This is a genomic window from Streptomyces sp. NPDC043680 (assembly GCF_056436685.1).
On record NZ_JBWKCE010000016.1, the window covers coordinates 1 to 104,084 of the forward strand.

Consider the following 104,084-nt stretch of genomic DNA (forward strand, 5'->3'; position numbering starts at 1 on the left):
GGCAACAACACCGCCACCACCGACTCCGCACCCACCCCCCGCGCCCGAAGCGACCACGCCACCCGATCCGCCCGCCCCGCCAACTCCCGGTAGGAGTAGGTCCGTTCGCTGTCAACGACCGCGGGTTCCTCGCCCCACCGGGCGACGCCCTCCTCGAACCAGCCGGCCGGGGATCCGGGGCGGACCTGCGCGTCGGGCCCGGTGGCGATCAGCCCGGCCGCCTCGCCGGGCAGGAGCAGGCCCAACTCGGCGAAGGACGTGTCGGGTTCGCGTACGGCCCGGGTGAGGACGCGGGCGAGCCGGTCGCAGAGGTTCTGGGCGCCGGTGCGGGTGAGCGCTGCGACCGGGTAGGTCAGCTCGACGCGCAGGGAGGATTCGGTCCGCAGGCTGAACCACAGTTCACCGGGCCGTACGGGTGGCCGGCCGACGGCGGCGCCGACCCGCAGCAGGGGCCGTCCGGGGGTGCCGCGCAACGCGTTGACGGCGTCCTCCACCTCCCGGTGGGGGACGCCGTCGTGGGCGTGCGCAGCCTCCTCCTCGGCGCGTACCGCCGCGACCAGCGGCCGCAGGGCCGCCTCGACGCCGCCGCTGATCCGCAGCACCCGTACCTGCGCGGGGTCGTCCTGTGCGGTGGTGCCCACCGGCAGGTCGGTGCCTGCCCGCAGGGCGAGCAGCAGCCCCGCCACCGCGGCGGTGAAGACGGTGCCGGTACCGGCCGCGGCGCCGACGGCGAGCCGGGCCATCGGGCCGGCCAGCCGGGGGTCGAGCCGGCAGCGCACGCCGGCGGTGCGTCCGGTGCCGTCGGCCGCGCCTAGGCCGGGCAGGTCGAGGGTGTCGGGGAGCTCGGCCAGGGCCTGGTTCCGCGAGGCGGAAAGGCGCGGCTGGGTCGGTTGGGTCGGCTGGGTCGCCATGGTGTGGCTTCTCTCGTTCCGGGCCGCGGCACCGCGGCCACAGGGGTGGGCTGCGTGGGGGTGTGCGGGCCGGTGCGCGGGGCCGGCTCAGCTGACGAGCACGGCCTTCATCACGGTCCCGGCGGCGATGTCCGCCAGGGCCTGCGCGTTGTCCTCCAGGGCGTACGGGGTGACCAGCCGGGCCAGGTCGAAGCGGGCGGTCAGCGCGGGCAGCAGGGACACGTACTCGACGAGGTGGGCGCCGGTGAAGGCCCAGGAGCCGACCACGTCGAGCTGCCGGTACACGATCTGGTGCGGGTTGACCGTCGTGTCGCCGCTGTCGGTGTACTGGCCGACGACAAGGTACGAACCGCCGCGCCGGGCGAGCCGCAGTCCCTGGTCGATGGCGCCGGGCGCGCCGGTGGCCTCGATGACCAGGTCGGCGCCGCGGCCGCCGGTGAGGTCGAGCACCTCGGCGAGGGCGGCGCCCGGGTCCTCGGCCTCCACCACGTTGACGTGGTGGTCGCCGATGCCGGCCGCGGCGGCCGCCGACAGCCGGGCCGCCGGACCGCCGGCCAGGACGACCCGGCCGGCCCCGGCGAGCTGGGCCAGCGCGGCGGCGGCCAGTCCGACGGGCCCGCTGCCTTGGACGACGACGGTTTCGCCGAGACGCACGGGGCGTCGTTCGAAGAGGGCGTGGACCATGGTCGGTCCGGCGCAGGCGAAGGCCATGGCGGCGAGCGGGTCGATGCCTTCGGGCATCTTGACGACGGTGGTGCCGGGCCGCAGGGCGATGTACTCCGCCCAGGAGCCGGACAGGCCGGGCTCCTGGTCCACGGGGCGGTTGACCCCGTAGGTGCGCCGCTGCTCGCACAGGGTGGGTTCGCGGTGGATCCGGCAGGGCACGCAGGTGCCGCAGGCGATGGAGGAAGCCCACATCACCTGGTCGCCGACGCGCAGCGGGCTGCCGTGCACGTCGGTGCCGCCGCGGGCCCCGACCTCGTGGACCGTGCCGAGCCCCTCGTGGCCGAGGACCAGCGGGGTGGGCACCTCCAGATGGCCCTGCTGGAGGTGGAGGTCGGTGCCGCAGACCCCGCCGTAGCGGCTCGCGACGACCAGGCCGCCGGCGGGAGCGGGCGGGACCGGCAGCTTGCGCAGTTCCAGGGGCTCGCCGAACTCGGCGAGGACGACGGCTCGTGCGACGGCGCTCACACCATCACCTCCAGCTCCGCGATCAGGTCGTGGTCCACGGTTTCCAGTGGTGCGGTGTCCCGGCCGACGACGTACTCGGGGCGCGGCTCGCCCACCGGGCGGGGCACGTTGGCCACGTCGTTGTACGTGACGATGAGCAGTCGGCGGGGGAAGGGGGCCATGTTCGGTGCGGAGCCGTGCACGATCTCCGGGTCGAACAGGACGACGGTGCCGGCTGCGCCCTTGGCGCTGAACAGGCCGTGGCGGTCGACGAGCCCGGTCATCTCGCCGGGGGTGAGGGCGATGTCCTCGGGGTCGACGTGCTGTTCGGAGGCGGCTTCGCCCTCGGCGCGGCCCTTCTTGACGAGGCCGTCGCGGTGGGAGCCGGGGCAGAAGATGACCGGCCCGTTGAACTCGTCGATGTCGTCGAAGAAGACGCCGACGTTGACCAGGCGGGGTTCGGCCAGGTTGTCGGCCATCTGCCAGGCGGCGAAGTCCTGGTGCCAGGACCAGCCCGACCCGGAGAACGGCGCCTTCGCATTGATCTTGAACTGGTAGATGTAGGCCTCGGAGTCGAGGAGTTGGCGCACCGGGCCGAGGATCCGCGGGGAGCGGACGAGTCCGGCGAACTCGGGCTGGCGCAGGTGGGAGGCGTAGACGGCACGGACCTCGGCGCTGTCGCGTTCGACGACGCGCTGGTCGCCGGGGACGGCGCTGTCGCGGATGAAGGCGGCCCGCAGGGCGTCGACCTCCTCCTCGCCGAACAGCCGGTCGAGGATCAGAAAGCCTTGGCTCCGGTAGGTCCGTATCTGCTCGTGACTGAGCTGCATGTGATCACTCTGCTCATGGACGGGGTCGGTCAGGACCAGATTTCGAGCGGACCGCGGCCGGTCACGCCCAGGAAGAACGAGAGGCTGACCCGCCGGCCCGCACCGCCGATCGCGTTGACCGCGTGCAGGTTGCGCGAGTCGAACAGGACGGCGTCGCCCGCACGGGGGGCCACTTCCGCCACCGGCTCGCCCTCGACCACCTTCTCGTCGTAGCCGTAGCCGTCCCGGTGGATCTCGTCGGCGGGCCGCCAGCGGCGCCGGTAGACCCGGGTCTCCCCGCCCGACTCGGGCATGGAGAGGTACCAGTTCAGGGTGAGGAAGCTGGCGGGGGTCTCGTCGAGGATCCCGGGGAACTCCCGCACGATCTCGTCGAAGTGCAGCTTCGCTCCGCTGGGGATCTCCCTGATCATGCCCGCGAAGAGGTCGCGTCCGCGGGACCGGGCGGGCACCACGGCACCGCCCCAGGCGCGCGCGACCCGGCCGACGGCCAGGTCCAGCGGGTCGCCGCCGTGGTGCAGCCGGCCGCGCAGCCGGACCGCCTCCTCGGCGATCCGCCAGTACTCGTCGGTGAGGGTGTGCGCACCGTAGAAGTCGTACGCGGCCGGCCCGATCTTGGCGATGGGCGGGAAGATGAGGTTCTCGTCGTACGCGCCGAACTCCCGGTGGTCCAGCCCTTCCATGATCGCGGCGCACTCCTCCGGCGTGGAGAAGCCACGGATCCGCACGGCACCCAGGGTGCCGACCGCGAGGCGCAGGATGTGGTCACGGGTCAGCTCGTCGACGGTCTCGGCATCGAAGAGGGTGAAGATCGGGGACGCATTGGTGCTGACGTCGAGCAGGTCAGGCATCGTGCTCCTCCATGAACCGGCGCAGGCTCAGCGGGCGCATGTCCGTCCACAGCTCCTCGATGCGGCCGAGGCAGGCCTCCTTGGGAGCGGGGTCGCCGACGGCCTCCCAGCCGGGCGGCACCTCGCGGCCGGCCCGCCACACCGAGTACTGCTCCTCGTGGTTGCGGACGACGAAGTACAGCTCGGCGGCGGTCAGGGTCTCGTTACTCATGGACGCCTCCAACGGCGATCGGGAAGAGGGTGCTGGGGCCGGCGCTGCCGGCGGCGAGGTCGCGGGGGTCGTCCTCGGTGATCAGGCTGAGCCCGACCGCGTACTCGATGAAGTCGCGCTCGCCGCGCTCGGTCGAGCGGGCCAGGGCCAGGGCCGCGGCCCGGCGGTCGTCCTCGTCGCGGTCCTGGGAGAGCTTGAACCGGCCGACCATCTCGTCGATCTCCAGCTCGAAGCCGACGATGCCGCCGATGAGCCGGCCGATCCGCGGGTCGTCCGCGCGCAGCCGGTTGTCCGTCTGGGAGTGCTCGGCGATCCCGATCAGCCCGCGCACCAGCTCGCCCTGGTCCTCCACCACCCGCACCCGGCCGCGGACGTGCACGGACATGGAGTTCCAGGTGGGCAGCGGGTCACTGGCGAAGACCGCGGGCGGCATGTACGCGTTGGGTCCGTGGAAGACCGCCAGCATGCGCCGGCCGTCCAGCAGGGCCGCGTGCTCGTTGGCCCGGTCGAGGTGCCCGAAGAGCACGCCCTTGGATCCGCGTGACGGGTCGAGGACCAGCGGGAGGTGGGTGGCGAACGGCTCGTCGCCGGAGCGTGCGGAGATCAGGGTGGCGAAGCGGTAGCGCTCCATGAGGGCCTGGAGCTTGTCCTGGTCGTGCTCCAGGTACCAGTGGGGCGGGTAGGCGGCGCTCGCCGTGCGGGCCGTGGCGCCGCCGCCCGCGGTGCCTGCGGCCGCGCGGCCGGCGAGGACCGGGCAGCCACCGGTGACGGGGGTCGGGAGCCGGTCGGCGATCCCGTCCGCGATCTCCTTCGACCGGAACGGCAGCAGCGAGAGCAGGGTGTCGCCCAGTCCGAACTGGGACTCGCCGAAGCCCTGGAGGTACAGACCGGCGCGCAGTTCCGGCCGGGTCCGGGCCCGGTAGTCGCGGGTGAGGGAGACGTCGACGCCGTTCTCCTCCAGGACCAGGTACGGCAGGACCTCCCCGAAGACGGCCGGGTCCAGGGTGCGGTCGTAGCCGGTGGCCAGCACCACGCCGTCGCAGGCGAGCTGCTCGTCGGGGCGTCCGTCGAGCCGGGCCCCGAGTGTGGCGAGCAGCCCGTCGCCGTCCTCGTGGACGGCCGCGAGCCGGGAGAAGGAGTGGATGTGCAGCCGCCTGCGGCCCTTGACCTCGTCCAGGTAGTCCGTCTGGAAGAGCCGCTCCAGCAGGTCCTCGCGGACCACGCCGTAGTTGGCGTCGCGCAGCTGCCCGGCGACGACCGACCGCCGGCCCGGCTCCATCCGGTAGAAGGAGTCCGCGCTGGAGGAGTAGAACTGCTCGTTCACGAAAGGGCTGTTGTCGGTGGGCTGCAGGGTGTAGCCGGAGACGGCCAGGTGCACCTCGGCCCGGTCGTAGTGGGTCAGCAGGTACTCGGCGATCTCCCCCGCGCTCTGGCCGCCGCCGGCGACCAGGAAGCGCAGCGACTGGTCGTGGTCCTTGAACTGGGCGGGGAAGCGGGTGAGGAACTCCCCGGAGTGGACGACGGTGGGCGCCTTCGCGATGTCGGCCGGCTGCCGCACGGGCCGGCCGCCGCCCGCATGGACCACGTTGCGGGCCCACACGCTGGTGCGCAGTCCGGTGGCCACGTCCTCGGTCTCCACCCGGAACAGCGTCAGGTCCTCGCTGCCGCCCGGGGCGCTCTCGGGTGTGACCCGCAGGACCTGGGTGCCGAAGCGCACCTGGTCGGTGAAGTCGCGGGCCACCCACTTGAGGTAGTCGTCGTACTCGATGCGCGTGGGCCGGAACTCGTCGAGGTTGACGAACCGTTCCAGGCGGCCCTTCGCCTTGGTGTACTGGAGGAACGAATAGGGGCTGGCCGGATTGCGCAGGGACACCAGGTCCTTGAGGAAGGAGATCTGCATCCTCGCCCCGTCGATGAGCATGCCGGGGTGCCATTCCACTCCCGGCCGGCGCTCGACGTAGAGGCAGGAGACCGGCAGTTCCTGTTCCCGCACGCACACGGCGAGGGCCAGGTTGGACGGCCCGAATCCGATGCCCACCAGGTCGTACGGTACGTCGGCGGCCGAACCCAGCGGGGATGGCCCGTGGTTTCCGGTCGTCTCGCCATCGCTTCTCACGAAAACTCCTCCAGGGGTTCTTTCCGTCGGTGCCAGTGGTGCACCTCGTGGGGCGGGCTCGGCAGCTGGGTGCGTTCGGCCTTGCGGCCGCGAAGCGCGGGGTTCCCGGGCGATGTCCCGAGGATGCCGCACCGCCGGACGGGGGCGATCGACTGTCCTGCACGGTCGAACGCCCGGCCGACCGCGGTCCGTCAGACGCCGAGCCGCGCCTTGACGTCCGCGAAGTAGGGGATGTGCCGGTAGTCCTTCGCCACGGAGTCGTAGTCCGTGTACGCGTGCGTGAACTCCAGCAGGCGCGCCTTGACCGCCTCGACGGGCTCCCGGTGGATCCTGCTCTCGATGGACTCGATCCGGGAGAGGAAGTCGCGCAGTACGTCGGGGAGGGCGGGGGTGAGCCGGATCCGGCCGTCGTGCAGGCCGATCCCGCCGTGGCCCTCCAGGAAGTTGAAGAGCAGCTGAGAGGCGACGGCGTCGTAGTTGGGGCGGGGTATGCCCTCTACCGCGTATCGCAGCAGCCGCTCGGCCAGGATGAACTCGTACGCTGCCAGAGCCTGTTCGCGCGGGAGGTCCTTGTCGTGCAGGCAGGCGAGCATGCCCGACACGTCCACCCGCAGCTCTTCCAGGCCGGCCAGCGCCTTCATCTTCTTCGCCGGCAGGAATTCCGGGATGGGCATGTCGCCCTGGCGGTGGTGGTACTCGTGCAGGCGCACCCACCAGGACGAGGCCTGCTCGATCTTCGCGTCGGGGGCGCCCTGGATCAGCGGGAAGCTGCCGGGCGCCATCACCTCGTCGATCAGCAGCCGCGTGACCTTGTTGTGGCGGGTCACGAACTTGTCGATGAAGTAGAAGATGAGGTCCTCGGGCTGCTGGATGCCGTCGAGGTGGTTCTCGGGGAAGAGCGCGACGACCACGCGGGAGCCGAAGCCGGCCGTCTTCCCCGTGATGTTGACGGGCATGGTGTTGCTGGCGTAGCGCTCGGCCAGATACGGGTCCGTCGGCAGGGTGTCGTAGGTGAGATAGTCGAGAGTCAGGCGCGGGAAGTACGAGGCGTCGAAGAGCGAGAACACGTGCCGGTCGCGGCGGTTGTTGATGTGGGCCTTGGTGGCGTCGAGGCGGCTGCCGGGCCGGAAGACGTCCAGGTCGTCCAGGAAGGCCTGGACGGCGGGCAGCCGGCGCAGCACGCGGCTGGAGCCGATCCGGCGGGAGAGCTCCTTGAGCTCGGTCTCCTCGCGCAGGAACTGTCGTTCGGGGAGGCTCGTGCGGATCTTTTCGACCTCCGCGAACACCTCGGTCATGTCAGCCATGGAATGCCCTTCCGGGAGGGTTGTGGCGGGTACGGCGGATCGCCCCCCGGGAGGGGGTGCGGCACTGCGTGCGGGCGGCGGCGGGCCGGGGGCGGACGCCGGGCGTCAGCAGGCGGTGCGGTGGCGCTCTTCCAGTGCGGCGGCGAACTCGGACCAGGCGTACGCGTACTCGCGGGCCAGCGTGGCGACCGAGTCGATGTTGTGGGACGGCACGCGCTGCGCGATCTCGGGGCAGGCGGCGACGCCGCGGTGGCACCCGTCCAGCCAGCGCAGCAGCCGGCGGCCGATGTTGTTGTAGCGCAGGGAGGGGTCCTTGGTGAGGGCCGCGATGATGGCCGCGGGGTTGGCCGGGGCCTCCTCCCGCTCCGGCTCGGGGCGCAGCCGCGCGGGGGGCGCGGCGTCGAGGTCGGGCTCCTCCTCCGGCTGGACGGGGCGGCGCCGCGGCACCGGCTCCTCGCCCGCCTGGACCCGCTTGCGGACGTCGTGGACGGTGGACGGGGAGACCCCGACCTGCTGGGCGATCTCGCGGATCGAGGCGCCGGGATCCCGCATGAGCAGCTCGTAGACCTTCATGCGGCCGCTCGATCCGTCCACGGGCCGGACCCGGCCGTCCTTGCCCACCCGCATGCCGGCCGAGGCACCGGCGGGGGCGGCCCGGGAGCTGCGGATCCTGCCTATGGTCCCGGCCGAGAGCCCGGTCAGGGAGGCGATCATCCGGTTCGACCAGTGCGGGTGGCTCGTGACCAGCCGGGCGGCGGCGGCCGTGCACTCGCTGCGGGAGAGGACCAGGCCGCGGCCGCGCACCGTGTTGAGGCGGACCGCGAGGACGAAGGCGTCGGCGGCGCTGCCGTCGACCATGCGGGCGGCGATCTGCTCGCGGCCCGCAAGGGCGGCGGCCCGCACCCGGTGCCGGCCGTCCACGACGCGCATGGTCGGGCGGTGCACGACGATCGGCGGCAGGGTGTCGGCCGCGGAGGCCAGGTTCCGGCAGTGGTCCTCGTTGGTGCCGCCGGTCCGGGGGGAGCCCGACAGGCGCAGGGCACGCAGGGGGACCGCGACCACGGGGAGGTGGTCCAGGTGCAGGGCCTCCGGGCCGAGGACGTCGAGCGGCGTGCCGGCGTCGGCGCCGACCGTGTCGGCGGGCGCGGAGACCGCGGTGTCGGTGAGGGTCTGGGTGAGGAGGTCGGTGGGACCGGGTTCGGTCAGGGAAAGAGAGGTGCTCACGTGTTCCTCCGGGCGATTCCGCCGCGGTGCCGTCTGCGCGAGGAGAGAGGAAAGGGAAATTCCGCGGAATTGCGCGGCACCATCGGCGCTTTCACCGCTCGGATCGCCGCACGGCACAGGATTCGATCGAACAACCCGCGAGGACGGGAGTCGCCATCATCGTGTGCCAGCACAGGGCGAGCGCGGATTGCGCTACCTCGCCCTCGTCCTTTCCCTTCATGAACAGGACTGCGGAGAAGCCGGTGGTCGACGACACGACTCGTACGTGTTCGAGTCCGTCCGCTTCTCGGGTGTGTGCCCAGAACGCGTCGGTCAGCACAGCTGCGTCCATGTGCTGATCAGCCCTTTCAGGGCCCGCGTTGACTACGACAACGGCCGCGTACATGGGGCATCCTTCGGTCGCCGTCGCGGTGACGGTCAGCCCCAGCCGAATCCGTCGCCGTCGGCGTTGGTAGAGGTGACGGTGGTGCCGAGATCGGCTACGGCCACCGTTTCGGACGTCTCCTCGGTGCGGGGGAATGCGCCGGCCGAACCCGCGGCAGGAACGACGACACTGGCGATGACGGAAATACCGATGAGGGTCCGGGCCATGAGGAGAGAGGCGTTCTTCACAGTAATCCTTCCAAGGGGCCGCCCCGCGAAAATTGTCCGCGGTTTGTCCGGCGAGGTGGGGGGCGTTCCTGCGTATGGAAGAAGAATGGCCTGCGGAAAATGCCGTGTCAGTACCGGTCGCGTTGCACCAACAGGCCAGGCACCTTGGAGCCGTGCCCCGGGCGCGGCGGCCGCCCGTTGGCCTCGTCAATCGCCGTCGTGTCCCCATGCGGCCATGCAGCAACCTGCCATGCCCTCCTCAAGCCGTTCTCAAGCGGACCGCGAGGACGCCGGAGCCGCCCCGGGCGGCCGTCGCCGGGGGCGGCTCCTGGGGCGCGGGTCAGCGCAGCCAGACGCCCCGCTCGTGGTCGCGGCCGGACGGGCCGGTACTGTGGGGCAACTCCTGCCCGTAGCAGAGGCGTTCGAGCAGCGGGCCGGTCATGAGCGTGGTCACCAGAGCCATGACCACCATCGCGGTGAAGAGCCGGCTGTCCAACACCCCCAGCCCGAGGCCCACGTTCAAGATGACCAGTTCGGTCAGCCCGCGGGCGTTGAGCAGGACACCGAGGGCGACCGACTCGCGCCCCGGGACCCCCGACAGGCGGGCCGCGGAGGCGGCTCCCGCGAACTTGCCCACACAGGCCACCACGATCACCGCGACGACCATGAGCATGCCGCGTTCGCCCAGGCCCCGGAGGTCCACCGACAGCCCGGTGACGGTGAAGAAGACCGGCAGCAGGAAGAGACTGGTCTGCTCGATGCGCTCGGCGACCTCGGGGGCGTGCCCTTCGACCCGGTCCCGCGGTACCACGGCGCCGAACGCGAAGGCACCGAAGACGGCGTGCAGCCCGATGGCATTGGTTGCCCACCCGGACAGGAGCAGGCCGGTGACCAGGATGGCGTGGACGAGGGAGCTGCCGGCGGTACGGCGCCGTCCGGGAGCCAACAGCCTGCGCAGCCCGGGTCGCACCACGTAGACGAGGAACAGGAGGAAGAGGGCCGACTCCAGCACCATCCGCACCAGCGGCCACGGACCGCTCGCGGTGGCGATCACGACGATCACGGCCAGCACGCACCAGGCGAGGAAGTCCTCGATGGCGGCACAGGCGAGGGCCATGGCCCCCACGCGGCCGCGCTGCATGCCCTGTTCGGCGATGATCCGGGCGAGCACCGGGAAGGCGGTGATGGACATCGCCGCCCCGAGGAAGAGCGCCGGCGCGAGCACTCCCTCGGTGCGCAGCTGCGAGGTGTCGTACCAGGGATAGAGGGACACGGCCAGCCCTGCGCCCAGCACGAAGGGCAGCGCGACGGAGCTGAGGGACACCACCGTGACCTGCCGTCCGCTCCCCCGGAGCCGGGCCACGTCGAACTGGTAGCCCACCCCGAACATGAAGAGTACGAGGCCGAGTTGGGCGAGCGCCTGCAGGAGCGGCCGCGTGTCCGCCGGGAACAGCAGGTCCGCGGGACGGCCGGGGAGGAGGCCCAGCAGGCTGGGTCCCAGGGCGAGGCCGGCGATGATCTCCCCCATCACCGCGGGCTGTCGGAGGCGTTTGGCGAGCCGGGCGAAGACGAAGGCGAGGGCGAGGATCAGGGCCAGACCCGCGAGCATGCTCCCTGTCACTGCATCGGGAGGCCGTGCAGCGATCACATGGGGTTCCAAGACGGTCGACCCTCCCCGTTCGGCGGCTGTCGATGGCGGAACGACGGTCCGGCGCCGAGGCCGTCCCGTCCACGGTGTACCCGCAGACCGGTGGCACCGCGAGGGGCGGTCCGGCCAAAGCCGGAGGAGAATGGGAAGCAGCTCACGGAGGGTCATGCTTCCCCTTGCCCGATCGGTCGGCCGTGCGCTGACAGCGGTGCTCCTGAGCACGGTGGTCGCGTGGGGCACGCCCGTAGCCGCTCTTCCTGCCGGCCCGCCGGTCCCGGTCCTGGCAGCGAGGTACCTCACGCTCGACCCCACCCAGGGACCGCCCGGCAGCAGGGTGACGGTCCACGGCAACGGATTCACCAACTGCCGTGCGCAGCCGAGCGACGACGCCGCCGAGCCGGAGCCCGGCGAGATCAGCGTCGCCTGGCCGGGCAGCGACGACCCCAGCGTCACGAGGCCCAAGGCCAACGGTGAATTCGAGACCACCGTCATGGTTCCGTCCTATGCCACTCCCCGCTCGGACCCCTATCGGGTCACCGCCCTCTGCACGGACAACCGGAAGCTCAGGGCGGCCGCCGACTTCACGGTCACGCCCCCGGTCACGTCCCCGGTCGGGCCGCCGGACCTGGGGCTGGACCCGACCGTGGGTCCCGTGCGGACGCCGGTCACGGTGACCGGCACCGGGTTCGAGGGCTGTACCGCAGACGGCGGCCAGGGCGGCACGGTCACGCTGAAGTGGGACGACAGCCCGCTCCTGCCCGACCCGCCGGCGGACATCACGGCGGACGGCGGCGCGTTCACGGCCGTGGTCACCGTGCCGCCCGATGCGGAGGCCGGTGAGTACACGGTCACGGCGACCTGCGCGGAGGGCGAGCAGGTGTCCGCCGAGGAGCGCTTCGAAGTGACCGGCGCCGGGCCCTCGCCACTTCCGGGAGTGCCGGACGTGCAGGTGGCTCCCGCCTCGGCTCAGGTCGGCGGGGCGTCCCTCACCGTGTCCGGTTCGGGATTCAACTGTCCGCAGGTGGAAGTCCTGTGGGACGGAGAGCGGCGCGACACGGTCGAGCCCGGCGGGGACGGGACCTTCCGGACCACGCTGGACGTGCCCTCGGATGCGGGTGAGGGCGCGTACGCGGTACGCGGCCAGTGCGCGGCGGACCGGGCCGTGGGCGACGAGGCCGCATTCACCGTCACCGGCATCCTTCCCGGCCCCACGACTCCGACTCCGACTCCGACTCCGAGCGTGTCCTCGGCCACTCCCAGCCCGAATCCCACCCCCGACGGCCACGTCCCCCTCGGCCTGATCGTCGGCTCCTGCATGCTCGGCGCGGCCGTGCTGGCCGCCGCGGCGTACGTGTTCGTCACCCACCGCCCCCGCGGGCCGCGCTGGGTCCACCAGCACGTCGACTACCGGCCGGGCGCCGCCCCCGTGGCGACGGACGTGGCCGAGCCCTCCGGCACCGGCGGCGGCCCGCCGACCCGTTCCGTACGGCTGGAACCGCACCCGGATCCGGGTGACCAGACCCTGGAGGAGGGCTCATGACCACGGCTCCCGTCATCGAGCCCCTCACCGTCCGGGCCCTGCTGCTCGGCGCCGAGGGGCAGGCCCCCGAAGCGCTCGCCGACGCCCTGCACGCCCACCGCGCGGTGGCGGGCGCCCTCCCGGGCGTACCCGGCCTGACCTCCGGGGCGGACCGGGCCGTGGAGCGCGAGCTGGCCAACGTCGTCAACGGCTTCCTGGACCTCGACCTCGTCTCCCTGGTGGCGTCCGGCTGGTCCAAGTACCAGGCCCTCAAGGAGGCCGCGCGCCGCACGCGCCGGTATCCCGGCAGCGAGGAGGTCGTCGCGACCGCCACCCACAGCATCACCTCCGCCCACCACCCGTCGGTGGACCTCCTCGTGGACGGCGCCAGGGCTGCCACCGTCGGCGTGGACCTCACCGTGCACTTCCGGATCTCCGGGCTCGTCGCGGCCGTCCGCGACGGCCTGTTGGTCGCCGTCCACAGCGGGCAGTGCGCGGTGGAGGCCGAGCTCGCGGTGCGGGACGCCGTGGTCGCCTCCCGCGAGGGGCGGCTGGACCTCCCCGCCACGCTCCGTCTGCGCGAGCCGATCGACCTGCTGCCGCCCCGGCCGCCCGTCCCGCCCACGGCGCCGGCCGCGCCCCTCCCCCCGCCCCCGCCGCTCCCGCCGGCTCACTGAGGGCGCGGGTAGACCCTGGACTGCTTCACACTGCCGAAGGCGAAGCTCGACTCGATCGACGCGATGCCCGGAATGGCGTGGATCCGGTGCCGCACCAGGGCCTCGTAGGCCTCCAGGCTTTCGATCACGACGCGCAGCAGATAGTCGCTGCTGCCCGCCATCAGGTAGCAGTCCTGGATGTGCTCGATGACCGCGACGTGCTCCTCGAAGATCCGGACCGCCTCCGCGGTGTGGCGTTCCAGCCGTATCCGGACGAACACGGTGATCGGGAGGCCGAAGGCGACCTGGTCGACCATGGCGGTGTAACCGCGGATCAGGCCGGCCTCCTCCAGGCGCCGCACCCGGCGCAGACAGGGTGACGGGGACAGCCTGACCCGGTCGGCCAGTTCCTGGTTGGACAGCCGTCCGTCGGCCTGCAACTCCCGGATGATCTGCAGGTCAACCGCGTCCATACCCACTCCGCACACCTCGTTCTTGGCAGATTCTGCCCCCACGCTATGCCTGGAAGGCAGAACTCGCAATCGTCTGCCCCGCACAAGGATCTACCGTTGCCCCGTGGCCGGATCCGGCCCTTTGAGGCTGGAGGAGCCCCCTTGGTGACCGCGAACACCGTGCCCGCGACGGCACCCCCGCAGGGTGCTCCCGCGGCCCGCCGCGGGCTCTCCCCGCAGGCCCGGGGAACCCTGGCCCTGGTGGTGACCGTGCTGATCTGGGCGGCCTTCGCCCTCAGCGCCCGCGCCCTCGCCTCCTCCTCCCTGCGGCCCGCCGACGCCGCCCTGCTGCGCTTCGGCGTCCCGCTCGTCGCCCTGGCGCCCGCGCTGTGGCGGCGGCGCCGGCAGCTCGCCGCCGTCCGGCCGGCCGCCGCGCTCAAGATCATCTGCGGTGCGGGGGTGCCGTTCTTCCTGGCGGCCATGTACGGCGGCTCGCTGACCTCGGCGGCCTTCGTCGGCTCGATCGTTCCCGGCATGGTCCCGCTGTTCGTCTCGGCACTCGTGATCGCCGGCGGCCGCGGCGCGCCCCGGGGCGCCCAGACCGCCGGGCTCGCCCTGATCGCGACGGGCGTGGTGGCGCTGGTCTGGCGCTACGTCGTCCCGCTCGACACGGGGGTGCTCGCCGGCGCCGGCATCCTGCTCGTGGCCAGCGGGCTGTGGGCCCTCTACACGGTGGGCCTCAAGGAGGTGGACCTCGACCCCGTCGGATCGATCGGCCTGCTGTGCCTGCCCTCCTTCGCCGTGATGGCCGTACTGGCCCTGACCGGGGTGCTCCCCACCGGCCTCGGATCCGCCGCGGGCGGCGACATCGTCCTGTTCCTGGTGGTGCAGGGGCTGGGGGTGGGCCTGTGCGCGGGCCTGCTGTACGCCTTCGCCATCCGCAGGCTCGGCGCGGAGCGCGCCTCCGTCGGCGGGAGCCTCAGCCCCGTCGCCGTGGTGCTGCTCGCCGTCCCCCTGCTCCACGAGTCGCCGACGGCCGCCGTGCTCCTCGGCGTCCCCCTCATCACCGCGGGTGTGGTCCTGGCCAACCGTCGGCCCCGGACCGCGCCCGTCCCCGCTCCCGTCCCCGTTCCCGCCGATCCCGAGTCCGAGGTCTCCGTAGATGCTTGAGCTGCTCCTCCCGCCGCCCGTCGACCCGCTGTGGGACCTGACCGAGGCCTACGGGGCCGACGCCCGACCCGAGCGCCTGAACCTCGTCCTCGGCGTCTACCGCGACCACACGGGCGGCACCCCGGTCATGACGGCCGTGCGCGAGGCCGAGATACGCCTGGCGCAGCGGTCGGCCTCGAAGGAGTACCGGGGGCTCTCCGGCAACACCGCCTTCAACCGCGCGATGGTCTCGATGGTGCTGGGCTCGGCCCCCGACGGCGCGGCCGAGCGGGCCGTGGCGGTCCAGACCGTCGCGGGCAGCGGCGCGCTGCGGCTGCTGGCCGACCTGGTCTGCCGGACCCGCCCGGGCACCACGGTGTGGATCAGCGACCCGGCGTACGTCAACCACCGGCCCATCCTGGAGGCGGCCGGGCTGAACGTGCGCACGTACGGCTGGCTCGACGCGGAGGGCGGCTTCGACACCGACGGCATGCTGGGGGACCTGGCGCAGGCGCGCCGGGACGACGTGGTCCTGCTGCAGGGCTGCTGCCACAACCCCACCGGGGTCGATCCCTCGGCCCAGGTCTGGGAGGCGCTGGCCGAACTGGCCGTGCGCGCGGGCTGGGTCCCGTTCGTCGACCTCGCGTACCACGGGCTCGGCGACGGCCTGGAGGCGGACCTGGCGGCCACGCGGATGCTCGCGGAGCGGGTGCCGGAGATGCTCGTCGCGGTGAGCTGTTCGAAGAACTTCGGCCTCTACAGCGACCGTACGGGCTGCGCCATCGTGGTCGGGGCGTCCCGGGGCTCGCTGCGGCACGTGGAGACGGCGCTGCAGAACGCGGCCCGCACCCTCTACTCCATGCCCCCGGAGCACGGGGCCGCGGTCGTGGCCGCGGTCTTGGAGGACGACGGGCTGCGGGCCGCCTGGCGCGGTGAGCTGGAGGCCATGCGCGGGCGGATCGAGGCCAACCGGTCGGGTCTGGCGGGCGAATTGAGCGCGCTCGGGTGGGACCGGCAGGCGCAGGTGCTCGCGCGGCAGAAGGGGATGTTCTCGATGCTGCCGCTCTCGTCGCGTCAGATGCTGCGGCTGCGCAGTGGTTTCGCCATCTACGGGACCACCTCGGGGCGGATCAACATCGCGGGGATTCCGGCGCACCGGGTTCCCTGCCTCGCCCGGGGCATCGCTGCGGTCCTCGCCGAGGACACCGACCGGGCCTCCGCCGGAGCCGCCGTCCAGGGCGTCTAGCGCTGTGGCCGGGAAGGTTTCCCGGGTCGCGTTGTCCGGTGCGGTGCATCGCAAGGCGGAGGCCCGCGGCTCGTACTGGACGTACTTGCGCGGTCCGACAACGCAGCGAGGTGCCGTGCCGGGCGGCGCGACCCGGTGGACCTTTCCGGTCACAGCACTAGCCGCCCTTCCCGGGGCGCCGCCCTCCGGGCACCGGGAAACGATGGGGTGCGGTACTGCCGGCTCGCGGCCGGTGAGGAGGCTCCGCTGGCGCGGCCGACGCTTCCGGCCGCAGGCCGTCGTACACGCCTTCCAGGACAGGCTCATCGCGCTGGACCGCGGACCGGCTCCGTGTTGCGGCGAGCCGGGGAGCACCTGCGGCCGTGCGCCTTCGCGGCCGGTGCCGTCGTGGCGGTGAGCGTCGCCGCGCCGGACGCGCTGGACGTCGTCCTGCGGGAGGCGTGGACCGCCCGGTCCTGGTGCGAGGCCGGTGCGCAGCCGAGCCCGGCGTGGTGGCGGCCCGGTGCCGCGAGGCGCGCGGGGCCGTGGCGGGGCCCTCAACGGAGGTGCTGCCCAAGCCACCGCTGCCGCCGAAACCGGCACCGGCACCGACTGCCCGCTCCCGCGCGGCCCCGCCGCCTTCACCGCTCGGTGCCGATGCCGTGGAACACGCCCTGGTGGGTGATCTCGCGGTGGAGCTCAGCGTCCATCCCGACTCGGGCGCGGTCGCCCTGCTGCGGTGGACCTCCCCACGTCCGCCCCGGTCCGGGCGCTCGTACGCGAGGACACCGCCGAAGAGCCCGCCCGGGCCAGGAACAACAGCGTCGAACAGGTACGCCTGCTGCGCGCGAGCCGGGCTTCCGCGAACGAGACGCTCGCGGAACTGTCGGACGCGGCCGTGCTCAGAGCACTGCACGGCTCGACCAGGAACGCGGCGACGACGGGAACGAGCCGCCGCACGCCCAGGGCACGGCGCTCAGGGAGCTGCGCTCCGGGGAGCGGGCCCCCTGTGCCCCCGCAGACGGCCGGTGTTCCGACCGACCAGCCCCCCGACCCGTTCGGGTATGCCCGGGCCGTTCCGGATTCCCGAGGCCATTCCCGAACAGGCCCTGTTCAACGCCCCTTCGTACGGACCATGGACCACCACCATCGGAGCGGCCGCTCGCGGGCGCACTGTCGCTGTGCGGCTCCGCCAACAGCACCGCGGTGGCGCTGGTCCGGACGCGCTCCGGCGCCTTCGGCGGATTCCAGACGGGCAACCCCTGGGTGACGCGGGACGGCGGCGCCGGGTGGAAGGACCTGTCCGCCGGGCCGCCGGCCGCCCCGGTCCGGGCACTCGCCGTACACCCAGGCGCACCGAAGTCGGGATCTTCGCCGGCGAGAACGCGGGGGCGAGCTGGCCGCCGACGAACGAGGGCCCCACCAACTGCCCGTTCGACGACCTGTTCTGGACGGACAAGACCTGCGTCAGTGCCACGACGGTCACGTTCTCGCTGCTCGCTCGCGGTGAGTACCGCAGGGCGCGCGGGCCCCGTCCCCGCGGTGGACCCGCACCCTGCCCGCCACACGACCTGATGTTCCATCAGGTCATCCGTCCCGGACCCTTGACTCTGCTCGCGGCAGTCGCGATTCTCGTGCCCATGCCTGCGCGGGACATGACAAACAGCCGGTGCCTCTGACGGTCCGCGTCCTCGACCGCGCCATCCGCTGACGATGACGTGAGTGATGACCTTGAATCGAGACCCGCACCGCAGGCGCCGGCCCCTCGCGGTCCTGGCGCTGCTCCTCACCGTGATGGCCATGGCCCTCGGACCCGCCAACGGCGCCGTCGCCCAGACCGACTGGTGGACCCCGACCGCCCGTCCCGCACCGGACTCCCAGATCAACGTCACGGGCGAGCCGTTCAAGGGGACCGACGCCCAGGGCAATGTCCGGGGCTTCGTCGACGCCCACGACCACATCATGTCCAACGAGGGCTTCGGCGGCCGCCTGATCTGCGGCAAGCCGTTCTCCGAGCAGGGCGTGGCCGACGCGCTCAAGGACTGCCCCGAGCACTACCCCGACGGCTCGCTGGCGATCTTCGACTTCATCACCAAGGGCGGTGACGGCAAGCACGACCCGAACGGCTGGCCGACGTTCAAGGACTGGCCCGCCCACGACTCGCTCACCCACCAGCAGAACTACTACGCCTGGATCGAGCGCGCCTGGCGCGGCGGCCAGCGGGTCCTGGTCAACGACCTGGTCACCAACGGGGTGATCTGCTCGGTCTACTTCTTCAAGGACCGCGGCTGCGACGAGATGTCCGCCATCCGCCTGGAGGCGCAGAAGACGTACGACATGCAGGCCTACATCGACAGGATGTACGGCGGGCCGGGCAAGGGCTGGTTCCGGATCGTCACCGACTCGGCGCAGGCTCGCGAGGTCGTCCAGCAGGGCAAACTCGCCGTGGTCCTCGGGGTCGAGACCTCCGAGCCGTTCGGCTGCAAGCAGATCCTGGACATCGCCCAGTGCAGCAAGGAGGACATCGACCGCGGCCTCGACGAGCTGTACCGGATCGGCGTGCGCAGCATGTTCCTGTGCCACAAGTTCGACAACGCCCTGTGCGGGGTCCGCTTCGACGAAGGCGCCCTCGGCACGGCCATCAACGTGGGCCAGTTCCTGTCGACGGGGACCTTCTGGCGGACCGAGAAGTGCGCCGGGCCCCAGCACGACAACCCCATCGGCCTCGCAGCGGCACCGAACGCCCAGAAGGAGCTGCCGGCCGGGGTGAGCGTCCCCGCGTACGCTGCCGACGCCCAGTGCAACGTCCGCGGGCTGACCGACCTCGGCGCCTACGCGGTGCGCGGCATGATGAAGCGCAAGATGATGCTGGAGATCGACCACATGGGCGTCAAGGCCGCGGGTCAGGCCTTCGACATCATGGAGTCCCAGTCGTACCCGGGGGTGATCTCCTCCCACAGCTGGATGGACCTCGACTGGATCGAGCGGGTCTACAAGCTCGGCGGCTTCGTCGCCCAGTACATGAACGGCTCCGAGGCCTTCAGCGCCGAGGCCAAGCGCACGGACGCGCTGCGCGACAAGTACCAGGTGGGCTACGGCTTCGGCACCGACATGAACGGCGTCGGCGGCTGGCCCGGCCCCCGCGGCGCCACCGCCCCGAACCCCGTGCACTACCCCTTCCGAAGCACCGACGGCGGCTCGGTCATCGACCGGCAGACCACCGGGCAGCGCACGTGGGACCTCAACACCGACGGCGGCGCGCACTACGGCCTGGTCCCGGACTGGATCGAGGACATCCGGCTGGTAGGCGGCCAGGGCGTGGTGGACGACCTCTTCAAGGGCGCCGAGTCCTACCTGCGCACCTGGGGCGCCTCCGAACGGCACCGGGCCGGCGTGAACCTCGCCTCCGGCGCCGCCGCCTCGGCCAGCTCCGCGGAGTGGAACCCGTTCACCAGCTACGCGCCCGACCGCGCCGTGGACGGCAACCAGGGCACCCGCTGGGCCAGCGACTGGAGCGACGACCAGTGGCTGCGGATCGACCTCGGCTCCCCGAGCCTGGTCGGCCGGGTCACCCTCGACTGGGAGCGCGCGTACGGGAGGTCGTACCGCATCGAGGTGTCGGCCGACGGGACGAACTGGCAGAGCGTGTGGTCGACGACCGCGGGTGACGGCGGTCTGGACACGGCGCGGTTCACCGGTGTCCCGGCCCGCTACGTACGGGTCCATGGACAGGGCCGCGGCACGCAGTGGGGCTACTCCCTCCACGAGGTCGGCGTCTACAGCGGCTGACCCCGCGGACCGGCCGGCGGCCGGATCGGGTCGGGGCTGCACGCAGCACCAGGAGCACCACGGGACAGGGGACGCGGATGGCACGGATGCCGTTGGCCGAGCGGCGCCGGCAGCTGACGGAGGCGGCCATCCGCGCCATGACCCGCGACGGGGTCTCCAGGACCACGACCCGGTCCATCGCCGCCGAGGCGGGCACCTCGCTGAGCGTCTTCCACTACTGCTTCGACTCCAAGCAGGCACTGCTCGAATCCGTCATCGAAACGATCACCGAGCACTGCGTCACGGTGGTCAAGGAGGCCATCCGGCCGAAGGCCACCCTGCGGGAGACCGTCCGGGCCGGCTTCCAGGCGTACTGGGACCACGTCTGCGCCCACCCGGGCGAGCACATGCTGACGTACGAGCTGACGCAGTACGCCCTGCGCCAGCCCGGCTTCGGCCACCTGGCCCGGCGGCAGTACGAGCTGTACGGCGGGACTTACGCCGAGCTCATCGAACAGGTCCGCCGCGACGACACGGAGTTCCGGCTCCACGTCCCCGTCCCCGTCCTGGCCCGCTACCTGGCGGCGATGACGGACGGGCTCACCCTGAACTACCTCGTCCTCGGCGACGAGGCGGCCGCGGCGGACATCCTCGGCATGGTCACCGCCCACGTCGCCGCCCTCGTCGCACCGCAGCCGGCGACGGGCTAGTCCTCGGCGCGCTGGGTCACCGGGGCGCTGCTCTCGTCGCCGAGGAACTCGTACCAGCGGCGCTGGAGGCACAGGTAGCGGGTGTCCGCCTCGGCCAGGGCCAGGAACGAGTCCACCGTGGCGGCGAGCCGTTCGCGCAGGCCCGGGTCGCTCAACTCACCGTCCTCACTGAAGGCCGAGTGCGCCATGGCCAGGCTGAACATGTCGGGGTACACCCGCGCCCCGAGGTGTTCGAGCGGGACGCGCAGCGCCCACAGCCCCCGGTTGCCGCCGACCATCGACGGAGAGGCCGAGACGAGCAGGGTCTGCTTGTCCTTGAAGGGCTGCGGCCGGAAACGGGACACCCAGTCGACGGCGTTCTTCAGGACGCCGGGCACCGAGGCGTTGTACTCGGGTGAGGCGATCACCAGGGCCTGCGCGGTGAGCAGCCGCTCGCGCAGGGCGGCCGCCCCGGGCGGCGGGCCCTGCTCCTCCTCCGTGTCGCCGTCGTAGACCGGCATCTCGAACTCCCGGATCCGGGCGAGGTCCACGACGGCCCCCGAGCGCTCCACCTGCCCGGCGACGAGTGCGGCCAGCCGGGCGTTGACGGAGGCCCGGCGGGAGGAGCCGGCCAGGACGAGGACCCGCAGGGGGCCCGGTCCGCCGGTCACGCCCATGTCGCCCGTTTCGGTCACGTCGCTCACATCCCGGACCGTACGCCACCCGGTCCGCGCGGCCCGTCGGCGCCGGGGCCGCCTCGCTGGGCGTCACCCCAACGGCGTCGACGACGTCATTCCGGGGCCGGGTGGGCCTCCGGGTGGGCGTCCCACCACAGGCGGTGGAAGGGGTTGTTGTCGACATTGGCCAGGTAGGCTCCTGCCGCCGCCCGGTAGAGGAGTTCCGCCTGCCGCGCCGAGACCGCCGAGCGGTTCCAGGCGAGGCGGATGCGGCCGGTGATCGGGGCGCCGAGCAGCGGGCGCATCACCGTGCCCGCCGCCGCCGGCGCCGTGGGCTGGGTCAGCGAGACCGCGCGGCCCGCCGCGATCAGGTCGTGGTGCATCTTGCGGTCGGTGATCCGGTAGCGCAGGGAGGGGACGAAACCGGCCTTCGCGCAGGCCGCGACCAGGGCTTCGGGGCCGCCGTCGTCATCCTCCACCAGCGTCATCCACTGCTCGCCGGCCAGGTCGGCCAGATCGAGGACCTCCCGGGCCGCGAGGGGGTGGTGCTCCGACATCCGGATGCAGAACGGCTCCTTGCCGACCAGGGTCCGGGCGACGGTGCCCGCGGGCAGCGGAACCTCGTGGTCGTTCACCTCGCCGTAGACGACGAGGTTGTAGCGGCCCGCGCCGAGCATCCGTACCAGGGCCGTCACCGAGTCCTCCTGGTACAGGGCGATCTCCCGCCCGGCCAGGGCCAGGTCGGTCTGCGCGAGCAGGCCGTCGAGCAGCACGAGCAGGATGCAGCCGAGCCGCAAGGGGGTGTCGGCCGCCATCGCGCGGGTCTCCGCGCCGAGGGCGTCCATCTCGCTGAGGACGCGGCGCGCCTTGGCCAGGACGTACTCGCCCAGCGGGGTGGGTTCGACCCCGTGCCGGCCGCGGACGAAGAGTTCGCCGCCGGTGACCCGTTCGATCCGCCGCAACTGCGCAGAGAGGGCCGGCTGGGAGACCCCCAGCCGTCGCGCCGCGCCGCCCAGGCTGCCGGCTTCCGCGATCTGGCAGACGGCGTGCAGATGTCTCAACTCCAGCTGCATCCCGGCAGCTTACGCAGCGTGACGCAACCGCACCATAACGCGCGTCTTATGCGCGCAGGGATGTCCCAATCTCGCCATGTCCACGCCCATACTCGGCGCGAACAGCCAGCCGGAACCCCCCACACACGATCGGAGTGGACTCTTGCAGCCCACCAGATGGATGGCTTCCGTGGCGGCCATGGCGCTGACCGCGAGCCTCGCCGGCACCCTGGCCGGCACCGCGTCCGCCGCTCCACAGGCCGCTTCCCCGACGGCCCCGCAGCCCACCCCCGCCGAGCGCGCGGTCGCCGCCGCCGACGCGGCGGTCGGCAGCGGACTGGACTCCCTCGTCAACGCGCCCCAGCAGCAGTACGACCGGCGCCTGGTCACCCCCTGGGTGCAGGACCTGTACTCCGTGGCGTACGAGCGCACCTACCGCGGCCTGCCGGTCGTCGGCGGCGACGCGGTCGTCCTCGCCGACGGCCACGGCCGGGTCCGCGCCGTGCAGTCGGCCTCGGCCACGGTCATCGACGTGGCGACCACCCCCTCCGTCACCGCACAGGCGGCCGAGACCGTCTCGCGGGCGGAGCTGACGAAGGTCGACACGGTCCTGGAGCGCCGCCTCGTCGTCCGGCTCAAGGACGACCGGCCGGTCCTGGCCTGGGAGACCGTCCTCTCCGGCAGCACCCGGACCGCGCCCAGCAAGCTCCACGTCTTCGTGGACGCCCGCACCGGCAAGGTCGTCGACCGCCACGACGAGGTGGTGGCGGGCAGCGGCACCAGCAAATGGAACGGCCCGAACCCGCTCACCGTCGACACCACGGCCTCGGGCGGCTCGTACTCCCTGCGCGACCCCAACCGGACCGGTCTGAGCTGTGCGGACTACGGCACCGGCAGCGTCTTCACCAAGTCCTCCGACTCCTGGGGCACGGGCAACCCGACCTCCAAGGAGACCGGCTGCACGGACCTCATGTTCGCCGCGCAGAAGCAGTGGGACATGCTGGGCCAGTGGCTGGGCCGCAACGGCGTCAGCGGCAACGGGCGCAGCTTCCCCGGCAAGGTCGGCCTCGGCGACCTCAACGCCTACTGGGACGGCAGCTCGGTCACCATCGGGCACAACAGCGCGAACGAGTGGATCGCCGGGGTGGACGTGGTGGCCCACGAGTACGGGCACGCCATCGACTCCAACACCCCCGGCGGCACCAGCGGCCAGGAAGCCGGGCTGGGCGAGGCCACCGGTGACATCTTCGGGGCGCTGACCGAGGCGTACGTCAACGAGCCGGCCCCCTACGACACTCCCGACTACACCGTCGGCGAGATGATCAACCTCCAGGGCCGCGGGCCGATCCGCAACATGTACAACCCGCCGGCCGTCAACAACGACCCGGCCTGCTACAGCTCCGCGATACCCGGCACCGAGGTGCACAAGGCCGCGGGTCCGCTGAACCACTGGTTCTACCTGCTCGCCGAGGGCAGCAGCCCGGGCGGCGGCAAGCCGGACAGCCCCACCTGCAACCAGTCCGCGGTCACCGGCGTGGGCGTGCAGAACGCCGGAAAGATCTTCTACGGCGGCATGCTGCTCAAGACCAGCAGCATGTCCTACAAGAAGTACCGCACGGCGACCCTGAGTTCCGCCAAGTCGCTGGACCCGGCCACCTGCAACCTGTTCAACCGCACCAAGGCCGCCTGGGACGCCATCAGCGTGCCCGCCCTGTCCGGCGACCCGACCTGCACCCCGAGCGGCCAGAACGACGACTTCTCGCTGGCGCTGAACCCGTCGTCGGGAACCGTCCAGCAGGGCGGCTCGGTCACCACCACCGTGGCCACGAGCACCACCACCGGCCAGGCCCAGCAGGTGACCCTGACCGCAACCGGTCTCCCGTCCGGGGTGACCGCCTCCTTCAACCCGGCCACCGTGCAGTCCGGCCAGTCCTCGACGCTGACGCTCTCCGCGAGCTCGGCCGCGGCGCCCGGCGCCTCCACCGTCACGGTCAAGGGCCAGGGCCCGAGCCTGGCGCACACAGTGGACTACGCCCTCAACGTCGGCGGCACCCAGCCCGGCACGGACCCGCCGAACATCAACGTGGCCGACGTCCAGGCGCACCTGGCCCAGCTGAACACCATCGCCTCGCAGAACGGCGGCAACCGCCGCGCGGGCAGCGCGGGCCACACCCAGTCCCTGGCGTACATCAAGGGCAAGCTCCAGGCGGCCGGCTACACGGTCACCGAGCAGAACTGCACCTCCTGCACCTATCCTTCGAACAACCTGATCGCGGACTGGCCCGGCGGCCCCGCGGACAAGACCGTCATGTTCGGCGCCCACCTCGACGGCGTCTCGGCGGGCCCCGGCATCAACGACAACGGTTCGGGCTCCGCGACCCTGCTGGAGAACGCGCTCGTCCTCGCGCAGAAGAACCCCACGATGACGCAGCACGTGCGCTTCGCCTGGTGGACCGACGAGGAGCAGGGCCTGAACGGATCCGAGTTCTACGTGGGGCGGCTCAGCAGCGCCGAGAAGTCCGCCATCAAGGGCTACTACAACTTCGACATGGTCGGCTCGCCCAACGGCGGCTACTTCATCAACAACCTGAACTCCGCCACGGCCGCGCCCCTCAAGGCGTACTGGGCCTCACTGAACCTCGCCCCCGAGGAGAACACCGAGGGCCAGGGCCGCAGTGACGACTACTCGTTCCAGCAGGGCGGCATCCCGACCTCCGGCTACGCGGCCGGGGCCGGCGCCCGCAAGACCTCGGCGCAGGCGGCGAAGTGGGGCGGCACCGCGAACGCCGCCTACGACTCCTGCTACCACAGCTCCTGCGACACGGCGAACAACATCAACGCCACGGTCCTGGACCGCAGCGCCGACGGCGTGGCCTACGCGATCTGGAAGCAGGCCGTGGGCGGGGACACCCCGGCGCAGGACTTCTCCCTCAGCGCCTCCCCCGCCGCCGGCACCGCCAACCCGGGCGGCAGCGTCACCTCCACCCTCGGTACCACGACCGTGAGCGGCAGCCCGCAGACGCTCGCCCTCTCGGTCTCCGGCGCCCCCGCCGGGGTGACCGCGACGCTCAGCCCCTCGTCCGTGCAGTCCGGCAGCTCCTCCACGCTCTCGGTGCAGGTCGGCGCGGGCGCCGCGCAGGGCACGTACACCCTGACCCTCACCGGCACCGGCACGGTCAGCCACAGCACCACCTACACCCTGACGGTCGGGGGCGGGGGCGGGACCTGCACCCCGCGCCAGGTCGTCGCCAACGGCGGCTTCGAGAACGGCAGCAGCCCGTGGACGGCGACGTCCGGGGTCATCACCAACCAGTCCGGCGAGGTCGCGCACGGCGGGGCGTACATGGCGTGGCTGAACGGCTGGGGTTCCACACGGACGGACAGCGCGTCGCAGTCGCTCACCCTCCCCTCCGGCTGCGCCTCGGGCCGGCTCACCTTCTACCTGCACATCGACACGGACGAGACCGAGGACGTCGTCTACGACACCTTCACGGTCTCGGTCGGCGGCCAGACACTGGAGAGCTTCTCCAACGTCGACGCGGCCACCGGCTACGTACTGAAGAGCTACGACGTCTCCCGTTTCGCCGGGCAGACCGTCACCCTGCGGTTCCAGGGCGTGGAGGACCCGTCCCTCCAGACCTCGTTCGTCGTGGACGACGTCGCCCTCCAGGTGGGCTGACGGCCGCCTGAACGGACCGGCGAGCGGCATGCGCCCCCGCGCATGCCGCTCGTCTCAGTACGGGCGCGGTGACATGACGTGCGGCTCGGCGTCCGGGGCGGCCAGGACGCAGCGGGGGACGCCGGGGCCGGGTGTCGTGCGGACGGACACCGGGGTCGGCGGATCGGTCGGCAGCTCGACCTGCACGGTGACGGGGCGGTCGGCCTGCGTGGTGCCGTGACCGGTCTCCTTGCCGTCGACGAGGATCTCCACTTCGACCCGGCGGCCGGTCTCGACGGTGGCGCTGACGGAGTGCCCCGCATGATCGATGTGGAAGTGATGGCGTCGTCTCATGGCTCGCCTCCGGCGGGCACACCGTTCCTGCGTCCAGCGTAGTCCCGGGCCCACCTGCCCGCAGCGCGCTGATCAACGCCGGTGGCGGGGGACTGTTTTGGTTTGGCGCCCGATCCTCAATACGATCCGGCGATGATCACAAGAAAATGGGTGGCGGCCGGGGCCTGCGGCCTGTTGGCCACCCTGGCGGTCGGGCTCTTCCCGGCGAACGCCGCCGCCGGCGAACCGGTGGCGAAGGAGTCCCCCAAGGTCGAGCTGGTGCTGGACGTCAGCGGCTCGATGCGGGCGACCGACATCGACGGCAAGTCCCGCATGGCCGCGGCGAAGCAGGCGTTCAACGAGGTACTGGACGCCACCCCGGACGAGGTGCAGCTCGGCATACGCACCCTCGGGGCCACCTATCCCGGTGACGACCGGCAGCTCGGCTGCAAGGACACCAAGCAGCTCTACCCGGTCGGCAAACTCGACCGGACCGAGGCGAAGACCGCGGTGGCCACCCTGGCCCCCACGGGCTGGACCCCCATCGGACCGGCGCTGCTCGGGGCGGCCGAGGACCTCAAGGGCGGCGACGCCACCCGGCGGATCGTCCTCATCACGGACGGCGAGGACACCTGCGCCCCGCTCGACCCGTGCGAGGTGGCCCGCGACATCGCGGCCCAGGGCATCCACCTGGTCATCGACACGCTCGGGCTCGTCCCGGACGCCAAGACCCGCGATCAGCTGGTCTGCATCGCCGAGGCCACCGGCGGCACCTACACCTCGGTCCAGCACACCGCCGAACTCTCCGGCCGGGTCCGCCAGCTGGTGGACCGGGCCGCCACCCCGGTCGTCACCCCGGTGGCAACCGAGGGGGCCAAGCAGTGCCAGGGCGCACCGCAGCTCGGGGCCGGCCTCTACAGCGACCGCGAGGCCTTCGGTGAGCACCGCTGGTACCGGGTGGACGTCAAGCCCGGCCAGGAGCTGCGCGCCTCGGTGAGCATCGCCGCCGACCGCGCGGTCAACCGGGACTACGGGATCCTGCTGCGGGCGACGACCGTGCACGGGCGGGAGATCGTCCGGGGCGCGGAGGCGGGTGACGGCCGCACCGACATGATCTCGACCGGACTGCGCTACCCGAAGGCCGAGGCCGACGACGAGGACGCGAACGGCAGCGGGGACGGCAAGCCGGCCACCGAGACGGTCTGCCTGCAGATCAGCAACTCCTTCTCGGCCCCCGCCTCGGTCAAGACCACCCCGGGCCTGCCCGTCGAACTGACCATCGACCTGGTGGACGGCCCCGACGACACCGCCGACGCAGCGGCCTTCGGGCTCGGCCGCGGCTGGTGGCTGCTCGGCGTGCTGGTGCTCGCGGGCCTGGTCGCGGGCCTGGTGTGGGGCTGGATCTCCCGCTGGCGTATCTCGGTCTGGAGGACGAACTGATGCGTACCGTACGCATACTGGCCGCCGCGGCACTGGCCGCCGGCGCGGTGCTGGGCGCGGGTGGCGCGGCCGCGGCCGACACCCCGGTCCCGAGTGCCAGTCCGAGCGGCAAGGCCTCCGGGCCGACCGAGGCCGGCACGGCCTTCCGTACGGCCACGCCGGTCCGGCCGGGCCAGCGGGCCACGGCCGACGCGTCCACCGGCGACTACCTCTACTGGGTGCTGCCGCTGGACTCGGGACAGCGGGCCACCGTACGGGCCCGGGTGAAGCTGCCTGCGTCGGCCAACCGGCACGGCGCCTCGACCTGGCAGCTCGACGTGTACGACGGGCTGCGCCGCCGTCAGGCCTGTACCTACGGGAAGCAGACCGGGGCGGCGGCCAAGGAGGCCGCTTCGGTGGAGCTGTCCTGCACCCTGCGGCCCGTCCGGCCCGGAGCGGAGCCGTGGGCGAACGATCCCCTGCCCGGGAGCTACTACGTACGCCTGACCGTCCTGGACGTGGCGCAGGAGGACCTCGGCCAGCCGGTGCGGGCCGAGATCGAGACGAGCATCTCGGACACGGGTGGCGCCTTCGCGGTGGACGGGGCGCTCGCCGCTCCGCTCGTGCCCGGGATCACGGCGCAGCAGGCCGACGCGAAGGGTTCGGCGAAGAAGCAGCCGGCCGCCGTCGGCGAGCCTGAGGGCGGCTGGTCCGGCGGACGGTGGTCAGACCGCTGGATCTGGACCGCGGCCGGTGGCGTCCTCGGTGCCCTCGCGGGCGTCTTCGGGTACTCCCTCACGCGCGGCCGGGGCCGCCCCTCACGGGTGCCGCCGGGGAGCTGACCGGACGGCTCGGCATCACCCGGGCATGCGGCATCGCCCGGGCACGACGAGGGCCGTCCGGCCGGACCGCAGCAGCGGTCCGGCCGGACGGCCCTTTCCCGTCGCAGCGCTCAGGACGGCTCGGCGGCCAGGGCGCCGGACCGCTCGCCGGCCGCCGCCGCAGCCGGTTCCGCGGCGGCTGCGGCGTCCCGCAGTCGGCGCTGCGGCTTCTTGACCAGCAGGTAGACCAGTCCGGCGGTGATCACCGCGCCGGTGCCGAGCAGCCCGGCCCAGACCTGGTACCACGGGGCTCCGGGCGGGGCGAGGACCGCGCGCGGCCAGCAGACGTTGGCGACCTCGAAGGCGGTCCAGAGCACCGCGAGGACATTGAGGAAGGTGCCCTTGCGCCCCAGCCGGAGGTGTCCGGAGGGGACCCAGGTGCCGCGCAGCCGGGCGATCAGCGCGGCCAGGCTGACCAGGAAGAACGGCAGGAACGTGGCCGCGGTGCCGAAGGCGATCAGGCTGCCGATGGCGGTGGCGTTCAGGCCGAGCAGCAGGCCGGAGCAGCTCACGGCGGTCGAGGCGATCAGCCCGCCGATCGGGGCCTGGCGGCGGTTGACCCTGCGCACCTGGCGGGAGAAGGGGAACACCCCGTCGCGCGCGAGCGAGTAGACCCCGCGGGCGGCGCCGCCCTGGGAAGCCATCGCGCAGGCCAGGAAGCCGACCAGGACCACGGCGACGAACGGCTTGTCGGACCAGGAGCCGAAGGCGGTCGTGACGGCGGTGGTCACCGGGTCGAGGTCCCCGCCCGCCACGACGGCGGCCGGGGAGGGGTGGGCGAGGGCGACGGCCATGGCGTTGAGCATGACCACCAGGCCGACGCTGAGCAGCGCCCACCACATGGCCCGGGGCACCTGCCGCCCGGCGTCCCTGGTCTCCTCGGCGGTCGACACGCAGGCGTCGAAGCCGATGAAGCCCCAGCCGGCGACGGCGAGGACGGCCAGGAAGGCCATCACGGTCGATCCGCCGGAGAGCTGTTCGGCGCCGAGGGTCTCGGTGAAGAGCGAGAAGCCGTGCTCACGGAAGAAGAGCAGCAGGGTGAAGCCGACGAGGACCGAGGCGATCGCCTCGGCCGCGATGCCCAGCGACACGAACCAGCTCAGGATCCTGATGCCGTAGGCGTTGACCAGCATGCACGCCAGCAGGATCGCGGCGGCCACGGCGACCATGGCGCCCGGCGAAGGAGTGGCCCCGAACAGGGCGAAGACCCAGGGTGCGGCCAGGTACGCCACGGTGGTGTTGCCGAACATCACTGCGAACTGCCACACCCAGCCGCTCATCCAGCCGAAGGACGGCCCGAGCAGCCTGCGGCCCCACTGGTAGGGCCCGCCGGCCAGCGGCCACTGGGAGGCCAGCTCGGAGTAGACGTTCACCACCAGGCACTGGCCGAGCAGGACGATCGGCAGCGCCCACACCCAGGCCGGTCCCGCGATCGTCGTCCCGACCATGGAGACGGCGTACAGCGCGACGACCGGGGAGACCACGGCGAAGCCCATGGCGATGTTTCCGAGCACGCCGAGGCTGCGGCTCAGTTCCTGGCTGTAGCCCAGGTCGTTCAGGCGGGCGGCGTCGCTGTCCTCGGGGGAGGCCGCAACCGGGCCTGCGGAGGAAGGTTCTGGCATGGGCACCTCTACGGGAGGGGAGCGGGCCGGTGGGGACGGCACGCTCCGGAACCTAAATCTAACCTTGTTAGGTTTCGGGGATGCGGGGACCATAGCCCGCTAGGAACCCCTTGGGAAGACCCTCCGTACCGGTAATCTGACGGCGGAAAGAGGGGGACGATCACCGTGGGCCGACCGAACCAACCGCTGCTCAGCCGCGAGATCATCGCGCGCGCGGCGCTTGAGCTCCTGAACGCCGAAGGCCCGGAGGCGCTCAAGATGCGGACCCTCGCGGACCGTCTCGGCGTCCGCGGGGCATCGCTCTACCACCACGTCGCCTCCAAGGACGACGTCCTCGACGCGGTCACGGAACTGATCAACGAAGAGATCGATCTGACCCCCCTCGGCCACCCCGACTGGCGTGAGGGGATCGCCGCGTACGCGCGCGGCTACCGCCGGGTGTACCTGCGCCACCCCAACGTCATCGCCCCGGCGGCCCGGCGCCGCGTCGAGGCGGAGCGGGCGCTGCTCGGATACGACGCCCTGCTCGCCGCGCTCGTACGGGCGGGCTGCACCCCGGCCGGGGCCGCCGAGGCGGCCGCCGCACTCGACTACCTGGTGCTCGGCTCCGCCCTGGAGACCTTCACCGCGGGCTTCACCCGCTCCTCCGAGGCCTACCGGCCCGACTACCCGGCCCTCGCCGACGCGCTCGCCGGCGCGGACGCCGCGGACGGCGGGCTCGCCCAGCTCGACGACCGGGGCTTCGAGCTGGGCCTCGGCCTCCTGCTGGACGGCCTCGCCGCCCGGGCGAAGCAGTCGTAGGACGGGCCGGGCAGCCGCGGAACGACGTGGCGGCGCGGCACCGCCCCCGGTACGCCCTGGTACGCCCTGGTACCTGGTACGCCCTGGTACGCCCCGTGCGGCACCGGCCTGGTGGGTCACCTTCAGGTCGACGCCTCAGTAACCCGCCTCGGCCCGTCCCGAGTCCGCTGCGATGTCGAGCTCCCCCGCAGCCGCCGGATCGTGCATCCCGCGCGCGACCTCGCAGCGCCCCGCGCCCGCTCTGGCGGTGACCCGGAACCGGGTGGCGGCGGGCACGGTGAGCTCCAGCCGGCCCGAGCCCGCGCGGGCGGTGACCCGCTCCGGCGGGGCGACGAAACGAGCGACGGCCGAGCCCGCCCCGGCCCGGATGTCCGCCTGGGCGGAGGTGAGCGCGGAGGCCTCCAGCGAGCCGGCGCCCACGCTCGCCCGGAGCGGTCCGCGCAGCGCGGAGAGCCTCAGCCGCCCGGCGCCGACCTCGGCGTCGACGGCGCCGCCCAGTCCGCTGATGTCCACCGTGCCGGAACCCGCCCGGACCTTCACCGCAATGCCCGTCGGCACGGTCACGCCCAGGTCGACGGAGCAGCCGAACCCGGCCTGCAGGACGGCTCCGACGCCCGGGCAACGCGGCTTCAGCCTCAGGGTGTCGCCGAGCCAGCTCTCCTCGATCACCGGCGCCCCCACCGACCGGCGGGTAGCGGCCCGGTAGGCGACCTGCGCGTCCGAGCGCGGGGTGACGCGTACGTCGGCGCTGCCCGCGTCGATCTCCAAGGCCGACACCGGCCGGGTCCCGCTGCCCCCGGTCAGGATGCTGTTGCGGGTGGCCTGGTGGGCCCAGACCTGTGCGGCGGCCGGAGCGACGACGAACAGGGCGCTCAGGACGGCGACGACGATCCACACCGTACGGTGCGCCGGGCGCCCCGATCCTCCCCCGTCGGCCCCGCTCACGAGGTGCCGTCCAGGAAGCGCAGGACCGCGAGCACCCGGCGGTGGTCCCCGTCGGCCTGTGGCAGGTCGAGCTTGGCGAGGATGTTGTTGATGTGCTTGGCGACCGCGCTCTCGCTGACCACGAGCGCGGCCGCGATACCGGCGTTGGAGCGGCCCTCCGCCATCAGGGCGAGCACCTCCCGCTCGCGCGGGGTGAGCCGCTCCAACGGGTCGATGGCAGCGCTGCGGCGCAGCAGCAGCTGCGCGACGACCTGCGGATCGAGGGCGGTGCCGCCGGCCGCGACCCGCTTGAGGGCGTCGATGAACTCCTCGACGTCGGCCACGCGTTGCTTGAGCAGGTAGCCGATGCCCCCGCCCTGGCCGGCGAGCAGATCGGCCGCGTAGCGCTCCTCCACGTACTGCGAGAGCAGCAGCACCGCCGTACCCGGCCACTGCCGGCGGATCATCAGCGCGGCCCGTACGCCCTCGTCTGTGAAGCCGGGGGGCATGCGGACGTCGACGAGGGCGAGGGCGGGCTCGTGCTGCGCGACCGCGTCGAGCAGGCCCTCGGCGTCCCCCGTCTCGGCGGCCACCTCGAACCCGGCCATTTCGAGGACCTTGACCAGCCCTATTCGCAGCAGCACCGAATCCTCGGCGATCACAGCCCGCACGGCAGCTCCACAGTCACGACGGTCGGGCCCCCGAGGGGGCTGCTGATCATGATGGTTCCGTCGACCGACCCTACGCGTTTGCGCAGGCCCACCAGTCCGGTGCCCCGGGCCGGATCGGCCCCGCCCACCCCGTCGTCCGTCACGGTGATGCGCAGCAGGTCGGCGGTGCGGCGGGCCTCCACGCGGCAGCGGGTGGCCCGGGCGTGTTTGGCGACGTTGGCCAGGGTTTCGGAGACGACGAAGTAGGCGACGGCCTCGACGGTGGGGCCCGGCCGCCGCTCCAACTCCACGGTCAGCTCGACGGGCAGGGGTGCGCGGGCCGCGACGCCGGACAGGGCCGCGTCGAGTCCGCGGTCCTCAAGGACCACCGGATGCAGCCCGCGCACGAGGCTGTTGAGTTCCTCGATGGCCTCCTTGGCCTCGCGGTGCGCCTCGTCGATGACCGCCTTCGCGGCGGGCGGCAGGTCGGTCAGCGTGGCGCGGGCGATGCCGAGGTTCATGGCGAGGGCGACGAGACGCTGCTGCGCTCCGTCGTGCAAGTCCCGCTCGATCCGGCGGCGTTCGAGGTCGGCGGCGTCGAGCACTCCCGCCCTGCTCTCCGCGAGGTCCTCGACGCGGCGCGCCAGTTCCTTGGCCCGGCTCGGTCCGAGGAGGGCCGCCGCGGCGAAGGCGTCGAGCCGGGCGAGGGCCGCGGCGAGCCAGGGGGTGCCGAGGAGCAGGACGCCCCCGACCACGGTCAGCAGGTCGTACGAGGTTTCCCAGCCCAGGCCGTCCTGGTCGGGCAGCAGCCAGGACCAGCCGTAGACGGAGGCCGCGGCGGCCCCGCCGGCCCACGCGAGGACGATCAGCGCCCCGCCCGCGCCGGCGAGCGGGCTGACCAGCAGGTGGTACCCGTACTGCCGCCAGGTCGACTCCGCGCGCAGCCGTTCGAGGAGTCCGCGCGGGTGCAGGGGCGGGTGCCGGTACCCCGCGGGCGGTATCACGAGCTCCATCAGCGACTGGAACCGGCTGCGTTGGAGCACGGTGAGGAGGGGGCACAGCAGCAGCACCATGAGCAGGACCCCCGGTATCCGGCCGGGCGCCGCGATCACCGTCGCGAAGGCGGCCGCGGCGGGCAGGGCCATGGGGACGGCGGCGACGGTGAAGGCGGTGTTGCGCCAAGCCCACGCCGACCACGGCGCACATCCGGCGAGCCGGCTGGAGGTACGCCTGAGCGTGCCGAGAAATCCCATACGCCGTACGGTAATCGCACTGGTCAGGGCCGTTCCATCACCCTGGTACCCGCCCGGGGGTGTAGCCGGTGCCACCCCCGGTTCGGACAGTGCCGCTACTGATTCCGGTCTTCCCCGCGACCAGAGTGGTCACCGTACCCGGAGGACGGACCGCCGGGCCGGAAGGAGCCCCGCCATGACCCTCGTCGCCCCCCGCGTCCCGTCCCGCCGCCCGCCCCGGCTCGCCACCGTGCTGACCGGCGCCGGGATGGCGCTCGTCCCGTGGATGCTGGTGCTGGCGAAGACGCTCCCGCAGACCGCGGAGGTGTCCAACTGGTCCACGGCGTGGATCGGCCTGGACGCCGTGCTCGCCGCCGGCCTGAGCGGTACCGGTCTTCTGATGCGGAGTCACGATCCCCGCGCGGCGCCCCTGGCCGCCGCGACGGCCGCGCTGCTGGCGATGGACGCCTGGTTCGACGTGACGACCTCGGCCCCGGGCGCCGCCCGGGCGGCGGCGCTGACCCTCGCGGTGTGCGCGGAACTCCCCCTGGCGGCCGCCTGCGCAACGGTGGCGGCCCGCCGCACGGGACGTGCCTAGTGCTGTGGCCGGGAAGGTTTGCCGGGTCGCGTTGTCCGGTGCGGTGCATCGCGAGGCGGAGGCCCGCGGCTCGTACTGGACGTACTTGCGCGGTCCGACAACGCAGCGAGGTGCCGTGCCGGGCGGCGCGACCCGGTGGACCTTTCCGGTCACAGCACTAGAGAGGGTCCGGCGGAAGCGGGTGGCCGTCGCTGTCGGTGGCGTCGGCCTGCGTGGAGAACTTGGACACGAAGACGTCGAAGAGGCCGTCCGCGCGCCGGGTCAGCGTGGCGCCGTCCTGCCAGGTGCCGCTGTCGGGCCACCACTGGCTTCCGTACGGATCGCCCTGGTTCTGGTGGATGTTGTGCATGCCGAGCCCCTCGTCGAACGGCTCTCCGAAGATCAGGACCGGCCGCCCGGGGACCAGGATCGGCTCCAGCGCCTGCGAGGCCTCCAGGTGGGAGCCGGAGACCCAGGGCCGGGGCGGGTTCAGCCGGTCCAGGATCCGCTGGATCCAGGCGGGCGGCCGCCGTACGAAGAGACAGCCGGGACGGTCGGCGAGCGCGGGGTGGCGCAGGTAGTCGATGGCGCCCGATCCGGACACCCGGGCGAGGTCGTGGTACCCGGGCGAAGGGGAGGCGACCGGGTCGAGCACCGAAGCGTGCAGGGTGAAGACCTTCCACTGGACGCCGATCGCCGCATGCTTGCCGTCCACGTCGACGGCGCAGCGGTAGCGGCCCGCGGGCGCATCGACTTCGAGGTTGACGTGGAACCACCGGCCCGTGCTGTCCGGCTGGTCGCGAAAGTGGCGGTGCAGCGTTCCGGCCAGCACTCCGTAGGTGTCGAGCGGCATGGCGCAAGTCAACCACCCGGACCGGCCCGCAGCGGGGCGCCGCACGCGTGTTTCCGCATCCCCCGTGCCATGGGGAACACTTGACACAAGATTGACCGCTCGCGGAGCGCGTGCGCCGAGGTCCGGTCGCTACGTTCCCTCCCATGCCACCTCCCCCGCTCCCGGTCCTCCCCTACCGCAAGCCGACCCTCGGACGCGACTACTGGGTCCTGGACGACGTCCTCCCGGACGCGGACGCCGTTCGGGAACGCTGCCTGGCCAAGGACGACTGGACCGAGGGCTATCCACACAAACCCGAGAGCTGGCCGGGGCTGCGCGCCATGCCCGGCCTGGAACCCGGGGAACTGGCCCGGGTGGAGCGGCTGGTACGCAAGTCCACCGGCGCCGCGCGGATCTGGGCCGAACGGCCCGTCGGCGGCGGCACCTTCAACCACAACTGCGTGCAGGTCGTCGGCGAGGGCGAGTGCGAGCCACGCCCCCACACCGACTCGCGGTCGCTGTGCCGCTACGCCGCCGTGCTCTACCTCAACCCGGAGGTGCCCAAGGACTGCGGCACCAGCTTCTACCGCCAGAGCCTGCCCGGCGGGTCCTTGGGCGGCAACCAGGTGATCGCGCCCCACAACAGCCTGGTCGACGCCCTCGGCACCCGCTTCGTCTCCCCCGACTCCTTCGTGGAGGACGTACGCGTCCCGCACCGCGCCAACCGGCTGCTGCTCTACTCCGCCAACCTGATCCACAGCGCCACCGGGTACTGGGGGCGCACCTTGGCGGAGAAGCGGATGACGGCCGTCTTCTTCTGGAAGGCCTGACGCGCCGCCCGGTGGCCCGCACCGCCCCCGGGCGGTGCGGGCCACCGGCGTATGCCGGCCCGGCACCACACCGACCGTCACAGCCCTCTTGAAAATGGAAACCATTTCCATATACTGGCCTCATGGCACGCACCGAAGTACGCCCGGTCATCACGCTGCGCTCCACCGCTGGGACCGGCCACACCTACGTCACCCGCAAGAACCGCCGGAACCACCCCGATCGGCTGGTCCTGCGGAAGTTCGACCCCGTGGTCCGCCGCCACGTCGACTTCCGCGAAGAGCGCTGACCCCGGCCGCGCCCGGATCCACACCCGCACCCGACCCGCAGGGACAGCCCATGAAGCCCGGCATCCATCCCGCCTACGGCCCGGTCGTCTTCCGCGACAAGGCCGCCGACTTCGCCTTCCTCACCCGCTCCACGGCCACCAGCGACAAGACCGTGACCTGGGAGGACGGCAACACCTACCCGGTCATCGACGTGGAGATCTCCTCCGCGAGCCACCCCTTCCACACCGGCACCGCCCGCGTGCTGGACGCCGCCGGCCGCGTCGAGCGCTTCGAGCGCCGCTACGGGGGCAAGCAGTGAGGCTGCCCGTCGTCATCGTCTGCGGCATGCACGCCGACGCCCGCCGGACCGTGGTGCAGCACCTGCTCGACACCGTTCCCGGCAGTGTCGCCCTGCACCACGACCTGTCCGCGGCGGCCGAGGGGACCGTACGGCGCACCATCCGCGACGCCTCCGGCCCGCTGGGCTCCGGTGAGGCCCCGCTCGTCAACGACTGCGCCTGCTGCGCCTTGCGTGAGGACCTGGTCCCGGAGCTGGAGCGGATCGCCCACGGCGGGCTGGGCCGGCTGGCCGTCGTCGAGCTGTGGGACTCCGTCGAGCCCCGGGCGATGGCCGAGGTCATCGCCGTGCACGGGCACGGCGTGCTGGACCTCGGCAATGTGATCACCGCGGTCGATCCGGCCCTGGTGCTGCCCTGCCTCGCCAACGGGGACGACCTTCGAGAGGCCGGCCTCGCCGCGGCCGCCACCGACCGCCGGACCGTCGGCGACACCTGGGCTCGGCAACTGGAGTACGCACCGGTCCTCGCCCTCGTCGACAGCGGGGAGGCGGACGCGGAGGACCGTGCGCTCCTGGAGCAGCTGCACCCCACCGCCCGCCGGGTGGCCGCCGGATCCGTGGACCTGGCCCGGCTCGCCCTCGCGGGCTTCGACCCCGGGGCGGCCGCCGCCGCCCAGCACCCCGCCTGCGCACTCCTGCCCCAGGAGGCCGACGAGGCCGGGGTCGCCACCCTGGTCTGGCACCGCTGCCGCCCGTTCCACCCGGAGCGGCTCTACGCGGCACTGGAGGACCTCGCCCGTGCGGCGGCCCGCAGCCGCGGCCGGTTCTGGCTCGCCGACCGGCCGGACACGCTGCTCTCCTGGGACGCGGCGGGCGGTGCGCTGTGCGTGGAGGACTCGGGGCCCTGGCTGGCCTCGCTGCCGGACGCCGCCTGGGACCTGGTGCCCGCGGCGCGCCGGGCCGCCGCCGCGCTGGACTGGCACCCCGAACACGGCGACTGCTGCCAGCACCTCGTCTTCACCTCGCCCGGCCTCGACCGGGAGGGCCTGGCGCGGCTCCTCGACTCCTGTCTGCTGACCGACGAGGAGTACGCGGCGGGCCGCCCCGGGTGGAAACGCCTCCCGGCCGCCTTCGACGCCCTCCTCACCCGCGCCGCCTGACCGGAAGACCGCCCGCGGGACGGCCCTGCCGCCGTACGCGGGCCGCCGATCCGCCGCCCGCCGCTCCGTCAGCCGCCGTCGCGGATTGCGACGATGCCGTTGAAGACGCCGACGTACGCGGTGCCGTCGGGGCCGAGGGTGATCGGCGCCCAGTTGTTGTCGTACAGCGGCCCCGTGCCGGTGAGCTGCCGCCAGCGGCGCTCACCGGTGCGGAAGTCCACAGCGGTGAGGTACCAGGCGTCGATGCCCCAGGCGTTGGGCTCCTTCTCGTAGAAGTACAGCAGGCCGTTCCCGGTGGAGAGCTTCGGTACGACCGAGGGCGAGCGGACGGCGCTCTGCCACACGGTGTCGCAGCCGCTGCCGTCGGCCCGGACGTCGATGCGGCTGACGCCGCCGACGACGGACCTGCCGAGCAGCAGGCCGGCGGGGTTCTCGTAGCCGTGGTTGTTCTCGACGACGATGCTGTTGCCCCAGGTGATCAGCGAGTTGTCGGTGGTCGAGGCACCGGAGCCGAAGACCGGGACCTTGCAGACCAGCCGCCGGTCGGCGGGCACGTCCACGCCCCGGCGGTAGACCATGACGTTCATCCGGTCGTCCGCATTGTCGGTGATGGCCACGTAGCCCTCGCCGAACAGGTCGGGGGTGGTGCCCGAACCCTGGTTCACCGAGCCGGGCTTGGTCCCGGTACCGCGGTCGTACGTCTGGCGCCACTGCACCTCGGGGGTGCCGTCGGCGGCGGCACGGAAACTGTAGAGGGCGTGGTCGCTCACGATGGACACGCCGTCCTCCGCGACCGAGAAGGAGTTCTGGATCTCCTCGCCCTCCAGCCGGACGGAGCGGATCCGCGAGGTCGCCGGGTCCACCGTGCCGACGCGGCCCTGCCGGGTGACCCACCAGATGCGGCCGGTCCAGTCGGGCATCACGGAGGTGACCGGGTCACAGGTACCGCTGGGCCACAGGTTGGTCCAGCTGACACAGTCGTGCGGCACCTGGCCGGTGAGGTCCCAGTCGTCGTCGACGGCGAACTTCCAGCTGCCGTCCGGGTTCCGGCTGTGCGAGAGGCGCAGGATGTGCCGGCGGGAGTCGGCCAGCACCGCGCGGTCGCGGTCGTCCAGGTAGAAGTAGGCGCCGCCCGAGGTGTCCTTGAAGATCTTCGAGAAGTCGAGGGAGGTGATGGCTTCGACCGTCGAGGAGCGCTGCGGGAGCTGGTACTCCGCGAGCGTCGCGAGCGTACCGGGTTCGAGCAGCTTGACCTTGAACCCGGAGAAGGTGCCGCAGACCGTGACCAGACGTCCGGCCGCGTCGAAGGTGGCGGTGGCGCACTCACCGCCGAGGGCGGCGATCTTCTCGCTCTTCACCTGCGGGTTCCTGCCGAGCGGGCCGGACCAGGGCGAGGTGGCGCTGCCGGCCGCGTCGGAGTGCATGCCGCTGCGGCCGTTGGGAGCGAGGAAGGGGTGTTGCGGCGGAGCCTGGCCCGGCAGCGGGGCGGGGGCCGCGGCGCTGCCGTCGTAATGGCTGACCAGGCGGTGGCCCGGAGCCTTGGGTATCTCCTCGGCCTGGGCGGGGGAGATCCCGTACATCGCCGTGAAGACGACCAGAGCAGGGAACACGGCGCAGTTCAGCGCTCTTCGGAACATCCGGAGTTCCTCTTTCTCATCAGGCTTGTTGACAGTGCGTATGACATCGCGCCGCCGCCAGACGCTAGATCGCACGGCCTGAGGAGAGGAGTCCATGGAAGCGCCGGATGATTCATGAAGGCGCAACAGTCGATCAAGCCCGCCGGATCAGGGCCTGAGGCTGGAGACGGCTTGGGCGGTGGCCGAGAGACCGTCGTGGATGGTCCCCGCCACGCTGCTGCTCGCGAGGTGGAAGCCGAGCAGCACGCAGACGAGGGCGTGCGAGAACTTGAGGGCGCCGCTGCGCAGGAAGATCCATGCGAGGACGAGGAGCAGAACGATCACCGAGAGCGAGATCACCATCGAAACCTCCTGGGAGCGGCGCCCATGGTGGCGCACGAGGGGCCGCTTTCGGGCGAAAGCCGTGTCCGCCGAACGGGTGTTGACCGTCCGTGACGGATGAGCGGTGCTTGACGCGCCGCGACGGCAGGGGTCTTGCCGGGGCGCCGACCGACGTGCCATATATGTCTAGACCTTTACGAGGGAGCGGAAGCGAGGGGGGTTTGCCGTGCGCCCGACCGCCCTCACGCTCGCCCTGCCGCCGGCTGCCGCGGTCCTCCTCCTCGCCGGCTGCACCACGTCCGACACCACGCCCCCGCCGGCCCCCGCCGGGGTCACCGCGCAGGCCGGCAGCGCCACTTCGGTGCACGTGATGTGGCAGGCTCCCGCCGCGGCCGACGGCGTCCGCAACTACCAGGTCTTCCAGGCCGGCCGGCTGGTACGGGAACTCCCCGCCGACAAGACGATGGTGGACGTCACGGGCCTCGCCCCGCAGACCGCGTACGCCTTCACCGTCCGGGCCCGGGACGGCGCCGGGAACACCTCCGCACCGAGCGCCGCGGCGCGGGCCACCACCCCGGCCGCCCGGGCCGAGGACCACCGGCCCCCCACCGCGCCGGCCCGTACCACGGGCCGCCCGGACGGCCCCCGGTCCGCCACCCTCTCGTGGACCGCGGCCACCGACGACACCGCCGTGACGGCCTACGACATCTACCAGGGGGGCGTCCGGATCCACACGGCCGGCCCCGGCGAGACGGCCGCCAACCTGACCGGCCTCCAGCCGGACACCGCCTACACCTTCACCGTCCGGGCCCGGGACGGCGCGGACAACTCCTCCCCCGACGGCCCCGCGGTGGACCTGACGACCCCGCCCTCCGGCGGCCAGGGGCCCGGAACCGCCCCCACCGGCTTCACCGCGGCCGCCTCCCCCGGCGCCGTCACCCTGACCTGGACCGCCCCGGACACCGGCCGTGCGACCACCGCTTACGAACTCCACGTCAACGGACGGCCCGTCACCGTCATCCAGTTCGGCGCCGGCGCCGTTCCCGCGCCCGGCGGCACGGTGGAGCACCGGCTCACGGTGGCCGAGCCGGCCGGAACGGTGTGGGTCCTCAGGCTCCGCGCCCGGCTGCCCGACGGGAACTGGGGCGCCTTCAGCGCCGATCGGCGGGTCGTACTCGCCGGCTGAGGAGCGCGCCGGTCGTCCCGGGGAGGTGACAGCGATCCTGGCGAAGGGCACTGCCGGCTAAGAAGATCACGCACAATACATCCGTGTTCGGTGAGTACTCGTTCAACAAGCAACAGGCGGACGGCCCCGACGGGCCGGACGGCGCGCAGTCGGCGGACTCGGCGGAGGCCGCAGACGCCGCAGACGGCGGGCCCGAACCCGGTTCCGTCTCCGCGGCGGGCCCGGGGAGGACGGCGGGAGAGCTGCCGCCGGAGACGCCGGGCTTCTTCGGGCGTCAAAACGAACTGGCCGAACTGCACTGCCTGTTGCGTACCCGCAGGCTGATCACGCTGACCGGCGTGGGGGGCGTCGGCAAGTCCCGCCTCGCGCTGCGTGCCGTCGCCGACGCCGAACAGGCGCGGCCCGACGGAATCTGGTGGGTGGACCTCTCCCCGCTGCGCGACCCCGCCCTGCTCACCACGACCGTCGCCCACGCCGTCGGACTCGCCGACCACTCCGCGCGCCCGCTCGACGAGGAGCTGTGCGCGTGGATGGCCGACAAGGAACTGCTCCTCGTCCTCGACACCTGCGAGCACCTGGTCGCCGCCTGCCGCCATCTGGCCGGCGAACTCCTGCAGTCGGCACCCGGACTGACGGTACTGGTCACCTCCCGGGAACCGCTCGACAGCCCCTGTGAGAAGGTCCTGCCCGTCTGCCCGCTGCCCTGTGAGGGGCCCGACAGCGACGCCCTCGCCCTGTTCCGGGCCCGCGCCCTGGCGGCGACCCCGCAGGCCGCCGCCTCCTTCGACGAACCCCGGCGGGCCCGGATCGCCGCCGAGGTGTGCCGGCGGCTCGACGGGATTCCGCTCGCCCTCGAACTGGCCGGCGCACGCCTGCGGTTGTGGAGCCTGGAGCAGCTCGCCGAGCGGCTCGGCGCGCGCTTCGACGTCCTCTCCGACTCCGCGGCCGTGCTGCAGCCCCGGCACCGGACGATGCGGACCGCGATCGGCTGGAGCCACGAGCTGTGCGAGCCGGTGGAGCGGCTGCTGTGGGCCCGGTTGTCGGTGTTCACCGGGGACTTCGACGTCGCGGCGGCCAGGGCGGTGTGCGCGGGCGGTCCGCTGCCCGCCTCAAGGGTGGAGCGGGTGCTCGCGGGCCTGGTCGCCAAGTCGGTCGTCCGGCGCTCCGAGGAGCGGGGGGCCGGGACCCGCTACCGGATGCTGGACACGATCCGCGAGTACGGCCACGACTGGCTGACCGAACTCGGGGAGGCCCCCGCGGTGGCCGACCGGCACGCCCACTGGTACGCCGCGCTCTGCGAGGCCGCCGACCGGGGCTGGCTGGGACCGGGCCAGCTGGACTGGTACCGCAGGATGAGCGCCGACCACGCGCAGCTGCGCACGTCGCTGGAGCACCTCCTCGGCACCGACCCCGCGGCCGCCCTGGAGATGGCCGGGGCCCTGTGGTTCTTCTGGTTCTCGTGCGGGCACGTGCACGAGGGCCGCGGCTTCCTGGAACGGGCCCTGCGCTCGGTCCCGCCCACGGGAGCCGCGTACACCCAGGGGCTGTGGGCGCTGGGGCTGACCGCCCTGCTCCAGGGCGAAATGGACACGGCACGGCGGTTGGGCGAGGAGTGCACCCGGGCGGCGGCCCGGCTGGCGGACCCGGAGCCGGAGCTGCGGGCCGCATATCTGCACGCGGTGTCGGTGTTGATGCCGGGCGACCCGGTGCGCGCACTGGAGCTGGCGGGGCCTCGGGTCCGGGCCGGGCACGGCGGCCGCACCGACGGCGTCGGCCGGCTGCTGTGCCGCCTGGCCACCGGCTACGCCCTGTGCGACCTCCAGCGGTACGAGGAAGCCGCCGAGGAGGCCCATGGCCTGCGCGAGGCCTGCACGGAACTCGGCGAACGCTGGCTGCGGGCCTACGCGGACTACATCCTGGCCGTGGCCGCTCTGGGACTGGGACACCACGGGGAGGCGGCCCGGCACGTACGGGCCATGCTGTCCGGCAAACGCCTGCTCGGCGACCGCTTCGGCATCGCGCTCGGGCTCGACCTGCTGGCGGCAGCGGTCGCGGCCCTGGGCGACGGCGAACTGGCGGCGCGCCTCCTGGGCACCGGGCACGCCTGGTGGCGCACCGTCGGTCGGCCGCAGATGGGCTCACCCTCGCTGACGGCCCTGCGGGACCAGGGCGAGCGGCAGGCCCGCGCGGCGATCGGGGACGTGGCGTACGAGGCCGCGTTCCGGGGCGGCACAACGGCGTCCACCGGCTGACCGGCAGCCGGTGGACGGCAGATCCGCGTCGGCTCCCGTCAGTACGGGAGGGTTCTGCCCGACGGGGTGCGCAGGTCCAAATCTCGGGGGGCGGGCTTGGGGACGGGTTTGCGGATCAGCTGCTGGCGCATGCGGCCTCCTCGCTCAGACCAGGGCCGGGCGGCGGGGTTCCACCGCACGGCCGTCGGGGAGCAGCTCACCGGTGTCGTCGAAGATCACCAGGCCGTTGCAGAGCAGGCTCCAGCCCTGCTCGGGGTGGAAGGCCACGGTGCGGGCGGCGTCGTGATCGGCGCTGTCAGCGGACGGGCAGGGGGGCTCGTGAGAGCACATGCGCACCTCCTCGCAAAGTGGGGCGGGAGGGCCGGTGGTCACCCGGTCGACTCCGCGATCCACGATGGCGGTGAGTATTGCTGATCGCCGCCCCCGGACGGAACCCATATTCCAGGTCCAGTTCAGGGTGTGTATGCCCGCTTACCATGCGCTCATGCCCGCTATTCGGATCGTTCACCGCACCGACCTGACGCCGACCGAGGCATGGCTGCGGCTGACGGACTGGGAACGCCACGGCGCGCAGGTCCCGCTCACCCGGACGGTGATCGAAACGGCGCCGCCCACGCACGTCGGAACCCGGTTCACGGCACGCACCGGCGTGGGCAGGATCACCTTCGAGGACCCCATGGAGGTCGTCGTCTGGCAGCCGCCCGCCGCAGGGTCCGCGGGGCGGGTCCGGCTCGTCAAGCACGGGCGGGTGGTCCTGGGCTGGGCGGAGATCGAGGTCCGCCCGCTCCCGTCGGGCGGCAGCGAGGTCCAGTGGCGCGAGGAGGTGCGCGTACGGGGGCTGGGGCGGCCCTTCGACCCGGTGCTCGCGGCGGCCGCCCGGCGGCTCTTCGGGCGGGCCCTCGCCCGCCTGCTGGCCGGCCGAACGTCCGGGCTAGGGTCTCGGTGATCACCGCGGCGGTGATCACCACGAGACCGAGGAGAACCCCGTGGCCACTCCGCCACCGCAGCACGGCGCCGGCCCGTACCCGCCGTACCCTGCGCAGCAAGGCGCCCCGTACCCCGTTCCGCAGCAGCCGCCGGCCCCGTACGGCCCGTACCAGGGTGCCACCGGCCCGTACCCCGCGCCGGCCGGGTACGGCTGCCGCCTGTGCGGGGCGCAGCCGGCCGCTGCCGCGACCGTGCGGGGCCACCAGGGCCTGATCGTGCTGATGCGGTTCCTGAGCCTGCAGGGGCCGTTCTGCCGCGACTGCGGGCTCGCCATCTATCGCCGGATGTCCGGGGACACGCTGTGGCAGGGCTGGTGGGGTCCGCTGTCGTTCTTCATCACCCCGGTCACCCTGCTGGTGAACCTCGGCCCGCGCGCGAGCTTCCGCAGGCTCGCTCCCCCGACGGGCGGCTTCCGCCCGGCGATGGACCCCGGCAAGCCGCTGTGGCGCCGTCCTGCGGCGCTCCTCTTCCTCGTGCCGGTGACGCTGTTCCTCCTGGCCGTGCCCACGCTGATCCTGATCGGCCTCGCGGCCGGCGACGACAAGCCGGTGCCGCTGCGGACGGGGCAGTGCGTACGCAACGAAGGCGACTGGAACGACCAGAAGCTGCTCGTCACCGACTGCGGTTCGCCGAACGCCGAGTACCGGGTCCACTCGTACCCGTGCGACGGAGGGTTCATCGCCGACCTGAAGTACAGCGCGGACGGCAGCCACCACAGCTGCCTGACCCCGCTCCGCTAGCGGGCACGGCGGCGCCCCGGACCCGCACGGTGTCCGGGGCGCCGCCCGTCGTAGCCCCCCGTGGATACGGCCCCGCGCTAGCGGATCGGCATGTCGGAGATCGTCCGCGCGATCACCAGCCGCTGGATCTCGCTCGTGCCCTCGAAGATGGTGTAGATGGCGCTGTCGCGGTGCATGCGCTCGACCGGGTACTCGCGGGTGAAGCCGTTGCCGCCGAGGATCTGGACCGCCTGGGCGGTGACCTTCTTGGCCACCTCGCTGGCGAACAGCTTCGACATCGAGCCCTCCGCCGAGGTGAACGGCTTGCCCGCGACCGCCATCCAGGACGCCCGCCACACCAGCAGCCGGGCCGCGTCGATCTGGGTGCGCATGTCGGCGAGCTGGAAGGCCACGCCCTGGTTGTCGATGATCGGCCGGCCGAACTGGGTCCGGGTCTTCGCGTAGTCGAGGGCGACCTCGTACGCCGCGCGCGCGGTGCCGACCGCCATGGCGCCGACCGCGGGCCGGGAGGCCTCGAAGGTGGCCATGGCCGCGTTCTTCACGCGCTCGCCGCCGCCCGCCTTCGCCCGCTCACGGGCCCGGGCGAGCCGCTCGTCCAGCTTGTCCTTGCCGCCGAGCAGGCAGGAGCCGGGCACGCGGACGTCCTCCAGGACCACCTCGGCGGTGTGCGAGGCGCGGATGCCGTGCTTCTTGAACTTCTGCCCCTGGGACAGGCCCGGGGTGTTCGGGGGCACGATGAAGGAGGCGTGGCCCTTGGTGCCGAGGTCGGGGTCGACGACGGCAACCACGATGTGGACGTTGGCGATGCCGCCGTTGGTCGCCCAGGTCTTGGTGCCGTTCAGCACCCATTCGTCCTTGGCCTGGTCGTAGACCGCGCGGGTGCGCATCGAGCCGACGTCGGAGCCGGCGTCGGGCTCGGAAGAGCAGAAGGCCGCGACCTTGACGTCCGTCGCATCCCCGTACATCTGCGGGATCCAGGTGCCGATCTGTTCCTCGGTGCCGTTGGCGACGACGCCGATCGCGGCGAGCCCGGTGCCGACGATCGACAGGGCGATGCCCGCGTCACCCCAGAACAGCTCCTCCATCGCCATCGGGATGCCGAGGCCGGTCGGGTCGAAGAACTGCTGCGCGTAGAAGTCGAGGGAGTAGATGCCGACCTTGGCGGCCTCCTGGATGACGGGCCACGGAGTCTCCTCACGCTCGTCCCACTCCGCGGCCGCGGGGCGGATCACGTCGGCCGCGAAGCCGTGGATCCAGTCCCGGACCTGCTTCTGGTCGTCATTGAGCTCCATGGTGAACTCCGCCATGTCCCCTCCACCTGTTGCATACAGGGGCACGTTACCAACAGTAACCCCTACGGTGGCCACAGTCTGTTACCGGTGAGTAAGGAGTGTCAAGCCGGGTCGCCCGGGGGCAGCCGATTCGTTCGGGCGGGTGTGCGGGGTGTTACGTTGCGTGGGCGTCACGCACCATCGCAAGGGCGGGGAGAGAAACACGTCATGGAGACCACTCAGCAGGCCGGCGAAGCGGGAGCGGCCGACCGCCGCCGGCGGGAGCTGCTCGAAGCGGCCGACCGGGTCGTGCTCAGGGACGGCCCCAAGGCCTCCATGAACGCCATCGCGGCGGAGGCGGGCATCACGAAGCCCATCCTCTACCGGCACTTCGGCGACAAGGCGGGGCTCTACCAGGCCCTCGCCGTCCGGCACACCGACGCCCTGCTCGACTCGCTGCGGGCTGCACTCGACGCCCCGGCCGAGCGCCGCAGCCGGGTGGAGTCCACCCTCGACACCTACCTCGCCGCCATCGAGGCCCGCCCGCAGGTCTACCGGTTCCTGATGCACCCGGCCGAGGACTCGCACACCGCCGAGCGCGGCTTCGACGTGGGACTGCACTCGGCCCCGCTGCTGCGCAGGCTGGGCGAGGAGCTCGCGAAGGTGATCAGCGAGCGGGTGGACCTGGGCCCCGGCGGGGAACGCCTCGCCCGCGTCTGGGGGCACGGCATCGTCGGCATGATGCACGCGGCCGGCGACTGGTGGCTCGGCGAACGCCCCTGCGAGCGCGCGGAGTTGGTGGCAGGCCTGACGGACCTGTTGTGGGGCCGCCTGGCCACCGCGGGCAACCGCGCGGACGGCCCGGGCTTCTGAGGGCCGCGGGGCGCCCCCCGCCGCCCCGGCCGGCTCAGCCCCGCTGGGCGCCGCCCCAGGGAGCCCGGCGGATCGCCCTGCGCAGACGCCGGGCGCGCAGCCCCGCGACCCGGTCCGCGTAGACCGTGCCGTCGAGGTGGTCGCACTCGTGCTGGAGGCAGCGGGCGAAGAACCCGGTGCCGGTGACGCGTACGGGCGCGCCGTCGGAGGTGACCCCCTCGACGACCGCGCGGTCGAAGCGGACCGTGCCCGCCTCCAGGCCGGGCAGCGACAGACAGCCCTCGGGGCCGCGGAACTCGTCCCCGTCGGCCGACACCAGCCGCGGGTTGACGATGTGCCCGACGTGGCGGACGTCCTCGTCGTCGGGGCAGTCGTAGACGAACACGCGCTGCCCGACGCCGATCTGGTTCGCGGCGAGCCCGACGCCGTCGGCCGCGTACATCGTGGCGAACATGTCCTCGATGAGCCGGTCGAGAGCCGGGCCGAACTCGGTGACCTCCGCGCACACCGAGTGGAGCACCGGATCGCCCAGGAGGCTCATGGTGCGGACGAGGCCGGTGGTACCGGGGATGAGGCGCTGTCGCATGGCCGTAAGCCTACGACGGGCGAATATATGAGGAGATCTGCGGCGGCCTGGGGCGCCGCGGTCAGGGCCCCGTCCGGTACTGGATAGGCTGGGGCCGACCGACGCAAGGAGGACAAGGGACGATGGCAGGCAACACGGAGCCGCTTTCGCCGCGGGCCAAGCTGGCCGTGACGGCGGGCAAGGCCGCGGCGGCGGTGTCGCGGGCCGCGGGACGCGGAAGCGGATCGGTGATCGGCGGCAAGGTCGCACTCAAACTCGACCCCGATCTCCTCGGCGCGCTGGCGCAGCATCTCGACGTCGTCCTCGTCTCCGCGACGAACGGCAAGACCACGACCACCCGCCTGATCGCGGAGGCCCTGCGGGCCAGCGGCCCGGTCGTCTCCAACGCCCTCGGCGCCAACATGCCGGCCGGTATCACCTCCGCACTCGCGGGCGGCTCGGACGCCAAGTACGGCGTCATCGAGGTCGACGAGAAGTACCTCGCCGGGGTGGCCCGGGACGTCACCCCCAAGGTGATCGCCCTGCTGAACCTCTCCCGCGACCAGCTGGACCGCGCCGCCGAGACCCGCATGCTGGCGGAGAAGTGGCGCGAGGGCCTCCAGGGCTCCAAGGCCGTCATCGTCGCGAACTGCGACGACCCGCTGATCGTGTGGTCGGCCTCCTCCTCGCAGAACGTGGTGTGGGTCGCCGCCGGCCAGGAGTGGAAGGACGACGCCTGGTCGTGCCCCTCCTGCGGCGGCGTGATGCAGCGCCCCGGCGAGGACTGGTTCTGCGGCGAGTGCGGCTTCCGGCGCCCGACCCCGAGCTGGGTCCTCTCCGGCGACCACGTGCTGGACCCGCACGGCAGCGCCTGGCCGATCCACCTGCAGCTGCCCGGCCGCGCCAACAAGGCGAACGCCGCGACCTCGGCCGCCGTGGCCGCCGTGTTCGGCGTCCCGCCGCAGGTCGCGCTGGAGCGGATGTACCAGGTGCAGGCCGTCGCCGGCCGCTACGACGTCGTCACCTTCCAGGGCCGTGAGCTGCGCCTGCTGCTCGCGAAGAACCCCGCGGGCTGGCTCGAAACGTTTTCGCTGATCGACCCGCCGCCGACCCCGGTGATCCTCTCGGTGAACGCCCGCGGAGCCGACGGCACCGACACCTCCTGGCTGTGGGACGTGGACTACCCGCGCCTCGCCGGCCACCCGATCTTCGTGATCGGCGACCGCAAGCTGGACCTGGCCGTCCGCCTGGAAGTCGCCGGACTGGACTTCCGGGTGTGCGAGACCCTCGACGAGGCCGTGCAGCTGGCGCCGCCCGGGCAGATCGAGCTGATCGCCAACTACACCGCCTTCCAGGACGTGCGCCGCCGCGTCGGCAACTAGAACCCTCAAGGACAAGAGCATGAGCGACAACAGCCTGCGTCTGGTGTGGGTCTACCCGGACCTGCTGAGCACGTACGGAGACCAGGGCAACGCCCTCGTGGTGGAGCGCCGGGCGCGCCAGCGCGGCCTGGACGTGCAGCGCGTGGACGTGCGCAGCGACCAGCCCATCCCCACCTCGGGCGACATCTACCTGATCGGCGGCGGTGAGGACCGGCCGCAGCGGCTCGCCGCGGAGCGGCTGCTGCGCGACGGCGGTCTGGAGCGGGCCGTCTCGAACGGGGCGATCGTCTTCTCCGTCTGCGCGGGCTACCAGATCCTCGGCAACGAGTTCGTCAACGACATGGGCGAGCGCCAGCAGGGCCTGGGCCTGCTGGACGTCGTCACCGTGCGCGGCGAGGGCGAGCGGTGCGTCGGCGACGTGCTCGCCGACATCGACCCGCAGCTGGGCCTGCCGCAGCTGACGGGCTTCGAGAACCACCAGGGCGTCACGCACCTCGGCCCGACGGCGAAGCCTTTCGCCCGCACCCGTCTGGGCCGTGGCAACGGCACCGGCGACGGTACCGAGGGCGCGTACAACGACACGGTCTTCGGCACCTACATGCACGGACCCGTGATGGCCCGCAACCCGCAGATCGCGGACCTGCTGCTGAAGCTGGCCCTCGACGTGAACGCGCTGCCGCCCATCGACGACCGGTGGTACGAGGCGCTGCGCGCCGAGCGCATCTCGGCGGCGACGCAGCCGGCGTAACCTCCGCGCAGCCCTGCGTTCGGCCCGGATTCCCCAGGGGATCCGGGCCGACGTGCGTTCGCACGAACGGATCCGACCAGCATGTGGAGGATGGTTCAGTCCGGTGCGGATCCGCTTGTAGGGTGGCGGGTAGTTCCAACCGGACGACGTGGTCCGGTCGTCGGCCCACGTTGCAAAGGTCTCTTCCTGCCATGCGCATAGGTGTGCTCACTTCCGGCGGCGACTGCCCCGGCCTCAATGCCGTCATCCGCTCGGTCGTGCACCGCTCCGTCGTCGACCACGGCGACGAGGTCATCGGCTTCCACGATGGCTGGCGGGGCCTGCTGGAGTGCGACTACCGCAAGCTCGACCTGGACGCCGTGAGCGGCATCCTGGCGCGCGGCGGCACCATCCTCGGCTCCTCCCGGGTCCAGCCCGCCCATCTGCGCGACGGTGTGGAGCGCGCCCGCGGCCACGTCGCCGATCTCGGCCTGGACGCCATCATCCCGATCGGCGGCGAGGGCACCCTGAAGGCCGCGAACCTGCTCTCGCAGGCCGGTCTGCCGATCGTCGGGGTGCCGAAGACCATCGACAACGACATCGCATCGACGGACGTCACCTTCGGCTTCGACACGGCCGTCGGGGTGGCCACCGAGGCCCTGGACCGGCTGAAGACCACCGCCGAGTCCCACCAGCGGGTGATGGTCGTCGAGGTCATGGGCCGCCACACCGGCTGGATCGCCCTGCACTCGGGCATGGCGGCCGGCGCGCACGCCATCGTCGTACCGGAGCGCCCCTTCGACATAGAGGAGCTGACGGCGATCGTCGGCGAGCGCTTCTCCGCCGGCAAGCGGTTCGCGATCGTCGTGGTGGCCGAGGGCGCCAAGCCCCGGGCGGGCTCGATGGACTTCCAGGAGGGCGGCACCGACCAGTACGGACACGAGCGCTTCGCCGGGATCGGCAACCTGCTCGCGGTCGAGCTGGAACGCCGCCTCGGCAAGGAGGCCCGCCCGGTGATCCTGGGCCACGTCCAGCGCGGCGGCACCCCGACCGCCTACGACCGGGTGCTCGCCACCCGCTTCGGCTGGCACGCGGTCGAGGCCGCCCACCGCGGCGAGTTCGGGATGCTGACCGCCCTGCGCGGCACCGACATCGAGATGGTGCCGCTGGCCGACGCCGTACAGACGCTGAAGACGGTCCCGGCGGAGCGCTACGACGAGGCGCAGAACGTTCTGTGATGCATCGGATGCATCCTCCCTTCTTCGTCACACGGTGAGTGCCGCCCCCGGACGCGTTCCCGTCCGGGGGCGGCACTACTGTGGTGGGGCACCACAGGTCAAGGGAGTGGACAGATGGATCACAGCGGTCACGGCATGGACATGAACATGGACATGGACCTGCCGCCGTTCACTCTCGGGCGCGGGCTGGAGTTCTCCTTCGACGCCTTCTTCCTGGTCGGTTCGCTGCTGGGCCTCGGGCTGTACCTGTGGGGTGTGGCGCGGCTGCGCCGGCGCGGGGACGCCTGGTCGGCGGGCCGGACCATCGCCTTCACCACCGGTGTGCTGAGCGTGGCCCTGATGATGTGCACCAAGCTGAACGACTACGGCATGGTCATGTTCAGCGTGCACATGGTCCAGCACATGGTGATCAGCATGCTCTCCCCCATCCTCCTGCTGCTCGGCGCACCGGTGACGCTGGCGCTGCGTGCGCTGCCGCCCGCCGCGCGGGGGGTGAAGGGGCCGCGCGAGCTGCTGCTGATGCTGCTGCACAGCCGCTACATGAAGGTGGTCACCCACCCCGTCTTCACGATCCCGCTGTTCATCGCCAGCCTGTACGCCCTGTACTTCACGCCGATCTTCGACTTCCTCATGGAGAGCAAGGTCGGCCACATCGGGATGATGGTGCACTTCCTGGCCGTCGGCCTGGTCTTCTTCTGGCCGATCATGGGCGTGGACCCGGGTCCGCACCGCCCCGGCTACGTGATGCGGATGCTGGAGCTCTTCGCCGGTATGCCCTTCCACGCCTTCTTCGGCATCGCCCTGATGATGGCGAGCCAGCCGATGATCAAGACGTACGCCCACCCGCCCGCCTCGCTCGGGGTCGACCCGCTGCTCGACCAGCAGTGGGGCGGCGGCATCGCCTGGGCGTTCAGCGAGATCCCCTCGGTGCTGGTGCTGATCGCGCTGGTCTACCAGTGGTACCACTCGGAGCAGCGGGCGGCGAAGCGCGCCGACCGGGCCGCGGACCGCGACGGCGACCAGGAGCTGGAGGCGTACAACTCGTATCTGGCCTCGCTCCAGGCGCGTGGCCAGTAGCGCCGGAGCACCTTCGCGCGCCACCATGGGGCATGACCGGATCCGTGAAGGCGATGGCCGTCCTGACCTTCGCCGCCCTGGTGGCCGTCGCCACGTACTCGGTGGCCCTCGGCAGCAACGGCTGGCTGTGGTTCGGCTGGGTGGTGCTGGGGCTCCTCACCGCCGGGATGGCGGCCTCCCGCAACACCTGACCCACCGGCCCCGCCGACCCGCGCCCGTCCGCGACGGGCGACGCGTCCGCTCGTCCTCTCGCCGTGCCCGCGCGGCGCCTCCCGGCCGATCGGCTTCTGGTTCTCCATGCCCATCCGGCACCGGGTGCGCCACACTGACGTGACCGCGAGGTGAAAGGACCGTGCCCAGGTGTTCTACCACTTGCTCAAGCATGTGCTGCTCGGCCCGCTGCTGCGGCTGCTGTTCCGGCCCAGGATCGAGGGGCTGGAGAACATCCCGTCCGAGGGGGCCGCGATCGTCGCGGGGAACCACCTGTCCTTCTCCGACCACTTCCTGATGCCCGCGATCCTCAAACGGCGGATCACCTTCCTCGCGAAGGCCGAGTACTTCACCGGCCCGGGACTGAAGGGGCGGCTGACCGCCTTCTTCTTCCGCAGCGCCGGGCAGATCCCGGTGGACCGCTCCGGGCGGGACGCCGGGCAGGCCGCGCTCCGCGAGGGCCTCGGGGTGCTGGCCAAGGGCGAGCTGCTGGGCATCTACCCGGAGGGCACCCGCTCGCACGACGGGCGGCTCTACAAGGGGAAGGTGGGGGTGGCCGCGATGGCGCTGGGGGCCGGGGTGCCGGTCATCCCGTGCGCGATGGTCGGCACCTTCGAGATCCAGCCGCCCGGGCAAAAGATCCCCAACATCCGGCGGGTGACGATCCGCTTCGGCCGGCCGCTGGACTTCTCGCGGTACGCCGGACTGGAGGGCGAGCGGGCGGTCCTGCGGGCCGTCACCGACGAGATCATGTACGCGGTCCTCGAACTGTCCGGCCAGGAGTACGTCGACCGGTACGCCGCCGAGGTGAAGGCCGAGGAGGAGCAAGCGCGGAAGAAGGCCCGGCGCCGGATGCGCTGAGCCTTCTCCCGTACTGCTCCTTGCGGTTACTGCCTACTGCTTCTGCCGGAGCTCAGCCGAGTACGGCCGGGCCTAGCGCATGGCCGGCAGCTCCTCCTGCGCCGGGAAGGCGGACGCCGGAGCCTCGGCGAGCGCCTTGGCGGCGGCCGGGGCCGGGGCGACCGGAGCGGCGTGCGGGCCGCACGTCACGTCCTTCGCGTCGACCTTGCCGGTCAGCAGGTAGCTGTCCACGCGCGTGTTGATGCAGGGGTTCACCAGGCTGGTGACACCGTGCGAGCCGGCGTTCTGCTCGGTGATCAGACGCGAGCCGGCGAGGCGGCGGTGCAGCTCGACGCCACCCTCGTACGGCGTGGCCGCGTCGCGCTCGGACTGGACGATCAGGACCGGCGGCAGGCCGTGCTTGGCGCCGACCTCGATGGGCTTGCTCTGCTTGGACTTCCAGGTCGCGCAGGGCAGGTTCATCCAGGCGTTGGACCAGGTCAGGAACGGGTACTGCTCGTGCAGCTTGCTGTTGTCCCGGTCCCACTTGGCCCAGCTGGTCGGCCACTTGGCGTCGGCGCACTCGACCGCGGTGTACACCGCATTGCCGTTCTCGGAGGCGATGTTGCCCGCGATGTCGGACATGTCCGGGGCGGTCGCATCGATCAGCGGCTTCTCGTCACCGGCGGCCCAGGCGCTGAACGCCTTGGCGACCGGGACCCACGAGGAGTCGTAGTACGGGGCGCCCTGGAAGAAGCCGATCAGCTCCGCCGGACCGGCGACCCCGCCGAGCGGCTTGGCCTTGGCCTGGGCGCGCAGCTGCTGCCACTTCGCCTCGACCTTGGCGCGGGTGTCGCCGAGGTGGAAGGAGGCGTCGTTCTTGGCGACCCAGTCCTGCCAGTCGTTCCAGCGCTTCTGGAAGGCGACGTCCTGCTCCAGGTTGGCCTGGTACCAGATGTTGTCCTGCTCCGGGTTGACCACGCTGTCCACGATCATGCGGCGCACGTGGGTCGGGAACAGGGTGGCGTAGACGCCGCCCAGGTAGGTGCCGTAGGAGACGCCGAGGTAGTTCAGCTTCTTCTCGCCGAGGGCGGCGCGGATGACGTCCAGGTCACGCGCGATGTTCGGCGTGGTCATGTACGGCAGCATCTCGCCGCTGCGCTCCTTGCAGCCGTCCGCGTACTCCGCGGCGAGCTTGCGCTGGGCGCTCTTGTCGGCCTCGGTGTCCGGGACCGGGTCCGCCTTCGGGGCCTTGACGAACTCCTGCGGGTCGATGCAGGAGATGGGCGCCGAGTGGCCGACACCGCGGGGGTCGAAGCCCACGAAGTCGTACGCCTTGGAGGTGTTGACCCACAGCGGGGACTTGGTGGTGACCCGGCGCGGGAAGCGCATGCCGGAGCCGCCCGGACCGCCCGGGTTGTAGATGAGTGCGCCCTGGCGCTCCTCCTTGGTGCCCGTGCTGACCGCACGGTCGAGCGCGAGTTCGATGGTCTTGCCGAACGGCTTGGCGTAGTCGAGCGGGACCTTGACCCAACCGCACTGGATCGGGGCCTCGAAGCCCCAGTCGGCGGGACAGTCCTTCCACTCGATCCCGGTGCGCGCGGCCCGGGCGGCGGCGAGCTGGACGCCCAGCGCCTCCGGAACCCCGTTGTCGCGGGTGGTCGCCGCCGCGGCCGGAGGGGCCAGCAGCAGACCAGCGGACAGCGCGCCGGTGATCAGAGTGGCAGCGCTCCCCAGCGCTGCTTTGCGTATCACGTGGTTGTTCCCCCTGCATCAGACCCGGCCAGGAGCGGCCGAGTTCAGTCGGGTTCGGTCGATGGTGCAGGTGGATCCTTCCGTCTGACCTACACCTGACAACAGAGCTCGGTCGTGTTCTTTGCCAACCCGATAACCGGAAAGGTGTGTACCGCTGAGCGGTGTCGGATTCGTCCCAGGTTTACTCGGCGATCACCAGCCGTACGTGCGACACGCCGCGTCGAGCAGTTCCCGTAGCCGAAGGGCGTCGGGGGCCAGCGCCGTGACCAGCACCGCAGGACCGGCCAACGGAGTGACGGCGGCGAACTCCCCGAGCACCGCGGCGGCGGGTGGGGCCCCGGTGAACCGCGGGTCCACGAACAGGACCTGACCGAGCGCCCGGTGGCCGGCCAGCCCCGCCGGACCGTCCCAGCCGGCGGGCGCGCCCGGCCCGCAGGAGAGCTCCTGGTCCAGCAGCGGACGCCCGCCCCGGGTGACGGTCAGTCGGCTGCGCAGCAGGCCGGGGCCCTCCCCGGTGCGCCCCAGCACCTGCTCCTCGCGCAGCAGCAGCCGGGAGGTGGGGGCGAGTTCGGCGCGGGTGCGGACCCGCAGGTCGCTGCCGCGGACGGAGACGAGCGGTTCCGGCAGCCATCGCACCGCCGCCTCCTCGGCCAGGCTCAGGTGTACGTCGTACCGCGCGGGCTCACCGCCGCGGCCGGGCAGCGCCAGCGTCGCCGCCGCCGAGGCCAGGGCGAGCCGCGCCCCCGTGCCGGCGGTGGCCTCGACCCGGAGGTGGTCCCCGCCGAGCGGCGCGCTCATCGCGCCGACCAGCATGACACCGGCCTCGTCGGCCGCGCCGCGGGTGCGGCGCAGCGCGAGGGGCCCGTCCCCGGCCAGCAGGGGCAGCGCGGTGCCACCCCGGCCGTCGGCGACGGCCCCGATCCGGGCCGTGGCCCGCAGGCCGCGCGGAGCCGGGGCGGGGTGGGCGGCCGGGAGGTCGGTGGACAGGTCGGCGGGGTCTGCGGCCGGAGCGGCGGCCGGGGGCGCGCTGGTCACCGTACGGCCCAGGCGGCGATCCGCTCACGCACCCATGCGGCGACGGGGGCCACCCCCTCGGCGCCGCGCAGGGACTGGAAGACGACGGGGAGTCCACGGCGCTGCTCGGCGGCGTCGCGGGCCATCCGGTCCAGGTCGGAGCCCACGTGGGGGGCGAGGTCCGTCTTGTTGACGACCAGCAGGTCGGCGGTGGTGACGCCGGGGCCGCCCTTGCGCGGGATGTCGTCTCCGCCGGCCACGTCGATGACGAAGATCTGGGCGTCGACGAGCCCGCGGGAGAAGGTGGCGGTGAGGTTGTCCCCGCCGGACTCGACGAGGACCAGGTCGAGCGGGCTGTGCTCCCGGAGGGCGTCCTCCAGCTCCTCCACTGCTTCCAGGTTGGCGGAGATGTCGTCGCGGATGGCCGTGTGCGGGCAGGCCCCCGTCTCCACGGCGGCGATCCGCTCGGGCGGCAGCACCGCCTCGCGCAGCAGGAACTCGGCGTCCTCGCGGGTGTAGATGTCGTTGGTGACGACGGCCATGGACAGTTCGGCCCGCAGGGCGCGGCAGAGAGCGGCGACGGTGGCCGTCTTGCCGGAGCCGACGGGGCCGCCGAGTCCGATGCGCAGGGCGCGGCGCGAGCCGTCGGCCCGTAGCGGCGCGGCGCTGTGGGTGTGGCGGCGGGGGTAGGTCACACCGTGGTCGAGGTGCATGGTTCTCCTTGGGTGGGGTCAGGAGGCGAAGAGCCGTACGGGCCACTCGGCGTGGACCTGTGCCGAGATGTCCAGCAGCGGCGAGGAGGCGGCGGGCAGGGCGTCCAGACCCTCGTGGCGGGCCAGCAGGGCGGCGCCCGCGGCCTGACCGGACACGGCGTCGAGTTCGGGGGCGAGGCCCGCCAGGACCCCGCTGGCCTCGAAGGGGTCCAGGCCCAACAGCCGGACGGTCGCGGTGGCGGGACCGCTGACGCTCTCGTACGCCGCGACGTGCGCGGCGTCCAGCGGCCCGAGCCCTGCGGCCCGGGCCGTGATGCCGAGGACGACGGGCTGGTGGGCCCCGCGCGGGAAGGCGGCGGCCAGCGCGTCCAGTTCGGCGGCGGGCCAGGTGGCCCGGGCAGCCCGCAGCAGCTGCCGGCCCAGCCGCCGCCCGGCGGAGCGCAGCGCGGGCGAGGGGGTGCGGGCGTCGGCGAATGCGTCGAGCTCCGCCGGGTCGAGGCCGTGGGCGGCGGCCGCGGCGAGGCCGGCGGCGACCAGCCCCGCGGTGTGCAGGCGGCCCCGGCAGAACTCCGCGAGCGTGGCGGCGTCCCGGATCCGGCCCGCCTTGCAGGCGGCCTCCGCCCCGCCGGAGTGGGCGTGGCCGCCGGCGGGGAAGCGTCCGTCGGCGAGGACGAGCAGGGTGGCGAGGCTCATCGGGCCGTCCTCATCAGAAGAGGAAGTATCTCTGTGCCATGGGCAGTTCCACCGCGGGCGCCGGCTCGACGGCCTCCCCGTCGATGGTGACGGTGAAGGTGTCGGCGTCGACCTCGACCCTCGGCATGGCGTCGTTGTTGCGCATGTCCGTCTTGCCCACCTTGCGGGTGTTCTCGATGACCACGAACTCCTTGCCGAGTCCGAGCCGTTCCGGAAGGTGGTCGTCGAGCGCGGCCTGGGCGGTGAAGTTGACCGAGTTCAGCCCGGGGGCCCGGCCGCGGCTGCCGAACATGGGCCGGGGCAGTACCGGCTGCGGGGTGGGGATGGAGGCGTTGGCGTCGCCCATCTGTGCGTAGGCGATCTGGCCGCCCTTGATGACGGCCTCGGGCTTGACCCCGAAGAAGGCCGGAGTCCAGAGCACGAGGTCGGCGAGCTTGCCGGTCTCGACCGAGCCGATCTCCCGGGCGAGTCCCTGGGCCACGGCCGGGTTGATCGTGTACTTGGCGACGTAGCGGCGGGCGCGGTGGTTGTCCGCGGGGCCGTCGCCGGGCAGGAAGCCGCGCCGCTTCTTCATCACGTGGGCGGTCTGCCAGGTGCGCAGCACGACCTCTCCGACGCGGCCCATGGCTTGGGCGTCGGAGGAGATGATGGAGATGGCCCCGAGGTCGTGCAGGACGTCCTCGGCGGCGATGGTGGACGGCCGGATCCGCGACTCGGCGAAGGCGAGGTCCTCGGGGACGGCCGGGTTGAGGTGGTGGCAGACCATCAGCATGTCGAGGTGTTCCTCGATGGTGTTGACGGTGTGCGGGCGGGTCGGGTTGGTGGAGCTGGGCAGGATGTTCGGCTCGGAGACCACGGTGATGATGTCGGGGGCGTGCCCGCCGCCCGCACCCTCGGTGTGGTACGAGTGGATGGTCCGCCCGCCGATCGCGGCGAGGGTGTCGCCGACGAATCCGGCCTCGTTGAGGGTGTCGGTGTGGATGGCGACCTGTGCGCCGGTCTCCTCGCAGACGTCGAGGCAGGCGTCGATGACGGCGGGGGTGGCCCCCCAGTCCTCGTGGATCTTGAAGCCGAGTGCGCCGCCGCGCAGCTGGGAGTGCATGGCCTCGCGGGACATGGTGTTGCCCTTGCCGAGGAGCCCGATGTTGACGGGGTAGGACTCCAGGGCGGCGAACATCCGGGCGAGGTGCCAGGGTCCGGGAGTGACGGTGGTGGCCTTGGTGCCCTCGGCGGGGCCGGTGCCGCCGCCGACGAGGGTGGTGATCCCGGAGGCCAGGGCTTCGTCGATGACGGTCGGGGAGATGAAGTGGACGTGGGCGTCGATGGCGCCCGCCGTGAGGATCTTCCCGTTGCCCGCGATGATCTCGGTCTCGGGGCCGATCACGAGGCGGGGGTCCACCCCGTCCATGGTGTCGGGGTTGCCGGCCTTGCCGATGCCGCAGATCCGGCCGTCCCGGATTCCGATGTCGGCCTTGACGATGCCCCAGTGGTCGAGCACGACGACTCCGGTGATCACCGTGTCGGGGGCGCCCTCGGCGCGGGTGGTGCGGGCCTGGCCCATGGACTCCCGGATCACCTTGCCGCCGCCGAAGACGGCTTCATCGCCGGAGCGTCCGGGTCCGCCGCTGAGGTCCTCCTCGATCTCGACGAAGAGGTCGGTGTCGGCCAGCCTGATCCGGTCGCCCGTGGTGGGCCCGAAGAGGTCGGCGTAGGCCTGCCTGTTCAGCTCAGCCATCGAGCGGCCCCCCGGTCTCCCCGCGCAGTCCGGGTACGGTGCGCAGCCCGGCCAGGGGTACGAGCTCCACGGCGACCGGAATGCCCGGCTCGAAGCGGACGGCGGTCCCGGCGGCGATGTTGAGCCGGAGCCCGTGCGCGGCGGTGCGGTCGAAGTCGAGACCGGGGTTGGCCTCGGCGAAGTGGTAGTGGGAGCCGACCTGGACGGGCCGGTCGGCGGCGTTGAGCACGGTGAGGCGGGTGACGGGGCGGCCCTCGTTGAGGCGCACCGGGCCGTCCCCGTAGGCGATTTCGCCGGGGATCATGGGAGGTGCTCCTCTTCAGACGATCGGGTCGTGGACGGTGACGAGCTTGGTGCCGTCCGGGAAGGTCGCCTCGACCTGGACGTCGTGGATCATCTCGGGAACCCCCTCCATCACCTCGGTCCGGCCGAGGACGGTGCGGCCGGAGGCCATGAGCTCGGCCACCGTCCGTCCGTCGCGGGCCCCTTCGAGGATGTGCGACGTGATCAGGGCCACCGCCTCGGGGTGGTTGAGGAGGACCCCGCGCGCCTTGCGCCGCTCCGCCACGTCGGCGGCGACGTGGATGAGCAGTCTTTCCTGCTCGTGCGGTGTCAGTTGCACTCGTATCACCAAGCTTCCAGGACAAGATCAACTCTGCGCGCCGGGCCGACTCTAGCGGCCTTCAACACTTTGTTGACCTGCACATATCCGAGCCAAGCGTGTCTTGCCCAACGCAGGGAAAGGCTTTCCGTCCCGAGCACCGCCGCTTTGCCGACGGATGGGTGATCATTGACGGAAGGCCGTGGCCGACACGGTAGGGCCCGCGCTTTTCCGTCGCGTTAACCCACGTTTCGTCAGGACACCCGGTTCAACTCCGGGGCCGCCTCCACAGCCGGTTCCGTATACGGGCCGGCCCCTTCAGAGGAGAGGTATGTTTCTCAACCCTGTCCGGCACATCACGTTCGACGCCCTGGAGCCGTACAAGGTCGCCACCTTCTGGTCCGCGGTGACCGGCTTCCCGATCCACCCGGACGACCTGGCGGACGACGACGAGATCCTGTTGGAGCCGGGGCAGCCCGGTGTGCCGGGTCTGCTGTTCATCCGGGTGCCCGACGGCAAGACGGTGAAGAACCGGGTCCACTTGGACATCCAGCCGCCCACCGGAACCCGCGACGAGACCGTCGAGCGGCTGATCGGGCTCGGGGCGAAGCTCGTGGACGACCGGCGCAACGAGGACGGCACCGGCTGGGCGGTACTGGCCGACCCCGAGGGCAACGAACTGTGCATCGAGCGCAGCGCGGTGGAGCGGGGCCTGGTCTGAGCGGTGCTCAACAGCCGGTGGTGCTCGGCGCCGGGGCGTCGGCGCCGACCGGCCAGGGCAGGGCGATCCACACCGTCTTCCCGCCGTCCTCGGTCGGACTGACGGAGAGCCGGCCACCCGCCTCGGCCGTGAGCCAGCGGATGATGACCATGCCCCGGCCGTTGTCCTGCTGCACGGCGGCCGGGAGCCGCCTGGGCCAGCGGGGGTGGCTGTCGGTCACACCGACGCGCAGCCATTCCCCGCGCTCCAGTCGGACGTCCACGGTGAAGGTGGGCGACTGGCCGAAGGTGTGCTGCACGGCGTTGGTGGCGAGCTCGGAGACGATCAGCCGGACGCTGTCGGCGATTTCGGCTTCGTCGGACAGCCCCCACTCGCCCAGCACGTCCGCGACGTAGCGGCGGGCGGCGGCGACCGAGGCGGGATCGCTCGGCAGAGTGACGGATGCTTCCTGGTGATCTGCCATGGAGACGGTCCCTTTCCCACCGGGGCGGATCCGCCCCGGATCTGTGCTGGACGCCAGAGTGCCACCCATCGTCCCGTCCGGGCTGCCGTTACCCCACGATATGCATATATCTGTCGCTCAATGCGGTGAACTCTGCTACGGAAGAACCTATTTGGGCGGCAGACTGGTGCGGTCTGTGCCGGTGGAAGGAGGCGGGTATGCAGCACGGTCCCGCGGTGCGTCGGCGCAAGCTCGGCGAGGAACTGCGCGCCCTGCGCGACCGTACCGGACTCACCAGTGGTGAGGCGGCCCGGATCGTCGGGTGGCACCAGTCGAAAATCAGCCGCATCGAGACGGGGCGCAGTGGCGTCAAACCGGAGGACATCCGGCTGCTCCTCGATGTGTACGCGGAGGTGGTGAGTCCCGAGCAGCGGGCGCTGCTGGAGGCCCTGTCGGCCTCGGCCGCGGGTCCCGGGCCGGGCGGGGAGGCCGGGCGCGGGCGCCAGTGGTGGCACGACTACCGGGGGCTGCTGCCCCAGGAGTACCGGGACTTCATCAGCCTCGAAGCGGGTGCCCGCTCCGCCCGTACCGTGGAACTCTCCGTGGTCCCGGGCCTGTTGCAGACCGCCGAGTACGCGCGGGCGGTGACCCGGGCCGCGCTGGGCGGGCTGCCGGAGCCGAAGGTGGACGCGCTGGTCGACGTACGGATGGCGCGGCAGTCGGTGCTGCGGGCCGATCCCCCGCTGGAGCTGAGCGCCGTCCTGGACGAGGCGGTGCTGCGCCGGCAGATCGGCGGGCCGGGGGTGATGGCGGCGCAGCTGAGGCATCTGGTGCAGGTGGGGCGCCTGCCCCAAGTGAGGCTCCAGGTACTGCCGTTCAGCGTGGGGGGTCATCTCGGCCTGACCGGACCGTTCGTTATTTTCTCATTTCCGAACATCGCCGATCTGGATGTGGTGGTACTCGACCATTTGACGAGTAGCCTCTATCTGGAGCGGAAGGAAGACCTTGAGGCGTACAGCGCCGCGTTCCGCACCATCCAGGCGCACGCCCTCCCGCCCCAGGACTCGTCGGATCTCATCAGCGCACTCGCTGACGACGCGTAAGGAGGCACTCCCGTGTCCGCAACCCCCCTCTCCACGAGCGGACTTCTGATCAGCGCGCGGTGGCGGCGAAGCAGCCGCAGTACCGGAATGAACAACTGCGTGGAAGCGGCCGTCCTCGGCGACGGCCTGCTGGCCGTCCGCGACTCCAAGCGGGCGGACGGCCCGGCCGTGCTCTTCACCGGGCCGGCCTGGGACGGCTTCCTCGCATCCGTACGGGCGGACGTGCCCGCCTGATGTTCTAGAGGTCCACGGCTGCGGCCGGGGCGGTCGCAAGGATCGTCTCGACGGCCCGGTTGATCTCGTCCCCCGTGAGATCGGCCCGAGCGGTCAGCCGCAACCGGGAGATGCCGTCCGGCACCGACGGCGGACGGAAGCATCCCACGGACAGACCTGCCTCGCGGCAGTCGGCGGCCCAGCGCAGTGCCGCCGAAGCCGACGGGGCCCGTACCGACACCACGGCCGCGTCCGGCCTGGCCGCGGTCAGGCCGGACGCGGTGAGCCGCCCGTAGAGCCGGTCGGCCACCTCGCGGGCCCGTCCGGCCCGCTCCGGTTCCCGCGCGAGCAGGCGCAGGCTCGCCAGCGCCGCGCCGGCCGCGGCCGGGGCCAGCCCCGTGTCGAAGATGAAGGTCCGGGCGGTGTTGACCAGGTGGCGGATCACCTTGGCCGGACCGAGTACGGCTCCGCCCTGGCTGCCCAGGGACTTCGAGAGCGTCAGCGTGGCGACCACCCCGGGTGCGCCCGCGAGCCCCGCCGCGTGCAGAGCGCCCCGGCCGCCCTCGCCGAGGACACCGAGCCCGTGGGCGTCGTCGACGACCAGGGCCGCGCCCTCGTCCAGGCAGGCCGCCGCGTAGGCGGAGAGCGGGGCGGCGTCCCCGTCCACGGAGAAGACGGAGTCGCTGACCAGCAGCGCCCGGCCGTCGTGCGTGCCGAGCGTCTTGCGCGCGGCCTCCGGATCGGCGTGCGGGATCACGGCCGTCTCCGCCCGGGACAGTCGGCAGCCGTCGACGATCGAGGCGTGGTTCCCGGCGTCGGAGACGACGAGGGTGCCCCGGTCGCTGAGCGCGGTGACGGCGGCGAGGTTCGCCGCGTACCCGGAGGACAGCACGAGCGCGGCCTCGAAACCGCAGAAGGCGGCGAGCTCGCGCTCAAGCTCCGCATGAAGCTCGGTCGTGCCCGTGACGAGACGCGATCCGGTGGCCCCGGCGCCCCAGCGCTCCGCCGCGTCCCGCGCACCGCGCACGGTCTCGGGATGCCGGGAGAGCCCGAGGTAGTCGTTGCTCGCCAGGTCCAGGAGCGGTGAGGAGGCCGGGCGCGGACGCAGGGTCCGGACGAGTCCGGCCTGCTCACGGGCCCGCTCCGCGTCGTCGATCCAGGCGAAGACGTCGGCGGGTTCGGGGTGGGGCTGGGGCATCGGCGGGTCCTCGCGTTTTGTCGGCTGTCCACAGACCTGCCTGACCCTAGTGGGCGGGACTTGAGTGTCAGATGTGGCGATCCACACACTCCGTTCCGGCCATGTTGTGCGATCTCTCCTTGGCCGGGAGTGGTCGTGTGGTCCAGGATCGGCGTCATGGACCTGCTGAACACCCTGGTGGACAAGGGGCTGCGGCGCGAGCTGCCGACCCGCGAAGAGGCGCTTGCCGTTCTGGCGACCTCCGACGATGAACTGCTCGACGTGGTGGCCGCGGCCGGCAAGGTGCGCCGCCAGTGGTTCGGGCGTCGGGTCAAGCTGAACTACCTGGTCAACCTGAAGTCCGGGCTGTGCCCGGAGGACTGCTCCTACTGTTCCCAGCGGCTGGGCTCGAAGGCCGAGATCCTCAAGTACACGTGGCTCAAGCCGGAGGAGGCCTCCCAGGCCGCCGCGGCCGGAGTCGCCGGCGGCGCGAAGCGCGTGTGCCTGGTGGCGAGCGGGCGCGGCCCGACGGACCGGGACGTGGAGCGGGTCGGCAAGACCATCGAGGCGATCAAGGAGGAGAACGAGGGCATCGAGGTGTGCGCGTGCCTCGGCCTGCTCTCGGACGGCCAGGCGGAGCGCCTGAAGGACGCGGGCGCCGATGCCTACAACCACAACCTCAACACGTCCGAGGCGACGTACGGTCAGATCACGAAGACCCACACCTACGCCGACCGTGTCGACACCGTGCGGAAGGCGCACGCCGCCGGCCTGTCCGCCTGCTCCGGTCTGATCGCGGGCATGGGCGAGAGCGACGAGGACCTGGTGGACGTCGTCTACTCGCTGCGCGAGCTGGACTCGGACTCGGTGCCGGTCAACTTCCTGATCCCCTTCGAGGGCACCCCGCTGGCCAAGGAGTGGAACCTCACCCCCCAGCGCTGCCTGCGGATCCTCGCGATGGTCCGCTTCGTCTGCCCCGACGTGGAGGTCCGGATCGCCGGCGGCCGCGAGGTGCACCTGCGCTCGATGCAGCCGCTCGCGCTCCACGTGGCCAACTCCATCTTCCTCGGCGACTACCTCACCAGTGAGGGCCAGGCCGGCCAGGCCGACCTGGACATGATCGCGGACGCCGGCTTCGAGGTGGAGGGCGCCGGTACGACGACCCTGCCCGCACACCGCTCCGACGCGGCGGTCCCGGCCCACGGGCCGTGCGGCTCCTCGGCGGCGGAGGCCGGCTGCGGCTCGGCCTGCGGCGGCTGCTCGGGCCACGACCACGAGCCCGTGGCCGCCCGGGCGGCGCAGGGGCAGGCCCCGGCGGGCGAGGTCCGCCCCGACCTGGTGGCCGTACGCCGCCGCGGCGCGGGAACGGATCTCGCCCCCAATGCCTGATCCGCACCACCCCTTCACGCCCGGACCGCACCACCCCCCGCTGCCGGCCGCAGAACTGCTCGCGCTGGACCGGCAGCACGTCTGGCACCCGTACGGGCCGATGCCGGGGCGGCAGGAGCCGCTGGTCGTCTCCTCCGCCTCGGGGGTGCGGCTGCGGCTCGCTGAGCCTTCGCAGGGTCAGGACGAGCTGGTCGACGGCATGTCGTCGTGGTGGTCGGCGATCCACGGCTACAACCACCCGGCCCTGAACGAGGCGGCGACCGATCAGCTCGGGCGCATGTCACACGTGATGTTCGGCGGGCTCACCCATGAGCCCGCCGTCCGGCTGGCCGCGAAGCTGGTCGAGATCACCCCGCCCGGCCTGGAGCACGTCTTCCTCGCCGACTCGGGCTCGGTCTCGGTCGAGGTCGCCGTCAAGATGTGCCTCCAGTACTGGCGCTCCATCGGCCGCCCGGCCAAGGCCCGCCTGCTGACCTGGCGCGGCGGGTACCACGGGGACACCTGGCAGCCGATGGCCGTGTGCGACCCCGAGGGCGGCATGCACGAGCTGTGGTCGGGCGTCCTGCCCCGCCAGCTCTTCGCGGACGCGCCGCCGAGCGGCTTCGGCACGCCGGTGGACCCGGCGTACGTCGCCCACCTGCGCTCCCTGTTCGCGGCGCACGCGGACGAGGTGGCCGCGGTCATCGTGGAGCCGGTGGTCCAGGGCGCGGGCGGCATGCGCTGCCACAACCCCGGGTACCTGCGCGTCCTGCGCGAGCTGTGCGACGAGTTCGACGTGCTGCTCGTCCTGGACGAGATCGCGACGGGCTTCGGACGCACCGGCGCACTGTTCGCGGCGGACCATGCGGGAATCACCCCGGACGTGATGTGCCTGGGCAAGTCCCTGACGGGCGGCTACCTCACCCTGGCGGCCACCCTCTGTACGGAGCGGGTGGCGGCCGGCATCTCGCAGGGCGAGGTGCCGGTCCTGGCCCACGGGCCGACCTTCATGGGCAACCCGCTGGCCACGGCCGTGGCGCTGGCCTCGATCGACCTGCTCCTCGGCCAGGACTGGCCGCGCGAGATCAAGCGCATCGAGGCGGGCCTGCTGGAGGGCCTGGCCCCGGCCCGGGAGCTGCCGGGTGTCCGGGACGTCCGGGTGCTGGGCGCGATCGGCGTGGTCCAGCTGACGCACGAGGTCGACATGGCCGCGGCCACCCGGGCGGCGGTCCGGGAGGGCGTCTGGCTGCGCCCCTTCCGGGACCTCGTCTACACGATGCCGCCGTTCGTCACGGGTGACGCCGACGTGGCGCGGATCTGCCGGGCCGTGTGCGCGGCGGCGGAGGAGGGCTGACATGGCCGTACTCATGGTCTCGGGCACCGGCACGGAGATCGGCAAGACGGTGGTCACCTCGGCCGTCGCCGCGGCCGCGGTGGCCGCGGGCCGGTCGGTGGCGGTGCTCAAGCCCGCCCAGACGGGCGTGGGCCCGGCGGAACCGGGCGACGCGGCCGAAGCGGTCCGCCTGGCGGGTCCTTCGGTGACCGCCCTGGAACTCGCCCGCTACCCGGAGCCGTTGGCCCCGGACACGGCGGCCCGCCGCTCCGGACTGCCCACGGTCTCCCCGGCCGCCGTCGCCGAGGCCGCGAACCGGCTCGCCGCCTCGCACGACCTGGTCCTGGTGGAGGGCGCCGGGGGCCTCCTGGTCCGCTTCGACGAGGCGGGCCACACCCTGGCGGACGCAGCCCGGCTGCTGGACGCCCCGGTCCTGGTGGTCGCCCCGGCGTCCCTCGGAACCCTCAACTCCACCACCCTGACCACCGAAGCCCTGCGCGCCCGCGGCCTGGAACCGCTGGGTGTGGTCATCGGCAGCTGGCCGGCGGAGCCGGACCTGGCCTGCCGCTGCAATCTGGAGGACCTCCCGTCCAGCGCGGGGGCCCCGCTCCTGGGTGCGGTCCCGGAGTCCTCGGGCAGCCTCCCGCCGGCGGTCTTCCGCACGGCGGCCCCCGGCTGGCTGGCCCCGTCCCTGTCGGGCACGTGGTCGGCGTCCGCCTTCCAGACCGCCTGGCAGCCCTGACGCAGCCGGCTGCGGAGGGGACCGCTCCCGGTCCCCTCCGCAGCCGACGCGGAGAAAGCCGACCCGAGGAAGCCGGCCCGGAGAAGCCGGCCCGGGGATGCCGACCGGGGAAGCCGATCCGACGGGGCCGGCACCAGCCCCCGGCTCCCGGGGATGCAAGTGCTCCGCGCGGGGAGACTCAACGTAGTCGTCCCCCGGGAGCTCCCATGCCGCCGCGCACCCAACACCCCGTCTTCGCCCGCCTCTACGCCCGAGCGAGCGCCGCCGCCGAACGGCACGCCACCTTCCCCGCCCTCCGCGAGGAGCTCCTGCACGGAGTGAGCGGTCGCGTCATCGAGATCGGTGCGGGCAACGGCCTCAGCTTCGCCCACTACCCGCGCGCCGTCTCCGAGGTGGTCGCGGTCGAACCGGATCCCCTGCTGCGCCGGCTCGCATCCGACGCCGCCCTGCGGTCCGAGGTACCCGTCGACGTCGTGCCCGGCTCCGCCGAAGCCCTTCCCGTCAAGAGCGAGGCCTTCGACACCGCCGTGGCCTCCCTGGTGCTGTGCTCCGTACGGGACCTGCACCGCTCCCTCTCGGAGCTCCACCGAGTGCTCCGCCCCGACGCCGAGCTCCGCTTCTTCGAGCACGGCCGCGCCCCGACCCGCGGGATGGCCGGGGTCCAGCGCGCCCTGGACCGGACCGTGTGGCCCCACCTCTTCGGCGGGTGCCACACCGCGCGCGACCCCCTCGCCGCGATCGAGGCGGCCGGCTTCCGGATCGTCTCCTGCCGCAGCTTCCGGCTGCCCGCCCGCGGACCGGCCTTCCCCACCTCGTACTGCGTCATCGGCTCGGCCCGCCGCCCCTTCAGGCCCTGAACGCCTCCAGCGGCTTGACCCACCGCGTCCAGTGGTCCTCGGGGTGGTACCCGCCCGCGCTCCACGCTCCGTGGGCCTGCTCGTTCCGGTCGAGCACCATCGCGTCCGCACGGCGGCCGCCCAGCGCCGCGAACCGCTCCTCCGCGGCGGCGAGCAGCGCCGTCCCGATGCCCCGGCGCCGGTGCCCCGGGTGCACGGCGAGCCGGTACAGGTGGCATCGCCATCCGTCGAACCCGGCGATCACGGTGCCGACCAGTTCACCGTCGCGCCGGGCGAGCAGCAGGGCCTGCGGGTCGCGGGCGTACAACCGCTCGATCCCGGGAAGGTCGTCGCTGATACTCGTCCCCTCGGCCGCGGTCTTCCAGAAGTCCAGCACGGTGGTGAGGTCGGCGGCCGACGCAGGCCCGATATGAAGATCGCTCATGTCCGGAATCCCACCATCGGCGGGCGCTCCGCCAAAAGAATGATCCTCTCTCTTTGCCCGTCCTTTACCCTAGGGGGAAGCGGCTCCCCGGATCCCATTCCGGGCCGAGCCGAGGCCTCCGACGAAAGGTGTGAGCCTCCGCCCATGGGCGAGTCTCCCGGTACCCCGACCACCGATCCGGCACCCGACACCGCGCGGCAGCCCGCCGCCGGGCTGATCATGGGACGGAGGTGACCGGACGATGACCGAAGTGCTCCTGCTCGCCGTGGCGCTGCTGCTGTGCCTTGCCTGCGGCGCCTTCGTGGCGGCCGAGTTCTCGCTGACCACCGTCGAGCGCAGCGAGCTGGAGAGAGCCGTCGAGCGCGGTGAGCGCGGGGCGGAGAGCGCCCTGGCCGCCGTCCGCAGCCTGACGTTCCAGCTGTCCGGGGCCCAGCTCGGCATCACCGTGACCGGCCTGGTCATCGGAATGATCTCCAAACCTTCGATCGCCGCCCTGCTCCAGGGGCCGTTCGAGGCCATGGGCCTGTCGCCGGGCGCCGCCTCCTCCACCGCCCTGATCCTGGGCACGGTGCTGTCGACCGTGGTCCTGATGGTCGTCGGCGAGCTGGTGCCGAAGAACTGGGCGATCTCCTCCCCGCTCGCCGTCGCCAAACGCGTGGCGACGATGCAGCGCGTCTTCAGCCGGGCCTTCAAGCCGTTCATCAGCCATCTGAACACCACCGCGAACCACATGGTCCGCCGGTTCGGCATGGAGCCGGCCGAGGAGCTGGCCTCCGCCCGCACCCCGCAGGAGCTGGTGGCCCTGGCCCGCCACTCCGCGAAGGCGGGCGCACTGGAGAAGGACACCGCCGAGCTGTTCGTGCGGACCTTGAACCTGGCCGACCTGACCGCGGAGAACGTGATGACCCCGCGCGTCCAGGTCACCGCCCTGGACGTGCAGACCACCGCCGAGGACGTGGCGAACGCGACGCTCGCGACCGGGCTGTCCCGCTTCCCCGTCTACCGCGGCACCCTCGACGAAGTCGTCGGCACCGTCCACATCAAGGACGTCCTCGCCCTGCCCGCCGAGCAGCGGCGCCTCCACCCGGTCTCCCGGCTGCTGCGTCCGCCGCTCCTCGTGCCCGAGTCCCTGACCGTGGACCGGCTGCTGGACCGGTTGTCCGGCAAGCAGACGATGGCCGTGGTCATCGACGAGTACGGCGGCACGGCCGGGGTGGCCACCCTGGAGGACATCGTGGAGGAGGTCGTCGGGGAGGTGCGCGACGAGCACGACCCGCACGAGACCCCCGACCTGGCTCCCGCCGGTAAGGACGCCGCCGGGCGCGTGCTCTACTCCGCCGACGGCGCCGCCCGCACCGATCAGCTGCGGCAGATCGGGCTGCGGGTGCCGGACGGGCCGTACGAAACCCTCGCCGGGCTGATGGCGACCGAGCTGGGCCGGATCCCGGCCGTCGGCGACACCCTGGAGCTGGACGGCTGGCAGCTGGACGTGGTGGACGCCACCGGGCGCCGCGCCGCGCGAGTACTGCTGCACATGCCGGCCGCGCCCCCGCACCCCGTGGACGAGGAGGGGGCCCGATGACGGTCCTGCAACTGCTGATCGGCCTGGCGACCCTGGTCGTCAACGCCTTCTTCGTCGGCGCCGAATTCGCCTTGATCTCGGTCCGGCGCAGCCAGATCGAGCCCTACGCCGAGCACGGCGACCGGCGGGCGCGCTCCGTGCTGTGGGGCCTGGAGCACGTGTCGGCGCTGATGGCGGCCGCGCAGCTGGGCATCACGCTGTGCACCCTGGTGCTCGGCGTCGTGGCCGAACCGGCCATCGCCCACCTGCTCACCCCGCTGTTCGACCTGTTCGGCGTGCCCTCGGGGGTGACGCACGCGATCTCCTTCGTGGTGGCGCTGGCCCTCGCGACGTACCTGCACATGCTCTTCGGCGAGATGCTGCCGAAGAACGTGGCCCTGTCCGAGCCGGTACGCACCGCGCTGCTGCTGGGACCACCGCTGGTGACCCTGGCGCGGGCGCTGAGGCCGGTGATCTTCGCGATCAACGCCTTCGCCAACACCCTGCTGCGTCTGTTGCGCGTGGAGGCCAAGAGCGAGGTATCGGCCACCTTCTCGGACGACGAGCTGGCCCGGATCGTGAAGGACTCCAGCGCAGCGGGGCTGATCGACGACCGGGCGAGCGAGCGGCTGCACGACGCCCTGGAGCTGGGCCGGCGGCCGGTCAAGGACGTGGTGCTGCCCTCGGTGCGGGTCGTGGTGGCGCGGGAGGGCATCACGCCGGCAGGGCTGGAGCGCCTGTCGGCGGAGTCCGGCTATTCCCGCTTCCCCGTGATCGACGGGCAGCACCGGATCCTCGGCTACCTGCACATCAAGGACGCCCTGGATGCGAACGGGCCTGAGCGCGACCAGCCGTTCCCGGTGTCCGCGCTGCGCCAGATCGCCCAGGTGCGGGCGGAAACCCCGCTGGACGACGTACTGACCGCGATGCGGCGCAGCCGGACGCACCTCGCGGCGGTCCTGGGGCCGGCCGGTGTGATGACGGGCCTGGTGACGATGGAGGACGTGCTGCGCGAGCTGTTCGGCAGGCCCGCCTCGGCCTGAGCTTCCGCGCCCGGGGTATTACGGCCCCGGCCTGCCGGGGCCGTAATACCTCGCGGTAACATCGCTCCCCCATGGAAATGAATGCCTCCTACACCAGCTTCGTCGCGGTCGGCGACTCCTTCACCGAGGGCATGTCCGACCTGCTGCCCGACGGCTCCTACCGGGGCTGGGCCGATCTGCTGGCCGCCAGGCTGGCCGCGCGCGAGCCCGGCTTCCGCTACGCGAACCTCGCGGTCCGCGGCAAGCTGATCGGGCAGATCGCCGAGGAGCAGGCGCCGGTGGCGGCAGCGATGCGCGCCGATGTGGTGACGCTGGTGGGCGGGCTGAACGACGCGCTGCGGCCCAAGGTCGACATGGGGCGGGTCCGCGGGCACCTGGAGAAGGCCGTCAGCCTGCTGGCCCCGTCCTGCGGGACGCTGGTGCTGATGCGTTCGCCGGGACGCAACGGGCCGGTGATGGAACGCTTCCGGCCGCGCATGGAAGAGCTCTTCGCCATGGTCGAGGAGCTCGCCGCGCGGCACGGAGCGCGGGTGGTGGACCTGTATGGGGCCGACGTCCTCGGTGACCCCCGCATGTGGGACGTGGACCGGCTGCACCTGACGGCCGAGGGGCATCGACGGGTGGCGGAGGCGGTCTGGCAGACGCTGGGCCTGCCGCCCGAGGAGGACTGGCGGGCCGCGCTCGCACCCGCCGTGGCGCCGGGCTGGGCGGTGCGCCGCTCCCAGGATCTGAGCTTCGCGCGGCAGCACCTGCTGCCCTGGATCGGCCGCCGGCTGACGGGCCGCTCCTCCGGGGACGGCCGCCCGGCCAAGCGCCCGGAGCTGCTGCCGTACGAGGCGAGTGCGAGCGAGTCGCTCTCGTAGCAAGGCACAATCGGAGCTGGGGTCCCTACCTGCGTAAACACACAGCGGCGGCCCAAGTAGAATCCCTACACGTGACAGCCAAGCCCCGCATCCCCAATGTCCTGGCCGGCCGCTACGCCTCCGCGGAGCTCGCCGTCCTGTGGTCCCCCGAGTACAAGGTGACGCTGGAGCGGCGGCTGTGGCTCGCCGTCCTGCGCGCCCAGAAGGACCTCGGCATCGAGGTCCCGGACGACGCCCTCGCCGACTACGAGCGCGTCCTGGAGACGGTCGACCTCCCCTCCATCGCCGAGCGCGAGAAGGTCACCCGGCACGACGTGAAGGCCCGCATCGAGGAGTTCAACGCCCTCGCCGGCCACGAGCACGTCCACAAGGGCATGACCTCGCGCGACCTCACCGAGAACGTCGAGCAGCTCCAGATCCGGCTCTCGCTGGAGCTGGCCCGCGACCGCACCGTCGCCGTCCTCGCCCGCCTGGGCAAGCTGGCCGGCGAGCACGCCGAGCTGGTCATGGCCGGCCGCTCCCACAACGTCGCCGCGCAGGCGACCACCCTGGGCAAGCGCTTCGCCACCGCCGCGGACGAGCTGCTGGTCGCCTACGACCGCCTGGAGGACCTGCTCGGCCGCTACCCGCTGCGCGGGATCAAGGGCCCGGTCGGCACCGCGCAGGACATGCTCGACCTGCTGGGCGGCGACGCCGCGAAGCTCGCCGAGCTGGAGCAGCGCATCGCCGCCCACCTCGGCTTCGCCCAGGCCTTCACCTCGGTCGGCCAGGTCTACCCGCGCTCCCTCGACTACGACGTGGTCACCGCCCTGGTGCAGCTGGCCGCCGCCCCGTCCTCGATCGCGAAGACCATCCGCCTGATGGCCGGCCACGAGCTGGTCACCGAGGGCTTCAAGCCCGGCCAGGTCGGCTCCTCCGCGATGCCGCACAAGATGAACACCCGCTCCTGCGAGCGCGTGAACGGCCTGATGGTCATCCTGCGCGGCTACGCCTCGATGACCGGCGAGCTCGCCGGCGACCAGTGGAACGAGGGCGACGTGTCCTGCTCCGTGGTCCGCCGGGTCGCCCTGCCGGACGCGTTCTTCGCCTTCGACGGCCTGCTGGAGACCTTCCTGACGGTCCTCGACGAGTTCGGCGCCTTCCCGGCGGTCGTGGCCCGCGAACTGGACCGCTACCTCCCCTTCCTCGCCACCACCAAGGTGCTGATGGGTGCGGTGCGAGCGGGTGTCGGCCGCGAGGCCGCCCACGAGGTCATCAAGGAGCACGCGGTCGCCTCGGCCCTCGCCATGCGCGAGCAGGGCGCCGAGCGCAACGAGCTGCTGGACAAGCTGGCCGCCGACGAGCGGATGCCCCTGGACCGTGCCCAGCTCGACGCGCTGATGGCCGACAAGCTGTCCTTCACGGGCGCGGCGGGTGACCAGGTCACCGCCGTGGTCTCCCGTATCGAGGCCATCGCCAAGCAGCACCCGGAGGCCGCCGGGTACACGCCGGGGTCGATCCTCTGACCCCCGACGAGCTTGCCGCCGCCCGTGACCGCGTCATCCCCGACGTGGTCGCGGGCGGTCTGCGCGTGCTGTTCTGCGGGATCAACCCGGGTCTCCTCTCCGCCGCGACGGGCCACCATTTCGCCCGCCCCGGCAACCGCTTCTGGCCCGTCCTGCACCTCTCCGGCTTCACCCCGCGCCGCCTCGCCCCCGCCGAGCAGGAAGAGCTGCTCCACTACCGCCTCGGCATCACCAACGTCGTCGCCCGTGCCACGGCCCGCGCCGACGAGCTGAGCGCCGAGGAGTTCCGCGAGGGCGGGCGCATCCTGACCGACAAGGTGGAACTCCTGCGCCCCCAGTGGCTGGCCGTCGTCGGAGTCACCGCCTACCGCACCGCCTTCGGCGAACGCAGGGCCCAGATCGGCCCCCAGGAGCGCACGATCGGCTCCACCCGCATCTGGGCCCTGCCCAACCCCAGCGGCCTCAACGCCCACTGGACCGCGGAGTCCATGGCCCAGGAGTACGCCCGCCTGCGCGCCGCGGCGGAGTCATCCACCGAGCCGTAGGGCCTACGGCGGGTCGATCACGGTCACCGCGGCCATCAGCTGCGGTGAGTGGTCGGTCCCCCAGCGGGCCTCGTAGACCGCGACCCAGCGGTCGCCGACCCGCCAGAGGCACAGGTGTCCGCCGGTGTCAGCGATCTCCTGCCACGGCTGTGCCGCCTCCTCCTGCATCCTGAGCCGCAGACCGGCGAGGCTGAACCGGTGCGGTTCTCCCCAGCGCTCCTCCAGCCGGTGGGTGAGCGCCTCGTACTCGGCGGCCACCTGTTCCTCGTGGACCACCCGGTCGGCGGCGTCCTCGTCCCCGTACCACCGGCTCCCGCCCAGCTCGGCGAGGTGGTACCCGGGCCCGCTGACACCCACGTCGGACCTGCCCCGGACTTCGGGGAAATCGCGCGTCCGGAGCCGGTCGATCGTGTCGAGATGCTCTGCCGTGGTCATGCCGTCAGTATCCCGGTGGCCACTGACAACTGGCCCTGCGTCACACGTCCCGCCGACGTACCGCCACCCAGCCGCCGGTCAGGGCGGCCGCCGCCCACAGCGCCATCACGCCGAGCCCGCTCCAGGGGCCGAGATCGCCGAACCTCTCCATGCGCATCACCATCTGACCGGCCCGGTCGGGCAGGAACTGGGCCACGCCCGCGGCCTTCGCGCCGATGATGAAGGAGACCATCAGGACGAAGGGTATGAGCAGGCTCAGTACCGCCGTCGCACTGCGCAGCACGGCCGTGAGTCCGGCCGCGAACAGGGACATGAGCGTGAGGTACAGACCGCAGCCGACGATGGAGCGGTAGGTGCCCGGGCTGCCCAGCTCCAGGGTGTACGGACCCATGAAGGCCTGGCCCGCGACGAAGGTGACCAGCCCGGTGATCTGGCCCGTCACGAGGGCGAGTCCGGCGATGACGGCCATCTTCGACAGGTAGAAGCGGGTGCGGTTCGGCACTGCTGCGAGCGAAGTGCGCAGGGCGCCGTTGTGGAACTCGGCGGACAGTGCCGTCGCACCGAACGCGATGGCGGCGATCTGACCGAAGTTGAGGCCGTAGTAGGCCGCCAGAAGCGGGTCGTCACCCATGCTGCCGGCCTCGGCGTCGCCTATGAGCGCGGCCGTCAGGGTCTGGATTCCCGCGGTGGCGACGAGGATCGCCGTCAGCGCCCCGAGGGTGGAGCGCAGGGACCGTATCTTGATCCATTCCGAGTGCAGGACGGGGACGGTGGGCAGAGCGCTGCTCATGGCATGGCCTCCTAGGGCAAAGGTATGGGTCAGGGGGTGGCGGCGAACTGGGCGTGGCCGGCCGTGAGATCGAGGTAGGCCTGCTCCAGCGAGGCGCGTTCATCGGAGAGTTCCAGCACGGGGATGCCCTCACGGGCGGCCATGCTCCCGATCTGCTCCGCCTGTATGCCGTCGACGGTCCATCGCCCGTCATCGGTGTCCGCCATTTCGAAGCCGTCCCGGGCGAGGGCCGCCCGCAGCCGGATCGGGTCCGAGGTCCGCAGGCGCACCCGGGGAGTGCTGCGGGAGTCGATGAACTCCTCCATCGAGGTGTCGGCCAGCAGCTTTCCCTGCCCGAGCACGACGAGGTGATCGGCCAGAGCCGCCGTCTCGGACATCAGGTGGCTGGAGACGAGGACCGTGCGACCCTCGGCCGCCAGGGCGCGCATCAGCTCGCGGATCCAGATGATGCCCTCCGGGTCGAGGCCGTTGGTCGGCTCGTCCAGCAGGAGCACCCCCGGGTCCCCCAGCAACGCGGCGGCTATGCCGAGTCGCTGACGCATGCCGAGCGAGAAGGTCTTGATCCGACGCTTGGCCGCCGAGGCGATCCCGGCCTGCTCCAGTACCTCGTCGACCCGGCTCCTCGGGATCCGGTTGCCGGCGGCGAGGAAGCGCAGGTGCTCCCGGGCGGTGCGCCCGCCGTGGGCGGCCTGGGCGTCCAGGAGCGCGCCGACCCGGTGGAGCGGGTCGGAGAAGTCCGTGAACCGCTGCCCGCCGATGGTCGCGGTACCGGAGGTGATCCGGTCCAGGCCCAACAGCAGGCGCATCGTGGTCGACTTCCCCGCGCCGTTGGGGCCGAGAAAGCCGGTGACCCGCCCGGGCAGGACGTCGAAGGTGAGGTGGTCGACGGCCCTGACACGGCCGTATTCCTTGGTGAGTTCCCTGATCTCGATGCTGTTCATGCCTCAAGACTCGCCGCCGGCCCCACCCTCTCCCTCCCCCATGCGAGGGTGCCGTCTCCCCCACATGGGGGAGACGTCCGTGAGCTGCACACTGCCACCATGGAGGCATGTACAGACTGCTCCGTGCCCCGCTCCAACCAGTGACGTACTCGCGCTGGGTACATCTGTGCGTGCCCATCCTGATGTTGGCCGTCTGGATGTTCATAGAGCCCGAGGCGCCGTGGTTTCCCCTGCTGATCGTCATACCTCTGGGACTGATGCCCTGGATGCGCCTGGCCGAGGGACTGCAGGCACGGTTCCTGCTCACCCCGAACGACCGGGACTCCGCGGACAGCGGTATCAGCGCAGCCAAGTCCGCGCGGTGGAGCGACCGGTGGCGGACCCTTCTCTGGCTGGAGATACGGCTCGTCGTCTCGCTCATGGCGATGCTCGCGACGGTCTGGCTGCCGCTGTTCACCGCAGAGCTGATCGGGACGTCCCTCGGGAAGACGCTCGCCACGGACGTCCGGCTGCCCTTCACCCCGTCGCCCTGGGCAGCCGCACTGTTGGCGCCGGTGCCGTTGGTCCTGCTCATCGTCATCGTCGTTCTGCTCGGCGAACTGATGACCGCGGTGGCGCGCCGGCTGCTGGGGCCTTCGGCGGCCGAGCGGGTCAGCGCGTTGGAGGCGCGCACGGAGCAGCTGTTGGAGAGGACACGTATCGCGCGGGAGCTGCACGACTCGATCGGGCACGCGCTGACCGTCGCGGTCGTTCAGGCGGGGGCGGCGCGGGCCGCGGGCGACCCGGAGTTCACCGATCGGGCGCTGAGCGCGATCGAGGACACGGGCCGGGCCGCGCTGGAGGACCTGGAACGGGTCCTGCTCGTGCTGCGGGAGTCGGCGCAGCCGCCTTCGCAGCGGCCGACGCTCGCGGAGGCCGACCGCCTGCTGGAGTCGGCCCGGGCCTCCGGAGCGACGGTCGACGCCGAGTTGACGGGGCCGCTGGAGCGGTTGCCGGGCCCGGTCACCCGGGAGGGTTACCGGATCCTGCAGGAGGCGCTCACGAACGTGCTGCGGCACTGCGGTCCGGTTCCGGTCCGGGTGCGGGTGGAGATGGCCGTCGGCAGGCTGGATCTGGAGGTGACGAACCCGCTGCCGGAGCAGCCCGTCCTCGTGAGCGGCACCGGGAGCGGGCTGCGGGGGATGCGGGAGCGGGCCGCGCTGCTCGGCGGAGAGGCCGAAACGGGCCCCTTCGAGGGCAGTTGGAGGGTGCGCGCGCGGCTTCCGCTGGAGCGAATACGCTGACCGGATGCCGGTTACCGTACTGCTCGTCGATGACGAACCCCTGGTGCGCGCGGGTCTGCGTGCCGTCCTCGATTCCCAGCCCGACATCGAAGTGGTGGGTGAGGCCGCCGACGGCGCCTCCGTGGTCCCGCTGGTGCGGCAACTGCGGCCGGACGTGGTGGCCATGGACGTGCGGATGCCGCTGCTCGACGGGATCGAGGCGACCCGGGCGGTTCTGCGGACCGTGGACTGCCCGCCGAAGATCCTCGTGGTGACGACCTTCGAGAACGACGAGTACGTCTACCAGGCGCTGCGGGCCGGGGCGGACGGGTTCCTGCTGAAGCGGGCGCGGCCTTCGGAGATCGTCCATGCGGTACGGCTGGTGGCGGAGGGCGAGACCCTGCTGTTCCCGGCGGCGGTGCGGGCCCTCGCCGCCGAGTACGGAAACCGGCAGGCACGGGCGGTGCTGGAGCGCGCCGCGCTGACCGAGCGGGAGGAGGCGGTGCTGCGGCTGATGGCCAAGGGGCTGACGAATGTGGAGATCGCCCGTGAGCTCATCGTCGGTACGGAGACGGTGAAGTCCCACGTGAGCGCGATCCTGGGCAAGCTCGGGGCGCGCGACCGGACGCAGGCGGTCATCACGGCGTACGAGTCGGGGTTCGTCGCGCCGGCCTGAGGGGAGCGACCGGTTCCGGCCGATGGGGGGCTGGTTATCGCCGCCGCACCGGGTGGGCAGTACGATCCGGCACACAGGCTCGCCATCTGGGAGGACACACGTTGGGGCAGCTGACCGGCGGGGATCCCTCTCTGCTCCGGCGGATCAATTCGGCCGTGGTGCTGCGCGCACTACGGGCGGCGGATGCGCCGACCCTCACCGACCTGACCCGGGTGACCGGGCTGTCCCGGCCGACCGTGGAAGGCGTGGTCGAAGGGCTGATCGCGACCGGGCTCGTCGTCGAGGCCGCTGCGGAGGAAGGCGCGCGCCGGCAGGGTCGGCCGGCCAGGCGCTACCGCTTCCGGGCCGAGGCAGGGCACCTGCTGGGGATCGAGATCGGCTCGCACCGGGTGGCGGTCCTGCTGTCCGGCCTGGACGGCCGGGTGATCGGCGCCGGCACCAAGGAGGTGTCCGAGACCGCCTCGGCCGACGAACGGCTGGAGCGGGTGCGGGCGGCGGTGGCCGACCTGTTGCGGCGGGCCGGAATCCCGCGGGATTCGCTGCGCGCGGTCGGGGTCGCGAGCCCCGGAATCGTGGAGGCGGACGGCACCGTGCGCCTCGGCACGGCTCTGCCCGGCTGGACCGGTCTGCCGCTCGGGGAGCGGCTGCGGCGTTCGTTCCGCTGTCCGGTACAGGTGGAGAACGACGCCAATGCGGCGGCGGTCGCCGAGCACTGGAAGGGGGCTGCGCAGGACACCGACGACGTGGTGTTCGTGATGGCAGGGCTCAGCCCCGGCGCCGGCTCGCTCATCGGGGGCCGGCTGCACCGCGGCTTCGGCGGGGCCGCCGGTGAGATCGGTGCGCTGCATCTGCTGGGCCGCGAGGTCACTCCCGAGAGATTGCTGTCGACCACGGGGGAACCGCTGCACCCGCTCGACGAGCAGGCGGTGGCGGAGGTCTTCGCGAAGGCCAGGCGGGGCGATGAGCGCGCAGTGGCCGCGGTGCAGCGGTTCATCCAGCGGCTGGTGCACGACGTGGCGGCGCTGGTCCTGGCGATGGATCCGGAACTGGTCGTGGTGGGCGGCTGGGCCGCCGGCCTCGACGGTGTCCTGGACCCCCTGCGCCGGGAGCTGGAGCGCTACTGCCTGCGTCCGCCGCGGGTGGCGCAGTCCCTGCTCGGCGAGGCGGCGGTGGCCACCGGGGCGCTCCGGTTGGCGATGGACCACGTGGAAGAGGAGCTCTTCGCGGTGGAGAAGACGGTCACGGCCCGCCGCCGCTGACACCGTCCGCAAGGCCGGGGCGGCGACGCCCTGGCCGCACGAGCCTTGCCGCCGAGGCAGCGCCGGCGCGTCGCGCGACCGCGGAAGGCCGCCCGCGTCCGGGACGTACCCGGGCGGCCCCCGGCGCGGGCGGCGCGGTCAGGAGGCGGCGCGGTGGGCGGGGGTGACTTCCACTTCGCCCGTGACGCCGAAGGTCAGCCGGCAGGTGTCCGCGCGGTACGTCGCGACCGACACGGCCGCCGTCCCCGCAGCGGTGAGGTACCGGGTGGTGACGACGAGCACCGGGGCTCCGGGGAGCCGGTCCAGGTCCTTGGCGTCGTCGGCGCGGGCCGAGCCGAGCTCCACCGAGCGGTCCTGCCCCTCCAGGGCGAGCCGCTGCAGTTCGCGCAGGACGGCGCGGGCACGGGCCGGACCGGCCGGGGCGTCGATCGCGGAGAGCCCGGGGATCGAACCGGCCGGCACGTACAGCAGCTCGGCGGCAACGGCCTGGCCGTGGCTGAACCGGGTCCGGCGCACCGCGTGCACCGGCTGGTCGGCGGACGTGCCGAGGAGCCCCAGGACGGCGGCCGGCGGAAGGGTCTCGGCGGCGTCCACGGACTCCCACCCGTCGATGCCCTCCGCGGGCCAGCCGTGCTGCGCTCCGCCGACCGCGACCCCGACCCGCGGCGGGGCGACGGTGGTGCCGACGCCGCGGCGGCGGTGCAGCCGGCCTTCGAGTTCCAGCTGCTCCAGGGCCTGCCGGAGGGTCGCGCGGGCGACTCCGAAGCGGGCGGCGAGCTCACGCTCGTTGGGCAGGACCTCGCCCACGGCGAAGTCCTGGTCGAGCGCCTCGCTGAGGACGGTCTTCAGGTGCCAGTACTTCGGCTCCGGCACCGTTTCGAGCTGCGTGGTCCCCACCCTGACTCCTCCTGCCATCGCTGCAATCGCCGTGTTCCAGCGGCAGTTCCGCGCCTTTGTTTATTAAAGGTTCCTGCACTATCCCTGCGACCATAGGACGGCACCCCCCCTTGGTCAAGACCAATGCTCACCCCCTTACCGGGCAGATCGGGCATACGTATCAAGCCGTTCACGCGATGTTCGCGCCCGCCCCGACACGCCCGCGAGGCTTGTAGTCGGGGGCTACCGGACGGTAATCATGGCGGTAGGCAGTACTGACGGCCTGTCTCATACGCGTCCACCCGACGAGGAGCAGCATGACCGCCACGGTCTCCTTCACGATCGATTCGCCGCTGGGCCCCCGCACCGCATCCGTCGCCTACGAGCGCAAGGGAGACGGCGAACCACTGCTCCTCCTGCACGGCATCGGCCACCACCTCCAGGCCTGGCACCCCGTGACCGACATCCTGGCCGCCGAGTACGACGTCATCGCCGTCGACCTGCCCGGCTTCGGCGTCTCGGAGCCCCTGCCCGAGGGGGTTCCGTACGACCTAGGCACCGTCGTCCCGGCCCTGGGTGCGCTCTGCTCGGCTCTCGGGGTCGAGCGTCCGCACGTCGTCGGCAACTCCCTGGGCGGGCTGCTCGCCCTGGAGATGGGCCGCAGCAGCCTCGTCCGCTCGGTCACCGCGCTGTCGCCGGCCGGCTTCTGGACGGAGGCCGAGCGACGGTACGCCTTCGCCACCCTGCGGGCCATGCGCCTCGGAGCCCTGACGCTGCCCCGCCCCACCCTGGAGCGGCTCGCCCGCAGCGCCACCGGCCGCGCCGCGCTCACCGGCACCATCTACGCCCGGCCCGCGCGCCGTTCGCCGGAGGCCGTGGTCGCCGAGACCCTCGCCCTGCGCGAGGCACCCGGCTTCGAGCAGACCCTGGCCGCGGGCCGTTCCGTACGGTTCACCGCCGACGTACCGGGGCTGCCGGTCACCATCGCCTGGGGCGCCCGCGACCGGCTGCTCCTGCCGCGCCAGGGCGTGCGCGCCAAGCAGACTGTGCCGGACGCCCGGCTGGTCCGGCTCCCCGGCTGCGGACACGTCCCGATGAACGACGACCCGGCCCTGGTGTCGCGGGTGGTGGTGGACACCGTACGGGCCGCGACCCGGCGCCGAGACTGAGCGGCTGACGATCGTTCATCCACGGTTCGCGCGCCCGACGCGGACGGGCCGGTGTGCGGCGGCACACTGGTCCGACCCGTCCCCCGCCGGCCCTGGAGACGCCCCGATGGCACCGATGCCCCGCACCCGACGTTCCCTGCTCGGCGGTTCGCTCGCCCTTCCGGTGGGCCTCGCCCTGTCCAGCGCGACCGCCTCGCCCGCGTTCGGCGCGCCCCTGGGCTCCGCGCCCGGCCCCACCGCGCCGTCCGCAGCCCCGGCCTTCGTCCGCTCCGGCCGCCCCGGTGCGCCCTGGGGCGTCCAGTCCGGGGAGATCACCCCCCACTCGGCCACCGTGTGGACCCGGTCCGACCGGCCGGCGCGGATGTACGTCGAGACCTCGCCCAGCGAGTCGTTCCGCCACGGCGTCCGGCGCCACGGCGGCCCGTTCCTCGGCCCGGCCTCCGACTTCACCGGCACCACCACCCTGCGCGATCTGCCGCCCGGACAGCAGATCCACTACCGCATCGTCCTCGCCGACCCCGACGACCCGCGCCGTACCGGCGAGCCGGTGCGCGGGGCCTTCCGCACCACGCCCGTGTCCCGCCGCCACGACGTGCGCTTCGTCTGGTCGGGTGACCTGGCGGGCCAGGGCTGGGGCATCAACCCGGATCTCGGCGGCTACCGGGTGTTCGAGGAAATGCGGCTGCGCAACCCCGACTTCTTCCTCTTCAGCGGGGACACGATCTACGCGGACGGCCCGATCCAGGCCTCCGTACCCCTGCGCGACGGCAGCATCTGGCGCAACATCACCACGGAGGAGAAGGCGAAGGTCGCCGAGACCCTCGCAGAGTTCCGCGGGAACTTCCGCTACAACCTGCTCGATCGCAACCTGCGCGACTTCAACGCCCAGGTGCCGGTGCTCGCCCAGTGGGACGACCACGAGGTGCGCAACAACTGGTACCCCGGCCAGCTCATCGAGGATCCCCGCTACACCGTCAAGGACGTCGACACCCTCGCGGCCCGCGCCCGCCAGGCCTTCGGCGAGTACTTCCCCGTCACCGACCTGCGCGGCGGCCGCGCCGAGGGCCGGATGTACCGGGTGATGCGGTACGGCCCGCTGCTCGACGTCTTCGTGCTCGACATGCGCACCCACCGCAACGCCAACTCCCCCGGCCGCCAGAGCGACGACACCGTCGGCATTCTCGGCGCGGAACAGCTGGGGTGGCTCAAGCGTGAGCTGTCGCGCTCCCGCGCCACCTGGAAGGTCATCGCCTCCGACATGCCGCTGGGCATCGTAGTCCCCGACGGGACGACCGCCTTCGAGGCCGTCGCCCAGGGGGATCCGGGCGCCCCGCTCGGCCGCGAGCTCCAGATCGCCGAACTCCTGCGTCACATCAAGCACCAGCGCATCACCGGCACCCTCTGGCTCACCGCCGACGTGCACTACACGGCCGCGAACCACTACGCCCCCGAGCGGGCCGCGTTCACCGACTTCGCACCGTTCTGGGAGTTCGTCTCCGGCCCCGTCGGCGCCGGCGGCTTCCCGGCCGGAAAGCTCGACGCGACCTTCGGCCCGATGACCGCGTACGTCCAGTCGGCGCCGCTGGCCAACATGGCGCCGTCCGAGAACCCCCCGTACTACGGCGAGGTCGACATCGACGGCGGGAGCGGGGAGCTCACCGTCCGGTTGCGGCGACAGGGAGGCGGCGTACTCTTTTCCAGGACGCTCCAGCCGGGACGCGTGGGACAGTAGCCGCCCTCCTCCGCTGCGCCAGGAAACCTCGCGAAAAACAGGGCGAAATCGGCCAGATGGATACTTAACCCATCGGTCACAGACCGTTCGTGATCACGCAACACCCCTGCGCCACAGTGGCATGCATGACTGAACGCACTGCTGCCCCTGCCCAGCGTCCCCACCGCCACCACTGGCGCCGCGACCTCGTCGAACTGGCCGCCCTGTTCTGCGCCGTCGCGGTCGCCGACGGCATCGCCAACCTCGTCGCGCACGGTCCGAGCGGCCCGGCCCTGCTGGTCGCCTCGGCCGTCGCGCTCCTGGTCACGGCCGCGTTCCACACCTGGTGGGCGCGCCGCCACAGCCATGCACCGCCGCCGAGGGCCACAGGGCCCTCCGATCCGGCCGCCGCCCCGGCCGCAGGCTCCGCGGTCGGCGCCGCGGCTGGATCGGTGGCCGCGCCCGCCGCGGAGGTGGGCCCCTCGGCGACCGCCCCCACCACCGCCCTGTGGCGGATGCGGACGACCGTACGGGACGAGCCCGGCAGCCTGGCCGCACTCTGCACAGCGCTGGCCCGGGGCGACGTGGACATCCTGACCCTCCAGACCCACCCGCTCCCGGAAGGCGGGACGGTGGACGAGTTCCTGCTGCGCTCTCCCCAGCAGCTGACCTCCGCCGACCTCGGCCGGGCCGTCGCCGGGGCGGGCGGCCGCAGCACCTGGATCGAGCGCGCCGATGCCCACGACCTGGTCGACACCCCCACCCGGGTGCTGGGCCTGGCCACCCGCACCGCCCTGGACGCCGCCGAACTGCCGCTCGCCCTGCGCCAGCTGCTCGGCCGCTGCACCATCCAGTCGATCCCGGCGGCCACCCTCTCCGGCCGCCCGAACGCGGGCGCCGACGCCCCGGTCGAGGGTGTCCTGGAAGCGACGGTGATGCGGCTGCGCGACCCCTCGGGCGGTGCGATCACCGTCGAGCGGCCCTACCTGCCCTTCACGCCCACCGAGTTCGCCCGGGCCCGTGCCCTCGTCGAGCTCGACGCCCGGCTCGGCCCGCGCGTCCCGCGCAGCCAGGACGTCCTGACCCTGCCCGAGGGGAACGAGGTCACCGTGCGCCGCGCCGACGGCTCCGACCTGGCCGCCGCCCGCGCGATGCACGACCGCTGCTCCGAGCGCACCCTCGGCCTGCGCTACCACGGGCCGGTGGCCGACGCCGACCGCTACCTCGGCCACCTGCTGAGCCCGCGCTTCGGCCGGACGCTCGCCGCCACCACCGCGTCCGGCAAGCTGGTCGCCCTCGGCCACCTGCTGTGGGACGGGGACGAGACCGAGGTCGCGCTGCTGATCGAGGACGACTGGCAGCGCCGCGGAATCGGGTCCGAACTGCTGCGCCGCCTGCTCGCGATGGCCGTCGAGGCCGGCTGCGACAGCGTGTACGCCGTCACCCAGGCCGCCAACACCGGCATGGTCGCCGCCATGCGCGGGCTCGGCCTGCCCCTCGACTACCAGATCGAGGAGGGCACCCTGGTGATCACGGCCCGGCTGGATGCCGCCACGGCCGGCCCGCTGCTCGCGCAGCAGCAGGAGCAGCGCGAGCAGCACCACCCGCGCTGATTCCCGTCCCGGGGGCCGGACCGGCCCGCCCGTTCCGGCCCCCCGGGACGGGCGGCGGCACCCCGTGGCCGAGGTGTGAAGTGGCCCACGCCGGGCACCGGTTGCCGGTGCCGCAACAGGTCCGGGGTGTGCGGCCCCCTGGGCGTCAGCAGGCTGACCCGGAACGGTGATGACGCGGGGCGGTCCCCCGTACGAAGATGGCCGCATGTCAGAGACCCTTCGCAGCGACAGTGCGTCCCGGCTGCCCCGTCAGGTCGCCGACGCATACGTCGACGACCTCATCGCCATCGACCCGATCACGGGCACCTACCTCGGTGTCGCCGCGTGCTCCAGCCGGCTCCCGGACTTCTCCCCGGCCGGCCGCGCGGCCGTAGCCGACCTGGCCCGCTCCACCCTCGCCCGCCTCGCCGCCGCGGAGCAGCTGCCCGGAGCGGACAGTGACGCCGAGCGCCGCTGCGCCCGCCTGCTGCGCGAGCGTCTGACCGCCGAACTCGCGGTGCACGAGGCGGACGAGGACCTGCGCGTGGTCAGCAACATCCACTCCCCCGCACACTCCGTCCGCGACGTGTTCGCCATCACCCCGGCCGAGACGGACGAGGACTGGGCGGCCGTCGCCGAGCGGATGCGGGCGGTTCCGGCCGCCCTGGCCGGCTACCGCGAGAGCCTCCGGCTCGGCCTGGACCGCGGTCTGTACGGCGGCCCGCGCGCCACCGCCACGTTCATCGACCAGCTCGGCACCTGGGCCGGCGAGGACACGGGGGAGACCGGGGGCACGGAGACCACGGCCGCGGGGGGCTTCTTCGGCGTGTTCGCGGCCCGCGGCCCCCAGGCGCTGCGCGCCCAGCTGGACGAGGCGGCCGCCGGGGCGACCGCGGCCCTCGTCGAGCTCCGCGACTGGATGCGCTCGGTGTACGCCCCGGCCGTCGCCGGGGCCCCGGACCCGGTGGGACGCGAGCGCTACGCCCGCTGGTCTCGGTACTTCAACGGCACGGACCTGGATCTGGACGAGGCCTACGCGTACGGCTGGTCGGAGTACCACCGGCTGCTGTCCGAGATGAAGGCCGAGGCGGCCAAGGTCCTGCCGGGAGCCGGCCCCTGGGAGGCGCTGAAGCACCTGGACGAGCACGGGACCCACATCGAGGGCGTCGACGAGGTGCGGGCCTGGCTCCAGGGCCTCATGGACGAGGCCATCGAGAACCTCGACGGCACCCACTTCGAGCTCGCCGAGCGGGTGAAGCGGGTGGAATCGATGATCGCCCCGCCCGGCGGCGCGGCGGCCCCGTACTACACCAACCCCTCGGAGGACTTCTCCCGCCCGGGGCGTACCTGGCTGCCGACGATGGGTCAGACCCGGTTCCCGGTGTACGACCTGGTCAGCACCTGGTACCACGAGGGCGTGCCGGGCCACCACCTGCAGCTCGCGCAATGGGCCCACGTCGCCGACCAGCTCTCCCGCTACCAGGCGAGCATCGGCCTGGTGAGCGCCAACGTCGAGGGATGGGCGCTGTACGCGGAGCGCCTGATGGACGAGCTCGGCTACCTCAAGGACGCGGAGCAGCGCCTGGGTTACCTCGACTGCCAGATGATGCGCGCCGCGCGGGTCATCGTGGACCTCGGCATGCACCTGGAGCTGGAGATCCCCGCGGACTCCCCGTTCCACCCCGGCGAGCGCTGGACGGTAGAGCTGGCGCAGGAGTTCTTCGCGCTGCACAGCGGCAGGCCCGCGGACTTCATCGAGAGCGAGGTGACCCGGTACCTGTCGATGCCGGGCCAGGCCATCGGCTACAAGCTGGGCGAGCGGGCCTGGCTGCTGGGCCGGGACAACGCCCGCGCCGCGCACGGCGGGTCCTTCGACCTGAAGGCGTGGCACATGGCGGCCCTGTCGCAGGGTTCGCTGGGCCTGGACGACCTGGTGGACGAGCTGTCGAAGCTCTGACCGCGTCCCCTGGGGGACGGGCCGCCCGCCTCCCCGCGGGAGCGGGCGGCCCGACGGCCGTCGCGGGGCGGCCCGCCGCCTGACGCGCGGCCGCCCGACGGTGTCGCGGCGGCCGGGGGCCCGGTCGCGCGCGGCGCTTCAGCAGCCGCAGTCCTCGGAGTCGGTCGGCGCCGTCAGCGGGTCGGCCTCCGTGCGCTGCTGCCTGCCCTGCCAGGTCTCGACCTCGAAGCCCTCGCGGATCCAGTACTCGATCCCGCCGAGCATCTCCTTGACCTGGAAGCCGAGCTGGGCGAGGGCGAGGGCGGAGCGGGCACCGCCGTTGCAGCCGGGTCCCCAGCAGTACGTGACCACGGGGATGTTCTTGTCGAGGAGCTGCTCGGCCTGCTCGGGGATGAGCGCGGTGGGCAGGTGGACGGCACCGGGGACGTGGGCCTGGTCCCAGGCCGGGGTGGAGCGGGAGTCGACGAGCTGGAACCCGAGCTCGGCACCCTGCTCGCGGTGGGCCTTGAAGGCCGCGGCGACATCGGACACGTCCGCGTGGAAGGCGAGGCTCGCGGCGAAGTACGCGGCGGCCGCGGCCGGGGTGGCCGGGGCCACCCGGAGCACGGGGTTCTCGGCCGGGGCGGACGCGGCGGCTCCGGTGGTCGCGGAGGCCGGGGCCGTGGCGGGGGCGGCGGTGTGCTGTGTCGTCGTCATGGCTCAGAATCTACGAGCGAATGATCACCGGCGGAAGTGGCTTTCCCCGGCCTTCGCCTTGTTCAGCCGGGGATTCCACTGCTACATCTGGTTCATGACCGACTATTCCCCTGACGCCACCGACTGGCGCATCCTGACGGCCCTCCAGGAGGACGGCCGCGCCAGCTTCGCGGAGCTCGCCCGCGCCGTGTCCATGTCCGCGAGCGCGGTCACCGAGCGCGTCCGGCGGCTGGAGGAGACCGGCGTGATCACCGGTTACACGGCCGTGGTGGACCCGGAGAAGCTCGGCAAGTCCATCCTGGCGCTGGTGCGGCTGCGCTATCCGCACGGCAACTACAAGCCGTTCCACGACCTGTTGGAGGCCACCCCCGACATCCTGGAGGCGCATCACGTCACCGGGGACGACTGCTTCGTCCTCAAGGTCACCGCCCGCTCGATGGGTCACCTGGAGGAGGTCGCCGGCCGGATCGCCGGGCTCGGCGCGGTCACCACCAGCATCGTCTACTCCTCGCCGCTGCCGCGCCGCCCGCTCAGTCCCTGAGGCCCGCGGTGCGGTGGCGCACCACCGAACCGCCACGGTGCTTGACGATCTCCAACTGGGCCTGGACGCGGGTGCGCAGGTCGGCGACATGGCTCACGATGCCCACACTGCGGTCCCGTTCGCGCAGCGAGTCCAGGACGTCGAGCACCTCGTCCAGTGTCTGGTCGTCGAGGCTGCCGAAGCCCTCGTCGATGAAGAGGGTGTCGAGCCGCATGCCGCCCGCCTCGTCGGTGACCACGTCGGCGAGCCCGAGCGCGAGGGCGAGCGAGGCGAAGAAGGTCTCGCCGCCCGACAGGGTGGCGGTGTCCCGCTCGCTGCCGGTCCACGCGTCCACCACGTGCAGCCCGAGACCGGACCGTCCGCGTCCGCCGGCCCTGGCGTCGGAGTGCACGAGCGTGTAGCGCCCGCCGGACATCCGCTGGAGCCGCAGCGTCGCCGCCGCCGCGACCTGCTCCAGGCGGGCGGCCAGCACATACGCCTCCAGCCGCATCTTGCGCTCGTTGTCCGCCGAGGTGCCCGCCGTCAGCCCGGCGAGGCGGGCCACCCGCTCGTACGCCTCGCGCAGCGGGCCCAGGGCGCGCAGCTCCTGCTCCGCCTGCCGGGAGAGCCGGTCCAGCTCGGCGCAGCGCACCCGGGCGGCGTCGACGGCCGAGCCGGCCGTCCGCAGCCGGGCGGCGGCCTGCTCGGCATACCGCTCGGCGGTCTCCGGGTCGGCCGGGGGCAGCGCGGCGGCCGCGGCGGTGTCACGTTCGCCGCGCCGGTCGGCCAGCATGGCCTCCTCGGCCTGCCAGGCGTCCAGCCGGTGCTGCAGGGCGGTGCGTTCGTAGTCCGGGAGGACCGCGTCGGCCGCGGCCTCGACGGTGTCGAAGCCCGCCTTGAAGGCGGCGTCGGCGAGCTGGTCGTCGGCCTCCTTCAGCCGGGCGGCGCCGGCCTCGGCCCGGCGCAGGGCGGTGGCGGCGGCGGTCACCATGCGGACCCGGTCCTCCAGGATGCGGGCGCGGGCTGCGACGGTGGGCGCGTCGCCCCGTACCCGGGCGAGCTCCGCCTCCAGCGCGGCCTGTTCCCGGTCGAGGGCCTCGCGCCGGGAGGCCCTGGCGGCGGACCGGCGTTCGGCGTCGAGGCGCTCGGCGCTGCGGGCGGCGTACTCGCGCTCGGCGCGGTCCACCTGCTCGCGGGCGCCGTGCAGTCCGGCGGCCAGGGCGTGGGCGGCGGCGTGCCGGGCACTCAGGTCCGAGGTCAGGGCGAGGAGTTCCGCCGTGGTGGCGTCTCCGGCGGCGGCCGCGGCCTCGGCCCGGGCCTCCCGCAGCGCGGCGAGGCTGCGCTCGACGGCGGCCCGGCGCTCCTCGGTCTGCTCGTAGCGGGCGTGGGCGGCGTCCTCGGCGGCCCGGTCCACATGCCCGGGCGCCGGCCGGGCCGGGGCGGGGTGCTCGGGCGAACCGCACACCGTGCAGGGCTCGCCCGGCGCCAGGGCCTCGGCGAGTTCGGCGGCGATCCCGCGCAGCCGGGCCTCCTTGAGCTCCAGCCAGCGCTCCCGGGCGGCCCCGGACTCCTCCCGTACACGCAGCAGTTCGCCCTCGGTGCGCTGCGCGTCGGCGTCCAGCGCATCCCGCCGCCGGGCGGAGTGCAGGCGCAGCCGGGCGGGTTCCAGCCGGCCCGCGAGCTGCTCGGCCTGGGTTGCGGCCTGTTGGGCGGCGTCCACCCGCCGGGTCAGGGCGGCCCGGGTGGCCTCCCAGCGGTCGAGCCAGTCGGCGGATTCCCGCAGCTGCTCCTCGGCGTCGCGGGCCTCCCGTTCCAGGGTGGCCCGCTCGCGGCCGATCTCCGCGCTGCGCTGCTCGTCGCGCCGGGCCGCGCCCAGCGCCCCGAGGTCCTCGCGCAGCCGCTGCTCGACGGCGGCCAGGTGCTCGGCGCCCGCCTCGGCGAGCGGCGGCGGGAGCTGCGCGCGGGCCTCGGCCTCCGCATGGGCGGCGGCCAGGTGGGCGGCGGAGGCGGCTCCGCGCAGTTCGAGGGCGGGGGCCACCAGGGCGCCCCGGCGGGCCCGGTCGAGCAGCTCGCGCACCCGCTCCCGCTCGGGAGCCGCCTCGGCGAGCAGGTCGGCCCGGCGGACGGTCTCGGCGTGCCGGCGCTGGAGCCGGTCGAGCTCGCGGGCCTCCTCGGCGGCCCGGCGCGCGGCGGCATGGCGGCCCTCGACGGCGGCCAACGCGTACTCGGCGACGGTCAGGCGCTCTCGTGCCGAGCACCGGGCGACGGCGGCCCAGGCGCGGACGGCCCCGGCGAGTCCGGGGTCCCCGGGCTGGTGGGCGGGCAGGGGCCAGGCCCGCAGGTCGGCGCAGTCGCCCGCCGCCTGGGCGAGCCGCTGGGCGGCGGCGAGCACCTTCTCGTCACCGACGCGCACCTTGGCCTCGGCGGCCCGGCGACGCTCGGCGAGCAGCGCCTCGACGGCGGCGAAGCGGCGGGTGTCGAAGAGCCGGCCCAGCAGTCGGCCGCGGGCCGTCTCGTCGGCCCGCAGGAACTTGGCGAACTCGCCCTGCGGCAGGAGGACGACCTGGCAGAACTGCTCGCGGCTCATGCCGAGCAGCTGCTCGACCTCCTCGCCGATCTCCTGGTGGGAGCGGCTGAGCGCGAGCCACTGTTCCCCGTCGTACTCGCGCAGCCGGCTCTGGGCCTTGTCGCGGGTGGTGCCGGTGCCGCGCTTCTTCGGCCGGTCCTGTTCGGGGCGGCGGGTGATCTCCAGGCGCCGTCCGCCCGCGGTGAGTTCGAGGGTGACCTCGGTCGGGGTGGCGGGGGCGGCGTGGTCGCTGCGCAGGCTGGTGCCGGGGCTCTGGCGGGCGCCGGGCACGGACCCGTACAGGGCGTAGCACACGGCGTCCAGGACGGAGGTCTTCCCCGCGCCGGTGGGCCCGTGGAGCAGGAAGATCCCGGCTCCGGAGAGCGCGTCGAAGTCGATCTCCTGGGGTTCGGCGAAGGGTCCGAAGGCGGTGATCCGGAGCCGGTGCAACCTCATCGGTGGATCTCCTGCCGGCTGTCGTTCGCGCGGACGTCCTCGAAGGCGTCCTGGAGGACGGCCCGTTCGGCCTCGTCGGCGACGCCCCCGCCGCGGACGTGGGCGACGAAGTCCTCGGCGATCTCCTGGTCGCTGCGGCCCTTGAGGCGCTGGGCGTACGAGGCCCCGCCGGATTCCTCGCGGCCCTCGGGGTCGAAGGCGAGGCTCAGGGTGTGCGGGAAGCGCGCGGCGAGCCTGGCCATGGGGTCCTCGGGGCGGACCGGGTCGGTGAGGGTGGCCTCGATCCAGGAGTCCTCGTGCGCGGCGTACGCGGGCTCCTCCAGCAGCGCGTCGAGCCGGCCCCGGAGCCGGGCGAGGCGGCGCGGCACGGGGGTGTCGATCCGCTCGGCGCTGATCTCCCCGCCGGGGCCGAGGTCGATCAGCCACACGGACTTGCGGTGGTCGGCCTCGGAGAAGGAGTAGGCGAGCGGGGAACCCGAGTACCGGACGCGTTCGTTGATCGTCTGGCAGCCGTGGAGGTGTCCGAGGGCGGCGTAGTCCACCCCGTCGAAGACCGAGGCGGGGACGGCCTCGACCCCGCCGACCGCGATGTCGCGTTCGCTGTCGCTGGCCTGCCCGCCGGTGACGAAGGCGTGGGCGAGGACGACGGAGCGGGTGCCGGGGGCGCGGGCGGCGAGGTCGGCCCGGACCCGGTCCATGGCCGCGCCGAGCACCGCCTCGTGGCTCGGCTTCCCCGCCCCGAGCGAGTCCTTGACCAGGGCCGGCTCCAGGTACGGCAGCCCGTAGAGCGCCACGTCACCGTGTACGTCGGCCAGCACCACCGGGTCGGAGCAGCCCGCGGGGTCGGTGCGCAGGTGGATCCCGGCCCGGCCGATCAGCCCGGCTCCGACCCCGAGCCGGCGGGCGGAGTCGTGGTTGCCGGAGATCATCACGGTCGGGACACCAAGGTCGGCGAGCCGGTGCAGGGCCCGGTCGTACAGTTCGACGGCGGGCAGTGGGGGCACGGCCCGGTCGTAGACGTCCCCGGCGACGAGGACGGCGTCGACCCGGTGCTCGCGGACGGTCTCGACGAGGTGGTCGATGAAGGCGGCTTGGGCCCGGAGCAGGTTCACGCGGTGGAAGGACCGGCCGAGGTGCCAGTCGGAGGTGTGCAGGAGCCTCACTCGCCGGCCGCCCCGCCGGCCGTCTGCGCGCACATGCCCGTCCGCCCCCTGCCCGTCTCCTGCTCGTGGAACCCCTCTACGCTAACCCGTCACGGAAGGCGGCTGGGCCGCATACGTCTCACCGCCGAGCGTGAGGGTGGCCGTACCGGCGGTGCTGTCGGCGAGCCAGGCCTCGAAGGCGGGCAGGTCCGCTTCGGGGAGGGCGACCTCGATCTCGACGGCGGCCCCGTAGCGCACGTCGACCACCGTGCGGCCGGTGGAGCGCAGGTCGTTCTGTGTCTTGCCGGCCCGCTGGTGGTCGACGGTGACGGTGGCCAGCCGGTAGCGGTGGCGGGTGACGGTGCCGAGCGCGTCGAGGGCCTCGCCGACGACGCCGCCGTAGGCCCTGATCAGACCGCCGGCGCCCAGCTTCACGCCGCCGTAGTACCGGGTGACCACGGCCACCGCGTACCGGATGTCGCGCCGCATCAGCATCTGCAGCATGGGCACGCCGGCGGTGCCGCCGGGTTCGCCGTCGTCGCTGGCCTTCTGGACGGAGGCGTCGGCGCCGATCACGTACGCGAAGCAGTTGTGCGTGGCGGTGGGGTGCTCCTTGCGGATGCGCGCGACGAACTCCTGCGCCTCCTGCTCGGTGGCGGCGGGCGCGAGCGAGCACAGGAACCGCGAGCGGTTGATCTCGGACTCGTGCACGCCCTCGCGGGCCACCGTCACGTACTGGTCTGACTTCACCGCCCCAGCCTAATCAGGGTCCGAGGGGAATCCGCCATGCGTTCTTCCCGTTGACGTCGGAGGCGGGGCGGATGCCGTCCCGCGACCGGAAGGCAACAGGAGGCGTCACTCGTGCACGGCGACCCGGCAACCATTCGCAAGATCCTCACCGAGCTCGGCGACACCTGGGCCGTGGTGGGCCTGTCCAACAACCGGGACCGGGCGGCGTACGCGGTGGCCCGAGTGCTCCAGCAGTTCGGCAAGCGGGTCGTTCCCGTCCATCCGAAGGCGGAGACGGTCCACGGCGAGCAGGGCTACGCCTCGCTGGCGGAGATCCCTTTCAAGGTGGACGTGGTGGACGTCTTCGTGAACAGCGCCCTGGCGGGTGCGGTCGCCGACGAGGCCGTGGCGGCGGGCGCGGAGGCCGTCTGGTTCCAGCTGAACGTGATCGACGAGGCCGCCTTCGCCCGCACCCGTGCCGCGGGCCTGGACATGGTCATGGACCGCTGCCCGGCGATCGAGATCCCGGCGCTGTAGCGGCCCTACGGCGCGCCGACGGGCGGGATGGAGACGGCCAGGGTCATCTCCATGAGGGCGGGGCCCTCGTTGCGGTAGGCGTGCGGGCGGTCCGCCTCGAAGGACACCGCCCCGCCCGCGGGCACCGCGTACCGCTCGCCGGCGACGACGAGGGTCAGCTCCCCGGCCGTGACGTGCAGCATCTCGAAGGTTCCGGCCGGGTGCGGGTCGGAGACCGTGCTCTCCCCGGGCTCCAGGCGGTAGGCCCACATCTCCACCGGCCCGCGCCGGTCGTCGCCGAGCAGCATGCTGGCACCGCTGCCCGCCTCGGTGGACCACATCCGCACGCCCTGCCCCGGCAGCACCACGTGGACCTGCGGGGTGCGGTTGTGGTCGAGCAGGGTGGTGATGCTCACGCCGAGGGCGTCGGCCAGCTTGACGGTCGTGCCGACGCTGGGGTTCGTACGGGCCTGCTCTATCTGGATGATCATGCCGCGGCTCACCCCGGCACGGGCGGACAGTGCGTCCAGGGTGAAGCCCCGCTCACCGCGCCAGTGCTTGAGGTTGCGGGCGAGCGCCTGGGTGAGCTCTTCGAGGTCCGACACCGTCCGGCAGCCTTCCGTCCACTTTGTTGGATGCAGCGGTCCAATGGAATGAACTATCGTGCGCTGTGTTCCACACTGCACTCCACCGTTCACTGCACTGTACTGCGAGGCCCCGCATGACCGCCCTCTTCGCCCTGGCCACCGCCGTACTGTGGGGGCTCGCCGACTTCGGCGGCGGTCTTCTGACGCGCCGGATACCGGCGTTGACCGTGGTCGTGGCCTCCCAGGTCCTCGCGGTCCTCGCGCTCGGCGCCGTCGTGCTCGGGACCGGGGCCTGGCGGGAAGCCGGGCCCCAGCTGTGGTTCGCGGTGGCGGCGGGCCTGGTCGGCCCGGTCGCCATGCTCAGCTTCTACAAGGCGCTGGCCCTCGGCCCGATGGGCGTCGTCTCCCCGCTGGGCTCGCTCGGGGTGGTGGTGCCCGTCGCGGCCGGACTCGCGCTGGGCGAGCGGCCCGGGCCCGGCCAGTTCGCGGGCATCGCGGTGGCCGTCGTGGGCATCGTCCTGGCGGGAGGTCCGGAGCTGCGCGGGGCGCCCGTACAGCGCCAGGCCGTGGTGCTCACCCTGGTCGCGGCCTTCGGGTTCGGCGCGGTGATGGCCCTCATCGCACAGGCCTCCACCACCGTCACCGGGCTCTTCCTCGCCCTGTTCGTCCAGCGCGTCACGAACGTGGCCGCGGGCGGCACCGCCCTGTGGGTCCAGGCCCGGCGCGGCACCCCGGCCCTGCCCGAAGGCGCCGGCCTCCGCGTGCTGTGGGGGCTGCTGCCCGCGCTCGCCTTCACCGGCCTCGCGGACGTCGCGGCGAACGGCACGTACTCCGTCGCGGCCCAGCACGGTCCCGTCACCGTGGCCGCCGTACTCTCCTCGCTCTACCCGGTGATCACCGCCTTCGCAGCCTTCGCCGTGCTCAAGGAACGCCTGCGCGCGGTCCAGGCGGCCGGGGCGGGCCTGGCCCTGGCGGGCACGGTCCTGCTGGCCGCCGGCTAGGACCGGTCGGCTCAAGCCGGCTCCGTCGCCGCCTCGCGCTGTCCGGCTTCGCCTTCCGCCAGCTCGGCCAGGGCGCGCAGCTGCTGCGGGGTCACCCCGTCGGGGATCGGCACGGGAGCCGGAGTGCGCAGCGGCGGCTGCCAGCCCGTGTCCGGCTGCCACCGGCGTACGATCCGCGCCGGCGCGCCCGCCACCACCGCATGGTCGGGCACCTCGCCCCGTACGACGGCCCCCGCGGCCACCACCACGTTGCGGCCGAGCCGCGCTCCCGGCAGGATCACCGCGCCCGTGCCGAGCCAGCAGCCGGGTCCGATCTCGACGGGTGCGCTGCGCGGCCACTGCTTGCCGACCGGCTCGTGCGGATCGTCGTAGCTGTGGTTCGTGGAGGTGATGTAGACCCCGGGCCCGCAGAAGGTGTCGTCGCCGATGGTGATCGGGGCGTCGGCTATGACGTGGGTGTCGCGGCCGAGGACCACGCCGTTGCCGAGTACGAGCATCGGCTCGGTCCCGAGGTCGAGGTCCGGCATCATGCCGGCGGTCAGCGTGACCTGTTCGGCGATGATGCAGTGCTCGCCGAGCCGGATCCACGGCTCGCCGAAGACCGTGCCCTGGGGGAAGGCGAGCCGGGTGCCGTCCCCGATCGCACCGAAGCGCAGCCGGCCCGGGGTCTGCGCGGTCACGGCTCCGGCCCGCTGCATCCAGCGCCAGGCGGCGTGGGCGGCGCGGCTGCCGAGCCTGCGGCGCAGGCCCGTCAGGGATGAGAACGTGTTCTGGTTCTTCGGCACCGGGCAACCGTAGCGCGCCGGGGGCCCGGACCGCGCCGTGATCTTCACCCCATCACGGGCCGATGCGGTGTCCGTGCCCTACCGTGCCGGTAGCGCGACAGGGCGGACCAGGACCGAGCACGGAGCACCGAGCACCGAGCACCGAGGAAGAGAAGCATGACGCATCAGGCCGAGCAGGGCAGCCGGGCACTCGTCGCGGGGGTGGGCGGCAGGACCCCGAAGATCGACCCCACCGCCTTCACCGCGCCGACCTCCGTCGTGGTCGGCGACGTGACCCTGGCCGCGGGCACGAGCATCTGGTACTCGGCGGTGCTGCGCGCCGACTGCGGCCCGATCGTGCTCGGAGCGGACAGCAACGTGCAGGACAACTGCACGCTCCACGTGGACCCCGGGTTCCCGGTTTCCATCGGCGAGCGCGTCTCCATCGGCCACAACGCGGTGGTGCACGGTTGCACCGTGGAGGACGACTGCCTGATCGGCATGGGCGCGACGGTCCTCAACGGCGCGGTGATCGGCGCCGGCTCCCTGGTGGCCGCGCAGGCACTGGTTCCCCAGGGGATGGTGGTCCCGCCGGGGTCGCTGGTCGCGGGCGTCCCGGCCAAGGTGCGGCGCGAGCTGACGGACGAGGAGCGCGAGGGCATCAGGGTGAACGCCCTGATGTACGCGGACCTGGCCGAGCAGCACCGCGCGGCGCTGGCCGGCTGAACGCCGGGCCCGCCCGCTGCTGCCCCGGCCGGCCGGCCGCGGCAGCAGCGGGCGGGGCCGCCGTGCGGGGTCATTCCGCGCCGGCCGGCTCCTTGGCGGCGGTGGCGACCGCGGCCGCCTTCTTCATGCGTGTGCGCAGCACCAGCGTCACGGTGAGGCCGATCAGGAGCGCCACCACCAGCGCCACCCACGAGAAGCCCTTCAGCCACGGCTCGGCGACGATCCCGATGGAGTAGATGACGGCGGTGGTGCCGCCCGCCCACAGGATGCCGCCCAGGATGTTGGCGGTCAGGAACCGCCAGTACGGCATGTGCAGCACCCCCGCCAGCGGCCCCGCGAAGATCCGCAGGAGCGCCACGAAACGCCCGAAGAAGACGGCCCACATCCCCCACTTCTCGAAGGAGCGTTCCGCCTGGGCCACGTGGTCCGGCCCGAAGTGCTTGGGGAAGCGCCGCCCCAGCCGTTCCAGCAGCGGCTTGCCGCCCCTGCGCCCGATCGCATAGCCGATCGAGTCGCCCACGATCGCCCCCGCGGACGCGCAGATCCCCAGCACCACGGGGTCGATCTCCCCGTTCTGCGAGGCCAGCAGCGCCGAGCTGACCAGGATGATCTCTCCCGGCAGCGGGATGCCGAGGCTCTCCAGCCCGATGACCAGACCCACCAGGAGATAGATGCTGACCGCCGGAATCGTCTCCAGCCATTCCTGGATGTGCACCGGTACGTCCTCCCGATTCGTCCCGGCGCGTCCCCTGTGACACGCCGAACGGGCAGCCTATCTGCTCGTCACCACAGCCTTTGCCCTCAGTGGGAGGTCACGGGAGGAACGGCCCACGAACACCTCGCGACGGCCGGATCCCACCACCCATCCGCGCTGCTGCGGATCCCAGGACGACAGCGCACGGGCGTCGACGTCGAGGGTGACCCGCTACTCCTCGCCCGGGCCAGGGTGAGCCGCCGGTAGCCGGCCAGGGCGCGGACCGGCTGGTCCAGCTTCAGCTCCGGTGAGGGGCCGACGTACACCTGCGCCACCTCGGTGCCCTTGCGGCGGCCCGTGTTGCGGACGGTGAACTCCACCCGGAGCCCGCTGCGTTCCGGCCGGACCGCCAGCCGCTCGTACTCCCACGTCGTGTACGAGAGCCCGTGCCCGAAGGGGAACAGCGGGGTCACCCGCTCCGCGTCCTACCAGCGGTGGCCGACGTGGAGGCCCTCGGCGTACTCCTGGCGGCCGCCCACCCCCGGGTAGCGCAGAGGGTCCCCGGCGACCGAGGTGGCCCGCTCGTCGGCGGGGAAGGTCTGGGTGAGCCGGCCTCCCGGGTCCACGTCCCCGAAGAGGATGTCGGCCGTGGCCGCCGCCCCCTCCTCGCCGGGGTAGTACATCTGGAGGACGGCTGCGGTACTGGAGAGCCACGGCATGGTCGTACTGGAGGAGGTGTTCAGCACGGCCGTGGTGCGCGGGTTCGCCACGGTGACCGCCTCGATCAGCCGCTCCTGCCCGCCCGGCAGGCCGAGCGCGGTCCGGTCGCCGCCTTCGGTTGCGTCCTCGTAGGCGAACAGCACCACGCTGTGGGCCTCCTCGGCGGTCTTCACGGCCTCGGCGAGATCGGCGGCCCGCGTCGCCTTCGAGGTGTGCAACAGCCGGAAGCGCTGCCCCTTGTCCCCGCCCTCCGCCGTGACGGCGAGCCGGTGGACGCCCGCCGCGAGTGCCAGGCTGCGGCGGCGGACGGCGAACCCGTCGGGTGCGGAGCCGAGCAGCCCGCCCGCGAAGGACTCGGCCACTCCGTGCCGGACCGGGAACAGCTCCTCCCCGTCGAGGCGGACGCTCGGCCGCTTGCCGGTGTAGTGGACGAGCAGGGTCCACTCGTCGGCCGCGGCCAGGGTGAACGCGCCCTCGTACCGCCAGCTCCGCCCGGCCTCGACCGCCCGGTCGGCCAGACTCACCGCCGGGACCGGCAGCCCCGCGGGCAGCGGACGGCCGTACAGGTCCTCGCCGAGGGCGTGGCGCACGCCGGCACCGCCGTTCCCCGCGCGCCGGCGGATGCCGGCGAGCGGGGCCGCGGCCCCGTCGGGACCACGTGGGCGCTGCCGCCCCCGCTGACGAAGGGGACGTGACCGGTGCGCCCGATCACGGCGATCGAGACACCTTGTTGTACGCGGCCATCACGCAGCCCGCCCCGGCGGAGACGGCCGCCTCGAAGCCGCGCAGTTCCGTCTCGTGGAGGGCCTGCTCGGCCACCACCACGTCGGCGGTGTCCCGGCCCCGCTCCTGGTTGTTCAGCGCGAAGTGCTTGACGGTGGCGATGAGCCCCTCGTCCTGGATGCCGCGGACTACTTCGGCGACGAGGTCCGCCGTCAGGCGCGGGTCCGCCGAGAAGGTCTCGAAGTTCCGGCCCGCGTACGGGGTACGGATGAGGTTGGCCATGGGCGCGAGCAGCACGTCCTGGCCCAGGGCGCGGCCCTCGCGGCCGAGGACCCTGCCGTACTCACGGGCCAGCCCGGGTCGAATGCGAAGGCCGGCAGGACCGGCGCGGGCAGGGCGGTGGCGGGCCGGGCGACCCGTACCCCGGCGGGCCCGTCGGCGAGCCGCAGCGCCGGGATGCCCAGCCGCGGTACGCCGGGCAGATAGCCGGCCTGCCGGAGCGGGGCCGGGTCCTGACCGCCGTGCAGCAGGCCGGTCTTCGTCCTCCAGGGTGAGCTCGGCCAACAGGGCGTCGATCCGGGGAGCGCCGCCCTGGAGGGTGGCGGCGGCAGCGGGGGTCCGTTGTGGGCGGGCGCGTCGGGGGGCGCCCGGTCCGCGCAGCCATCGGCTCCAAGGCCTGCACCCACTGCTCCGAGCAGCCGCATCACGGAACGTCTGGACACGGCCGGCTCATCGGCGCTCCGTGACGGCGGTCGACGGGAGCGGCCCGCGCCGGACCGCTCCCCGCGCCCACTGTGCTCCGCCGCCGCGCCCGGTGCCGCTCAGACGCGCCACACTCGGCGGTGAGGTTCAGCCCTGCGGCGGCTGCTGCACCGGGTCGGGCTCGCGCCGCCGCGGCTCGTCCTGCACCTGTACGCGGGCCTCGGTGCGGTGGCCGCGGGCGATGTAGTCGCGTACGACGGCTTCCACCGCGTCCTGGGGCGAACCGACCCCGGCGAGGACCATCACCTCCACGACGAGCTCGGCGTCGAGGCTGATGTCGACCTTGGCTCTGCCGGCCATGAGCGGTCCTCCCTCTGTCCTGCGACTGTCCTGCGACTGCCACTGCGACTGCGACTGCGACTGCGACTGCGACTGCGACTGCGACTGCGACTGCGACTGCGACTGCGACTGCGACTGCGACTGCGACTGCGACTGCGAGGGACTCTAGCCGCCGGACGGGCCGCAGCGGGCCCGGTTCCACGGCGGCGGACAGACGTGTGGGGGCCGCGCCCGGCGGGCGCGGCCCCCACAACTGCCGTCGGTGCGGCTCGGCTACGCGTTCGGGCGCAGGGTCCAGACCACGGTCATCTCGCCCGTCACGGCCTCGTCCTCCCGCTGGATCGCGATGGTGACGGGGAACTCGGGGCGGCCGCCCGCGTCGAGTTCGGCGACGACCTCGGCGGCCGGGCGGCCGAGGGTGGCGGTGGCCGTGACGACGCCCTTGGCGAGCTTCTTGTAGCCGATCTCGGCCTTCACCGCCAGCGGCACGGCGCGCGAGAGCTGGTCGCCGAAGGCGGCAAGGACGATGGCGCCGCTCGCGGACTCGGCGAGGGTGAACATGGCGCCGGCATGCGGGCCGCCCACGTGGTTGTGGAAGTCCGGCTGGTCCGGCAGCCGGACGACCGCGCGCTCGGGGGTGGTCTCAAGGAACTGGAGGTTCAGGGTCCGGGCCATCGGCACGGTCGCGGCGAGCAGTTCGCCCACGTTCATCTGATCTGCGCTCATGAGGGGCGATGTTACCCGCGAGTAGATACCCTTGGCCAGACCCGGCGCCGGGGGCGGCCGTGACCGTCCGGGTCCGCTCCCACTATCGTTACCGGCCATGTGGCCAGGACAGCAGCAGCCGCCCGGGGGACAGCCGAACCCTCAGGACGCGCAACAGAACCCGTACCAGCAGCAGCCGGGACAGCCGGGGCAGCCGAACCCGTACCAGCAGCAGCCGGGCTACGGGTATCCGCAGGCGGGCTACCAGACCCCTCCGCCGGTGCAGCCGTGGGGGCAGCAGCCCCCCACCGCGCCCCTGCAGGCCGCGGCGCCGCAGGGCGGTGGCGGGAGCCCGTACGCCACCAAGACCGTGGCCATCGTCGCGGCGGCCGCCGTCGTCGTCGTGGCGGCCGCGACCGGCGCGTTCGTCCTGACCCGGGACGACAAGAAGGACGACCGGGCCGAGGACAAACCCGCCGCCGCCTCCTCGGTGCCGGCCTCCTCCTCCGCCGCGCCCGCGTCCCCGGGCACCAACCCGCGTGCGGGCGGCGACGCCAAGCCGCTGATCCCGGGCTGGAAGGTCGTCGTCAACCCGAACCACGGCACGGCCTTCGACGTCCCGCCGGAGTGGAACGTCGCGAGCGCCGGCGTCATGACGGGCTTCGAGGACGAGAAGAAGCACGACGGCTCGACCGTCGTCATGATGTCCGCACCGGCCTACCTCAAGGAGGACTGGTGCAAGGTCGACTCCAACAAGGACGGCCGCGAGGAGACGACCTCGCTGGCCGGGACCGGCACCAAGGGCGCCCAGGGCGCCAAGGACACCGCGGAGGCGGCGACCAACGCGGCCGACTCCTGGGCGTTCGCGGCGTACGCGCAGAAGGCACCCAACCCGCGGGAGGCGGTCAAGTCCACGCCGCCCAAGGACTTCACCACCTCGTCCGGCCTGAAGGGCAGCATGGCGACGGCGACCGTGTCCGGTCTGCCGAAGGCGAGCAAGTGCGACTCGGACGGGAAGGCCGTCGCGTTCAGCTTCAAGAACGCCAAGGGTGACTTCGCGACCTGGGTCCTCTACGGCGCCGCCGGCGTCCAGGGCGAGGTCACGCAGGAGACCTACGAGAAGATCATGAGCACGGTACGCCTCAGCACCGGCTGACCGGCCCCGCGCCCGCCGTCCACGCCCCGGTCCGGATATCCGTTTGGATTCTCGGGCCGGGGCGTGAATAGTCCCGGGGGTGAGCCCCTCCCCCACCGCCCCGCCGCGTACGTCCGCACGCCGTGGCCGGCCCGCCTGGGCCGGCCGCAACTACACCCTGCTGACGAGCGCCGCGGTCGTCACGAACCTCGGCAGTCACGGAGCGCTCATCGCGGCGGCTTTCGCCGTCCTGGATTCCGGCGGCTCCGGTGGGGACGTCGGCCTGGTGGCGACGGCCCGTACCCTGCCGCTCGTCGCCTTCCTGCTGATCGGCGGTGCCCTCGCCGACCGGCTGCCGCGCCACCGCGTGATGGTCGCGGCGAACGCCCTCAACTGCCTCTCCCAGGCTGCTTTCGCGGTGCTCGTCCTCGCGGGAGACCCGCAGCTGTGGCAGATGATGCTGCTCACCGCGCTCTGCGGCACCGGTACGGCCTTCTTCAACCCGGCGGCCGAGGGCATGCTGCTCTCCAGCGTCTCCGGGGAGCACTCCAACCGCGCCTTCGCCCTGTTCCGGATGGCGATGAACGGCGCGGGCATCGGCGGGGCCGCCCTCGGCGGAGCCATGATCGCCGCGATCGGCCCCGGCTGGGTCCTGGCGGTGGACGCGGCGGCGTTCGCCCTGGCGGGCGTGCTGCGCGCCTTCCTCGACGTCGGCCACGCCGGCGACCGGGCTCCCGGCGGCGGCCTGCTGGCCGACCTGCGGGAGGGCTGGGTCGAGTTCCGGACCCGTCCCTGGCTGTGGAGCATCGTGCTCCAGTTCTCGGTGGTCGTCGCCGTCGTCGGCGCCGCCGAATCCGTCTACGGTCCGCTCGTGGCCCGCGACCAACTGGGCGGGCCCGCCCCTTGGGGCCTGGCGCTGGCCTTCTTCGGCATCGGCACGATCGCCGGAGCCGTCCTGATGATGATGTGGAAACCACGCCGCCTGCTGCTGGTCGGCACCCTGTGCGTGTTCCCGCTGGCGCTGCCGTCGGCCGGCCTGGCGGTGCCGCTGCCGGTGTGGGGCCTGTGCGCGGTGATGCTCGTGAGCGGCGCGGCCATCGAGGTGTTCGGCGTGAACTGGATGACGACCATGCACCAGGAGATCCCGGAGGAGAAGTTCTCCCGGGTCTCCGCGTACGACTGGTTCGGCTCGGTGTCGATGCTGCCGCTGGCCACCGCCGTGGCGGGTCCGGTGGAGTCGGCCTTCGGGCGCACCTCCGCCCTGTGGGGCTGCGCGACGCTGGTCGTCCTGGTCACGGCGGCGGTCCTGGCCGTGCCGGACGTCCGCCGCCTCACCCGCAGGACACCGCCCCCGAAGGCCGTCTCCCTCCCCGCCGCGGCCGCTCCCCCCGCCCCTGCCCCCGCAGGTCCGGCCGTGGCCTCGGGTCCCGCCGACGGGTGAGGCCCAGGCGCCGCCGGCACCGGCTGCGGGGACGGCGGCGGGCGCGAAGGCGGGGGCGGGGGCGGGGACGGGGCCCGACTCGGGCTCACCCCAGGCTGAACGCGCCCTCCGGAGGCTCCGGCGAAGCCACGGCCTGCGCGTCGGAGACGGGCACCGCACCCCGCATGAACCGGGCCAGTGCGGGCCCGTCCTCCACCCTGGCGGGGAACGCGTCCGCCGCGCACCGCCGCGCCAGGGCCGCCGCCGGCAAGGGCTCGTCCGAGGCCAGCAGCACCGCGTTCCCGAACCGCCGCCCGCGCAGCACCCCCGGCTCCGCGATCAGTGCCAGCTCCGCGAACACCGTGCCGAAGTTGGCGAGCTGCGCCCGCAGGAAGTCGAAGGGGGCGCCGTCCGCCAGGTTGGCGGCGTACACCCCGCCCGGCCGCAGCACGCGCGCCGCCTCCCGTGCGTACTCCACCGACGTCAGTGGGGCCGGTACCCGCGAGCCGCCGAACACGTCGGCCACCACCAGGTCCGCGCTCGCCGGCTCCGCGCCCGCCAGCCAGGCCCGCGCATCGGCGGTGTGCACGGTGACGTCGGCTCCGGCGGGCAGCGGAAGGTGCTCCGCGACCAGCTCCACCAGTCCGGCGTCGAACTCCACCACGGTCTGCCGGGACCCCGGACGGGTCGCCGCCGCGTAGCGCGGCAGCGTCAGGGCGCCCCCGCCGAGGTGCAGCAGGTCCAGCGGGGTGCCCGGTTCCGCCGCGCAGTCCAAGACGTGCGCGAGCCGGCGTGCGTACTCGAACTCCAGGTGCTCCGGATCATCGAGGTCCACGTACGACTGCGGGGCCCCGTCCACGGTGAGCAGCCAGGCCCGCTCCCGGTCCACGTCCGGCATCAGCTTGGCGGTGCCCTGGCCCACGTCGCGGACCACGGGGATCTGTTCGTCGCTCACCGGACCATTGTCCGGCAGGTGGGACGGCCGGACAGCCGCCGCCAGGGCGCAACGGAGGTCGTCAGGGCGACCACCACCGTCGGGGCGACCGCCGCGTCAGGAGGACCGCCGCCGTCAGGAGGACCAGACGGCGGCCGCCTCGGCCACGTGCTCCGCCGCCTGCAAGAGCCCCGCGCGCGCCGCCGGATCCCGCCGCGCCGGGTCCAGCACATTGCGGCCGAACACCTTGCGGGCCTGCGGGGACGGGGTGATGAGCAGCACCCGCGCCCCCGCCTCGCGCAGCCGGGCCGCCTGCGCGGCCGGCGAGGGGATGAGCCCGGAGCCGAGCGACATGGGGGCGAGGATGACCACCCGGGCGTAGCCGGAGGCGAGGTCGGCGTTGGTGGCGGAGCGGATCCCGCCGTCGATGAACCGCCGCTGCCCGACGGTCACGGGCGGCCACACCCCCGGCACCGCGCAGCTCGCCGACACCGCATCGACCAGCCCGGCCCCGCTCTCCCGGTCGAAGGCGGCCAGTTCACCGCTCAGGGCGTCGACGGCGGTGACGACGAGCTTCCGCTCCGGCCAGGTGTGCGAGACGAGTCGGGCCGCCAGCACCTCGCGCCGCTCGGCCTCCGCGGCGGTGTCGGCGGCCAGCGCGAGCGCGCCGACCCGCCTGCGGTAGCTCTCCGCGTCCCGCGAGCGGATCATCGCCGCGGCGTACCGGGCGACGAGCCCCGCTCCGAGCCGGGCAGCGGTTTCCCCGGCCGGATCGCCGAGCTGACGCTCGTACAGCTCGCGCGGGGTGAGCAGTCCGGAGGTGAGCTGGGCGCCGACGACCGAGCCCGCCGAGGTGCCGACGACGAGGTCGGCGGTGCCGAGGTCCACGCCCGCCTGCGCGAGGCCGTAGAGGATCCCGGTCTCCCATCCGATGCCGGTCAGGCCCCCGCCGCCGAGCACCAGTGCCGTGTCGCCGCCCATGCCGGCCCCCTCTTCTCGCCCGTGGTGTCGGCAGTGTAGCGCACCCGGGCTTCCCCCACAAACGGGGGGGGGGGGCCGCCCCCCCGCGGGGGGGCACGACAGAACACTCGGAAACCATAAAC

General features: G+C 72.9%; 105 protein-coding genes. 52 read left to right on the forward strand and 53 right to left on the reverse strand.

The window, feature by feature from the left end:
- The 11 genes from AC0666_RS25890 to AC0666_RS25940 all read right to left on the reverse strand — a co-directional run.
- A partial coding sequence (locus tag AC0666_RS25890; protein ID WP_478708381.1) for an AMP-binding protein occupies positions 1 to 911 on the reverse strand: 911 nt, incomplete at its 3' end.
- 87 nt (positions 912 to 998) lie between these two features.
- Positions 999 to 2,102 carry a zinc-binding dehydrogenase gene (locus AC0666_RS25895; RefSeq protein WP_361719964.1) on the reverse strand — a complete coding sequence of 368 codons (1,104 nt, stop codon included), beginning with the start codon at positions 2,100 to 2,102 and terminating at the stop codon, positions 999 to 1,001.
- Entirely contained in the window at positions 2,099 to 2,911 is an 813-nt protein-coding gene (locus tag AC0666_RS25900; protein WP_468971921.1) for a phytanoyl-CoA dioxygenase family protein, read from the reverse strand. The genes AC0666_RS25895 and AC0666_RS25900 overlap by 4 nt, the downstream gene beginning before the upstream one ends.
- A gap of 29 nt (positions 2,912 to 2,940) precedes the next feature.
- Complete coding sequence (locus tag AC0666_RS25905) at positions 2,941 to 3,759, reverse strand: 2OG-Fe(II)-dependent halogenase WelO5 family protein (protein ID WP_468971923.1); 819 nt, start codon at positions 3,757 to 3,759, stop codon at positions 2,941 to 2,943.
- Positions 3,752 to 3,970, reverse strand: a complete 219-nt coding sequence (locus AC0666_RS25910; RefSeq protein WP_356848767.1) for an MbtH family protein — start codon at positions 3,968 to 3,970, stop codon at positions 3,752 to 3,754. Before AC0666_RS25910 ends, AC0666_RS25905 begins: the two co-directional genes overlap by 8 nt.
- Entirely contained in the window at positions 3,963 to 6,086 is a 2,124-nt protein-coding gene (locus tag AC0666_RS25915) for a SidA/IucD/PvdA family monooxygenase (protein WP_478708382.1), read from the reverse strand. The genes AC0666_RS25910 and AC0666_RS25915 overlap by 8 nt, the downstream gene beginning before the upstream one ends.
- A 191-nt stretch (positions 6,087 to 6,277) precedes the next feature.
- On the reverse strand, positions 6,278 to 7,390 hold the full coding sequence (locus AC0666_RS25920; protein WP_468971927.1) for a DUF6421 family protein: 1,113 nt from the start codon (positions 7,388 to 7,390) through the stop codon (positions 6,278 to 6,280).
- 105 nt (positions 7,391 to 7,495) lie between these two features.
- Positions 7,496 to 8,614 (reverse strand): winged helix-turn-helix transcriptional regulator, encoded by a 1,119-nt coding sequence (locus AC0666_RS25925; protein WP_468971928.1) that lies wholly within the window; start codon positions 8,612 to 8,614, stop codon positions 7,496 to 7,498.
- Between the two features lie 91 nt (positions 8,615 to 8,705).
- Entirely contained in the window at positions 8,706 to 8,999 is a 294-nt protein-coding gene (locus tag AC0666_RS25930) for a hypothetical protein (protein ID WP_356848761.1), read from the reverse strand.
- Between the two features lie 32 nt (positions 9,000 to 9,031).
- Entirely contained in the window at positions 9,032 to 9,226 is a 195-nt protein-coding gene (locus AC0666_RS25935) for a hypothetical protein (protein WP_468971930.1), read from the reverse strand.
- Between the two features lie 319 nt (positions 9,227 to 9,545).
- A complete protein-coding gene (locus tag AC0666_RS25940; RefSeq protein WP_468971932.1) occupies positions 9,546 to 10,814 on the reverse strand; it encodes a cation:proton antiporter in 1,269 nt (422 codons plus the stop codon).
- Positions 10,815 to 11,061: 247 nt separating this feature from the next.
- Between AC0666_RS25940 and AC0666_RS25945 the strand changes: the two genes are divergently transcribed.
- Positions 11,062 to 12,393, forward strand: a complete 1,332-nt coding sequence (locus AC0666_RS25945) for an immunoglobulin domain-containing protein (RefSeq protein ID WP_468971934.1) — start codon at positions 11,062 to 11,064, stop codon at positions 12,391 to 12,393.
- Positions 12,390 to 13,049 carry a hypothetical protein gene (locus AC0666_RS25950; RefSeq protein WP_468971936.1) on the forward strand — a complete coding sequence of 220 codons (660 nt, stop codon included), beginning with the start codon at positions 12,390 to 12,392 and terminating at the stop codon, positions 13,047 to 13,049. Before AC0666_RS25945 ends, AC0666_RS25950 begins: the two co-directional genes overlap by 4 nt.
- Here AC0666_RS25950 and AC0666_RS25955 read toward each other — a convergent pair.
- Positions 13,043 to 13,501 carry an Lrp/AsnC family transcriptional regulator gene (locus AC0666_RS25955; RefSeq protein WP_361719930.1) on the reverse strand — a complete coding sequence of 153 codons (459 nt, stop codon included), beginning with the start codon at positions 13,499 to 13,501 and terminating at the stop codon, positions 13,043 to 13,045. The two genes, AC0666_RS25950 and AC0666_RS25955, sit on opposite strands and share 7 nt — an antisense overlap.
- Before the next feature lie 144 nt (positions 13,502 to 13,645).
- On the opposite strand from AC0666_RS25955, the gene AC0666_RS25960 reads away from it, so the two are divergent.
- The 4 genes from AC0666_RS25960 (at position 13,646) to AC0666_RS25975 (ending at position 20,332) form a co-directional block, all read left to right on the forward strand.
- Complete coding sequence (locus AC0666_RS25960; RefSeq protein WP_478708383.1) at positions 13,646 to 14,650, forward strand: DMT family transporter; 1,005 nt, start codon at positions 13,646 to 13,648, stop codon at positions 14,648 to 14,650.
- Positions 14,643 to 15,875 carry an amino acid aminotransferase gene (locus AC0666_RS25965; protein WP_468971940.1) on the forward strand — a complete coding sequence of 411 codons (1,233 nt, stop codon included), beginning with the start codon at positions 14,643 to 14,645 and terminating at the stop codon, positions 15,873 to 15,875. The genes AC0666_RS25960 and AC0666_RS25965 overlap by 8 nt, the downstream gene beginning before the upstream one ends.
- Before the next feature lie 1,704 nt (positions 15,876 to 17,579).
- Complete coding sequence (locus AC0666_RS25970) at positions 17,580 to 19,643, forward strand: galactose-binding domain-containing protein (RefSeq protein ID WP_478708384.1); 2,064 nt, start codon at positions 17,580 to 17,582, stop codon at positions 19,641 to 19,643.
- 77 nt (positions 19,644 to 19,720) lie between these two features.
- Complete coding sequence (locus tag AC0666_RS25975) at positions 19,721 to 20,332, forward strand: TetR/AcrR family transcriptional regulator (protein ID WP_468971943.1); 612 nt, start codon at positions 19,721 to 19,723, stop codon at positions 20,330 to 20,332.
- On the opposite strand, the gene AC0666_RS25980 is transcribed toward AC0666_RS25975, so the two are convergent.
- The gene (locus AC0666_RS25980) at positions 20,329 to 21,015 is read right to left on the reverse strand and encodes an NADPH-dependent FMN reductase (protein WP_478708385.1); all 687 of its coding nucleotides are present in this window, start codon (positions 21,013 to 21,015) and stop codon (positions 20,329 to 20,331) included. The two genes, AC0666_RS25975 and AC0666_RS25980, sit on opposite strands and share 4 nt — an antisense overlap.
- A gap of 86 nt (positions 21,016 to 21,101) precedes the next feature.
- Positions 21,102 to 22,061, reverse strand: coding sequence for a LysR family transcriptional regulator (locus AC0666_RS25985; protein ID WP_478708386.1), 960 nt, complete (start codon positions 22,059 to 22,061; stop codon positions 21,102 to 21,104).
- A 178-nt stretch (positions 22,062 to 22,239) separates the two neighbouring features.
- Here AC0666_RS25985 and AC0666_RS25990 point away from each other — a divergent pair, with 178 nt between their 5' ends.
- The gene (locus tag AC0666_RS25990) at positions 22,240 to 25,719 is read left to right on the forward strand and encodes a M28 family peptidase (RefSeq protein ID WP_478708387.1); all 3,480 of its coding nucleotides are present in this window, start codon (positions 22,240 to 22,242) and stop codon (positions 25,717 to 25,719) included.
- A 54-nt stretch (positions 25,720 to 25,773) separates the two neighbouring features.
- Here the strand turns inward: AC0666_RS25990 and AC0666_RS25995 are convergent, their stop codons facing one another.
- On the reverse strand, positions 25,774 to 26,052 hold the full coding sequence (locus tag AC0666_RS25995) for a hypothetical protein (protein ID WP_468971947.1): 279 nt from the start codon (positions 26,050 to 26,052) through the stop codon (positions 25,774 to 25,776).
- 132 nt (positions 26,053 to 26,184) lie between these two features.
- Here AC0666_RS25995 and AC0666_RS26000 point away from each other — a divergent pair, with 132 nt between their 5' ends.
- Positions 26,185 to 27,471: a VWA domain-containing protein gene (locus AC0666_RS26000; RefSeq protein WP_468971949.1), complete on the forward strand. Its 1,287-nt coding sequence runs from the start codon at positions 26,185 to 26,187 to the stop codon at positions 27,469 to 27,471.
- Positions 27,471 to 28,292, forward strand: coding sequence for a hypothetical protein (locus AC0666_RS26005; RefSeq protein WP_468971951.1), 822 nt, complete (start codon positions 27,471 to 27,473; stop codon positions 28,290 to 28,292). The genes AC0666_RS26000 and AC0666_RS26005 overlap by 1 nt, the downstream gene beginning before the upstream one ends.
- 110 nt (positions 28,293 to 28,402) lie before the next feature.
- Here AC0666_RS26005 and AC0666_RS26010 read toward each other — a convergent pair whose 3' ends face one another.
- The gene (locus AC0666_RS26010; RefSeq protein ID WP_468971953.1) at positions 28,403 to 29,953 is read right to left on the reverse strand and encodes an APC family permease; all 1,551 of its coding nucleotides are present in this window, start codon (positions 29,951 to 29,953) and stop codon (positions 28,403 to 28,405) included.
- Positions 29,954 to 30,118: 165 nt separating this feature from the next.
- Between AC0666_RS26010 and AC0666_RS26015 the strand changes: the two genes are divergently transcribed.
- Positions 30,119 to 30,754: a TetR/AcrR family transcriptional regulator gene (locus AC0666_RS26015; RefSeq protein ID WP_468971955.1), complete on the forward strand. Its 636-nt coding sequence runs from the start codon at positions 30,119 to 30,121 to the stop codon at positions 30,752 to 30,754.
- Positions 30,755 to 30,889: 135 nt separating this feature from the next.
- On the opposite strand, the gene AC0666_RS26020 is transcribed toward AC0666_RS26015, so the two are convergent.
- The 3 genes from AC0666_RS26020 to AC0666_RS26030 are packed head-to-tail and all read right to left on the reverse strand — an operon-like array spanning position 30,890 to position 33,581.
- A complete protein-coding gene (locus tag AC0666_RS26020) occupies positions 30,890 to 31,699 on the reverse strand; it encodes a DUF4097 family beta strand repeat-containing protein (protein ID WP_478708388.1) in 810 nt (269 codons plus the stop codon).
- Positions 31,696 to 32,349 (reverse strand): response regulator transcription factor, encoded by a 654-nt coding sequence (locus AC0666_RS26025; protein WP_361720854.1) that lies wholly within the window; start codon positions 32,347 to 32,349, stop codon positions 31,696 to 31,698. Before AC0666_RS26025 ends, AC0666_RS26020 begins: the two co-directional genes overlap by 4 nt.
- Positions 32,337 to 33,581: a sensor histidine kinase gene (locus tag AC0666_RS26030; RefSeq protein ID WP_468971957.1), complete on the reverse strand. Its 1,245-nt coding sequence runs from the start codon at positions 33,579 to 33,581 to the stop codon at positions 32,337 to 32,339. The genes AC0666_RS26025 and AC0666_RS26030 overlap by 13 nt, the downstream gene beginning before the upstream one ends.
- 175 nt (positions 33,582 to 33,756) lie before the next feature.
- Between AC0666_RS26030 and AC0666_RS26035 the strand changes: the two genes are divergently transcribed.
- A complete protein-coding gene (locus AC0666_RS26035) occupies positions 33,757 to 34,158 on the forward strand; it encodes an LPXTG cell wall anchor domain-containing protein (RefSeq protein WP_468971958.1) in 402 nt (133 codons plus the stop codon).
- A gap of 157 nt (positions 34,159 to 34,315) precedes the next feature.
- Here AC0666_RS26035 and AC0666_RS26040 read toward each other — a convergent pair whose 3' ends face one another.
- Positions 34,316 to 34,990, reverse strand: coding sequence for a DUF2278 family protein (locus AC0666_RS26040; RefSeq protein WP_468971960.1), 675 nt, complete (start codon positions 34,988 to 34,990; stop codon positions 34,316 to 34,318).
- 143 nt (positions 34,991 to 35,133) lie between these two features.
- On the opposite strand from AC0666_RS26040, the gene AC0666_RS26045 reads away from it, so the two are divergent.
- The 4 genes from AC0666_RS26045 (at position 35,134) to AC0666_RS26060 (ending at position 37,524) form a co-directional block, all read left to right on the forward strand.
- Positions 35,134 to 35,799 carry a DUF6445 family protein gene (locus tag AC0666_RS26045; RefSeq protein WP_468971962.1) on the forward strand — a complete coding sequence of 222 codons (666 nt, stop codon included), beginning with the start codon at positions 35,134 to 35,136 and terminating at the stop codon, positions 35,797 to 35,799.
- Positions 35,800 to 35,921: 122 nt separating this feature from the next.
- The gene (gene rpmG, locus AC0666_RS26050) at positions 35,922 to 36,086 is read left to right on the forward strand and encodes a 50S ribosomal protein L33 (RefSeq protein WP_468586199.1); all 165 of its coding nucleotides are present in this window, start codon (positions 35,922 to 35,924) and stop codon (positions 36,084 to 36,086) included.
- 50 nt (positions 36,087 to 36,136) lie between these two features.
- Complete coding sequence (locus tag AC0666_RS26055) at positions 36,137 to 36,385, forward strand: type B 50S ribosomal protein L31 (protein WP_478708389.1); 249 nt, start codon at positions 36,137 to 36,139, stop codon at positions 36,383 to 36,385.
- A 26-nt stretch (positions 36,386 to 36,411) separates the two neighbouring features.
- On the forward strand, positions 36,412 to 37,524 hold the full coding sequence (locus AC0666_RS26060) for a CobW family GTP-binding protein (RefSeq protein ID WP_478708416.1): 1,113 nt from the start codon (positions 36,412 to 36,414) through the stop codon (positions 37,522 to 37,524).
- 68 nt (positions 37,525 to 37,592) lie between these two features.
- On the opposite strand, the gene AC0666_RS26065 is transcribed toward AC0666_RS26060, so the two are convergent.
- Complete coding sequence (locus tag AC0666_RS26065) at positions 37,593 to 39,161, reverse strand: hypothetical protein (protein WP_478708390.1); 1,569 nt, start codon at positions 39,159 to 39,161, stop codon at positions 37,593 to 37,595.
- Between the two features lie 147 nt (positions 39,162 to 39,308).
- Positions 39,309 to 39,503 (reverse strand): hypothetical protein, encoded by a 195-nt coding sequence (locus tag AC0666_RS26070; protein WP_468971968.1) that lies wholly within the window; start codon positions 39,501 to 39,503, stop codon positions 39,309 to 39,311.
- 205 nt (positions 39,504 to 39,708) lie between these two features.
- Between AC0666_RS26070 and AC0666_RS26075 the strand changes: the two genes are divergently transcribed.
- Both AC0666_RS26075 and AC0666_RS26080 read left to right on the forward strand, forming a co-directional pair.
- A complete protein-coding gene (locus AC0666_RS26075; RefSeq protein WP_468971970.1) occupies positions 39,709 to 40,668 on the forward strand; it encodes a fibronectin type III domain-containing protein in 960 nt (319 codons plus the stop codon).
- An 83-nt stretch (positions 40,669 to 40,751) separates the two neighbouring features.
- Positions 40,752 to 42,920 (forward strand): ATP-binding protein, encoded by a 2,169-nt coding sequence (locus AC0666_RS26080; RefSeq protein ID WP_468971972.1) that lies wholly within the window; start codon positions 40,752 to 40,754, stop codon positions 42,918 to 42,920.
- A 144-nt stretch (positions 42,921 to 43,064) separates the two neighbouring features.
- Here the strand turns inward: AC0666_RS26080 and AC0666_RS26085 are convergent, their stop codons facing one another.
- Positions 43,065 to 43,250: a DUF5999 family protein gene (locus AC0666_RS26085; RefSeq protein WP_356851453.1), complete on the reverse strand. Its 186-nt coding sequence runs from the start codon at positions 43,248 to 43,250 to the stop codon at positions 43,065 to 43,067.
- Positions 43,251 to 43,404: 154 nt separating this feature from the next.
- On the opposite strand from AC0666_RS26085, the gene AC0666_RS26090 reads away from it, so the two are divergent.
- Positions 43,405 to 43,866: an SRPBCC family protein gene (locus AC0666_RS26090; protein WP_468971974.1), complete on the forward strand. Its 462-nt coding sequence runs from the start codon at positions 43,405 to 43,407 to the stop codon at positions 43,864 to 43,866.
- Between the two features lie 40 nt (positions 43,867 to 43,906).
- Positions 43,907 to 44,647 carry an LppU/SCO3897 family protein gene (locus AC0666_RS26095; protein ID WP_478708391.1) on the forward strand — a complete coding sequence of 247 codons (741 nt, stop codon included), beginning with the start codon at positions 43,907 to 43,909 and terminating at the stop codon, positions 44,645 to 44,647.
- 77 nt (positions 44,648 to 44,724) lie between these two features.
- Here the strand turns inward: AC0666_RS26095 and AC0666_RS26100 are convergent, their stop codons facing one another.
- Positions 44,725 to 45,954 carry an acyl-CoA dehydrogenase family protein gene (locus AC0666_RS26100; RefSeq protein WP_361720818.1) on the reverse strand — a complete coding sequence of 410 codons (1,230 nt, stop codon included), beginning with the start codon at positions 45,952 to 45,954 and terminating at the stop codon, positions 44,725 to 44,727.
- A 192-nt stretch (positions 45,955 to 46,146) separates the two neighbouring features.
- On the opposite strand from AC0666_RS26100, the gene AC0666_RS26105 reads away from it, so the two are divergent.
- Entirely contained in the window at positions 46,147 to 46,791 is a 645-nt protein-coding gene (locus tag AC0666_RS26105) for a TetR/AcrR family transcriptional regulator (RefSeq protein ID WP_468586214.1), read from the forward strand.
- A gap of 34 nt (positions 46,792 to 46,825) precedes the next feature.
- Here the strand turns inward: AC0666_RS26105 and def are convergent, their stop codons facing one another.
- The gene (gene def, locus AC0666_RS26110; RefSeq protein ID WP_478708392.1) at positions 46,826 to 47,377 is read right to left on the reverse strand and encodes a peptide deformylase; all 552 of its coding nucleotides are present in this window, start codon (positions 47,375 to 47,377) and stop codon (positions 46,826 to 46,828) included.
- 122 nt (positions 47,378 to 47,499) lie between these two features.
- Here def and AC0666_RS26115 point away from each other — a divergent pair, with 122 nt between their 5' ends.
- The 6 genes from AC0666_RS26115 (at position 47,500) to AC0666_RS26140 (ending at position 52,851) form a co-directional block, all read left to right on the forward strand.
- Positions 47,500 to 48,738 (forward strand): MurT ligase domain-containing protein, encoded by a 1,239-nt coding sequence (locus AC0666_RS26115; protein ID WP_361720809.1) that lies wholly within the window; start codon positions 47,500 to 47,502, stop codon positions 48,736 to 48,738.
- 19 nt (positions 48,739 to 48,757) lie between these two features.
- On the forward strand, positions 48,758 to 49,486 hold the full coding sequence (locus AC0666_RS26120; RefSeq protein WP_361720806.1) for a type 1 glutamine amidotransferase: 729 nt from the start codon (positions 48,758 to 48,760) through the stop codon (positions 49,484 to 49,486).
- Between the two features lie 191 nt (positions 49,487 to 49,677).
- Positions 49,678 to 50,703 carry a 6-phosphofructokinase gene (locus AC0666_RS26125; protein ID WP_361720803.1) on the forward strand — a complete coding sequence of 342 codons (1,026 nt, stop codon included), beginning with the start codon at positions 49,678 to 49,680 and terminating at the stop codon, positions 50,701 to 50,703.
- Between the two features lie 114 nt (positions 50,704 to 50,817).
- On the forward strand, positions 50,818 to 51,780 hold the full coding sequence (locus AC0666_RS26130; RefSeq protein ID WP_478708393.1) for a cytochrome c oxidase assembly protein: 963 nt from the start codon (positions 50,818 to 50,820) through the stop codon (positions 51,778 to 51,780).
- A 32-nt stretch (positions 51,781 to 51,812) separates the two neighbouring features.
- A complete protein-coding gene (locus tag AC0666_RS26135; RefSeq protein WP_385403024.1) occupies positions 51,813 to 51,971 on the forward strand; it encodes a hypothetical protein in 159 nt (52 codons plus the stop codon).
- Between the two features lie 169 nt (positions 51,972 to 52,140).
- A complete protein-coding gene (locus tag AC0666_RS26140) occupies positions 52,141 to 52,851 on the forward strand; it encodes a lysophospholipid acyltransferase family protein (protein WP_361720794.1) in 711 nt (236 codons plus the stop codon).
- Between the two features lie 72 nt (positions 52,852 to 52,923).
- Here the strand turns inward: AC0666_RS26140 and AC0666_RS26145 are convergent, their stop codons facing one another.
- From AC0666_RS26145 to AC0666_RS26175, 7 genes are all read right to left on the reverse strand, one after another.
- Positions 52,924 to 54,585, reverse strand: coding sequence for an alpha/beta hydrolase (locus AC0666_RS26145; protein WP_468971983.1), 1,662 nt, complete (start codon positions 54,583 to 54,585; stop codon positions 52,924 to 52,926).
- Between the two features lie 192 nt (positions 54,586 to 54,777).
- On the reverse strand, positions 54,778 to 55,572 hold the full coding sequence (locus AC0666_RS26150; RefSeq protein ID WP_468972100.1) for an urease accessory protein UreD: 795 nt from the start codon (positions 55,570 to 55,572) through the stop codon (positions 54,778 to 54,780).
- Between the two features lie 44 nt (positions 55,573 to 55,616).
- Positions 55,617 to 56,312 carry an urease accessory protein UreG gene (ureG, locus tag AC0666_RS26155; RefSeq protein ID WP_468971985.1) on the reverse strand — a complete coding sequence of 232 codons (696 nt, stop codon included), beginning with the start codon at positions 56,310 to 56,312 and terminating at the stop codon, positions 55,617 to 55,619.
- Between the two features lie 18 nt (positions 56,313 to 56,330).
- Positions 56,331 to 57,005: an urease accessory protein UreF gene (locus tag AC0666_RS26160; RefSeq protein ID WP_468971987.1), complete on the reverse strand. Its 675-nt coding sequence runs from the start codon at positions 57,003 to 57,005 to the stop codon at positions 56,331 to 56,333.
- 13 nt (positions 57,006 to 57,018) lie between these two features.
- Positions 57,019 to 58,740, reverse strand: coding sequence for an urease subunit alpha (locus AC0666_RS26165; RefSeq protein WP_468971988.1), 1,722 nt, complete (start codon positions 58,738 to 58,740; stop codon positions 57,019 to 57,021).
- A complete protein-coding gene (locus AC0666_RS26170; RefSeq protein ID WP_468971990.1) occupies positions 58,733 to 59,044 on the reverse strand; it encodes an urease subunit beta in 312 nt (103 codons plus the stop codon). Before AC0666_RS26170 ends, AC0666_RS26165 begins: the two co-directional genes overlap by 8 nt.
- Positions 59,045 to 59,059: 15 nt before the next feature.
- On the reverse strand, positions 59,060 to 59,362 hold the full coding sequence (locus AC0666_RS26175) for an urease subunit gamma (protein WP_468586387.1): 303 nt from the start codon (positions 59,360 to 59,362) through the stop codon (positions 59,060 to 59,062).
- A gap of 310 nt (positions 59,363 to 59,672) precedes the next feature.
- On the opposite strand from AC0666_RS26175, the gene AC0666_RS26180 reads away from it, so the two are divergent.
- Positions 59,673 to 60,062 (forward strand): VOC family protein, encoded by a 390-nt coding sequence (locus AC0666_RS26180; RefSeq protein ID WP_468586232.1) that lies wholly within the window; start codon positions 59,673 to 59,675, stop codon positions 60,060 to 60,062.
- Positions 60,063 to 60,069: 7 nt separating this feature from the next.
- On the opposite strand, the gene AC0666_RS26185 is transcribed toward AC0666_RS26180, so the two are convergent.
- Positions 60,070 to 60,525 carry an ATP-binding protein gene (locus tag AC0666_RS26185; protein WP_468971992.1) on the reverse strand — a complete coding sequence of 152 codons (456 nt, stop codon included), beginning with the start codon at positions 60,523 to 60,525 and terminating at the stop codon, positions 60,070 to 60,072.
- 197 nt (positions 60,526 to 60,722) lie between these two features.
- Here AC0666_RS26185 and AC0666_RS26190 point away from each other — a divergent pair, with 197 nt between their 5' ends.
- Complete coding sequence (locus AC0666_RS26190) at positions 60,723 to 61,607, forward strand: helix-turn-helix domain-containing protein (protein ID WP_356851418.1); 885 nt, start codon at positions 60,723 to 60,725, stop codon at positions 61,605 to 61,607.
- 12 nt (positions 61,608 to 61,619) lie between these two features.
- Positions 61,620 to 61,841 carry a DUF397 domain-containing protein gene (locus AC0666_RS26195; protein ID WP_468586237.1) on the forward strand — a complete coding sequence of 74 codons (222 nt, stop codon included), beginning with the start codon at positions 61,620 to 61,622 and terminating at the stop codon, positions 61,839 to 61,841.
- Between the two features lie 4 nt (positions 61,842 to 61,845).
- Here the strand turns inward: AC0666_RS26195 and AC0666_RS26200 are convergent, their stop codons facing one another.
- Positions 61,846 to 63,018: an 8-amino-7-oxononanoate synthase gene (locus AC0666_RS26200; RefSeq protein ID WP_478708394.1), complete on the reverse strand. Its 1,173-nt coding sequence runs from the start codon at positions 63,016 to 63,018 to the stop codon at positions 61,846 to 61,848.
- A gap of 156 nt (positions 63,019 to 63,174) precedes the next feature.
- On the opposite strand from AC0666_RS26200, the gene bioB reads away from it, so the two are divergent.
- From bioB to AC0666_RS26220, 4 genes are all read left to right on the forward strand, one after another.
- Positions 63,175 to 64,386 (forward strand): biotin synthase BioB, encoded by a 1,212-nt coding sequence (gene bioB, locus AC0666_RS26205; protein WP_468971997.1) that lies wholly within the window; start codon positions 63,175 to 63,177, stop codon positions 64,384 to 64,386.
- On the forward strand, positions 64,379 to 65,719 hold the full coding sequence (locus AC0666_RS26210; protein ID WP_478708395.1) for an adenosylmethionine--8-amino-7-oxononanoate transaminase: 1,341 nt from the start codon (positions 64,379 to 64,381) through the stop codon (positions 65,717 to 65,719). The genes bioB and AC0666_RS26210 overlap by 8 nt, the downstream gene beginning before the upstream one ends.
- A 1-nt stretch (position 65,720) precedes the next feature.
- Entirely contained in the window at positions 65,721 to 66,440 is a 720-nt protein-coding gene (gene bioD, locus AC0666_RS26215; protein ID WP_468586245.1) for a dethiobiotin synthase, read from the forward strand.
- A 206-nt stretch (positions 66,441 to 66,646) separates the two neighbouring features.
- Entirely contained in the window at positions 66,647 to 67,297 is a 651-nt protein-coding gene (locus tag AC0666_RS26220) for a class I SAM-dependent methyltransferase (protein ID WP_478708396.1), read from the forward strand.
- Here the strand turns inward: AC0666_RS26220 and AC0666_RS26225 are convergent.
- Complete coding sequence (locus AC0666_RS26225) at positions 67,287 to 67,721, reverse strand: GNAT family N-acetyltransferase (RefSeq protein WP_468972003.1); 435 nt, start codon at positions 67,719 to 67,721, stop codon at positions 67,287 to 67,289. The genes AC0666_RS26220 and AC0666_RS26225 overlap by 11 nt on opposite strands.
- 241 nt (positions 67,722 to 67,962) lie before the next feature.
- On the opposite strand from AC0666_RS26225, the gene AC0666_RS26230 reads away from it, so the two are divergent.
- The 5 genes from AC0666_RS26230 (at position 67,963) to mug (ending at position 73,238) form a co-directional block, all read left to right on the forward strand.
- Positions 67,963 to 69,303, forward strand: coding sequence for a hemolysin family protein (locus AC0666_RS26230; RefSeq protein WP_468972005.1), 1,341 nt, complete (start codon positions 67,963 to 67,965; stop codon positions 69,301 to 69,303).
- Complete coding sequence (locus AC0666_RS26235) at positions 69,300 to 70,325, forward strand: hemolysin family protein (RefSeq protein WP_468972007.1); 1,026 nt, start codon at positions 69,300 to 69,302, stop codon at positions 70,323 to 70,325. The genes AC0666_RS26230 and AC0666_RS26235 overlap by 4 nt, the downstream gene beginning before the upstream one ends.
- A 71-nt stretch (positions 70,326 to 70,396) precedes the next feature.
- Positions 70,397 to 71,188: an SGNH/GDSL hydrolase family protein gene (locus AC0666_RS26240; protein WP_478708397.1), complete on the forward strand. Its 792-nt coding sequence runs from the start codon at positions 70,397 to 70,399 to the stop codon at positions 71,186 to 71,188.
- Positions 71,189 to 71,259: 71 nt separating this feature from the next.
- Positions 71,260 to 72,693: an adenylosuccinate lyase gene (gene purB, locus AC0666_RS26245; protein ID WP_468972010.1), complete on the forward strand. Its 1,434-nt coding sequence runs from the start codon at positions 71,260 to 71,262 to the stop codon at positions 72,691 to 72,693.
- Positions 72,690 to 73,238 carry a G/U mismatch-specific DNA glycosylase gene (mug, locus tag AC0666_RS26250; protein WP_468972102.1) on the forward strand — a complete coding sequence of 183 codons (549 nt, stop codon included), beginning with the start codon at positions 72,690 to 72,692 and terminating at the stop codon, positions 73,236 to 73,238. The genes purB and mug overlap by 4 nt, the downstream gene beginning before the upstream one ends.
- 3 nt (positions 73,239 to 73,241) lie before the next feature.
- Here the strand turns inward: mug and AC0666_RS26255 are convergent, their stop codons facing one another.
- Genes AC0666_RS26255 through AC0666_RS26265 form a run of 3 tightly spaced genes read right to left on the reverse strand, consistent with a single transcriptional unit; the run spans position 73,242 to position 75,404 of the window.
- Entirely contained in the window at positions 73,242 to 73,673 is a 432-nt protein-coding gene (locus AC0666_RS26255) for a hypothetical protein (protein WP_468586258.1), read from the reverse strand.
- Positions 73,674 to 73,713: 40 nt separating this feature from the next.
- Positions 73,714 to 74,463 carry an ABC transporter permease gene (locus AC0666_RS26260; RefSeq protein ID WP_468972012.1) on the reverse strand — a complete coding sequence of 250 codons (750 nt, stop codon included), beginning with the start codon at positions 74,461 to 74,463 and terminating at the stop codon, positions 73,714 to 73,716.
- 29 nt (positions 74,464 to 74,492) lie between these two features.
- The gene (locus AC0666_RS26265; RefSeq protein ID WP_468972014.1) at positions 74,493 to 75,404 is read right to left on the reverse strand and encodes an ABC transporter ATP-binding protein; all 912 of its coding nucleotides are present in this window, start codon (positions 75,402 to 75,404) and stop codon (positions 74,493 to 74,495) included.
- 107 nt (positions 75,405 to 75,511) lie between these two features.
- Here AC0666_RS26265 and AC0666_RS26270 point away from each other — a divergent pair, with 107 nt between their 5' ends.
- From AC0666_RS26270 to AC0666_RS26280, 3 genes are all read left to right on the forward strand, one after another.
- Positions 75,512 to 76,687 carry a sensor histidine kinase gene (locus tag AC0666_RS26270; protein WP_478708398.1) on the forward strand — a complete coding sequence of 392 codons (1,176 nt, stop codon included), beginning with the start codon at positions 75,512 to 75,514 and terminating at the stop codon, positions 76,685 to 76,687.
- Between the two features lie 4 nt (positions 76,688 to 76,691).
- The gene (locus tag AC0666_RS26275) at positions 76,692 to 77,342 is read left to right on the forward strand and encodes a response regulator (RefSeq protein WP_468586266.1); all 651 of its coding nucleotides are present in this window, start codon (positions 76,692 to 76,694) and stop codon (positions 77,340 to 77,342) included.
- A gap of 101 nt (positions 77,343 to 77,443) precedes the next feature.
- Positions 77,444 to 78,601, forward strand: coding sequence for an ROK family transcriptional regulator (locus AC0666_RS26280; protein WP_468586269.1), 1,158 nt, complete (start codon positions 77,444 to 77,446; stop codon positions 78,599 to 78,601).
- Positions 78,602 to 78,739: 138 nt separating this feature from the next.
- Here the strand turns inward: AC0666_RS26280 and AC0666_RS26285 are convergent, their stop codons facing one another.
- Positions 78,740 to 79,498 (reverse strand): GntR family transcriptional regulator, encoded by a 759-nt coding sequence (locus tag AC0666_RS26285; protein ID WP_468972017.1) that lies wholly within the window; start codon positions 79,496 to 79,498, stop codon positions 78,740 to 78,742.
- A gap of 296 nt (positions 79,499 to 79,794) precedes the next feature.
- Here AC0666_RS26285 and AC0666_RS26290 point away from each other — a divergent pair, with 296 nt between their 5' ends.
- From AC0666_RS26290 to AC0666_RS26305, 4 genes are all read left to right on the forward strand, one after another.
- On the forward strand, positions 79,795 to 80,646 hold the full coding sequence (locus AC0666_RS26290; RefSeq protein WP_468972018.1) for an alpha/beta fold hydrolase: 852 nt from the start codon (positions 79,795 to 79,797) through the stop codon (positions 80,644 to 80,646).
- Between the two features lie 115 nt (positions 80,647 to 80,761).
- Entirely contained in the window at positions 80,762 to 82,378 is a 1,617-nt protein-coding gene (locus tag AC0666_RS26295) for an alkaline phosphatase D family protein (protein ID WP_478708399.1), read from the forward strand.
- A 125-nt stretch (positions 82,379 to 82,503) separates the two neighbouring features.
- Positions 82,504 to 83,970, forward strand: coding sequence for an N-acetyltransferase family protein (locus tag AC0666_RS26300; protein ID WP_478708400.1), 1,467 nt, complete (start codon positions 82,504 to 82,506; stop codon positions 83,968 to 83,970).
- Between the two features lie 205 nt (positions 83,971 to 84,175).
- Positions 84,176 to 85,906 carry a DUF885 domain-containing protein gene (locus tag AC0666_RS26305; RefSeq protein ID WP_478708401.1) on the forward strand — a complete coding sequence of 577 codons (1,731 nt, stop codon included), beginning with the start codon at positions 84,176 to 84,178 and terminating at the stop codon, positions 85,904 to 85,906.
- 138 nt (positions 85,907 to 86,044) lie between these two features.
- On the opposite strand, the gene AC0666_RS26310 is transcribed toward AC0666_RS26305, so the two are convergent.
- Positions 86,045 to 86,602 (reverse strand): rhodanese-like domain-containing protein, encoded by a 558-nt coding sequence (locus tag AC0666_RS26310; RefSeq protein WP_468972023.1) that lies wholly within the window; start codon positions 86,600 to 86,602, stop codon positions 86,045 to 86,047.
- A gap of 94 nt (positions 86,603 to 86,696) precedes the next feature.
- On the opposite strand from AC0666_RS26310, the gene AC0666_RS26315 reads away from it, so the two are divergent.
- Positions 86,697 to 87,143: an Lrp/AsnC family transcriptional regulator gene (locus AC0666_RS26315; protein ID WP_478708402.1), complete on the forward strand. Its 447-nt coding sequence runs from the start codon at positions 86,697 to 86,699 to the stop codon at positions 87,141 to 87,143.
- On the opposite strand, the gene AC0666_RS26320 is transcribed toward AC0666_RS26315, so the two are convergent.
- From AC0666_RS26320 to AC0666_RS26330, 3 genes are all read right to left on the reverse strand, one after another.
- Positions 87,133 to 90,144: an AAA family ATPase gene (locus AC0666_RS26320; RefSeq protein WP_468972025.1), complete on the reverse strand. Its 3,012-nt coding sequence runs from the start codon at positions 90,142 to 90,144 to the stop codon at positions 87,133 to 87,135. The two genes, AC0666_RS26315 and AC0666_RS26320, sit on opposite strands and share 11 nt — an antisense overlap.
- Positions 90,141 to 91,307: an exonuclease SbcCD subunit D gene (locus tag AC0666_RS26325; protein ID WP_468972027.1), complete on the reverse strand. Its 1,167-nt coding sequence runs from the start codon at positions 91,305 to 91,307 to the stop codon at positions 90,141 to 90,143. The genes AC0666_RS26320 and AC0666_RS26325 overlap by 4 nt, the downstream gene beginning before the upstream one ends.
- Before the next feature lie 81 nt (positions 91,308 to 91,388).
- A complete protein-coding gene (locus AC0666_RS26330; protein ID WP_361720693.1) occupies positions 91,389 to 92,036 on the reverse strand; it encodes a YigZ family protein in 648 nt (215 codons plus the stop codon).
- Between the two features lie 111 nt (positions 92,037 to 92,147).
- Here AC0666_RS26330 and AC0666_RS26335 point away from each other — a divergent pair, with 111 nt between their 5' ends.
- On the forward strand, positions 92,148 to 92,552 hold the full coding sequence (locus tag AC0666_RS26335; RefSeq protein WP_361720690.1) for a CoA-binding protein: 405 nt from the start codon (positions 92,148 to 92,150) through the stop codon (positions 92,550 to 92,552).
- 5 nt (positions 92,553 to 92,557) lie between these two features.
- Here the strand turns inward: AC0666_RS26335 and AC0666_RS26340 are convergent, their stop codons facing one another.
- Positions 92,558 to 93,136, reverse strand: a complete 579-nt coding sequence (locus AC0666_RS26340) for a helix-turn-helix domain-containing protein (RefSeq protein ID WP_478708403.1) — start codon at positions 93,134 to 93,136, stop codon at positions 92,558 to 92,560.
- 116 nt (positions 93,137 to 93,252) lie between these two features.
- On the opposite strand from AC0666_RS26340, the gene AC0666_RS26345 reads away from it, so the two are divergent.
- A complete protein-coding gene (locus AC0666_RS26345; protein ID WP_468972032.1) occupies positions 93,253 to 94,119 on the forward strand; it encodes an EamA family transporter in 867 nt (288 codons plus the stop codon).
- A gap of 11 nt (positions 94,120 to 94,130) precedes the next feature.
- Here the strand turns inward: AC0666_RS26345 and AC0666_RS26350 are convergent, their stop codons facing one another.
- Positions 94,131 to 94,904 carry an acyltransferase gene (locus tag AC0666_RS26350; RefSeq protein WP_468586294.1) on the reverse strand — a complete coding sequence of 258 codons (774 nt, stop codon included), beginning with the start codon at positions 94,902 to 94,904 and terminating at the stop codon, positions 94,131 to 94,133.
- 156 nt (positions 94,905 to 95,060) lie between these two features.
- On the opposite strand from AC0666_RS26350, the gene AC0666_RS26355 reads away from it, so the two are divergent.
- On the forward strand, positions 95,061 to 95,609 hold the full coding sequence (locus AC0666_RS26355) for a gamma carbonic anhydrase family protein (RefSeq protein WP_468586296.1): 549 nt from the start codon (positions 95,061 to 95,063) through the stop codon (positions 95,607 to 95,609).
- Between the two features lie 70 nt (positions 95,610 to 95,679).
- Here AC0666_RS26355 and AC0666_RS26360 read toward each other — a convergent pair whose 3' ends face one another.
- The 5 genes from AC0666_RS26360 to AC0666_RS26380 form a co-directional block, all read right to left on the reverse strand.
- Positions 95,680 to 96,324 carry a DedA family protein gene (locus AC0666_RS26360; RefSeq protein WP_361720675.1) on the reverse strand — a complete coding sequence of 215 codons (645 nt, stop codon included), beginning with the start codon at positions 96,322 to 96,324 and terminating at the stop codon, positions 95,680 to 95,682.
- 57 nt (positions 96,325 to 96,381) lie between these two features.
- A complete protein-coding gene (locus tag AC0666_RS26365; RefSeq protein WP_468972106.1) occupies positions 96,382 to 96,504 on the reverse strand; it encodes a hypothetical protein in 123 nt (40 codons plus the stop codon).
- Positions 96,505 to 96,788: 284 nt separating this feature from the next.
- A complete protein-coding gene (locus AC0666_RS26370) occupies positions 96,789 to 97,613 on the reverse strand; it encodes a glycoside hydrolase family 3 protein (RefSeq protein ID WP_468972034.1) in 825 nt (274 codons plus the stop codon).
- Positions 97,614 to 97,731: 118 nt separating this feature from the next.
- On the reverse strand, positions 97,732 to 98,043 hold the full coding sequence (locus AC0666_RS26375; protein WP_468972036.1) for a glycoside hydrolase family 3 N-terminal domain-containing protein: 312 nt from the start codon (positions 98,041 to 98,043) through the stop codon (positions 97,732 to 97,734).
- A gap of 552 nt (positions 98,044 to 98,595) precedes the next feature.
- Positions 98,596 to 98,808, reverse strand: a complete 213-nt coding sequence (locus AC0666_RS26380) for a DUF2191 domain-containing protein (RefSeq protein ID WP_468586301.1) — start codon at positions 98,806 to 98,808, stop codon at positions 98,596 to 98,598.
- Here AC0666_RS26380 and AC0666_RS26385 point away from each other — a divergent pair.
- Positions 98,807 to 98,956 (forward strand): hypothetical protein, encoded by a 150-nt coding sequence (locus tag AC0666_RS26385; RefSeq protein ID WP_478708404.1) that lies wholly within the window; start codon positions 98,807 to 98,809, stop codon positions 98,954 to 98,956. The genes AC0666_RS26380 and AC0666_RS26385 overlap by 2 nt on opposite strands.
- Before the next feature lie 104 nt (positions 98,957 to 99,060).
- On the opposite strand, the gene AC0666_RS26390 is transcribed toward AC0666_RS26385, so the two are convergent.
- Complete coding sequence (locus AC0666_RS26390; protein WP_078904414.1) at positions 99,061 to 99,513, reverse strand: DUF4442 domain-containing protein; 453 nt, start codon at positions 99,511 to 99,513, stop codon at positions 99,061 to 99,063.
- A 97-nt stretch (positions 99,514 to 99,610) separates the two neighbouring features.
- On the opposite strand from AC0666_RS26390, the gene AC0666_RS26395 reads away from it, so the two are divergent.
- Positions 99,611 to 100,648 carry a DUF8017 domain-containing protein gene (locus AC0666_RS26395; RefSeq protein WP_468972039.1) on the forward strand — a complete coding sequence of 346 codons (1,038 nt, stop codon included), beginning with the start codon at positions 99,611 to 99,613 and terminating at the stop codon, positions 100,646 to 100,648.
- A gap of 79 nt (positions 100,649 to 100,727) precedes the next feature.
- On the forward strand, positions 100,728 to 102,068 hold the full coding sequence (locus AC0666_RS26400) for an MFS transporter (protein WP_478708405.1): 1,341 nt from the start codon (positions 100,728 to 100,730) through the stop codon (positions 102,066 to 102,068).
- An 85-nt stretch (positions 102,069 to 102,153) separates the two neighbouring features.
- Here the strand turns inward: AC0666_RS26400 and AC0666_RS26405 are convergent, their stop codons facing one another.
- Both AC0666_RS26405 and AC0666_RS26410 read right to left on the reverse strand, forming a co-directional pair.
- Entirely contained in the window at positions 102,154 to 102,945 is a 792-nt protein-coding gene (locus AC0666_RS26405) for a spermidine synthase (RefSeq protein ID WP_478708417.1), read from the reverse strand.
- A gap of 171 nt (positions 102,946 to 103,116) precedes the next feature.
- Positions 103,117 to 103,962 carry a patatin-like phospholipase family protein gene (locus AC0666_RS26410; RefSeq protein ID WP_478708406.1) on the reverse strand — a complete coding sequence of 282 codons (846 nt, stop codon included), beginning with the start codon at positions 103,960 to 103,962 and terminating at the stop codon, positions 103,117 to 103,119.
- Positions 103,963 to 104,084 lie beyond the last annotated feature (122 nt).

What these genes read in the sequence shown, in the direction of transcription:
- AC0666_RS25930 (WP_356848761.1), bottom strand. Translation starts at nt 8,999, where the DNA reads ATGTACGCGGCCGTTGTCGTAGTCAACGCGGGCCCTGAAAGGGCTGAT.
- AC0666_RS26000 (WP_468971949.1), top strand. Translation starts at nt 26,185, where the DNA reads ATGATCACAAGAAAATGGGTGGCGGCCGGGGCCTGCGGCCTGTTGGCC.
- ureG (WP_468971985.1), bottom strand. Translation starts at nt 56,312, where the DNA reads ATGCACCTCGACCACGGTGTGACCTACCCCCGCCGCCACACCCACAGC.
- AC0666_RS26235 (WP_468972007.1), top strand. Translation starts at nt 69,300, where the DNA reads ATGACGGTCCTGCAACTGCTGATCGGCCTGGCGACCCTGGTCGTCAAC.
- AC0666_RS26385 (WP_478708404.1), top strand. Translation starts at nt 98,807, where the DNA reads ATGAGCGGTCCTCCCTCTGTCCTGCGACTGTCCTGCGACTGCCACTGC.
- AC0666_RS26135 (WP_385403024.1), top strand. Translation starts at nt 51,813, where the DNA reads ATGACCGGATCCGTGAAGGCGATGGCCGTCCTGACCTTCGCCGCCCTG.
- AC0666_RS26260 (WP_468972012.1), bottom strand. Translation starts at nt 74,463, where the DNA reads ATGAGCAGCGCTCTGCCCACCGTCCCCGTCCTGCACTCGGAATGGATC.
- AC0666_RS25950 (WP_468971936.1), top strand. Translation starts at nt 12,390, where the DNA reads ATGACCACGGCTCCCGTCATCGAGCCCCTCACCGTCCGGGCCCTGCTG.
- AC0666_RS26345 (WP_468972032.1), top strand. Translation starts at nt 93,253, where the DNA reads ATGACCGCCCTCTTCGCCCTGGCCACCGCCGTACTGTGGGGGCTCGCC.
- AC0666_RS26390 (WP_078904414.1), bottom strand. Translation starts at nt 99,513, where the DNA reads ATGAGCGCAGATCAGATGAACGTGGGCGAACTGCTCGCCGCGACCGTG.
- AC0666_RS25995 (WP_468971947.1), bottom strand. Translation starts at nt 26,052, where the DNA reads ATGAGACGACGCCATCACTTCCACATCGATCATGCGGGGCACTCCGTC.
- AC0666_RS25940 (WP_468971932.1), bottom strand. Translation starts at nt 10,814, where the DNA reads ATGCTCGCGGGTCTGGCCCTGATCCTCGCCCTCGCCTTCGTCTTCGCC.
- AC0666_RS25910 (WP_356848767.1), bottom strand. Translation starts at nt 3,970, where the DNA reads ATGAGTAACGAGACCCTGACCGCCGCCGAGCTGTACTTCGTCGTCCGC.
- AC0666_RS26270 (WP_478708398.1), top strand. Translation starts at nt 75,512, where the DNA reads ATGTACAGACTGCTCCGTGCCCCGCTCCAACCAGTGACGTACTCGCGC.
- AC0666_RS26310 (WP_468972023.1), bottom strand. Translation starts at nt 86,602, where the DNA reads ATGACGACGACACAGCACACCGCCGCCCCCGCCACGGCCCCGGCCTCC.
- AC0666_RS25900 (WP_468971921.1), bottom strand. Translation starts at nt 2,911, where the DNA reads ATGCAGCTCAGTCACGAGCAGATACGGACCTACCGGAGCCAAGGCTTT.
- AC0666_RS26320 (WP_468972025.1), bottom strand. Translation starts at nt 90,144, where the DNA reads ATGAGGTTGCACCGGCTCCGGATCACCGCCTTCGGACCCTTCGCCGAA.
- AC0666_RS26090 (WP_468971974.1), top strand. Translation starts at nt 43,405, where the DNA reads ATGCCCGCTATTCGGATCGTTCACCGCACCGACCTGACGCCGACCGAG.
- AC0666_RS25965 (WP_468971940.1), top strand. Translation starts at nt 14,643, where the DNA reads ATGCTTGAGCTGCTCCTCCCGCCGCCCGTCGACCCGCTGTGGGACCTG.
- AC0666_RS26105 (WP_468586214.1), top strand. Translation starts at nt 46,147, where the DNA reads ATGGAGACCACTCAGCAGGCCGGCGAAGCGGGAGCGGCCGACCGCCGC.
- AC0666_RS26190 (WP_356851418.1), top strand. Translation starts at nt 60,723, where the DNA reads ATGCAGCACGGTCCCGCGGTGCGTCGGCGCAAGCTCGGCGAGGAACTG.
- AC0666_RS26240 (WP_478708397.1), top strand. Translation starts at nt 70,397, where the DNA reads ATGGAAATGAATGCCTCCTACACCAGCTTCGTCGCGGTCGGCGACTCC.
- AC0666_RS26005 (WP_468971951.1), top strand. Translation starts at nt 27,471, where the DNA reads ATGCGTACCGTACGCATACTGGCCGCCGCGGCACTGGCCGCCGGCGCG.
- AC0666_RS26255 (WP_468586258.1), bottom strand. Translation starts at nt 73,673, where the DNA reads ATGACCACGGCAGAGCATCTCGACACGATCGACCGGCTCCGGACGCGC.
- AC0666_RS26120 (WP_361720806.1), top strand. Translation starts at nt 48,758, where the DNA reads ATGAGCGACAACAGCCTGCGTCTGGTGTGGGTCTACCCGGACCTGCTG.
- AC0666_RS26160 (WP_468971987.1), bottom strand. Translation starts at nt 57,005, where the DNA reads ATGAGCCTCGCCACCCTGCTCGTCCTCGCCGACGGACGCTTCCCCGCC.
- AC0666_RS26035 (WP_468971958.1), top strand. Translation starts at nt 33,757, where the DNA reads ATGACCCTCGTCGCCCCCCGCGTCCCGTCCCGCCGCCCGCCCCGGCTC.
- AC0666_RS26125 (WP_361720803.1), top strand. Translation starts at nt 49,678, where the DNA reads ATGCGCATAGGTGTGCTCACTTCCGGCGGCGACTGCCCCGGCCTCAAT.
- AC0666_RS26300 (WP_478708400.1), top strand. Translation starts at nt 82,504, where the DNA reads ATGACTGAACGCACTGCTGCCCCTGCCCAGCGTCCCCACCGCCACCAC.
- rpmG (WP_468586199.1), top strand. Translation starts at nt 35,922, where the DNA reads ATGGCACGCACCGAAGTACGCCCGGTCATCACGCTGCGCTCCACCGCT.
- AC0666_RS26405 (WP_478708417.1), bottom strand. Translation starts at nt 102,945, where the DNA reads ATGCCGGACGTGGACCGGGAGCGGGCCTGGCTGCTCACCGTGGACGGG.
- AC0666_RS26040 (WP_468971960.1), bottom strand. Translation starts at nt 34,990, where the DNA reads ATGCCGCTCGACACCTACGGAGTGCTGGCCGGAACGCTGCACCGCCAC.
- AC0666_RS26185 (WP_468971992.1), bottom strand. Translation starts at nt 60,525, where the DNA reads ATGGCAGATCACCAGGAAGCATCCGTCACTCTGCCGAGCGATCCCGCC.
- AC0666_RS25905 (WP_468971923.1), bottom strand. Translation starts at nt 3,759, where the DNA reads ATGCCTGACCTGCTCGACGTCAGCACCAATGCGTCCCCGATCTTCACC.
- AC0666_RS25920 (WP_468971927.1), bottom strand. Translation starts at nt 7,390, where the DNA reads ATGGCTGACATGACCGAGGTGTTCGCGGAGGTCGAAAAGATCCGCACG.
- AC0666_RS26010 (WP_468971953.1), bottom strand. Translation starts at nt 29,953, where the DNA reads ATGCCAGAACCTTCCTCCGCAGGCCCGGTTGCGGCCTCCCCCGAGGAC.
- AC0666_RS26305 (WP_478708401.1), top strand. Translation starts at nt 84,176, where the DNA reads ATGTCAGAGACCCTTCGCAGCGACAGTGCGTCCCGGCTGCCCCGTCAG.
- AC0666_RS25955 (WP_361719930.1), bottom strand. Translation starts at nt 13,501, where the DNA reads ATGGACGCGGTTGACCTGCAGATCATCCGGGAGTTGCAGGCCGACGGA.
- AC0666_RS26130 (WP_478708393.1), top strand. Translation starts at nt 50,818, where the DNA reads ATGGATCACAGCGGTCACGGCATGGACATGAACATGGACATGGACCTG.
- AC0666_RS26070 (WP_468971968.1), bottom strand. Translation starts at nt 39,503, where the DNA reads ATGGTGATCTCGCTCTCGGTGATCGTTCTGCTCCTCGTCCTCGCATGG.
- bioD (WP_468586245.1), top strand. Translation starts at nt 65,721, where the DNA reads ATGGCCGTACTCATGGTCTCGGGCACCGGCACGGAGATCGGCAAGACG.
- AC0666_RS25985 (WP_478708386.1), bottom strand. Translation starts at nt 22,061, where the DNA reads ATGCAGCTGGAGTTGAGACATCTGCACGCCGTCTGCCAGATCGCGGAA.
- AC0666_RS26180 (WP_468586232.1), top strand. Translation starts at nt 59,673, where the DNA reads ATGTTTCTCAACCCTGTCCGGCACATCACGTTCGACGCCCTGGAGCCG.
- AC0666_RS26170 (WP_468971990.1), bottom strand. Translation starts at nt 59,044, where the DNA reads ATGATCCCCGGCGAAATCGCCTACGGGGACGGCCCGGTGCGCCTCAAC.
- AC0666_RS26275 (WP_468586266.1), top strand. Translation starts at nt 76,692, where the DNA reads ATGCCGGTTACCGTACTGCTCGTCGATGACGAACCCCTGGTGCGCGCG.
- AC0666_RS26225 (WP_468972003.1), bottom strand. Translation starts at nt 67,721, where the DNA reads ATGAGCGATCTTCATATCGGGCCTGCGTCGGCCGCCGACCTCACCACC.
- AC0666_RS26220 (WP_478708396.1), top strand. Translation starts at nt 66,647, where the DNA reads ATGCCGCCGCGCACCCAACACCCCGTCTTCGCCCGCCTCTACGCCCGA.
- def (WP_478708392.1), bottom strand. Translation starts at nt 47,377, where the DNA reads ATGCGACAGCGCCTCATCCCCGGTACCACCGGCCTCGTCCGCACCATG.
- AC0666_RS26200 (WP_478708394.1), bottom strand. Translation starts at nt 63,018, where the DNA reads ATGCCCCAGCCCCACCCCGAACCCGCCGACGTCTTCGCCTGGATCGAC.
- AC0666_RS26065 (WP_478708390.1), bottom strand. Translation starts at nt 39,161, where the DNA reads ATGTTCCGAAGAGCGCTGAACTGCGCCGTGTTCCCTGCTCTGGTCGTC.
- AC0666_RS26165 (WP_468971988.1), bottom strand. Translation starts at nt 58,740, where the DNA reads ATGGCTGAGCTGAACAGGCAGGCCTACGCCGACCTCTTCGGGCCCACC.
- AC0666_RS26395 (WP_468972039.1), top strand. Translation starts at nt 99,611, where the DNA reads ATGTGGCCAGGACAGCAGCAGCCGCCCGGGGGACAGCCGAACCCTCAG.
- AC0666_RS26210 (WP_478708395.1), top strand. Translation starts at nt 64,379, where the DNA reads ATGCCTGATCCGCACCACCCCTTCACGCCCGGACCGCACCACCCCCCG.
- AC0666_RS26030 (WP_468971957.1), bottom strand. Translation starts at nt 33,581, where the DNA reads ATGGGATTTCTCGGCACGCTCAGGCGTACCTCCAGCCGGCTCGCCGGA.
- AC0666_RS25975 (WP_468971943.1), top strand. Translation starts at nt 19,721, where the DNA reads ATGGCACGGATGCCGTTGGCCGAGCGGCGCCGGCAGCTGACGGAGGCG.
- AC0666_RS26115 (WP_361720809.1), top strand. Translation starts at nt 47,500, where the DNA reads ATGGCAGGCAACACGGAGCCGCTTTCGCCGCGGGCCAAGCTGGCCGTG.
- AC0666_RS26060 (WP_478708416.1), top strand. Translation starts at nt 36,412, where the DNA reads ATGCACGCCGACGCCCGCCGGACCGTGGTGCAGCACCTGCTCGACACC.
- AC0666_RS26100 (WP_361720818.1), bottom strand. Translation starts at nt 45,954, where the DNA reads ATGGCGGAGTTCACCATGGAGCTCAATGACGACCAGAAGCAGGTCCGG.
- AC0666_RS26315 (WP_478708402.1), top strand. Translation starts at nt 86,697, where the DNA reads ATGACCGACTATTCCCCTGACGCCACCGACTGGCGCATCCTGACGGCC.
- AC0666_RS25990 (WP_478708387.1), top strand. Translation starts at nt 22,240, where the DNA reads ATGGCGCTGACCGCGAGCCTCGCCGGCACCCTGGCCGGCACCGCGTCC.
- AC0666_RS25970 (WP_478708384.1), top strand. Translation starts at nt 17,580, where the DNA reads ATGACCTTGAATCGAGACCCGCACCGCAGGCGCCGGCCCCTCGCGGTC.
- AC0666_RS26230 (WP_468972005.1), top strand. Translation starts at nt 67,963, where the DNA reads ATGACCGAAGTGCTCCTGCTCGCCGTGGCGCTGCTGCTGTGCCTTGCC.
- AC0666_RS26380 (WP_468586301.1), bottom strand. Translation starts at nt 98,808, where the DNA reads ATGGCCGGCAGAGCCAAGGTCGACATCAGCCTCGACGCCGAGCTCGTC.
- AC0666_RS26290 (WP_468972018.1), top strand. Translation starts at nt 79,795, where the DNA reads ATGACCGCCACGGTCTCCTTCACGATCGATTCGCCGCTGGGCCCCCGC.
- bioB (WP_468971997.1), top strand. Translation starts at nt 63,175, where the DNA reads ATGGACCTGCTGAACACCCTGGTGGACAAGGGGCTGCGGCGCGAGCTG.
- AC0666_RS26085 (WP_356851453.1), bottom strand. Translation starts at nt 43,250, where the DNA reads ATGTGCTCTCACGAGCCCCCCTGCCCGTCCGCTGACAGCGCCGATCAC.
- AC0666_RS26045 (WP_468971962.1), top strand. Translation starts at nt 35,134, where the DNA reads ATGCCACCTCCCCCGCTCCCGGTCCTCCCCTACCGCAAGCCGACCCTC.
- AC0666_RS26055 (WP_478708389.1), top strand. Translation starts at nt 36,137, where the DNA reads ATGAAGCCCGGCATCCATCCCGCCTACGGCCCGGTCGTCTTCCGCGAC.
- AC0666_RS26295 (WP_478708399.1), top strand. Translation starts at nt 80,762, where the DNA reads ATGCCCCGCACCCGACGTTCCCTGCTCGGCGGTTCGCTCGCCCTTCCG.
- AC0666_RS26410 (WP_478708406.1), bottom strand. Translation starts at nt 103,962, where the DNA reads ATGGGCGGCGACACGGCACTGGTGCTCGGCGGCGGGGGCCTGACCGGC.
- AC0666_RS26355 (WP_468586296.1), top strand. Translation starts at nt 95,061, where the DNA reads ATGACGCATCAGGCCGAGCAGGGCAGCCGGGCACTCGTCGCGGGGGTG.
- AC0666_RS26265 (WP_468972014.1), bottom strand. Translation starts at nt 75,404, where the DNA reads ATGAACAGCATCGAGATCAGGGAACTCACCAAGGAATACGGCCGTGTC.